General features: G+C 45.5%; 84 protein-coding genes, 1 tRNA gene, 16 pseudogenes and 1 riboswitch. Of the genes and pseudogenes, 52 read left to right on the forward strand and 49 right to left on the reverse strand.

Annotated features, from left to right (window positions below):
- Positions 1-206: 206 nt before the first annotated feature.
- The 7 genes from CS022_RS08320 to lrp form a co-directional block, all read right to left on the reverse strand.
- Complete coding sequence (locus CS022_RS08320) at positions 207-1721, reverse strand: leukocidin family pore-forming toxin (RefSeq protein ID WP_129121903.1); 1515 nt, start codon at positions 1719-1721, stop codon at positions 207-209.
- Positions 1722-2412: 691 nt separating this feature from the next.
- Entirely contained in the window at positions 2413-3978 is a 1566-nt protein-coding gene (locus CS022_RS08325; RefSeq protein WP_129121904.1) for a methyl-accepting chemotaxis protein, read from the reverse strand.
- Between the two features lie 293 nt (positions 3979-4271).
- Entirely contained in the window at positions 4272-5558 is a 1287-nt protein-coding gene (gene serS, locus CS022_RS08330) for a serine--tRNA ligase (RefSeq protein ID WP_129121905.1), read from the reverse strand.
- A gap of 156 nt (positions 5559-5714) precedes the next feature.
- Positions 5715-7049 (reverse strand): replication-associated recombination protein A, encoded by a 1335-nt coding sequence (locus CS022_RS08335; RefSeq protein ID WP_129121906.1) that lies wholly within the window; start codon positions 7047-7049, stop codon positions 5715-5717.
- A 12-nt stretch (positions 7050-7061) separates the two neighbouring features.
- Complete coding sequence (gene lolA / locus CS022_RS08340) at positions 7062-7664, reverse strand: outer membrane lipoprotein chaperone LolA (protein ID WP_129121907.1); 603 nt, start codon at positions 7662-7664, stop codon at positions 7062-7064.
- Positions 7665-7692: 28 nt separating this feature from the next.
- The gene (locus tag CS022_RS08345) at positions 7693-10452 is read right to left on the reverse strand and encodes a DNA translocase FtsK (protein WP_129121908.1); all 2760 of its coding nucleotides are present in this window, start codon (positions 10450-10452) and stop codon (positions 7693-7695) included.
- 230 nt (positions 10453-10682) lie between these two features.
- Positions 10683-11177: a leucine-responsive transcriptional regulator Lrp gene (gene lrp, locus CS022_RS08350; protein WP_129121909.1), complete on the reverse strand. Its 495-nt coding sequence runs from the start codon at positions 11175-11177 to the stop codon at positions 10683-10685.
- Between the two features lie 166 nt (positions 11178-11343).
- Here lrp and ald point away from each other — a divergent pair, with 166 nt between their 5' ends.
- The 7 genes and pseudogenes from ald to infA all read left to right on the forward strand — a co-directional run bounded on the left by ald (position 11344) and on the right by infA (position 18992).
- On the forward strand, positions 11344-12462 hold the full coding sequence (gene ald / locus CS022_RS08355; RefSeq protein ID WP_129121910.1) for an alanine dehydrogenase: 1119 nt from the start codon (positions 11344-11346) through the stop codon (positions 12460-12462).
- 117 nt (positions 12463-12579) lie between these two features.
- On the forward strand, positions 12580-13539 hold the full coding sequence (gene trxB, locus CS022_RS08360) for a thioredoxin-disulfide reductase (RefSeq protein ID WP_129121911.1): 960 nt from the start codon (positions 12580-12582) through the stop codon (positions 13537-13539).
- Between the two features lie 78 nt (positions 13540-13617).
- A pseudogene (gene cydD / locus CS022_RS08365) lies at positions 13618-15386 on the forward strand (heme ABC transporter permease/ATP-binding protein CydD).
- Positions 15379-17097: a heme ABC transporter ATP-binding protein/permease CydC gene (cydC, locus tag CS022_RS08370; RefSeq protein WP_129121912.1), complete on the forward strand. Its 1719-nt coding sequence runs from the start codon at positions 15379-15381 to the stop codon at positions 17095-17097. Before cydD ends, cydC begins: the two are co-directional and overlap by 8 nt.
- A 94-nt stretch (positions 17098-17191) precedes the next feature.
- Positions 17192-17908: a leucyl/phenylalanyl-tRNA--protein transferase gene (gene aat / locus CS022_RS08375; RefSeq protein WP_129121913.1), complete on the forward strand. Its 717-nt coding sequence runs from the start codon at positions 17192-17194 to the stop codon at positions 17906-17908.
- Positions 17905-18594, forward strand: coding sequence for an arginyltransferase (locus CS022_RS08380; protein ID WP_129121914.1), 690 nt, complete (start codon positions 17905-17907; stop codon positions 18592-18594). The genes aat and CS022_RS08380 overlap by 4 nt, the downstream gene beginning before the upstream one ends.
- A 179-nt stretch (positions 18595-18773) precedes the next feature.
- Positions 18774-18992, forward strand: coding sequence for a translation initiation factor IF-1 (infA, locus tag CS022_RS08385; RefSeq protein WP_002539157.1), 219 nt, complete (start codon positions 18774-18776; stop codon positions 18990-18992).
- Positions 18993-19065: 73 nt separating this feature from the next.
- Here infA and clpA read toward each other — a convergent pair whose 3' ends face one another.
- Both clpA and clpS read right to left on the reverse strand, forming a co-directional pair.
- Positions 19066-21324, reverse strand: coding sequence for an ATP-dependent Clp protease ATP-binding subunit ClpA (gene clpA, locus CS022_RS08390; RefSeq protein WP_129121915.1), 2259 nt, complete (start codon positions 21322-21324; stop codon positions 19066-19068).
- Positions 21325-21387: 63 nt separating this feature from the next.
- The gene (gene clpS / locus CS022_RS08395) at positions 21388-21708 is read right to left on the reverse strand and encodes an ATP-dependent Clp protease adapter ClpS (RefSeq protein WP_129121916.1); all 321 of its coding nucleotides are present in this window, start codon (positions 21706-21708) and stop codon (positions 21388-21390) included.
- Positions 21709-22535: 827 nt separating this feature from the next.
- Here clpS and cspD point away from each other — a divergent pair.
- Positions 22536-22757 (forward strand): cold shock domain-containing protein CspD, encoded by a 222-nt coding sequence (cspD, locus tag CS022_RS08400; RefSeq protein WP_129121917.1) that lies wholly within the window; start codon positions 22536-22538, stop codon positions 22755-22757.
- Positions 22758-22936: 179 nt separating this feature from the next.
- Here cspD and icd read toward each other — a convergent pair whose 3' ends face one another.
- Positions 22937-24187, reverse strand: a complete 1251-nt coding sequence (icd, locus tag CS022_RS08405) for an NADP-dependent isocitrate dehydrogenase (protein WP_129121918.1) — start codon at positions 24185-24187, stop codon at positions 22937-22939.
- A 264-nt stretch (positions 24188-24451) separates the two neighbouring features.
- On the opposite strand from icd, the pseudogene CS022_RS08410 reads away from it, so the two are divergent.
- From CS022_RS08410 to CS022_RS08430, 5 genes and pseudogenes are all read left to right on the forward strand, one after another.
- Positions 24452-25140 (forward strand): annotated as a pseudogene (locus CS022_RS08410) (pseudouridine synthase).
- Between the two features lie 73 nt (positions 25141-25213).
- Positions 25214-26326 (forward strand): tRNA 2-thiouridine(34) synthase MnmA, encoded by a 1113-nt coding sequence (gene mnmA, locus CS022_RS08415; protein WP_129121919.1) that lies wholly within the window; start codon positions 25214-25216, stop codon positions 26324-26326.
- Between the two features lie 11 nt (positions 26327-26337).
- Positions 26338-26958 (forward strand): high frequency lysogenization protein HflD, encoded by a 621-nt coding sequence (gene hflD / locus CS022_RS08420; RefSeq protein ID WP_129121920.1) that lies wholly within the window; start codon positions 26338-26340, stop codon positions 26956-26958.
- Between the two features lie 22 nt (positions 26959-26980).
- Positions 26981-28347: pseudogene (purB, locus tag CS022_RS08425) on the forward strand (adenylosuccinate lyase).
- Between the two features lie 133 nt (positions 28348-28480).
- Complete coding sequence (locus CS022_RS08430; RefSeq protein ID WP_129121921.1) at positions 28481-29617, forward strand: ribosomal protein uL16 3-hydroxylase; 1137 nt, start codon at positions 28481-28483, stop codon at positions 29615-29617.
- 75 nt (positions 29618-29692) lie between these two features.
- Here CS022_RS08430 and CS022_RS08435 read toward each other — a convergent pair whose 3' ends face one another.
- From CS022_RS08435 to CS022_RS24840, 7 genes and pseudogenes are all read right to left on the reverse strand, one after another.
- Positions 29693-31819, reverse strand: coding sequence for a methyl-accepting chemotaxis protein (locus CS022_RS08435; RefSeq protein ID WP_129121922.1), 2127 nt, complete (start codon positions 31817-31819; stop codon positions 29693-29695).
- A gap of 141 nt (positions 31820-31960) precedes the next feature.
- Positions 31961-32955 (reverse strand): annotated as a pseudogene (gene oppF / locus CS022_RS08440) (murein tripeptide/oligopeptide ABC transporter ATP binding protein OppF).
- Entirely contained in the window at positions 32955-33920 is a 966-nt protein-coding gene (gene oppD, locus CS022_RS08445) for an ABC transporter ATP-binding protein (RefSeq protein WP_129121923.1), read from the reverse strand. Before oppD ends, oppF begins: the two are co-directional and overlap by 1 nt.
- A 9-nt stretch (positions 33921-33929) precedes the next feature.
- The gene (gene oppC, locus CS022_RS08450) at positions 33930-34844 is read right to left on the reverse strand and encodes an oligopeptide ABC transporter permease OppC (protein ID WP_161569599.1); all 915 of its coding nucleotides are present in this window, start codon (positions 34842-34844) and stop codon (positions 33930-33932) included.
- Between the two features lie 11 nt (positions 34845-34855).
- On the reverse strand, positions 34856-35776 hold the full coding sequence (oppB, locus tag CS022_RS08455) for an oligopeptide ABC transporter permease OppB (protein WP_129121924.1): 921 nt from the start codon (positions 35774-35776) through the stop codon (positions 34856-34858).
- A gap of 79 nt (positions 35777-35855) precedes the next feature.
- Positions 35856-37484, reverse strand: a pseudogene (locus tag CS022_RS08460) (ABC transporter substrate-binding protein).
- A 625-nt stretch (positions 37485-38109) separates the two neighbouring features.
- Positions 38110-38268 (reverse strand): hypothetical protein, encoded by a 159-nt coding sequence (locus CS022_RS24840; protein WP_161569600.1) that lies wholly within the window; start codon positions 38266-38268, stop codon positions 38110-38112.
- A gap of 556 nt (positions 38269-38824) precedes the next feature.
- Here CS022_RS24840 and CS022_RS08465 point away from each other — a divergent pair.
- Positions 38825-41343, forward strand: a pseudogene (locus tag CS022_RS08465) (glycosyl hydrolase family 18 protein).
- Between the two features lie 71 nt (positions 41344-41414).
- Here the strand turns inward: CS022_RS08465 and moaE are convergent.
- The 5 genes from moaE to moaA all read right to left on the reverse strand — a co-directional run bounded on the left by moaE (position 41415) and on the right by moaA (position 44114).
- Complete coding sequence (gene moaE / locus CS022_RS08470) at positions 41415-41858, reverse strand: molybdopterin synthase catalytic subunit MoaE (protein ID WP_129121925.1); 444 nt, start codon at positions 41856-41858, stop codon at positions 41415-41417.
- Position 41859: 1 nt separating this feature from the next.
- On the reverse strand, positions 41860-42105 hold the full coding sequence (gene moaD, locus CS022_RS08475; protein WP_129121926.1) for a molybdopterin synthase sulfur carrier subunit: 246 nt from the start codon (positions 42103-42105) through the stop codon (positions 41860-41862).
- Positions 42102-42581, reverse strand: a complete 480-nt coding sequence (gene moaC / locus CS022_RS08480) for a cyclic pyranopterin monophosphate synthase MoaC (RefSeq protein WP_129121927.1) — start codon at positions 42579-42581, stop codon at positions 42102-42104. Before moaC ends, moaD begins: the two co-directional genes overlap by 4 nt.
- 4 nt (positions 42582-42585) lie before the next feature.
- On the reverse strand, positions 42586-43095 hold the full coding sequence (gene moaB / locus CS022_RS08485; RefSeq protein ID WP_129121928.1) for a molybdenum cofactor biosynthesis protein B: 510 nt from the start codon (positions 43093-43095) through the stop codon (positions 42586-42588).
- A 38-nt stretch (positions 43096-43133) separates the two neighbouring features.
- Complete coding sequence (gene moaA / locus CS022_RS08490) at positions 43134-44114, reverse strand: GTP 3',8-cyclase MoaA (RefSeq protein WP_129121929.1); 981 nt, start codon at positions 44112-44114, stop codon at positions 43134-43136.
- Positions 44109-44244, reverse strand: a riboswitch (molybdenum cofactor riboswitch). It overlaps the preceding gene by 6 nt.
- A 376-nt stretch (positions 44245-44620) precedes the next feature.
- On the opposite strand from moaA, the gene yvcK reads away from it, so the two are divergent.
- Complete coding sequence (gene yvcK / locus CS022_RS08495) at positions 44621-45514, forward strand: uridine diphosphate-N-acetylglucosamine-binding protein YvcK (protein WP_129121930.1); 894 nt, start codon at positions 44621-44623, stop codon at positions 45512-45514.
- On the opposite strand, the gene CS022_RS08500 is transcribed toward yvcK, so the two are convergent.
- The 3 genes and pseudogenes from CS022_RS08500 to uvrB all read right to left on the reverse strand — a co-directional run bounded on the left by CS022_RS08500 (position 45479) and on the right by uvrB (position 49652).
- Positions 45479-45835, reverse strand: coding sequence for an Hpt domain-containing protein (locus CS022_RS08500; protein WP_129121931.1), 357 nt, complete (start codon positions 45833-45835; stop codon positions 45479-45481). The genes yvcK and CS022_RS08500 overlap by 36 nt on opposite strands.
- Before the next feature lie 13 nt (positions 45836-45848).
- Positions 45849-47297 carry a quorum-sensing sigma-54 dependent transcriptional regulator LuxO gene (gene luxO, locus CS022_RS08505; protein ID WP_129121932.1) on the reverse strand — a complete coding sequence of 483 codons (1449 nt, stop codon included), beginning with the start codon at positions 47295-47297 and terminating at the stop codon, positions 45849-45851.
- Positions 47298-47628: 331 nt separating this feature from the next.
- Positions 47629-49652, reverse strand: a pseudogene (gene uvrB, locus CS022_RS08510) (excinuclease ABC subunit UvrB).
- 293 nt (positions 49653-49945) lie between these two features.
- Here uvrB and CS022_RS08515 point away from each other — a divergent pair.
- Positions 49946-50674 carry an SDR family NAD(P)-dependent oxidoreductase gene (locus CS022_RS08515; protein WP_129121933.1) on the forward strand — a complete coding sequence of 243 codons (729 nt, stop codon included), beginning with the start codon at positions 49946-49948 and terminating at the stop codon, positions 50672-50674.
- Positions 50671-51519, forward strand: coding sequence for an amidohydrolase family protein (locus CS022_RS08520; protein WP_129121934.1), 849 nt, complete (start codon positions 50671-50673; stop codon positions 51517-51519). Before CS022_RS08515 ends, CS022_RS08520 begins: the two co-directional genes overlap by 4 nt.
- 52 nt (positions 51520-51571) lie before the next feature.
- Here CS022_RS08520 and CS022_RS08525 read toward each other — a convergent pair whose 3' ends face one another.
- From CS022_RS08525 to CS022_RS08530, 3 genes are all read right to left on the reverse strand, one after another.
- Complete coding sequence (locus tag CS022_RS08525) at positions 51572-52693, reverse strand: mandelate racemase/muconate lactonizing enzyme family protein (RefSeq protein WP_235869331.1); 1122 nt, start codon at positions 52691-52693, stop codon at positions 51572-51574.
- A gap of 94 nt (positions 52694-52787) precedes the next feature.
- On the reverse strand, positions 52788-52994 hold the full coding sequence (locus tag CS022_RS26140) for a class II aldolase/adducin head domain-containing protein (RefSeq protein ID WP_235869332.1): 207 nt from the start codon (positions 52992-52994) through the stop codon (positions 52788-52790).
- Positions 52991-53554 carry a class II aldolase/adducin family protein gene (locus CS022_RS08530; RefSeq protein ID WP_235869333.1) on the reverse strand — a complete coding sequence of 188 codons (564 nt, stop codon included), beginning with the start codon at positions 53552-53554 and terminating at the stop codon, positions 52991-52993. Before CS022_RS08530 ends, CS022_RS26140 begins: the two co-directional genes overlap by 4 nt.
- Positions 53555-54294: 740 nt before the next feature.
- On the opposite strand from CS022_RS08530, the gene CS022_RS08535 reads away from it, so the two are divergent.
- A tRNA-Asn gene (locus CS022_RS08535) sits at positions 54295-54370 on the forward strand.
- A gap of 141 nt (positions 54371-54511) precedes the next feature.
- On the opposite strand, the gene CS022_RS27660 is transcribed toward CS022_RS08535, so the two are convergent.
- From CS022_RS27660 to CS022_RS08545, 3 genes are all read right to left on the reverse strand, one after another.
- Positions 54512-54862, reverse strand: a complete 351-nt coding sequence (locus CS022_RS27660; RefSeq protein ID WP_328590338.1) for an NAD(P)/FAD-dependent oxidoreductase — start codon at positions 54860-54862, stop codon at positions 54512-54514.
- Positions 54784-55863 carry a CoA-disulfide reductase gene (locus CS022_RS08540; RefSeq protein WP_235869335.1) on the reverse strand — a complete coding sequence of 360 codons (1080 nt, stop codon included), beginning with the start codon at positions 55861-55863 and terminating at the stop codon, positions 54784-54786. Before CS022_RS08540 ends, CS022_RS27660 begins: the two co-directional genes overlap by 79 nt.
- A 67-nt stretch (positions 55864-55930) precedes the next feature.
- A complete protein-coding gene (locus CS022_RS08545; RefSeq protein WP_129121935.1) occupies positions 55931-57331 on the reverse strand; it encodes an L-cystine transporter in 1401 nt (466 codons plus the stop codon).
- Between the two features lie 637 nt (positions 57332-57968).
- Between CS022_RS08545 and CS022_RS08550 the strand changes: the two genes are divergently transcribed.
- The 11 genes and pseudogenes from CS022_RS08550 to CS022_RS08600 all read left to right on the forward strand — a co-directional run bounded on the left by CS022_RS08550 (position 57969) and on the right by CS022_RS08600 (position 69888).
- Positions 57969-59618 (forward strand): (2,3-dihydroxybenzoyl)adenylate synthase, encoded by a 1650-nt coding sequence (locus CS022_RS08550; RefSeq protein WP_129121936.1) that lies wholly within the window; start codon positions 57969-57971, stop codon positions 59616-59618.
- 11 nt (positions 59619-59629) lie between these two features.
- The gene (locus tag CS022_RS08555; RefSeq protein ID WP_129121937.1) at positions 59630-60535 is read left to right on the forward strand and encodes an isochorismatase family protein; all 906 of its coding nucleotides are present in this window, start codon (positions 59630-59632) and stop codon (positions 60533-60535) included.
- 2 nt (positions 60536-60537) lie between these two features.
- Entirely contained in the window at positions 60538-63363 is a 2826-nt protein-coding gene (locus tag CS022_RS08560; protein WP_129121938.1) for an amino acid adenylation domain-containing protein, read from the forward strand.
- A complete protein-coding gene (locus CS022_RS27250; RefSeq protein ID WP_129121939.1) occupies positions 63348-63968 on the forward strand; it encodes a phosphopantetheine-binding protein in 621 nt (206 codons plus the stop codon). Before CS022_RS08560 ends, CS022_RS27250 begins: the two co-directional genes overlap by 16 nt.
- A 47-nt stretch (positions 63969-64015) precedes the next feature.
- Positions 64016-64980, forward strand: a pseudogene (locus tag CS022_RS27255) (SDR family oxidoreductase).
- Entirely contained in the window at positions 64973-65794 is an 822-nt protein-coding gene (locus CS022_RS08580) for a siderophore-interacting protein (protein WP_129121942.1), read from the forward strand. The pseudogene CS022_RS27255 and the gene CS022_RS08580 overlap by 8 nt, the downstream one beginning before the upstream one ends.
- A 72-nt stretch (positions 65795-65866) precedes the next feature.
- Positions 65867-67117 carry an aminotransferase class III-fold pyridoxal phosphate-dependent enzyme gene (locus tag CS022_RS08585; protein ID WP_129121943.1) on the forward strand — a complete coding sequence of 417 codons (1251 nt, stop codon included), beginning with the start codon at positions 65867-65869 and terminating at the stop codon, positions 67115-67117.
- Between the two features lie 11 nt (positions 67118-67128).
- Entirely contained in the window at positions 67129-67719 is a 591-nt protein-coding gene (locus CS022_RS25275) for an amidohydrolase family protein (protein WP_201746243.1), read from the forward strand.
- Positions 67710-68672 carry an amidohydrolase family protein gene (locus tag CS022_RS25280; RefSeq protein ID WP_201746244.1) on the forward strand — a complete coding sequence of 321 codons (963 nt, stop codon included), beginning with the start codon at positions 67710-67712 and terminating at the stop codon, positions 68670-68672. Before CS022_RS25275 ends, CS022_RS25280 begins: the two co-directional genes overlap by 10 nt.
- Positions 68669-69313: an MFS transporter gene (locus CS022_RS26155; protein WP_129121944.1), complete on the forward strand. Its 645-nt coding sequence runs from the start codon at positions 68669-68671 to the stop codon at positions 69311-69313. Before CS022_RS25280 ends, CS022_RS26155 begins: the two co-directional genes overlap by 4 nt.
- On the forward strand, positions 69313-69888 hold the full coding sequence (locus CS022_RS08600; RefSeq protein WP_235869348.1) for an MFS transporter: 576 nt from the start codon (positions 69313-69315) through the stop codon (positions 69886-69888). Before CS022_RS26155 ends, CS022_RS08600 begins: the two co-directional genes overlap by 1 nt.
- Before the next feature lie 174 nt (positions 69889-70062).
- Here CS022_RS08600 and CS022_RS08605 read toward each other — a convergent pair whose 3' ends face one another.
- The 3 genes from CS022_RS08605 to CS022_RS08615 form a co-directional block, all read right to left on the reverse strand.
- Positions 70063-70863, reverse strand: a complete 801-nt coding sequence (locus tag CS022_RS08605) for a hypothetical protein (protein WP_161569601.1) — start codon at positions 70861-70863, stop codon at positions 70063-70065.
- Complete coding sequence (locus CS022_RS08610) at positions 70788-71300, reverse strand: hypothetical protein (protein ID WP_129121947.1); 513 nt, start codon at positions 71298-71300, stop codon at positions 70788-70790. Before CS022_RS08610 ends, CS022_RS08605 begins: the two co-directional genes overlap by 76 nt.
- Before the next feature lie 161 nt (positions 71301-71461).
- Complete coding sequence (locus CS022_RS08615) at positions 71462-71998, reverse strand: hypothetical protein (protein WP_129121948.1); 537 nt, start codon at positions 71996-71998, stop codon at positions 71462-71464.
- Positions 71999-72285: 287 nt separating this feature from the next.
- On the opposite strand from CS022_RS08615, the gene CS022_RS08620 reads away from it, so the two are divergent.
- Complete coding sequence (locus CS022_RS08620) at positions 72286-72813, forward strand: hypothetical protein (protein ID WP_129121949.1); 528 nt, start codon at positions 72286-72288, stop codon at positions 72811-72813.
- Positions 72814-73054: 241 nt separating this feature from the next.
- Positions 73055-74121 (forward strand): annotated as a pseudogene (locus CS022_RS08625) (3-deoxy-7-phosphoheptulonate synthase).
- Between the two features lie 71 nt (positions 74122-74192).
- Here the strand turns inward: CS022_RS08625 and CS022_RS08630 are convergent.
- Positions 74193-74978 carry a 2,3-dihydro-2,3-dihydroxybenzoate dehydrogenase gene (locus CS022_RS08630; protein WP_129121950.1) on the reverse strand — a complete coding sequence of 262 codons (786 nt, stop codon included), beginning with the start codon at positions 74976-74978 and terminating at the stop codon, positions 74193-74195.
- Positions 74979-75177: 199 nt separating this feature from the next.
- On the opposite strand from CS022_RS08630, the pseudogene CS022_RS08635 reads away from it, so the two are divergent.
- The 6 genes and pseudogenes from CS022_RS08635 to CS022_RS08660 all read left to right on the forward strand — a co-directional run bounded on the left by CS022_RS08635 (position 75178) and on the right by CS022_RS08660 (position 82707).
- Positions 75178-76369: pseudogene (locus CS022_RS08635) on the forward strand (isochorismate synthase).
- A gap of 881 nt (positions 76370-77250) precedes the next feature.
- Positions 77251-77712: a hypothetical protein gene (locus CS022_RS08640; protein WP_129121951.1), complete on the forward strand. Its 462-nt coding sequence runs from the start codon at positions 77251-77253 to the stop codon at positions 77710-77712.
- 81 nt (positions 77713-77793) lie between these two features.
- Positions 77794-78684, forward strand: a complete 891-nt coding sequence (locus CS022_RS08645) for an alpha/beta fold hydrolase (RefSeq protein WP_129121952.1) — start codon at positions 77794-77796, stop codon at positions 78682-78684.
- Between the two features lie 380 nt (positions 78685-79064).
- The gene (gene rsgA, locus CS022_RS08650; RefSeq protein WP_235869336.1) at positions 79065-80123 is read left to right on the forward strand and encodes a ribosome small subunit-dependent GTPase A; all 1059 of its coding nucleotides are present in this window, start codon (positions 79065-79067) and stop codon (positions 80121-80123) included.
- A 355-nt stretch (positions 80124-80478) separates the two neighbouring features.
- On the forward strand, positions 80479-82230 hold the full coding sequence (locus CS022_RS08655) for a S8 family peptidase (RefSeq protein WP_408057229.1): 1752 nt from the start codon (positions 80479-80481) through the stop codon (positions 82228-82230).
- 12 nt (positions 82231-82242) lie between these two features.
- Positions 82243-82707, forward strand: a complete 465-nt coding sequence (locus CS022_RS08660) for a hypothetical protein (protein WP_129121954.1) — start codon at positions 82243-82245, stop codon at positions 82705-82707.
- 73 nt (positions 82708-82780) lie between these two features.
- Here CS022_RS08660 and CS022_RS08665 read toward each other — a convergent pair whose 3' ends face one another.
- The 4 genes from CS022_RS08665 to CS022_RS08680 form a co-directional block, all read right to left on the reverse strand.
- Positions 82781-83035 (reverse strand): hypothetical protein, encoded by a 255-nt coding sequence (locus CS022_RS08665; protein ID WP_129121955.1) that lies wholly within the window; start codon positions 83033-83035, stop codon positions 82781-82783.
- 36 nt (positions 83036-83071) lie between these two features.
- Positions 83072-84142, reverse strand: coding sequence for a serine hydrolase domain-containing protein (locus CS022_RS08670; RefSeq protein WP_129121956.1), 1071 nt, complete (start codon positions 84140-84142; stop codon positions 83072-83074).
- Positions 84143-84378: 236 nt separating this feature from the next.
- Positions 84379-85713, reverse strand: a complete 1335-nt coding sequence (locus CS022_RS08675) for a serine hydrolase domain-containing protein (RefSeq protein ID WP_129121957.1) — start codon at positions 85711-85713, stop codon at positions 84379-84381.
- A gap of 245 nt (positions 85714-85958) precedes the next feature.
- Positions 85959-87491, reverse strand: a complete 1533-nt coding sequence (locus tag CS022_RS08680; RefSeq protein ID WP_129121958.1) for a cytochrome-c peroxidase — start codon at positions 87489-87491, stop codon at positions 85959-85961.
- A gap of 230 nt (positions 87492-87721) precedes the next feature.
- On the opposite strand from CS022_RS08680, the gene CS022_RS08685 reads away from it, so the two are divergent.
- From CS022_RS08685 to CS022_RS08715, 7 genes and pseudogenes are all read left to right on the forward strand, one after another.
- Positions 87722-88543: an alpha/beta fold hydrolase gene (locus CS022_RS08685; protein ID WP_129121959.1), complete on the forward strand. Its 822-nt coding sequence runs from the start codon at positions 87722-87724 to the stop codon at positions 88541-88543.
- Between the two features lie 731 nt (positions 88544-89274).
- The gene (locus CS022_RS08690; protein WP_129121960.1) at positions 89275-90471 is read left to right on the forward strand and encodes a putative manganese transporter; all 1197 of its coding nucleotides are present in this window, start codon (positions 89275-89277) and stop codon (positions 90469-90471) included.
- A gap of 211 nt (positions 90472-90682) precedes the next feature.
- Positions 90683-91988: pseudogene (locus tag CS022_RS08695) on the forward strand (dicarboxylate/amino acid:cation symporter).
- Between the two features lie 351 nt (positions 91989-92339).
- Positions 92340-93946: pseudogene (locus CS022_RS08700) on the forward strand (BCCT family transporter).
- A 74-nt stretch (positions 93947-94020) separates the two neighbouring features.
- The gene (locus CS022_RS08705; RefSeq protein ID WP_129121961.1) at positions 94021-95919 is read left to right on the forward strand and encodes a DUF294 nucleotidyltransferase-like domain-containing protein; all 1899 of its coding nucleotides are present in this window, start codon (positions 94021-94023) and stop codon (positions 95917-95919) included.
- Positions 95920-95927: 8 nt separating this feature from the next.
- Positions 95928-96665, forward strand: coding sequence for a 3'-5' exonuclease (locus CS022_RS08710; protein ID WP_129121962.1), 738 nt, complete (start codon positions 95928-95930; stop codon positions 96663-96665).
- A gap of 179 nt (positions 96666-96844) precedes the next feature.
- The gene (locus CS022_RS08715; RefSeq protein WP_129121963.1) at positions 96845-97303 is read left to right on the forward strand and encodes an FKBP-type peptidyl-prolyl cis-trans isomerase; all 459 of its coding nucleotides are present in this window, start codon (positions 96845-96847) and stop codon (positions 97301-97303) included.
- Positions 97304-97386: 83 nt separating this feature from the next.
- On the opposite strand, the gene CS022_RS08720 is transcribed toward CS022_RS08715, so the two are convergent.
- On the reverse strand, positions 97387-97662 hold the full coding sequence (locus CS022_RS08720; RefSeq protein WP_129121964.1) for a YkgJ family cysteine cluster protein: 276 nt from the start codon (positions 97660-97662) through the stop codon (positions 97387-97389).
- A 193-nt stretch (positions 97663-97855) separates the two neighbouring features.
- On the opposite strand from CS022_RS08720, the pseudogene CS022_RS08725 reads away from it, so the two are divergent.
- The 3 genes and pseudogenes from CS022_RS08725 (at position 97856) to CS022_RS08735 (ending at position 100227) form a co-directional block, all read left to right on the forward strand.
- A pseudogene (locus tag CS022_RS08725) lies at positions 97856-98295 on the forward strand (YcgN family cysteine cluster protein).
- Positions 98296-98312: 17 nt separating this feature from the next.
- The gene (gene dusC, locus CS022_RS08730; RefSeq protein ID WP_129122001.1) at positions 98313-99287 is read left to right on the forward strand and encodes a tRNA dihydrouridine(16) synthase DusC; all 975 of its coding nucleotides are present in this window, start codon (positions 98313-98315) and stop codon (positions 99285-99287) included.
- A gap of 175 nt (positions 99288-99462) precedes the next feature.
- Entirely contained in the window at positions 99463-100227 is a 765-nt protein-coding gene (locus CS022_RS08735) for a TerC family protein (protein WP_129121965.1), read from the forward strand.
- 76 nt (positions 100228-100303) lie between these two features.
- On the opposite strand, the gene CS022_RS08740 is transcribed toward CS022_RS08735, so the two are convergent.
- On the reverse strand, positions 100304-100984 hold the full coding sequence (locus CS022_RS08740) for a Rossmann-fold NAD(P)-binding domain-containing protein (RefSeq protein WP_129121966.1): 681 nt from the start codon (positions 100982-100984) through the stop codon (positions 100304-100306).
- Between the two features lie 138 nt (positions 100985-101122).
- On the opposite strand from CS022_RS08740, the gene CS022_RS08745 reads away from it, so the two are divergent.
- Complete coding sequence (locus CS022_RS08745) at positions 101123-101767, forward strand: UPF0149 family protein (protein ID WP_129121967.1); 645 nt, start codon at positions 101123-101125, stop codon at positions 101765-101767.
- A 1-nt stretch (position 101768) separates the two neighbouring features.
- Positions 101769-102167 carry a (deoxy)nucleoside triphosphate pyrophosphohydrolase gene (locus tag CS022_RS08750; RefSeq protein ID WP_129121968.1) on the forward strand — a complete coding sequence of 133 codons (399 nt, stop codon included), beginning with the start codon at positions 101769-101771 and terminating at the stop codon, positions 102165-102167.
- 57 nt (positions 102168-102224) lie between these two features.
- On the opposite strand, the pseudogene dsbB reads toward CS022_RS08750, so the two are convergent.
- Both dsbB and nhaB read right to left on the reverse strand, forming a co-directional pair.
- Positions 102225-102763, reverse strand: a pseudogene (dsbB, locus tag CS022_RS08755) (disulfide bond formation protein DsbB).
- 80 nt (positions 102764-102843) lie between these two features.
- Positions 102844-104429, reverse strand: a pseudogene (gene nhaB, locus CS022_RS08760) (Na(+)/H(+) antiporter NhaB).
- A gap of 461 nt (positions 104430-104890) precedes the next feature.
- Here nhaB and fadR point away from each other — a divergent pair.
- Positions 104891-105742: a fatty acid metabolism transcriptional regulator FadR gene (gene fadR / locus CS022_RS08765; protein WP_129121969.1), complete on the forward strand. Its 852-nt coding sequence runs from the start codon at positions 104891-104893 to the stop codon at positions 105740-105742.
- 64 nt (positions 105743-105806) lie between these two features.
- Here the strand turns inward: fadR and CS022_RS08770 are convergent, their stop codons facing one another.
- The 5 genes and pseudogenes from CS022_RS08770 to gap all read right to left on the reverse strand — a co-directional run bounded on the left by CS022_RS08770 (position 105807) and on the right by gap (position 113118).
- Positions 105807-107351, reverse strand: coding sequence for a SpoVR family protein (locus tag CS022_RS08770; RefSeq protein WP_129121970.1), 1545 nt, complete (start codon positions 107349-107351; stop codon positions 105807-105809).
- A gap of 45 nt (positions 107352-107396) precedes the next feature.
- Positions 107397-108668: a YeaH/YhbH family protein gene (locus CS022_RS08775; protein WP_129121971.1), complete on the reverse strand. Its 1272-nt coding sequence runs from the start codon at positions 108666-108668 to the stop codon at positions 107397-107399.
- A gap of 44 nt (positions 108669-108712) precedes the next feature.
- Positions 108713-110645, reverse strand: a pseudogene (locus tag CS022_RS08780) (PrkA family serine protein kinase).
- A 492-nt stretch (positions 110646-111137) separates the two neighbouring features.
- On the reverse strand, positions 111138-112142 hold the full coding sequence (locus tag CS022_RS08785; protein ID WP_235869337.1) for a D-hexose-6-phosphate mutarotase: 1005 nt from the start codon (positions 112140-112142) through the stop codon (positions 111138-111140).
- Entirely contained in the window at positions 112123-113118 is a 996-nt protein-coding gene (gene gap / locus CS022_RS08790; protein ID WP_129121972.1) for a type I glyceraldehyde-3-phosphate dehydrogenase, read from the reverse strand. The genes CS022_RS08785 and gap overlap by 20 nt, the downstream gene beginning before the upstream one ends.
- A gap of 423 nt (positions 113119-113541) precedes the next feature.
- On the opposite strand from gap, the gene msrB reads away from it, so the two are divergent.
- On the forward strand, positions 113542-113934 hold the full coding sequence (gene msrB, locus CS022_RS08795; protein ID WP_129121973.1) for a peptide-methionine (R)-S-oxide reductase MsrB: 393 nt from the start codon (positions 113542-113544) through the stop codon (positions 113932-113934).
- Positions 113935-113952: 18 nt separating this feature from the next.
- Here msrB and CS022_RS08800 read toward each other — a convergent pair whose 3' ends face one another.
- Positions 113953-114816 carry a DUF2989 domain-containing protein gene (locus tag CS022_RS08800; RefSeq protein ID WP_129121974.1) on the reverse strand — a complete coding sequence of 288 codons (864 nt, stop codon included), beginning with the start codon at positions 114814-114816 and terminating at the stop codon, positions 113953-113955.
- Positions 114817-115034: 218 nt separating this feature from the next.
- Between CS022_RS08800 and CS022_RS08805 the strand changes: the two genes are divergently transcribed.
- The gene (locus CS022_RS08805) at positions 115035-115319 is read left to right on the forward strand and encodes a YeaC family protein (protein WP_129121975.1); all 285 of its coding nucleotides are present in this window, start codon (positions 115035-115037) and stop codon (positions 115317-115319) included.
- Positions 115320-115343 lie beyond the last annotated feature (24 nt).

Raw genomic sequence — 115343 nt, forward strand, 5'->3', positions numbered from 1 at the left:
TTGTTAAGTATTATTTATATTTACAAGAAGATTATAGGAAAGCAAAAAAAATAGACATTGTCAAGATAATAATAGTAATTGGATGCATATGAGACAAAAAGTCATCGGCCAAGCCGATGCTTTACAGGTTTTACTGCTTATTATTTTCCTGAGTTATAATCATGTTGCCTGAGGAGAAAAAAGCCGGGCATGCCCGGCGAATTTGGTTAGTCTTTTATAGTCTGTTTAGAGAATACACCTTTATTCCAGTCTATTTCGACAGATGTGTTGAGCGGTACATCTGTCACATGCTCATCCGTAATTTTTGTCACCCGCGTAGGAAAGGGATAGTAAGAGGTGGCAAGCAAAGACATTACGCCCACAGAGCCATTAATCTTAAAGGTGGATCTTCCTTTTTTAGACGGTTTCGCTTCGAATGAAGCGCTGAAGCCAGGTACGAAATTCTTGTGAGAGATTGCAGAAAAGCGACTCAAGTTGAATGCACCTTTGTTCCAAAAGCCATCTGTAAACTTACACAAGACGCCATGATCTCGCTTCAACAACCAATCGCACTTGTTGAGGTCATAAAGTCGATCCCACGTCCATGAGGCCGTCTCAGGTTCATATCCCGATAAGTTTTCAAGTGTGTATTCGCGTGTCGTTACTGATATCGTTCTTTGGTGGGAATACGAGTAGCTGAGAGTCCCATTAGCGTCACAACCAACGCTTCCACCAGACTGGTTACCGCTCCCATTACAACCCGCACTTAAAGAAACACCAACCGTGAATCCATTGGTTTCAGAGCTAGTCGTACCAGGGTTTGCTTGACTCGGAGAATGACCAATCAACTCAATATCGCGATCGCTTGTCCCAACTGAAAACGTATAATTGTCGGCAAACGGAGTAAGTAACCATTGCGCAGTGTTGACTTTTTTCTCTTCCAGGCTCCTGGCCAGATGTATGCCCGTACCACCGGATTCCGGGAGGACTGACACACGAACATATTTTCTATTTTCAGCAAGACCGTTGATACCATTCACACCTTCTGACCGGACTAAATCTACGGTGTATCGAATGTGTGAGTTTGCCTTACCGTTACACACATCTTTGTCCGGTCCTGAAAATTCATGGCGAGCTAACCAAAAATTATATTTCAATGATGGCGTCATACATTTAATGTCGTATTTTTTAGCGCTGACCGTGAATGAGTATGCGTTAGTTTCAGATTGACCGCTAGGAAGACCAACGATCGGGCTGGCAGCAGATTTTCGATTCAATGAGCGTGTAAATTGGCGTTTCGAATCTTTTGATAGTGCTTTGCTGGCTGCATTCGCGGCAGAAACGACAGATTTCTTACCTACGGGAGAAGAGAAGACATTTTGATAAGGTGCAGACTCATCTCCATCGATATTGATTGTCTCGAAATCTAGTTGGCCATTTACCATTCTTGCTAATACAACGGGACTGGCTAAACCCACACCTAAAATATCCCTAGTATTTGCTTTTGCTGACTCAGCATCATAGGCCTCACTATTATCAATAACCAAGATATAACCTTTTTTAAGCTTTGCTGTTATTCGCGTTATATCGCTGGAGTTTACTTGATTACTATTAACGTATACTGCGTTCATATCTGATATTAGTCTCTCGCCAATATCTGTTTTATTACCAAATTGCGTTGTTGCATAAGCGGATGAAACGGAGAGTATTCCTGCTGCAATTGAAGATAAAACGATTTTCATTTTTAACTACCCAACATGATGAAAGCACTGATGCAGAAAAAAAAGAGCGTTTTAAGATAATTACCAACGAAGGTAAATATCCAAACACCGATTTTTGTGCGCCTTGTATGCGTGACATTGCAATGTCACTGGTATTAATTCATCTAAATCACATGAATTTGTAAGGGGTGGAGGAAATATTTTATCAACAAGTAAAAATGACTTTATTTCAATAATTTAAACGGAAAAATATTTAATGGGACACAAATGAAACACCAAATAAATTAGCATTTCTTAATTAAAAGAATACTTATCAATAGTGATAATTTAGCATGAGGGATATTAGATGATTGTATTATTTCAGCAGAATAAAAAACACATTTATAATTTAATTTACTCGTTATTTTCAAGCAATTAATTAATTGGAATTAACATTCGAAAAATTAAACGAATAGATTATAAATTCAATATTAGCACTACAACACAATATGGAAGAAAAAATAATTTTTCATATACAAATAGAGATTTTCATGTAGAACCCCAAAAAATATTTCAATTAAAAAAAGTATATTTTTAGTACTATAAAGTACTCATTACTGAATTTTCCTCATATGTACTTTGAAATAATAAAATCAATTGATGTATATATAGAATATAAATATGAATAAAAAAGCACCGATAGAACCGATGCTTTTTCCTTTTGGTCAATTTTTTACTTTGATTTTCTTCTAAATTGTGACACTAACGTTTTTTGTTCTGCCAATTGAAAACACAAACTATCAGCCTCACTCACCGATTCACCCGCTATTCCAATTGTTTTCTCTGATAACTCTGAGACTGACTGAATGCCTTGGTTCATTTGATTCGCCACCGTCGCTTGCTCTTGGACGGAAGCTGCAATCTGTTGGCTTCTATCATTTATGTCTGTCACCAACTCTTGAGAACGACGCAATACCTCTCCCGCAGTTTCGGCATTTTTTACACACTCTTCAGACAACTCATTACCTCGTTCCATCGATTGAACAGCTTGTTGCGTCGCTTGCTGAATTTGAGTGATAACTTCCTGTATCTCGGACGTAGATTCTTGTGTGCGTTGTGCAAGTGCTCGAACTTCATCTGCTACGACAGCAAAACCACGCCCTTGGTCGCCCGCCCGTGCCGCCTCAATCGCCGCATTAAGTGCAAGTAAATTAGTTTGTTCCGCAATACCTAGAATCACATCAGAAACCGTACCTATCCGCTTACCATGCTCCTCGAGCCCTGAAATGACTCGCGAGCCTTCGTTTAATTGTTCAGCAAGTTTCTTGATAGCATCGACTGTGGTGCTCACACTCTCCATGCCATTGAGCGTAGCCTCGCTGGCCTCCATCGCACAATCTGAAGCGCTCTGTGTATTGCTGGACATATCACCGGTAGTCGCCGCCATTTCATTGATTGCGGCGGCAATTTGTTCAGTTTCCGCATTTTGTTGCTCAAGATTTTGAGACGTACGATTTCCATTGTCTCTTGCAGTTTGTGCTGAATTTAGAACTTGTTCACTGCCATCCAAAATACGTCCAACAACGGCGCCCAACTCCGATGAACGCATTTTAAGTGCCAGTTCGATTTCAGACACATCATCAATGGCACCGTTGTAGATGTATTCCATCAGTGGGTTATCGTAAGCATCTCTCGCAAGTGAGGTCAGCGCCTCCAGTCGTCGCGTCATGAAAAATACCGTAGCAATACTTGCAACAAACTGAACAACGACACCAGCAACAGCACCGGCAAAAAAACCAACGAGACCTGCAAGGATGGCTGAGGGAATGAAGTACAATAAAGCACGTTGCCACATACGGCTTCGCGGCAACTTCATGAAAAAGGGCGTAATGCCTTCGAGCAGTTTCGGGTATAGCTTCTCAGCACGGTCAACGGCCTTTCTGTCTGGAACAGAACGCACTGATTGATACTCAACGACTTTACCGTCTTTCATAATGGGAGATGCAAATGCGTTGACCCAGTAGTGGTCCCCATTTTTGGTTCTGTTCTTGACTAAGCCCATCCAAGACTGGCCATTTTTAATGAAGTCCCACATGTTTTTGAATGCAGCAGGTGGCATTTGAGGATGCCTAACGAGGTTATGAGGTTGGCCGATCAGCTCTTCCTGCGTATAACCCGCAACTTCACAAAACTCTTTACTGGCATATTTGATCACACCACGAGTGTCTGTAGTAGACAGGAGGTTGTATTCAGCTGAAAACTTAATTTCATTTCCTGTCACAGGATTGTTCACTCGCATAATGCACACCCCTCTCAATATCAAGACATTTATTAATGACTTTAATAGTAGACGAGTTTCACAAAATAATGCTTATTTTATGGTTATTATTCCAGCATTTTGTCGAGTGGACGAATATGGAATAACTTCAGAAGATACAGGAAGTTGAATATCATCCAGTTATTATTGACCAGTATAAAAGACAGCCATTTTTACAACATGACGTTAAGTGTTTAAAGAAAGACATCAACGACCAAAACAAAAAAACCGACAACATGCCGGCTTTTTTATTTAATGTTCGCTTGCTATCGATATTAACCGATATGTGTCGCTCCACCCATATACGATCTTAACGCCTCAGGTACCTCGATTCGACCATCTTCTTGCTGATAGTTTTCAAGCACCGCAACCATAGTACGACCGACAGCTAGACCTGAACCATTCAGCGTATGGAGTAGCTCTGGCTTTTTCTCGCCCTTACGTCTGAAACGTGCTTGCATACGGCGAGCCTGAAAATCGCCCATGTTTGAACATGAAGAAATTTCGCGGTAGGTGTTTTGCGCAGGTAACCACACTTCTAGATCGTAGGTTTTGGTTGCGCCAAAGCCCATGTCTCCGGTACATAGAATTACTTTACGATATGGCAGGTTCAGAAGCTGTAGAACTTTTTCGGCATGACCTGTCAACTCTTCGAGTGCCGACATTGAATCTTCAGGGCGCACTACTTGGACCAGCTCAACTTTATCGAACTGGTGCATACGGATAAGACCACGAGTATCACGACCGTAAGAGCCTGCTTCTGAGCGGAAACAGGGTGTGTGGGCGGTCATTCGCAATGGTAAGTCAGCCTCATCAACGATAGTGTCGCGCACCATATTAGTCAGAGGTACTTCCGCCGTTGGGATCAGTGACATGCCAACACCTTCTTCCGTCGCCGGCTGGGTATGGAATAAATCTTCGCCGAACTTTGGTAGCTGCCCAGTACCGTAAAGACTGTCAGCATTAACCAAATAAGGAACATACATCTCTGTATAATCATGTTCTGTCGCATGCAGATCCAACATGAACTGTGCCAGCGCACGGTGAAGACGAGCCATCTGGCCTTTCATTACAATGAAGCGCGAACCTGAAAGCTTTACAGCGCTTGCGAAGTCAAGCCCGCCGCTCATCTCACCCAGATCAACGTGGTCTTTAACGTCAAATTCAAACGCTTTAGGCTCACCCCACGTTGAAATCTCGACATTTTCTGATTCGTCTTTGCCTGTTGGTACAACTTCGTCAGCCAGGTTAGGTACTGACAGAACAATGTCATTTAATTCCGTTTGCAACGACGCAAGGCCTGCTTTCGCTTTGTCCAGCTCGTCGCCCAGATTGGCGACTTCTGCCAACAGCGGCTGAATGTCTTCACCTTTCGCTTTTGCCTGCCCAATGGACTTCGAACGCGCATTACGCTCCGCTTGCAATTCTTCAGTACGGATTTGTAAAGACTTACGTTTTTCCTCCAGTTCACGGAGTGTTTCAACGTCGAGTTTAAAGCCGCGACGCGCCAGTTTTTCAGCTGTCGCGTCCAGCTCAGTTCGGAGTAATTTGGAATCCAGCATGCTAGTCCTGTGATTTTTTCTGACGGTATCTGATTAAAAAACGATGTGAAAACACATCGTTTTGGTATTTGAGTCGGTCTCTGGGATAAAGAATATTTCTAAACATTGTGCAGAGACAATCGGATGTCAAACAATACCCAAATTGAGAATTTTTTCCTAGCGTTTTTGGGGGCTTTTTGCGTCTAACTGAGCAAGAAATGCCAGCTTTTCTCCAATTTTAATCTCTAATCCTCGATCAGAGGGCTGGTAATAGTGAGTACCAGCCATTTCGACGGGTAGGTAGGTTTCTCCCGCAGCGAAAGCATTGGGCTCGTTATGTGCATAACGATATTCTTCGCCGTAGCCGAGATCTTTCATTAATGACGTCGGCGCATTACGCAAATGAGGAGGCACCTCATAATCTGGGTGTGCTTTCGCGTCAGATAATGCTTGTTTCCACGCATTGTAAACCGCGTTACTTTTTGGCGCGCAAGCTAAGTAAACCGCAGCTTGGGCGATTGCTCTTTCCCCTTCAGCAGGGCCAACTCGGGTAAAGCAGTCCCATGCATTGATTGCGATTTGCATTGCTCTTGGGTCAGCATTACCAATATCTTCAGATGCAATTGCCAACAGTCGCCTCGCCACATAGAGTGGGTCGCCACCAGCGGTAATGATTCGTGCATACCAATACAATGCAGCATCAGGGTTAGAGCCCCGGACGGATTTATGAAAAGCAGAGATCAGATCATACCAAATGTCGCCTTTATTATCGAAACGAGCGACTTTTTCTCCTGCAACCTCAGCTAATAGTGTCAACGAAACCTTTTTGACGCCCTTATCATCTGGTTCAGCCATATCAGACAATATCTCGAGATAGTTGAGCGTCATTCTGGCGTCACCGGCGGTGAACCTGGCCAGTTGTTCTCTGACCTCATCAGGTAACTCGAGATTCTCGTCCCCCAGCCCTCTCTCTTTATCAACGAGTGCCTGAGCAATAACAGTTTGAATATCTGATTCATCAAGAGATTTCAGTTTATAGACACGAGCACGGCTTAAAAGCGCATTGTTGAGCTCGAAGGATGGGTTTTCTGTCGTCGCACCAATAAATGTGACCGTACCGTCCTCAATATGTGGCAAAAAGGCGTCTTGCTGGCTTTTGTTGAAGCGATGCACCTCATCAACAAACAAGATAGTCCGTCTGCCAGCCAATTGATTGTGCTTAGCTTTATCGATAGCAACTCGAATGTCTTTTACACCCGAAGTTACCGCAGAAACCCGTTCAATTTCAGCATTTGCATACCCGGCAGCCACTTCAGCCAATGTTGTTTTGCCTGTGCCGGGAGGCCCCCAGAGAATCATTGAGTGGAGTTGACCTGCTTCAAGCGCACGCCGAAGTGGCTTACCTTCAGAAAGTAAATGGCTTTGGCCAATATACTCTTTGAGATTAGTTGGGCGCATTCTGTCAGCTAGCGGGCGGAAGTCGTCAGAAAAGTCCAGCGTCATATTACTCATTCGACTGATAGCCTACTGGCGTTGGTCGTCAATTTCAGCACCTTCAGGTGGAGTAAAGGTGAACATTGTCGCCGCTGGCGCCTTTGGCTTAAATGCCAGTAAGGTGTAGTCAATGGTTGGGCCATTGTCCTCAACGACGGTAAACCCTTTGACTTCGCCATTGGACATCACATTGAGTATCAGCTTGTTCTGTACTGCTGCGTTTTTGGGGGTCAAGGTGAATATATTACCTTGCTGGTTCACAAGATAATTTTCCCAGTCGCTCTTATCATTGCGGGTCAGAAGGACAAATGGCGTGTGGTCAGTCCCATCTTTTAACCACATCGCTGTTGTTTGCTCGACGAACGGATCATAAATCCACAGCGTTTCGCCATCTGAAACCATCAGATTTTCATCCTCTGAATCAGGCGTGTAGTTAAACAAATTGGGTCGTTGAACAGCCAACTTACCTTTGCCTTCATTGAGTAACTCGCCGTCAGGGCTGGTGACTGTCTGGCTGAAATTCGCAGAAAACGCATTCACCTTTGCCAGTCTGTCACTCAACTCCTGTTTCGGTGAACTCGCGTTTACAGTTAAAGGCATGAGTAGTATCAGGGCCAAAAGGTACTTCTTCATATTTTTTACCATTGTTTTTATTGTTACGTTAATCTCGTGATGGCGGCGGGGGAGCCAATACTTCACGATTACCGTTATGTCCGGGTGGACTCACTATGCCCTGCGCTTCGAGCTGATCTACAATACGGGCGGCACGGTTGTACCCGATTTTAAATCGTCGCTGTACACCTGACACCGAGCCTCGACGGCTTTCAGTGATGAATTCAACAACCTGATCAAATAACTGGTCAAGTTCTTCACCATCACTGGCTGTCGGCGCTTCACCGGGAAGCAAGGCATCAGAGCCCTGATCGCCGCTGGTAATTTCCGAAATGTATTGCGGTTTACCACGTGCTTTCCAGTTACTGACCACGCGATGCACTTCATCATCATTGACAAAAGCACCATGCACACGCGCAGGATGGTTTGAGCCATTTGGCATAAAGAGCATGTCACCCATACCCAACAGTGACTCTGCACCACCCTGATCCAGAATGGTACGTGAATCTGTCTTGGTCGAAACTGTAAACGCCATCCGGGTAGGAATATTTGCTTTTATCAGACCCGTAATGACATCAACCGAAGGACGCTGTGTCGCCAGTACAAGATGTATACCCGCCGCTCGTGCTTTTTGCGCAAGGCGAGCAATCAATTCCTCTACCTTTTTACCCACTACCATCATCAGATCGGCAAATTCATCGACGATGACAACGATGTAAGGCAGTTTTTCTAATGTCGGTGCAGTTTCATCCATACTATCGCCCGGCTTCCATAACGGATCGGGAATTGGATGATCAGCATCATTCGCCTCTTTGACTTTATCGTTAAAACCTTTGATGTTTCTGACACCCAAAGCCGACATAAGTTTATAGCGTCTCTCCATTTCTGCGACACACCAACGCAATGCGTTACCCGCATCTTTCATATCGGTAACGACTTCAGTAAGAAGGTGCGGAATGCCTTCGTAAACAGAGAGCTCAAGCATTTTCGGGTCAATCATGATGAACCGAACGTCTTCAGGAGACGCTTTGTATAGCATGCTGACTATCATCACGTTAACACCAACAGATTTACCGGAACCTGTGGTACCTGCGACTAAAAGATGCGGCGCTTTGGAAAGATCGGTGACAATGGCTTCGCCCGCAATATCTTTTCCAAGCACAACGGAAAGCGGAGACTTGGACGAAACAAAACGTTCGCTCCCTACCACCTCAGACATAAACACGGTTTCACGACTGCTGTTTGGCAACTCCAATCCGATATACGGTTTCCCGGGAATGACTTCAACCACACGAACCGCACTGGTCGACAGTGAGCGAGCAATGTCCTTGGCAAGTCCGGCAATGCGGCTCACTTTGACACCCGGCGCTAACTCCAGCTCAAAACGAGTGATCACTGGGCCCGGGTACACCCCAACGACCCTCACCTGAATTTTGTAATCCTCTAATCTGGCCTCGACCAGTCTGGCAGTTTGTTCGAGCTCTTCACGGGATGCCTGCTGGGCTGTTTTTCGTGCCGGGTCGAGCAAATCAAGTGTTGGTAGTGGCTCTTCAGGTTTCGGTAATTCCACATCATGCTTCATCAGGAATGGATGGGTTACGCCCGCTGCATTCTTTTGGGCTTCGCGGATCGTTTCCTGAAATGGGTCTTCTTCATTTTCCTGCAATAACTCTGGCTCAGCGTTTTCTTGCTCTAAACGCTCCAATTCAGAAAGCCCGTCACTGTTCTCGAAAGTAATGTCCGCTTTTGGCAGTAAGTCGCCAACATCTTTGTCGGACATTTGTTGCTCGGAAGTTTCAGCCTGCTCTCCTTCGGTAAGATCAACATTCAATGGTTCATGAACATCCGCCAATTCAAGCTGCTCGCTGTCTACCGGAGGCAACGGTGGCGGACTTTCAAATGCTGGCGCTGGTTTTTCGTCGGTGACGCTCAAGTCACCCAATGAAGGTTCATCCAGCAGAACATCAGGTGCACTGTCAGAATCAGGAAAAACAATTTTGGGGCCCGATGTAGCGTCATTATCAGTATCATCAGCGCCACTTTGCTCATCTTTCACACGCTGCGCATCGTTGAGTCTCGTAACGTCTGTCAGGTTTTCATCGGCTGGAGAATCAAAGTCTGGCGTATTCCCATTTGACGCGACATTTGTCTTCGATGCGGCAAGGGTCAAAGGCTTGTCATTGCGAATTTTATTAACGAGTAATGTACACGCTTTAAGCGTGTATTCGCCGACGGTATCGACAATAGTTAGCCAAGAGATACCGGTAAATAACGTGAAACCTGCAGCCCAGAAAAAGAGCAGCGACAAAGTCGTACCAAGTGTATTGAGAAAAGGGATAAGAAGATCATTCAGTACATCGCCAACCACACCGCCCGACGAGTAATACCAGAAATCATCAAAATTGAGGTCAGCCAGTCCACAACTGGTCAGGAAAAGTATCACCACCCCGAGAATACGTGTTGCGAGAATCGTATATTGAATATTGTCAGTGGCGCTTCGTCTTTTCAAAAACACCCAACCGGCCAACACCAAGACCAGCGGGAATAAATAAGCGAGTTTGCCTAGTGCGAAAAATAGGGTATCTGCAACGAGAGCACCAAGCGCACCCGCAGCATTCTCTATCGGAGCATCCTGAGAGGTCTGTGACCATGAAGGGTCAGCTGAATCATAAGTCAGCAATGCCACAGCAATAAAAACGGCAGACAAGAGTGCAATGATGAGCGTGCTTTCTTTGAGGCGCTGAATACCATTCAACCTCTTATCTTTATCTTCCTTCGTTTTTTGCTGTTGTTGTAAAGAAAACTCCATTGTCACCTATCTGATTTTTATTTTTAAAGCCGATATTGCGTGTAGTCGGATAGTGAACGATTTTGCCCACTTTATCCCTCTCAATTGTTTGGTAAGATGTCTCGCCAACAGAAAAAGTGTACACCAAACAAAAAGACAAGCCGAGCAACATAGCTGCTCGGCTTGTCTTAATTGCACTTACCTGCCAGTAAAATCGTCAATACTGTGAATTCACACAGCTAAATCGATAACTAGCGAGTTTTGATTACCAGATGATTCGTCTGTTTCACCTCTTCCATGACAACGTAAGTTCGAGTGTCATTAACACCCGGTAAGCGGAGCAGAGTCTCACCCAGCAACTTACGGTAAGCTGACATGTCTGATACACGAGTCTTGAGCAAATAGTCGAAATCACCAGAAACGAGGTGACACTCCTGAATATCATCCAACGCCTGAACAGCTTGATTAAACTGATCAAACACATCAGGCGCGCCACGGTTAAGTGTAATTTCGACAAAAACAAGTAATGACGCATCGAGGAACTGAGGATTCAAAAGCGCCGTATAGCCGCTGATGTAACCTTGTCGTTCCAAACGACGAACCCTCTCAAGGCAAGGCGTAGGCGAAAGACCTACTCGCTTGGAAAGCTCAACGTTCGACACCCTGCCGTCCTTCTGAAGTTCGTTCAGAATGTTCCTGTCTATCCTATCCAAATCCTTGGAGGGTTTTTTCTTGGCGTCTACCATTTTTTATTCCACCTTATTTCTTCCTTGCAATAATAAATTCCGTTTTTATTGATAAAAAACAAATATTCAGTATCAAATGTTGCCTACCCAGAACTATACTAGCTTTAAATATAACATTTCAAGAACATTTGTAGCAAATAACACTAATTTGGAGTGAGAAATCAGGATGATCATTGGCGTACCTAAAGAAATTAAAAACCATGAATACCGTGTAGGTATGGTCCCAGCCAGCGTACGTGAGCTTATTTCCCACGGACACAGTGTCTTTGTTGAAACAAAAGCAGGCGCTGGCATTGGCTTCAGCGACGACGATTATGTAAAAGCCGGCGCATCAATCCTTGGCACTGCCGAAGAAGTATTTGCCACTGCTGAAATGATTGTCAAAGTTAAAGAGCCACAAGCTGTTGAACGTGCAATGCTTCGTGAAGGGCAAATTTTGTTCACTTATTTGCACCTCGCACCAGATTTTCCACAAACCGAAGACCTTATCAAGAGCAAAGCTGTCTGTATAGCGTACGAAACGGTAACAGATTCTAAAGGAAGATTGCCACTTCTGGCTCCGATGTCAGAGGTTGCAGGCCGTATGTCGATTCAGGCGGGCGCTCAAGCGTTAGAAAAATCACACGGTGGTGCAGGCGTTCTTCTGGGTGGTGTACCTGGCGTTGAACCTGCGAAAATAGTGGTTCTAGGCGGTGGTGTTGTTGGTTCAAACGCAGCACGTATGGCGGTCGGTTTGCGTGCAGACGTCACAATTCTCGACCGTAACATTGATACTTTGCGTGCATTGGACGAAGAGTTCGAAGGCAAAGCTAAGGTAATCTACTCAACAGAAGAAACACTAGAAAAACACGTGTTGGCCGCAGATCTGGTAATTGGCGCTGTACTTATCCCAGGTGCCGCTGCACCGAAGCTGGTAAACGCAGAACACATCAAACGTATGAAGCCTGGCGCTGCTGTTGTTGATGTTGCCATTGACCAAGGCGGTTGCTTCGAAACGTCGCACGCAACGACGCATGCTGACCCAACGTACATTGTTGATGATGTTGTTCATTACTGTGTAGCAAACATGCCGGGCGCGGTTGCGCGTACGTCAACATTTGCACTGAACAACGCCACTTTGCCTTACATCGTTAAACTGGCGAACAAAGGTTATCGTGAAGCGCTGCTGGAAGACCGCGGATTCCTTGGTGGTCTAAATGTCATCAATGGCCAAGTAACCTGTAAAGAAGTCGCAGAATCGTTCAATCTGGATTTTGTAGACCCACTGACAGCACTTAAACACTAATCACTCATAAGTTTACAGTGAATCAGAGGGCACCCTTCGGGGTGCCCTCTTTCTTTAGGCCTTTAATTTCCATACAATCAAAGTCAACAACACGAACTCAAAAAGTCCGGAGAACGAATGAGTGAAGTAAGACATGTGAGCCTGTTGATTCTGGGTTCAGGCCCTGCAGGCTACACAGCAGCAGTATATGCAGCACGCGCAAACCTGAAACCTGTCATGATAACAGGCATGCAACAAGGTGGTCAGTTAACAACAACAACGGAAGTAGAGAACTGGCCGGGCGACCCGGAAGGACTGACTGGCCCAGCGTTAATGGATCGCATGAAAGAGCATGCGGAAAAATTTGATACTGAAATCATCTTCGACCACATCAACGAAACTGACTTTAGCCAGCGCCCTTTCCGACTGAGTGGTGATAACGGCTCTTACACCTGCGATGCGCTAATTATTGCAACAGGAGCTTCAGCTCAATATCTTGGTATGGAATCAGAAGAGAACTTTAAAGGTCGCGGCGTATCAGCGTGTGCAACCTGTGATGGTTTCTTCTACCGTAATCAGAAAGTAGCTGTTATTGGTGGTGGTAATACTGCTGTTGAAGAAGCGCTGTACCTCGCCAACATTGCTTCAGAAGTCCACCTGATTCACCGACGTAACACCTTCCGCGCCGAGAAAATTTTGGTTGATCGTCTTATGGACAAAGTCGAGAACGGCAATGTTGTCCTGCATACTGATCGCGTACTAGATGAAGTACTAGGCGATGAAATGGGTGTAACCGGTGTACGTGTGAAAGACACGAATTCTGACGCAACTGAAGAGTTTGACGTTATGGGGCTTTTCGTTGCCATTGGGCACAAACCAAATACCGGGATCTTTGAAGGTCAGCTGGATATGGAAAATGGCTACATCAAAGTGAAGTCAGGCCTTGAAGGTAACGCCACGCAAACCAGCGTTGAAGGTGTATTCGCCTCAGGTGACGTCATGGACCATACCTATCGTCAAGCAATCACATCTGCTGGCACCGGATGTATGGCTGCACTTGATGCAGAACGTTTTCTGGACGCGCTTAACGAAAAATAAGTAAACTATAGAATTGCGGCCCGGTTCTAGCCGGGCTTTTTCTTTTTATGCCACCAAAGGCATCAACTATTAGATCCTATGGATAAGAAAAAACATAGCTCGCTGCTCAAATGGCTAAAAGGCCACAATCAGCTTGCCAAGTCCTGGATGATGGTCACTGTAGCAATGGCTTTTATCTCTGGTCTTTTTCTCCTCGCACAAGCTGCTTTACTGGCGAATATTCTCAATCAACTCATCATTGAGCAGACGCCTAAGTCTGAACTTATATCGTCATTTGTAGGGCTCGCACTCGTTGTTTGCTTGAGAGCTGCTATCAGTTGGGCAAGAGAGCTGACGGGTTATCGTGCAGGTGAAATAATACGCCTCCATATTCGCAAACTTATTCTCGATAAGCTTCACTCACTTGGTCCGGCAACAATACAAGGGAAGCCAGCCGGAAGCTGGGCAAGCCTTGTTCTGGAGCAGGTTGAGGAAATGCAGGACTTTTTCTCTCGCTACATGCCTCAGATGTCCATTGCTGTCTTGCTTCCATTGATTATTCTCGTTGCTGTCTTCCCTATCAACTGGGCAGCGGGCCTGGTATTTTTGCTAACAGCACCACTGGTGCCGCTGTTCATGGCACTTGTTGGCATGGGGGCCGCTGATGCTAACAGACGTAACTTTAAAGCGATGCAGCGCCTGTCAGGACACTTCTATGACAGACTGCGTGGATTAGCAACAATTCGGCTTTTTGATCATGCTGACAAAGAAACAGAACAACTCTATGCGGCATCTGACGATTTTCGACGCCGCACTATGGAAGTGTTACGCATGGCATTTCTTTCATCCGCGGTGCTTGAATTTTTTACGGCTATTTCAATCGCAATTACAGCGGTGTATTTCGGTTTCAGTTTTATCGGGGAGCTCGATTTTGGCCACTATGGCGTAACCATTTCTCTGTTCACTGCTGTTTTTGTGCTTGTGCTCGCCCCAGAGTTTTACCAACCCCTGAGAGACTTGGGTACCTTCTATCACGCCAAACAGCAAGCAATTGGCGCTGCAGAGTCTATTGTGAACTTTTTAGATGCAGAGCCCGAGGTCAATCATCAGGAAAGCAAACAACCGATTTAACGTCTGTCTCGATACAAGCATCAGACTGCGAGGTGGTTAGCCCTGATGGCTTTGTGTTGGCCGGGCCCCTGAGCTTTTCAATCACTCCCGGCGAACAAGTTGTACTTGTTGGCCCTAGTGGAGCAGGTAAAACCAGCCTAATGAATGCAGTTTTGGGATTCTTGCCCTATCGAGGCAGCTTGAAAATAAATGGGATAGAACTTCGCGATTATAGCCTGTCAGACTGGAGAAAACACATCAGTTGGGTTGGACAAAACCCTCAACTCTTCCACGGTACGCTTCGCGATAATGTCGCCCTCGCCAGGCCTGAAGCGGAAGAGAATCAAATTAATCGCGTGTCGAAAGCTGCGTTTGCTGATGAGTTCATTCAACGTTTCGAAAAGGGCTATACGCACATGGTAGGCGACAGAGCCAGCGGGATCTCAGTCGGTCAGGCGCAACGCGTCGCCGTCGCACGCGCAATGCTTCAGGATGGAAGCTTTTGGGTGCTCGACGAACCAACAGCCAGCCTCGACGCCAACAGTGAAAAGCTCGTTGCAGCGAGTTTATCTGAAGCAACGAAAGGCAAAACAACCTTGATGATCAGTCACAGACTCGACGAACTCAGTAATGCAGATCAAGTCTGGGTCATGGATAAAGGCAAGCTTGTTCAACAAGGCGACTTTGACCTTCTTAAATCTCAAGGTGTACTAGCAGATATGTACAACGCCATTGACAGAGGTGATTTGGATGCGTGACCTACTGCCCTTCCTCCGTCTTTACAAAAAGCACTGGTTTGGCCTAACTGCAGGTATAGTACTGGCCTTGGCAACGCTTTGCTCTGCAATTGGCCTGCTTACGCTGTCAGGGTGGTTTATTGCTGCCTCCGCACTAGCCGGTTTAACCATTGGCAGTAATTTCAACTATATGCTTCCTGCAGGTGGTGTGAGAGGTTTTTCGATCGCCAGAACGGCTGGCCGTTGGGGTGAACGTGTCGTCAGTCATGACGCGACGTTCAAACTGCTTGCTGAGTTACGTATCTACTTCTTCAGAAGGCTTACTCCATTGATTCCGGGCCGCATCGGCTCACTGCGTGATGCGGACCTTCTCAACAGAATGGTGGCCGATGTTGATGCGATGGACCACGTGTATCTTCGCCTAATAAGCCCATTGATTGTCGGTTCATTGGGTATCGTTGCCATCAGTAGTTTCCTTTTCTGGTTCGAGCCCTCCTTAGGACTGACTTTGGGTGGAATTCTTCTGACAATGATGATCGCTCTGCCGATTGTTTTTTATCGATTGGGCGCAGGGCATGGCCGTGTTATTAGTCAAACGAAATCGACGCTAAGAGTGTCGCTTCTCGATTGGATACAAGGTCAGGCCGAACTGAATATCTTTGGTGCATCACAACGCTATCGCCAACAGGCCGAAGATGAACAACAAACGCTACTGTGCGCTCAACGGAAAATGGCTGGGATCACCGGTCTCGCCAGCGCAGGTCTACTTGCTGCAAACGGACTGACACTTGTGCTCATGTTGTGGCTGGCTGCTGACGGTATTGCCGGAAACAAGCCGGACCCCTTTGTTGCTATGGTAGCCTTCGCAACGATGGCAAGCTTTGAACTAATGGCCCCAGTAGCGGGTGCCTTCCAATACTTAGGTCAGACCATCACATCAGCCAAGCGTCTTAATGAAGTGCTGCAGACTCCGCCGGATACACCTTTCAAGCCCGACGGCTATGCTAACGTTGCCAAAGGTAAACTCACATTTAGTGGTGTAAGTTATCGCTATCATGGCGCAGAGCAAGACGCATTATCTGATGTCAATCTCGAAGTCGCCGCAGGGAAAAAGATAGCGCTTCTTGGTCGCACAGGGTGCGGAAAATCGACTCTCCTTCAGCTAATTACCCGTAATTGGGATCCCCAGCGCGGTACCATCCTCATTGATGATGTTTCTCTGACAGAGTGGCAAGAATCTGCGCTTAGAAAATCTATCGCTGTTGTCAGTCAACGCGTAGACATTTTTAACGGAACATTGAGAAATAACCTCAAGATGGCAAATTCCAGTGCATCCGACGATGATTTCAAAGAAGTGCTGAATCAAGTCGGCTTGCAGGTTCTTCTCGAAGAGCCCGGGCTCGATATGTGGTTAGGGGATGGCGGTCGCTTACTGTCAGGCGGTGAAAAGCGCCGACTGAGTATTGCGCGGGCACTGTTGAGAAACGCACCCGTTCTGTTACTTGATGAGCCTACCGAGGGTCTAGATGCAAGAACTGAACAACAAATCCTCTCGCTGATCTTAGAACATGCTAAGAATAAAACTGTCGTTTTCATCACTCACAGGCTTATTGGGCTTACTGACATGGACGAAATTTGTCTGATGGACGAAGGGCGAATTATCGAGCAAGGCAGTCATCAGACGCTGAAAGCGCAAAACGGGCGCTATTCAGCGTTACTGAAGCGACTCTAAATTATCAAGTCAATGTGCCGTTATAATTAGAGGGAGTAATAACTCCCTTTTCTTCACAACAAATACGTACGGCAGTAGAAATTTTTGGTGCGCTATGACAATTTATTTGCCTCCACTGGAAGAAAATCCTGAGTATTTCCCGCCCGTCTCCGATGCGTTAGACGATCCTGATGGTTTGCTTGCCATTGGTGGCGATCTAAGTGCCAGACGTCTGAGCGAAGCGTACCGTCATGGTATTTTTCCTTGGTTCGGAAACAACGACCCGTACCTCTGGTGGTCACCTTCAGAGCGAGCCATCTTTACCCCAGAGACATTTAATCCAAGTAAAAGCCTCAAAAAGTTTGCTCGTAAATCTGGATACCGTGTTTCAATCAATACGTCATTTTCTGATGTGATCAATAAGTGTGCGCTTATTCGTGGCGAGGATCAGGTTTGGATTACACAAGAAATGCGTCGCGCCTACACCGAACTTCACATTGCGGGAAAATGCCACAGTGTAGAGGTTTGGTGTCAGGATGAATTAGTCGGAGGTCTCTATGGCGTCTCCGTTGGACAAATGTTCTGCGGCGAATCCATGTTTTCCGCCAAAACCAACGCATCAAAAATAGCACTCTGGGCTTTTTGTAAGCACTTTGCTTCTGCAGGCGGAAAAGTGATCGACTGTCAGATGATGACAGACCACTTAGCCTCGCTTGGTGCCATGCCGATAAATCGCGATAATTTTATCGAGCTTTTGAATCAGGTTAAAGATCAATCTCTTTCCGCTACAGTTTATGAGCCACAAAGGTTGAATTTTCTGGAGGCATCTTGATTAAGAAATCAATCCAGCTCGGGATAATGCCTCCTTCACCCTGTAGTTACCTGCCGGACGAAGTCGAGTCTGTCGCCATTGTTCTTGATCCAGAAGTGCATTCTAAGGAAGCCTATCAATCATTACTGGAGTCAGGCTTCCGTCGGAGTGGAAATAACATATACCGACCACAATGCGTCAAATGCAAAGCTTGTCAGTCGCTTCGTATCCCAGTCAATAATTTCATTCCTTCGACAAGCCAAAAACGTCAGATAAACCAACTCAAAAGACTACGTGTAGATTTTAAAGCATCTCTTGATAAGAATTGGTTTGCGCTTTATGAACGCTACATAGAAGCAAGACACCGCAGTGGCTCCATGTATCCAGCTGATAGAAATGATTTTCTCAGTTTTATTGGCAGTGAATGGATGCACACCGAATTCATGCATGTATATCAGGATGAAACACTGATTGCAGTGGCTGTTACAGATATATCATCAGAAGGCTACAGTGCGCTCTACAGTTTCTTTGAACCTCACCACAAATGGTCTCTTGGCTCGATTTGTGTACTCGCCCAGTTACAACATGCCCGAGACAAAGGCATTCCTTGGCTTTACCTCGGGTTCCAAATTGATGGCTGTGAAGCGATGAACTACAAATCGAAGTACAAACCAAACCAGCGTTTCATAGCTGGGCAATGGGTCTAATCTGCGACAACAAGTATTTCAGCTTTATTTTGTTAACTTCTACAGCAGTTATTCCGTATTTTTGCTGGTCAGTGCCCACGCAAACGGGTAGAATTCCCGCCTTGAAGTTTATCGATTCATAGAATCAAGGCATTATCTGCTGATTACAAAATGGCTGATGAATAGTCCAAGAGGATTAAATGGCAAAAGAAGACGTAATTGAAATGCAAGGTACCGTACTGGATACCCTGCCAAACACAATGTTCCGTGTTGAGCTGGAAAACGGCCACGTTGTTACCGCTCACATCTCTGGAAAAATGCGCAAGAATTACATCCGCATCCTGACCGGTGATAAAGTTACTGTTGAGATGACGCCTTACGATCTGTCCAAAGGTCGTATTATCTTCCGCGCGCGTTAATCCTCACGCTTCGAAAGATATAAAAAACCCGGCAATCGCCGGGTTTTATCGCTTCTAGTCTATGTTACTTAGTTCACGCTGTTTCCATTTCATCACTGAAATTAAATGTCAGCTTATCTGCTTTCAGGCCAACTTTGACCGTACCACCATTAACCAAACAACCGAATAACAGCTCATTAGCAAGATTCTTCTTCATGTGGTCCTGCATGACTCTGGCCATTGGGCGAGCCCCCATAGATTTGTCGTAGCCCTTCGTCGCCAGCCATTTTTTGGCCTTGTCCGTTACTTCGAGTGAGACGCCACGTGCATCAAGCTGCGCTTGAAGCTCGACAATAAACTTATCGACAACCTGAAGGATAACAGACTCATCGAGGTGATTGAACCAGATGATGTTGTCTAGGCGGTTACGGAACTCTGGCGAGAACACTTTCTTGATTTCTGACATCGCATCATGACTGTGGTCTTGCTGAATAAGACCAATGGATTTCCGGACAGTCTCACTGACACCCGCGTTGGTCGTCATGACGAGAATGACGTTTCGGAAGTCAGCCTTGCGTCCGTTATTATCGGTCAGCGTACCATTGTCCATCACCTGTAAGAGCAGATTAAAGACGTCTGGATGCGCTTTCTCAATCTCATCAAGCAACACGACACTGTGTGGGTGCTTTATCACTGCGTCAGTCAGCAAACCACCTTGATCGTAACCAACATAGCCAGGGGGAGCACCAATCAGTCGGCTCACAGTATGACGCTCCATGTACTCTGACATGTCGAAGCGTTGCAACTCGATACCCATAGAACGTGCCAGCTGAACAGTTACTTCAGTTTTACCGACACCTGTAGGCCCGGCAAACAAGAAAGACCCCACTGGCTTATTTTCAGCGCCAAGTCCTGCACGGCTGAGCTTGATGGCCTCACAAAGTGCGCCGATAGCTTCATCCTGTCCAAAGACCAGCATTTTGAGCTTATGTTCAAGAGACTGAAGAATATCTTTATCAGTAGAAGACACTGATTTTTCCGGTATCCTTGCCATCTTGGCAACCATGTTTTCGATATCACCAACGCTAACTGTTTTCTTACGCTTGTTAGCTGGTGCTAGACGACAGCGCGCACCTGCTTCATCAATAACGTCAATCGCCTTATCTGGCAAATGGCGTTCGTTAATATACTTGGCTGATAGCTCAACAGCTGCGCGAATGGCCTTGTTAGTGTAGCGTACTTCGTGGTGCGCTTCATACTTAGGCTTTAGTCCCATGAGTATCTTCGTGGTGTCATCGACCGATGGTTCAATTACATCGATTTTCTGGAACCGACGTGCAAGCGCTCGCTCTTTCTCGAAAATATTGCTGTATTCTTGGTATGTCGTAGAACCTATACAACGCAACTTTCCGCTCGAAAGCAATGGTTTGATTAAATTCGCCGCATCTACTTGGCCACCAGATGCCGCTCCAGCACCGATGATAGTATGTATTTCGTCGATGAAAAGAACAGCGTGGTCTTCTTTTTCTAACTGCTTAAGGATTGTTTTAAATCTTTTCTCAAAGTCGCCACGATATTTGGTGCCCGCCAACAACGAACCAATATCCAGCGAATAGATGACACAGTCCTGAATGATTTCAGGCACTTGCCCTTCAACAATACGCCATGCAAGGCCTTCAGCGATTGCGGTTTTACCCACACCCGCCTCTCCAACCAGTAAAGGGTTGTTCTTACGACGTCGACACAGCACTTGAATTGTTCTTTCTAGCTCTTTATCACGACCAATTAGTGGGTCGATACCGCCCACACGAGCAAGTTGGTTGAGATTAGTAGCAAAGTTCTCAAGGCGTTCTTCCCCATTACCCTCGACAGCAGCTTCGTCTGACGGCATTTCTGACCCGGGTAATTCATCATCAGAGCTTTTTGTCGTACCGTGGGAAATGTAATTCACAACATCCAAGCGGCTGATGTCGTTTTTCTTCAAGAGATAAGCAGCGTGTGATTCTTGTTCGCTAAATATAGCGACCAACACATTTGCACCACTCACTTCACTGCGGCCGGAGGACTGAACGTGAAAAACTGCACGCTGCAACACTCTTTGAAAACTCAGCGTTGGCTGCGTCTCACGGCTGTCATCATCTGTGGGTATCAGAGGTGTGGTTTGTTCAATAAATGCATCCAGTTCTTTCCGGAGGGCATCAATATCAGCGCGACAAGCCAATAATGCTTCTCTGGCTGCCACATTTTCTAGTAATGCCAGAAGTAGATGCTCAACGGTCATAAATTCGTGCCGTTTTTCTCTGGCTTTAGCAAACGCTCCGTTGAGGCTCGCTTCAAGTTCTTTATTCAGCATAAGGCACCTCCCTCAATAAACCACGAATTGGTGTGCCAGAGAGAGAAATTAAGCTCTCTCAACTCAGGCTTTTTCCATAGTGCACAACAACGGGTGCTGATGTTCTTTGGCGTACATCATTACCTGTGCAACTTTCATTTCAGCCACTTCCGCGGTGTAAACACCACAAACGGCCTTTCCCTCATAATGCACTGTCAGCATCAGCTGCGTTGCAGCTTCTAAGTCCTTTGAGAAAAAACGCTGAAGCACTGTGATAACAAACTCCATAGGAGTGTAATCATCGTTATTTAAAAGAACCTTATACATTGACGGCGGTTTAACTTTTGTCTCTTCAGATTCCGCTACGTCACTATCTGGGGCTATCCACTCGTACAATTTGCTCATAACAATTTAATTATCTTAAAAGGTAGCGATATCTTCTCAACAAACCAACTGGTTAATGGGGACAATCCCTCTTCCTTGTTCGTGAACAAAAAAGTTTCGCCACACTTAAAACCTAATTCACAGATTGTATTCCAGCAAACCCCACATTACTACGTTTGATGTTGTTAATTGAAACCTTGTTTCTTTCTAACAGTACCTCAATCGCACAACAACTAAAACCGCAACTTACATCGTATTGACAGGTGATCTCAAAGACAGTCACAGGCCGCGAGTTCCTATTTCATCATGCGTTTTAAACACCAACAAAGCATGACTACATTACTGTACAATTTGAAGTATTTCGCAATTCATTTATTTCGCTTAATTTAAGCCTAACCCAAATGGCGATAATTTGGTTTTTTTTAGGCTTTCTATTTCAAAGTTTTTTAGGAAGAAAAGTTGCAGTTACTTTTTCGGAGAAAAATAAGTGATTGTTTAAAATGAGGTTTTATATCTTATCTCGTCATCACACCCAGTATTTATCACTAATTATTGTCAATTTATCAATTAATAAAGCATCAACAAATAAGATTTGAACGATCTCATTCGGTATCACATGTGAAACAAAATGATACACATACAATACATATACCTCATAGCGCACAAAGTCACTCATTTTAATTAAAATATTGCTGCAACATCATACGTGAGCTTGACTGCCTAAAACTTTCTACTAGAGTGTGGAATGTAGTTCAAAAACACTGCATCAATTACAACTGGGTAGTGTACTCAAAGATGTAGGTATTCACTCATAGTTATGCAATTTGAATGCAAGAGGGAAGTTTCACATGGCAACTGGTACAGTTAAGTGGTTTAACAATGCAAAGGGATTTGGTTTCATTTGTCCAGATGAGGGTAACGGTGACATTTTTGCACATTACTCAACAATCCAAATGGATGGATACAGAACCCTTAAAGCTGGTCAATCAGTGAATTATGAAGTGCAGGAAGGCCCAAAAGGATTTCACGCCAGTGAAATTGTTCCGGTAGAAAGCGAGGCGCTGAAATAAAAAAATACAATAGCCAATCGATTTTACCGAGGAGTGACCCGTCATCATCGACAGTCGCTCCTTTTTGTTTTTAAAGACGTTGCAACCGGGGTGGTGATCATTTCTTGAGCCAACTTGACAGGACACAAAAAAGCCCAACCTTTCGGTTGGGCTTTTTGAACTTTCCGATAAATCGAAAGTTACATTTGCTCGATCATGTCGTCAGCAAACTCTGAACACTTGCGCAATGTCGCGCCATCCATTAGGCGTTCAAAATCATAGGTGACCGTCTTATTGCTGATCGCTTTCTCCATTGAAGAGATGATCAAATCAGCAGCTTCAGTCCAACCCAAATGACGAAGCATCATTTCAGCAGACAAGATCAGTGAGCCAGGGTTTACCTTGTCCTGACCAGCATACTTAGGCGCAGTACCGTGAGTAGCTTCAAACAGAGCAACACCATCACCAATGTTTGCGCCAGGTGCAATACCGATACCACCAACTTGCGCAGCAAGAGCATCAGAGATGTAGTCACCGTTCAGGTTCATAGTTGCAATAACATCATATTCCGCTGGGCGAAGCAGAATTTGCTGCAGGAATGCATCAGCAATAACGTCTTTAATGATGATTTCTTTGCCCGTGTTTGGGTTTTTGAAAGACATCCAAGGGCCGCCATCCAACAACTCAGCACCAAACTCATCACGCGCAACTTCATAACCCCAGTCTTTGAAAGCACCTTCGGTAAACTTCATGATGTTACCTTTATGAACAATGGTCATAGAGTCACGATCGTTGTCAACAGTGTACTGAATTGCAGCACGAACCAAACGTTTCGTACCTTCTTCAGAGATAGGCTTGATACCTACACCGCACTGTTGTGGGAAGCGAATCTTTGTCGCACCCATTTCGTCTTGCAGGAACTTGATTACTTTGTCAGCTTCGGCAGTGCCAGCTTTGAACTCAACACCTGCATAAATGTCTTCTGAATTTTCACGGTAGATTACCATGTCAGTCAGCTCAGGCTGCTTCAGAGGGCTTGGAACACCTTCGAAGTAGCGAACAGGACGCGCACAGATGTACAAATCAAGCTCTTGACGCAAAGCAACGTTCAACGAACGGATGCCGCCGCCAACTGGGGTTGTCAAAGGACCTTTAATAGCAACTTTGTAATCGCGGATATATTCTAGAGTTTCTTTTGGAAGCCACTCGTCTTCGCCATACACCTGCGTGGATTTCTCACCAGTGTAGATTTCCATCCAGGAAATTTTGCGGTCGCCGCTATATGCTTTTTTAACAGCTGCATCGACAACCTTGATCATCGCAGGGCTAACATCAACACCGATGCCATCACCTTCAATGAAAGGAATGATTGGGTTGTTAGGTACTACCAGCTTGTTTCCGTCCAGAGTGATTTTCTGGCCATTAGCCGGAACAACAACTTTAGTTTCCATTAATACTCTCTCCTAGCGTCCATTTATCCTGTATACATGCCAGCAAAAACACACTCCACAACGTCCTTGGGGTACAGTCTAAAATCGCTTGATAAGTATGTTCACGTATTAGATGTGGATGCTGTGGCAGCATTACAGAGAATTGTTCTGCGTGGTAAATCATGTGGCCGAAAGAATACTTTAATTTCACAAATGCGCCAATCAGATTATTCCATGTATAATACCGAGGTCTCATTTGTAGCCCGAGCTGATTGACATAATCTAATGACCTTTTCTCAAAAAACTGTTCACAAAAAGAACAAGCTTTCACAATCTGGTAAACAAAACAAAAAGAAGCCAGTTCAGCACAAGAAACATCAGCCTAAAAGGCCCAGAGGCCAAAGGCGTATCATTTTATTTAATAAGCCGTTTAATACGCTAACACAATTCACTGGTGAGCCCGGAGACTCAACACTTTCGGACTTTGTACCAATAAAAGATATCTATGCGGCAGGACGTCTCGACAAAGACAGTGAAGGGCTTTTAGTGCTAACAAATGATGGCAGTCTTCAGGCCAGATTAACTCAGCCCAAGTCTAAACAACCGAAGACGTATTGGGTACAAATAGAGGGTACACCATCTTCTGATGCCATCAGAAAGCTACAGCAAGGTGTTGAGCTTAAAGATGGCTTAACGTTACCCGCAGACGTTAAACTAATCGATGCGCCTGATGTATGGCAAAGAAATCCTCCCGTCAGATTCAGAGCAAATATCCCGACGACTTGGCTTTCTATTACATTGAGAGAAGGTCGAAATAGACAGGTCAGAAGGATGACCGCCCATGTAGGACATCCGACCCTACGGCTTATTCGTTATAGTATGGCTGACTGGACGGTTGAAGCTTAAAGCCTGGTGAGTGGAGAGAAGTGTCATTAAAATATGACATTTCTTCACCGAACGTAAAACGTGACTAGGTTCTCATCTGTTTACCTCATGAACTTTCTGTTAAACTCTGCCACCGATTAAATTGGAGCATGAATTTTCGCTATGTCAGACAACAGCAACAAAAAAGTTATCGTAGGCATGTCAGGGGGCGTTGACTCTTCTGTTTCTGCTTATCTTCTTCTTCAACAAGGTTATCAAGTTGAAGGCCTATTTATGAAAAACTGGGAAGAAGACGATAACGAGGAATATTGTTCAGCGGCAGAAGATCTTGCCGATGCACAAGCTGTCTGTGACAAGTTAGGTATTACTCTCCACACCATTAATTTTGCCGCTGAGTATTGGGATAATGTGTTTGAACATTTCCTGACTGAGTATAAGGCGGGCCGCACGCCCAACCCTGATATCCTGTGTAATAAAGAGATAAAATTTAAAGCTTTTCTCGAGTTTGCGGATGAAGTGCTTGAAGCTGATTACATTGCGATGGGCCACTACGTGCGTCGGTCTTTTCCTGTTTCTGAGGAAAAAATGCCTAAGATGCTTCGTGGTCGTGACAGCAACAAAGATCAAAGTTACTTCCTTTACACACTGAGCCACGACCAAATCGCTCGCAGTCTCTTCCCTGTCGGTGAATTAGAAAAACCCGAAGTCAGAAAAATTGCAGAAGAGCAGGATTTAGTTACTGCGAAAAAGAAAGACTCAACAGGCATTTGCTTTATCGGTGAGCGTAAGTTCACTGACTTCCTCTCACGTTACCTACCCGCTCAACCCGGTGTTATCGAGACTACTGAGGGGCAAGAAATCGGAGAGCATCAGGGCTTGATGTACCATACTCTTGGCCAGCGTAAAGGGCTGCACATTGGTGGTCAAAAAGGCGGTAATGGTAATGAAGAGCCTTGGTACGTTGTTGATAAAGATGTAAGCCGAAATGTACTTATCGTAGGTCAGGGGGCTAATCACCCTGCCCTATTTTCCCAAGGTCTGATTGCTGGTCAGTTGCATTGGGTTGACCGTTCACCAATCGCTCAATCATTGAAGTGCACCGTGAAAACGCGATACCGCCAACAGGACATATCATGTACCATCGAACCTGTTGATGAGCTGACAATTAAAGTCATTTTTGATGAACCGCAAGCCGCGGTGACACCCGGACAGTCAGCGGTATTTTATCTGGATGATGTTTGCCTAGGTGGTGGCATCATCGAACAGCGTATATAGGAGCTTAGTGAGTGGCCAATACTTCTTATGATCGTACCATCGCATTTGCTGGTATATGTCAGGCAGTAAAACTGGTGCAGGAAGTTGCAAGAACAGGCGGTTGTGACCGTGAACAACTTCATACCAGCCTTAACAGTATTGTCGTCACTGACCCTCCGAACACCGCCGAAGTATATGGCGGAGAACAAAATCTGCTGGTCGGTTTACGCACCATAGTGGAAGAGTTTGATACCAGCAAAAGTGATGGCGAAATGACTCGCTATTTGATAAATCTCTTGGCTCTGGAGCGCAAGTTATCAGCGCGTCGTGATAGCTTGTCACAACTTGGCGATAGAATCAGCACCGTACAACGTCAGGTTGGCCACTTTGAATTACTTGATGATCAAATGATCAGCAACCTCGCCAGTGTTTACCTCGATACCATCAGCCCGCTAGGGCCTCGTATTCAGGTCACTGGCTCTCCCGCCCAGCTTCAGCAGACAGGTGTTCAGCACAAGGTACGTTCGCTGTTGCTGGCTGGAATGCGCAGTGCCGTCCTTTGGCGGCAGGTAGGCGGTAAACGCCGACACTTGATATTTGGCCGAAAAAATATGATTGAACAGGCCAAAATCATCCTCGCCCGAAATTCTTAATATATAGTTCAGGAGTTACATAATGGAACTGTCAGCACTGACTGCTGTTTCCCCGGTTGATGGCCGCTACGGTACGAAAACGATTGCGTTGAGATCTATTTTCAGTGAGTTTGGTCTGCTGAAGTATCGCACCGTTGTTGAGATTCGTTGGCTACAAAAGCTGGCTACAACGGATGCAATAGCTGAAGTACCTGCATTCAGTGCAGAAGCGAACGCTCTTCTCGATAAAATTGCCGCTGAATTCAGTGAAGCCGATGCATCTCGTATCAAAGAGATCGAGCGCACGACCAACCACGATGTCAAAGCTGTCGAATACTTCCTGAAAGAGAAAGTCGCTGAAAATGCCGAACTCAATGCGGTCAATGAATTCATTCATTTCGCATGTACCTCTGAAGATATCAACAACCTGTCACACGCACTGATGCTGAAAGAAGCACGTGAAGACGTGATGCTTCCAGAAATCCGGAATATCATTGATGCAATCAAGGGCCTTGCCGACGAGTACCGTGATGTTCCTCTTCTTTCAAGAACACATGGCCAGCCAGCTTCTCCATCTACGATGGGTAAAGAAATGGCGAATGTCGCATATCGCATGGAGCGTCAATTCCGTCAGATCGAGAATATTGAAATTCTTGGTAAGATTAATGGCGCAGTAGGTAACTATAACGCGCACCTGTCCGCGTACCCAGATATCGACTGGCACCAATACAGTGAAGAGTTTGTTACTTCACTTGGCATCGACTGGAACCCGTACACTACGCAAATCGAGCCGCACGACTATATTGCGGAACTTTTTGATGCGATTGCACGTTTCAACACTATCCTGATTGATTTCGACCGTGATGTCTGGGGTTATATTGCTCTGGGTCATTTCAAGCAGAAAACAATTGCTGGCGAAATTGGCTCTTCGACGATGCCACACAAAGTTAACCCAATTGACTTTGAAAACTCTGAGGGCAACCTGGGTCTGGCAAACGCTATTTTTGGCCATCTGGCTCAAAAACTGCCAATTTCTCGATGGCAGCGTGACCTGACCGATTCAACCGTACTTCGTAACCTTGGTGTTGGTTGTGGCTATGCCATTATCGCTTATACCTCAACGCTGAAAGGTATCAGCAAGCTCGAAGTAAATCGTGCAGCACTTGAAGCAGAGTTAGACAAAAACTGGGAAGTACTGGCAGAGCTGTTCAAACCGTTATGCGTCGTTACGGCATAGAGAAGCCATACGAGAAACTGAAAGAGCTGACTCGCGGCAAACGCGTAGACGGCGAAGGTATGCGTCACTTTATTGATGGCCTCGAACTCCCAGAGTTTGAAAAAGAGCGTTTGAAGCAGATGACGCCAGCTAATTACATTGGTGAAGCAATTTCGCTGACTGACAACTTGTAATTACTGTTATTGTATTAACAAAGCCCAGACACACATTGTCTGGGCTTTTTCGTATGAATGGAGTGTATTAATAGGTTAATCAACGATTGATAAGCGTTATACTTGAGCCAAATAAAATCAGCCGTCCAAACATATGTATCAGTTCAACTTTGATCTAGACCAATTCCTTGCCGAGTTCTGGCAGAAAAAACCCACCATCATTCGTAACGGCTTCGCTAACTTTGAAGACCCTATATCACCAGACGAACTTGCCGGTCTGGCTATGGAAGAAGAAATAGACTCCCGCTTTGTATCAAACGCGACAGGTAAGTGGGAGGTCCAACATGGTCCATTTGACACTTTCGAATACTTCCCCGATACCGAATCACAGTTGATTGTTCAGGCATCAAATCATTGGCATCCGGGCCCTCGCGCCTTATCAGCGCCATTTAATAAGCTGCCAAACTGGCTCTTTGATGACGTAATGACCTGCCTGTCCATGCCAGGTGGTGGGGTGGGCCCGCATATTGATCAGTATGATGTGTTCATCATTCAGGGCATGGGTAAGCGACGATGGCGTGTCGGTCCGCAAGGCGAGTATGAAGATGCAAATCACGAGAGTGGGCTTCGTCAAATTACAGGGTTTGATGCCATCATTGATGAGGAGCTTAACCCCGGCGACATCATCTATATTCCACCCGGGTTCCCACATGAAGGGAATACCAGCGAAGTATCGCTAAGTTACTCTATTGGCTACCGCTCACCCAAAAAGCGTGAATTACTGAGTAGCTTCGCTGATTTTGTCATTTCCAACGATCAGGGTGATGTGCACTATCATCAACCCGCGCTCAAGGCACGGGATAAAAGCGGGATGGTTTCGGCCACGGACAAAGATGAACTCAATGAGATGTTGATGTCATTGCTCACTGATGATGAAATAAAATCCCGCTGGCTGGGAGAGCTTCTTAGCCAATCGAGACATGAGTTGGACATAATGCCTGCAGAGCCACCATGGCAAATGGCTGAACTCACGGAGTTTGTCAGCGATAACCTTGTTCTTGAGAGGGTTGCGGGTCTCAAAGCGCTCTATCATCAAGAAAACCCTTCATTGATTTTCATCAATGGCGATACTTATGAACTCAATGATGAAAACGCACCACTGATTTCCCATCTGCTGTGTAATCTAGAGAGCTTTACTGGCTCTGATATGGGTAAACTGGCAGAGAACCCTGCATTTATGGATTTATTGTTAATGCTATGCAATCAGGGGTATTGGTATCCGCAGGCTTAATGCCCAAAGCACCATACAACAAACACAAAAAAGCCTTCCAAATGGAAGGCTTTTTCATTCTGTAGTCTGCGCGAATTAAACAACAAACTGGCCAACAAGGCTCTTCTGTTGCTCTGACAATGACGCTAATCGCTGGCCAACCTCCGCAGAGCGTTCGGCATTAGTAAGAATGCCTTCACTCTGTTCGCGAATATTTGACACATTGCCATTCACTTCCGCTGAAACGGTCCGCTGTTCCTCTGCCGCCCTAGCAATTTGTGCATTCAACTCTTCAATCGAACGTATTGCCTCAGCTATGTTGTTGAGACTATTCGCGGCTTCTTCAACTTGAAGTGACGTGTCCCCTGCAAGTTTATTGCCTTCTTCGATAGCACCAACGACTGAGCCAATACCTATACCCACTTCTTCGATCACTTCCCTAATCTGGGTCACGGATTGTTGAGAGCGAATTGATAGTTGGCGAACTTCTTCTGCCACAACAGCAAATCCTTTACCTTGATCCCCAGCCCTCGCGGCTTCAATCGCCGCATTAAGGGCCAGTAAATTTGTTTGGTCAGAGACGCCCTCAATGACAGTAAGAATCTGGTTAATACTTTCATTGCTGCTCTTTAACTGCTCAACAACAGGTTTAGCGGCATTCATCTTATCAACCAAAGAGTTCATAGACTGCGCTGATTGGCTGGCGACGCTTTGACCAGAAGTGGCAGCCGTAGTCGCAGAAATGGCAGCATTCAACGCATTTTCGGTATGATTAGCGACTTCACTCGCTGTCATCGTCATTTGCTCTGCCGCCGTAGCAACCAGATCGACCTCACGGAATTGTAATTCACTGCCATCACGAGTGTTTCCGGCAATATCTGCGGCCCCGCGCGCAGTTTGCTCAATCTCAGACACTGATTGAACAACGTCTTGAATAATACCTTGCAACTTATCAAGAAATTTATTGAACCAATTTGCTAATTCGCCAACTTCATCTTGCTGCTTAAGCTCAATCCTTTGGGTAAGGTCACCTTCACCCGAAGCGATATCTTTCAAACGTTCAACCACCACTTTAATTGGTTTAACGATCTGCTGAGCAGCAAAATAAACAATCACTAGTCCGAGGCCAATAATAACTACGCCGATTAACCAGGTGGTATTTTGAGACGTTGAAAACTGGTCACTGACAATATCCCCCAATTCATAGGCGTCTGCTAAAACTGTGTTGACTGGTAATTGGATCACAACACCCCAATTTCCAGATCCAGTACTAATAGGCTTAAAGACTTGCAACCATTTGTCGTCGTCAGTCCATCTTACTTGTATCTGGTCACTATTTAGCCAGTTGGCAAGCGCTGATGGCATTGAACTATCGCCCGTGATGATGTCACCGATCCGAGATATATCTTGGTCCCAAGCCGCAAGTACGCCATCATTCCCAACGATAGTAACGTTCCCAGCACCGCCATAAAGCTTACTGTCTACATCGACAAGAATACTTTGTAGTTGGCTAAGATTGATATCCAGCCCCATTATCCCAAGCACTTTTCCATTTTGTACCAGAGGAACAGTAATTGAGGTTATCAATGATTGTGTACCAGATTGACTACTAACATGTGGCTTTAACACACACAAGGCGGCTGAAGACACCGAGCAGTCATACCAATCAGATGTAAAACCATCCAGTGATTCGGTACCAGCAATCTGAGCTTCAGAAAGGATTTGTCTGTCGGGCTCTTGGCCATTGTTGAACCAATAGGCGGAAAAACGCCCAGTATCATTGCCGCCCGCATAATCCGCATCGACGTAGTTGCTGTCTTCGCCATCCAGACCGTTTGGCTCGAATACGGCGTAAGCACCTTCGATATTTGAAAAGTTTTCGACTGCCAACTTGAGCATTTCACTGACAGAGTTTCTCAGTTCAGAACTGTTGGTGTAGTTCTCTTCAGCATTTTTCTTCAAGAAAATAACGCTTTGTGCAAGGGTTTGTGCACGGTAAATGGCCTCATCCAGAAACCCTTTTACTCGGGTAGCTTCTGTCTGAGCTTGACTGAGGACTAACGACTCGGTTTTATCTTTCAGTGATGAGACCGATAACTCACCGATGGTTTGTTGACTCTGATTGTTAAAGTATGCAGATATCGAAAGCAAAGCAAAGGCGGTAAAAAGTAAGCACAACCCTGAGACTAGGGTGACTTTCCACTGTACAGATAGCTTTTGCATAATCACGCTCCTTGCGTTAACAGCTACCAAAAGCAAAGCGATGGTTTTAGTTATATTCCGTTATTGTTTATCGACATTTTAAGCTTTTTTTTTTAGACAAAAAAGCGCGATCTTCATCGCGCTTTTTTCAATAAACGAAGCTTAAACCTCTACATGAAGACAGGAAACGGCATGCCTGTCTTCACCCTTCAGTTGAGGCTTTTTATCCGCACACGATTCCGTAGCAATTGGACATCTTGTTCGGAAAACACAACCAGAAGGTGGATTCATTGGAGAGGGCAAGTCACCTTCAAGTAACTGAATCTCCTTTGAGCGCTCTTTATCAGGGTCAGGAATTGGCACCGCTGACATCAGAGCTTTTGTATATGGATGCTTCGGGTCGTCAAACAATGCTGAACCTTCAGCAAGTTCAACCGCATTACCGAGGTACATGACCAATACTCGATCAGAAATATGTTTAACAACTGACAAGTCATGCGCAATAAAGATAAGGCTCAGCCCCATTTCTTTCTGGAGTTCTTTTAACAGGTTCACCACTTGCGCTTGAATAGAGACATCAAGTGCTGATACTGGCTCATCACAAATTACAAGTTTCGGTTTCAGAATAAGCGCACGTGCAATACCAATACGCTGGCACTGACCACCAGAGAATTCGTGCGGATAACGGTTTATAACGTTGGGCAGAAGGCCAACACGTTTCATTATCCACTGAACCTCTTCTTTCACTTCTTCCTTACTTTTTTCTGGATAGAACGTCTTGAGAGGTTCAGCGATGATCTCACCGACAGTCATACGCGGGTTTAGTGAGGCCAGCGGATCCTGAAATATCATCTGGATTTCTTTGCGTTTCTCACGCTTTTCCGTATGAGACATTTTGGTTAAGTCATTACCCAACCAAACCGCTCTACCATCGGTCGCTTCAACGAGACCAATAATCGCGCGAGCAAGTGTCGATTTACCGCAGCCCGATTCACCCACAACACCCAATGTTTCGCCCTCATAAAGACGAATATTGACACCATCAACAGCTTTTAGTTTGATGGTTTAGTCCACGGCCAAGAAGAAGCCGGCATGATGTTAAAGTGGACTTTGAGATCCTCAATGTCCAGTAGAAGGTTTTTATCAACAATACCCATTACCAAGCCTCCTGATCAGAAAAACACGCTCTCAATCTGTCGTCACCAAATGGCGTGAGTATAGGCGCTTTAACCTTACACTCAGCGGTAACACGGTGACAACGCTCCTGGTAAGGGCAACCGGGAGGAAGGTGCAGCAAGTTTGGTGGATTACCTGGTATTGTTGGCAGAACTTCGCCTTCAGTATCCAGTCGAGGTATCGCTTTTAACAAACCTTCTGTATATGGATGGCCCGGCTGGTAGAAAATCTCGTTAACCTTGCCGTATTCCATCGTGCGGCCAGCATACATGACCAAAACTTTGTCACATGAGCCAGCCACAACGCCCAAATCATGGGTGATCATAATAATTGCAGTATTGAACTCAGACTTCAGTTCATTCAACAACTCCATGATCTGTGCCTGAACAGTCACATCAAGGGCAGTTGTTGGTTCATCTGCAATCAGAAGTTTCGGGCGGCATAACAAGGCCATCGCAATCATTACACGCTGGCGCATACCGCCAGAAAACTCATGCGGGTACATAGTAATACGCTTGCGTGCTTCAGGAATTTTAACAGCTTCGAGCATGCGAACAGACTCTTCGAAAGCTTCTGCTTTGCTCATACCTTTGTGAAGCATTAAGACTTCCATCAGCTGATCGCTGACTTTCATGTAAGGGTTCAAGCTGGTCATCGGGTCTTGGAAAATCATCGCGATTTGCTCAGCGCGAATTTTATTCAGCTCAGCTTCCGACAAGTTGAGGATTTCATTACCCTCAAACTTAGCACTACCCTTAATAATCCCGTTTTTGGCCAAAAGGCCCATAATCGCGAATACAGTCTGGCTTTTGCCAGATCCCGACTCACCAACGATACCCAAGGTCTCTCCACGATCCAGAGAGAAGTTCAGATCATTGACCGCCGTAACAATGCCGTCTTGTGTTGTAAATTCAACGCGCAGGTCTTTTACGTCTAACAGGCTCATACATCCTCCTTATCGGTCTTTCGGATCAAGGGCATCACGAAGACCATCACCCACGTAGTTGAAGCAAAACAGTGTTGTGACCATGAAAAGCGTTGGGAAAATCAGCATCCATGGTGCAAATTCCATTGTCTTTGAACCCTCATTGAGTAATGCGCCCCAACTGGTCATAGGCTCCTGAACACCCAGGCCAATAAAGCTCAAGAATGATTCGAATAAAATCAGACCCGGAATCGTCAGTGTAGAGTAAACAGCAATAATACCCAGAACGTTAGGGACGATGTGGCGTGTGATGATACGCCATTGGCTAACACCACAAACATGCGCAGCTTCAATGAACTCTTTATTCTTTAGACTCAACGTCTGACCACGTACGATACGTGCCATATCTAGCCAAGAAACCATACCAATCGCGACAAATAACAAAACAATGTCACGACCTAGTATTGTGACAAGAACAATGACTAAGAACATAAACGGGATTGACCCGAGGATTTCGACAATACGCATCATAACAGTATCTACACGTCCGCCTAAAAATCCTGATGTTGCGCCGTAAAGCGTCCCCATGACAACTGCGATAATTGCACCTACGACACCTACCATCAATGAAATTTGACCACCCATTAAAGTGCGGACAAATAGGTCACGACCTAGACTGTCAGTACCGAATAAATGGCCGTCTTCAGCAAGGCTTGGCGCTGCATAAATCGCATTCCAATCGGTATCATCAAATGCGTATTGGCTCATCATTGGGCCAAAGATAACGGCAAGCGTAATCACAGCAAGTATGCAGAGACTAACCATGGCCGCACGGTTCTTCTTGAAACGAATAAATGCGTCTTGCCACAGGCTACGACCTTCTACTTCAAGGTTTTCGGCAAGTTTCTCTACGGAGTTAATTTTCTCTTTGTGTGTCGTCAACATAACGCAGCCCTTTAATAACGAATCTTTGGATCGATTGCAGCAAGAAGCACGTCAACAATGGCGTTGAACATGATTGTCAAAGTGCCGATCAGAATGGTAACGCCAAGCACCAATGAGTAATCACGGTTGAAGGCTGCTTGAACGAAGATCTTACCAATGCCTGGCAGGCCGAAGACAGTTTCTATGACGACAGAACCAGTTATGATTCCGACAAACGCAGGCCCCATATAAGAAATAACAGGCATCAGGGCTGGCTTTAACGCATGTTTTACAATGATGTAGCGGTAACTCATTCCTTTGGCACGCGCCGTTCGAATGAAGTTACTGTTTAATGTTTCAATCATGCTACCACGGGCAATTCGCGCGAATGCTGCAGCATAGAGAATAGACATAGCGATCACTGGCATGACCATATATTCGAGAGAGCCATTGAACCATCCTCCTGAAGGCAGTAAGTTCAGCTCAATCGAGAAAACATAAATGAGCATTGGCGCAAATACGAATGAAGGTAATACAATGCCCAGCATCGCTGACGCCATTATGGTGTAGTCTCCCCAACTATTTTGTTTCAACGCACCAATCGTCCCTGCCAATACACCTGTACAAACCGCAAATATAAAGGCATACAGACCTACTTTCGCGGATACAGGAAAAGCTGCAGAAATCAACTCAGTCACTGTATAATCTTTGTATTTAAATGACGGACCAAAATCACCTTGTAGAACCCCGCCAAGGTAATTGAAATACTGCTCAGACAATGGTTTATCAAAACCATACTTTTCATTGATATTGTTCAGAACTTCTTGTGGAAGAGCCTTCTCTGAAGAAAAAGGTGTACCGGGCGCAAAACGCATCAAAAAGAAAGAAATAGTGATCAACACCAGTATCGTCGGTATTGCTTCTAAAATTCGCTTGAAAATAAACTTCAACATAACTCAACCACGCATGTTTCTTATTCGGAAAAGCCAACTCTCCTGCAAACAGAAGAGCTGGCTTTATTAAAGCTAATACTTAGTTAGCTTTTAGATAAAGATCCTTGGTATAGACATTTTGCTCTGGGTTATTGAACGGATAGCCACCCAAAGTCGGCTTGATAAGGAACTTGTTAACATACTGATAGATAGGTGCAATCGGCATGTCTTCCGCTAACTTAGCCTCAGCATCATTGTACGCTTGAGAACGTTCTGCATCAGAAGACGCTGCATATGCTTGCTCGATGATATTATCGTACTCAGTACTTCCGTAGTCTTTACCGGCACTCTCATTGTCGCTTTGCATCAGTGTCAAGAAGGTTGAAGCTTCGTTGTAGTCCGCACACCATCCGGCACGCGCCACTTGGTAGTTACCTTTGCGCGTTGTATCTAGGTAAGTTTTCCATTCTTGGTTATCAAGTGTTACTTTCACACCCAAACGTTTCCACATAGAAGCAAGGGCAACTGCAATTTTCTTGTGAGATTCGTTAGTGTTATACAAAAGAGTGAAATCAAGTGGATTGTCTTGGCTGAAACCAGCAGACTCCAGAAGCTTCTTCGCTTCCGCGTCACGTTCTTTTTGAGTCAGGTTTGCATAGGCAGGTTTAGCCGGATCGAATCCGCCAATACCGCCATGGGTTAGGAAATAGGCTGGCTTTTCACCTGCACCCAGCAGGGCATTAGAAACTACATCACGGTTGATACCGTAAGAGAGCGCCTTACGAACGCGCGGATCATCAAACGGCTTAACTTTCGTATTGAAGCGGTAGTAGTAAGTACAGAGTCTATCAACAACAGTAAGGCTTTCAGGGTGTTGTTTTTTCAAACGCTTATAGTGCTCAGGAGGGATTGTGCTTGTTAGCTCAAGCTCTCCAGCAAGGAAACGGTTCATTTCGGCGTTCAAATCATCAATTGGAAGATATGACACCTTATTAATGACAGTTTTGGCGTCATCCCAGTAGTTCTTATTTCGCTCAAGAGCAATACGTTCGTTCACAACCCAATCAGCCACAGTATATGCACCATTGCCAACAAAGTTACCTGGCTTGGTCCATTGATCACCGTACTTCTCTACAGTTGCTTTGTGAACTGGGCTAATCGTCGTGTGGCCTACCATCTTGACGAAGTATGGGATGGGTTTAGCCAGCTTGAATTCCAGAGTGTAGTCATCAAGAGCCTTTACGCCCAAAGTATCGGGCGACTTTTCACCAGCAATGATCTCATCGCCGTTGGCGATTTTCATTTTTGCGATATACCAAGAGTACGGAGACGCAGTGGCAGGATCGGTAACACGCTTGATGGAATACTCAAAGTCCTGCGCAGTTACAGGATCGCCGTTTGACCATTTAGCGTCTTTGCGAAGGTTGAAAACGTAAGTTTTGTCATCAACCTGCTTCCAGCTCTCGGCTGCGCCTGGAATTACATTTCCGTCTTCGTCCTGAATTACAAGCGTTTCAAAAAGGTCGCGTGCGATATTTGACTATGGAACACCAGAAATTTTGTGTGGGTCAAGAGACTCTGGCTCAGCGCCATTACCACGAAGGATTTCTTGCTTTGCCGCCAGCTTGATACCCGCCGGGACATCAGCCGCAAAAGAAGTGAAAGAAGTTGCAGCGACCGCCATGCCAGCACTCATCATAAGTGCTTGAGTTATCTTGTTCTTTAACATTTAGAACTCCAATCTGTCCATAATTTGCATCCATGTACCCTCCTTCAACTCCTCTCATGAGTTTCTGAGATACCTGTTTTGATAACAGGTCGGAGGTGGGAGAATTGCTTTGAACATTACCAAGCATCAAAGTAATTTACCATAAAGAAGCCTTAAAAAGTCATAATAAACCAATACACAACCTATTAGCGATATATATATCTGGTTTTATATGTTTTTCGCAGATGAAAAATCAGGAAAGATGAAGATTTGGATAATAATTGACGAGAATTAACCAATAAATAATAAAAAATAAGCGTTATATCCTGTAATTAGCTCGTTACTACGGCATTTACCTAGCACAAACAACTTCATATCAGTAAATACAACCATACATAAAAAGTCGTTTTTCTTACATTAAAATTCTGATGATCCTTCATATAGATTATGTAACATGTAAAGTATTTCAAACAAAAAAAAGACACGCAGCCAATAAACATAAAATTAACATACTGATAACAAGGCATCTTGGTGCAAATTTTCTTACAAAGTGATGTCGGTCGAAAAGTCGTTTTTTCACAACATCTAAAGACAAAAACGCCAGCAAAGAGCTTGCTGGCGCATCGTAAACAATTTCTTACATGTGTTATTTCTGTTGGTCTTCTAAGTTAATAGGATCTTTCTTTTTTGAACTTCCAGACTTCTTCTCAACCAACTCATTATTAACAAAATCATCAGATCTCTCGGGCAGGACTTCATTCAACATCTGCTTCAAACGTTTGTTCGAGTATCTTCTGTGTTTCATGCCTATTCTCCCTCATTAATAATCACAGGAATATATTCCTGTACAGAGAGAGTCTAGCAAAGCATTCAAAATACGCCTGCTCAGACCTGAGACTTTATCCCTGGGCGCTCTACAAACACGAAAGTGAAAAATGAGGGGGTCGACAGCAGCTAAAAGCACTCAGTTACGATCTAAGGAATGATGTCTCTCGGGTTCATTTAATAGAAACAAAAGCTAAACAATCAGTAAGTGCCGTTAGATAGAAGTAAAGTCTGAAATATTAAAAAACCTCGAGCACACGAGGGACTTTTTACATAGTCATCATTATATACCTCTGTTTTTCATCGATTTTTTAGCATCATTTCAAAATTTTTCATATTCGTTGCATCTAATTTTTTTTGAAAAATTAAGTATCAAATACAGAATCTATTTGCAGTGACTCCAAAACTATTCCGCAACCCTTTAATAACACATCAATAACAATGAAACTCAAACCGCTCACATTCAGCTTTCGGCCACAAGCGTTTGAGCAAATTTCTTTAATTTCAAGGAACTGAAAATGAAGCCAAATAAATTGATGCGTTACGTCGCACCCGCATTGCTCGCGGCTGCTGCGAGTCCTGTCGCGCAAGCAGCCCCAGGACAACCCCTGATTTCATGGATGGACACAGATTTTGCCATTATTGAAGTCAGCCAATCTGCATCTGCATATAAAGACCTAGTGACGGTAAAAGATGCTGCAGAAGTCCCAGTTAAATGGGATCGCTGGTCTGGAGAGGCTGGTGATAGCTGGCGCGTGTTACTCAATGGCGAAGTGGTATTTGAAAAAGATATCGCTGAATCAGCAAGCCAAAGCGATTCAACGACGCTTCAAGTAAAACAAGGCGGCCAATATGCCATGACCGTTGAGCTGTGTAGCGGAACAGGTACGGAGCTTCAGTGTACGGCAAGTGCACCGAAAAACATTGTTGTTGCAGATACCGACGGTAGCCACCTCGACCCACTGCCGATGAACGTTGACCCAAACAATGGGAACTATACAACACCTGATGACACGGTTGTTGGTGCTTATTTTGTTGAATGGGGTGTATTTGGTCGCAAATTCCCTGTCGATAAAGTCCCAGCTCAGAACCTGACACACATTCTCTATGGCTTCGTTCCAATTTGTGGTCCTAACGATTCTCTCGGCGAAATCGAGAACGGCGCGAGCCTTGCCGCGTTGAACAGAGCCTGTAAAGGTACTGCTGACTATGAAGTAGTTATCCACGACCCTTGGGCAGCAGTTCAAATGCCTCACCCTCAGTCAGGTCATAGCTATAGCACACCTTATAAAGCACTTACGGCCAGATGATGGCGTTGAAACAACGTTATCCAGACCTGAAGATCGTTCCGTCGATCGGTGGCTGGACGCTGTCTGACCCATTCTACGATTTCGTAGATAAATCTAAGCGAGATACCTTCGTTGCCTCCGTTAAGCGTTTCCTACAGACATGGAAATTCTATGACGGTGTTGACATTGACTGGGAATTCCCTGGCGGCCAAGGTGCACACCCAACAAAAGGTGATCCTGAGCGTGATGGCCCAGCTTACATTGCATTAATGCAAGAGCTGCGTGCGATGCTTGACGAGCTAGAAGCGGATACTGGTCGTACTTATGAGCTGACTTCTGCAATTGGTTCTGGCTACGATAAAATCGAAGATGTTGACTACGCTGAAGCAGTTAAGCATATGGATTACATCTTTGCGATGACCTATGACTTCTACGGTGGTTGGAGCAACGTTGTTGGTCACCAGACTGCACTTAATTGCGGTAGCCACATCTCTGCAGATGAGTGTGCAGGTACAGGTGTTGATAGTGACGGCAAGCCTCGTAAAGGCCCAGGTTACTCAACCTCAAATGCTATTGATTTGCTTCTTGCACAAGGCGTTCCAGCGAACAAACTTGTCGTCGGTACAGCAATGTATGCGCGTGGTTGGACTGGCGTAACTGAAGAGTCAATGACTGACCCATCAAACCCTATGACAGGTGTTGGCAACGGTAAAGTTGAAGGTTCTTGGGAAGCTGGCGTCATCGATTATAAAGATGTTGTAACCCGCTACATCAACAAACCTGGCGTTGTTGTTGGTTACGATGAGCAAGCAGAAGCACCTTACGCGTATGACCCATCAAACGGTGACCTAGTCACTTATGACAGCCCACGCTCTGTTCAAGCTAAAGGTGAATATGTACGTTCACTTGGCCTTGCAGGTCTGTTTGCTTGGGAAATTGATGCAGACAACGGTGATATCCTGAATGCAATGCAAGAGTCGCTCTCTGGCGCGCCTTGTGAAGTTGACTGCGTGCCAAACAAAGCACCAGTGGCTAACGCAGGCTCTGATTCATCTGTTAAAGGTCCAGTAACAGTTTCACTTGATGGCAGCCAGTCTAACGATACTGACGGTTCTATTGTTAGCTATGCATGGGTTCAGACTTCTGGTCCATCAGTTGTGGTCAGCAATGAGAACAGCGAGACAGCATCTGTATCTCTGCCGAAAGTATCTGAAAACACAAGCTACGTCTTTACACTGACAGTAACAGATGACAAAGGTGCAACAGCATCTGACTCTGTAAAAGTAACTGTTCAGGCCGACGGCGTTGTAGAGAACAATCCACCAGTGGCGGAAGTATCTGCACCATCTTCAGTGACAGCTGGAACCGCAGTAACTGTTGATGCAGGCGCTTCTACAGATGCAGATGGCGACACACTGACTTTCAACTGGACACAAGTTCCTGCTGGCATTGATGCAGTTGTGAATGGCTCTAAAGTCACGTTCACTGCTGCAAGCTACTCTGTTGACACTTCACTTAGCTTCACAGTAGAGGTATCAGACGGCAACGGTGGTAAAGATTCAGCGAGCGTTACTGTAACTGTGCAGAAAGACGACGTTTCAGAATGTCCGAATGCATGGGACAAAGGTCAAGTTTACCTGAAAGGTGACCAAGTCACTCACAACGGTAAAACGTATGAGGCTAAATGGTGGACTCAAGGTCAAGAACCTGGCACCACTGGTCCATGGGGTGTTTGGAAAGAAATCGGTGATGCTAACTGCGGCTAATTGACGCAACATAGCAACCATGAAAAAGCGCAGCCAAAATGGCTGCGCTTTTTACTTTCCGATAGAGAAATTTATTTCCAGCGGTTCGCGGCATCATCATCAGAAGTCTTGGCTTCTATCCAACGCTCTTCTTCTGCTAATCTCTCTTTTTTCCAAAATGGTGCCTGCGTTTTTAAAAAATCCATGATGAACTCACAGGCCTCAAATGCTGCTTTTCTATGTGCGCTAGTCACACCAACAAAGACAATTTGATCACCCAATGACAACTCACCAACCCTGTGTATCACACGAACATGATTCAACGGCCATCGTAACTTGGCATTATCGACAATACTAGCAAGCGACTTTTCTGTCATTCCAGGGTAGTGCTCTAACGTTAAGCCACGAACGTTGTCGCCGAGGTTCATTTCTCTGACTTTGCCCACAAAAGTGACAATAGCTCCGTCAGCATTATCTGTATTGAGCGCTTCATATTCTTCTGACTGCGAGAAATCCTCATACTGAACTGAAATCATTTTAACCACCCGTCACTGGCGGAAAAAATGCAACTTCATCGCCATCTTTCACTTCAGCATCCAAACTCGCGATAGTTTGGTTGATTGCAACGAGTAATTTTCCAGATTCCAATGCAAGCGCCCATTTGTCATTCTGAGCTGAAAGATGAGCACGAATACTCTCGGGATCGGGAAAGGTTTCGTGAAGGTCAACGCCCGCTACACCTGCTATTTCTTTAACCTGGGCAAAAAATAAAACTCGAATCATGCGTCCGCCTTAAAGTGCCCAGATTTACCACCCGTTTTTTCAAGGAGTTTTACTGAGCTGATCACTATGTCTTTTTGAACGGCTTTACACATATCATAAATTGTCAACGCTGCGACAGACGCAGCCGTTAATGCTTCCATTTCAACGCCTGTTTTACCTGTTAATTTGCACAGTGATTCAACGCGTACTTGAGAGGTTTCTTGGTTGGCAATAAGCGAGACCTCTACCTTCGAGAGCATTAATGGGTGGCAAAGAGGAATAAGCTCCCATGTCCTTTTCGCAGCCTGAATGCCCGCAATTCTCGCAGTGGCAAATACATCCCCTTTATGGTGTTGTCCCGATAGAATCAGAGACAGTGTTTCCGGAGCCATGTCTATTACAGCTTCTGCCCTTGCTTCACGGACTGTTTCAGCCTTGCCCGAAACATCTACCATATTAGCTTCACCTGATGCATTGATATGTGTCAGCTCAGACATATTCTTACCCTAAATGCGGCATGAAGTTACAAGGCTTATGGCTGGCATCTAATTGTTCTCTGATGATCTTCGTCCAACCTGTCCGACATGCTCCCGTTGAACCTGGCATACCGAAAATAACCGTATTATTTGCAAAACCGCCAACAGCCCTTGACTGGATAGTCGATGTCCCAATTTCCTGATAAGAAATCGCGCGAAATAATTCACCGAATCCTTCAACTTCTTTATCAAACAGCGGTTTAATCGCTTCTGGGGTACTATCGCGTGAGGTGAAACCTGTACCGCCCGTAATCATAACAACCTGCACATCATCGGATGCTATCCATTGCGAAATAATCGCACGGATTTTATAGATATCATCAACCACGATCTGTTTATCCGCAAGGCTGTGACCCGCTTCTTTAAGCGCATCAACGAGATAGCCACCTGAGGTGTCTGTTTCTTCATTTCGGGTATCTGATACCGTCAAGACTGCAATGTTTGCAGGTCGGAATTGGTTTGCCGCGTGGCCCATAAATTGTTTCCTTAAAATCGTTATTCTTTTAGCGTAAATCAACCGCCAATATATGCGAGATTTGGTGTCATGCCTGTCAGCCCCTGATCGAGAAAATGACTGACTTTTTTCTCTCCGAGCTGCGACTGAATTGTGTGGATAAGCTGCGGCTGATGTTCGTCGTTTTGCAAAAGGTCACGTAAGTCGACGCCATAATCACCGAATAAGCACATGTGAAGCTTGCCTCGGGCGGACACTCTTAGTCGATTACATGTCTCACAGAAATCCTTTTTGTAAGGCATGATCAAACCGACTTCACCCAAGTAATCAGGGTGCATATAGACCTCAGCAGGGCCATCATTTTTCTCTCTTGGCTTTAATATCCAACCATTCGCCAGCAGGTGATTGCGAATTGATACGCCTGACTGATGGAACTCTGAGAAGAAACCGTCCATCTCTCCAGTTTGCATCAATTCAATAAATCGAAGCTGGATAGGACGGGTTTTTATCCAATGTAAAAAAGCGGGTAGCTCCTGACTGTTGAGCTGCTTCATCAACACAGTATTGACTTTAACCTGTGAGAATCCAGCCTCGAAGGCTGCGTCAATACCACTCATGACCTCAACGAATTTATTTTCCCCAGTGATTTGGTGAAACATTCGCGGGTCAAGACTGTCCACACTGACATTGATGTGCGTCAAACCAGCATCGCGCCATTCATCAGCTCGCTTTGCTAACCGATAACCATTCGTCGTCGTAGCGACTTTCTCAATACCCGCCTGAGAGGCAACAGTAGAAATGATATCGGTGAAATCTTTGCGTAAACTTGGCTCACCACCAGTAATACGTACTTTGGTAGTCCCACATTTTGCAAATGCAGAGACAACCCGCTTGATTTCACCGACGGTCAAAAACGAGGAGTTTTTACCTGACGGTTTAAACCCATCAGGTAAACAGTACTGACATTTGAAATTACAAACGTCCGTGATCGATAAGCGCAAGTAATAAAACTTGCGTTGGTAGTTATCTTCGAAATGCATAGCAACGAAACACCTTTCCAAATTCGGGAGACGAGAACATTTCTGTGCCCGCCCTGGTGACTTAAGGTCACGGCCAAAGATGCATATCTTTTGTAGACTTAGCAGCAGAGGCTTCGGCTTTTGTCGCGAAGGTATCGCCACAAACTTCTTGTGACGAAAGCAACATATTTGAATCTAATTCGAGGTGGCCAGAGTAACAAGAGGGAGCGTAAAATATGAGAGAAAAAAGCGGTCTATCGCAGACATTTTAAGCAAACAATCGCATATTTGACACAGATCAAACAATCAAACCCTTCAGCGTATTTTGTTTGTTGTCAGACTTCTGTCATTCAAGCAAACCGTGAGTTTAATCCCCGGAATGTGGCGAATTTATTTGTTATATCCCTAGTTACTCATCCCTACTTTCAGTATACGAGTGGTACGTTTCAATATTTCATGATCTTGAAACTCGCTGTAATATGTTCAACGGACAACAATTATCAAAGACTTCATGAAAGCGGACAGTTATGAATTTAAGTCTTAAGAATACTCGTTTTGTAGCGATTGGCGGTGGCCATGGTCTGGGTAGGGTGCTATCAGCGCTAAGGCCATATGGTGAGAATGTGACCGGTATTGTTGCCACCACGGACAACGGTGGCTCAACAGGTCGTATCCGAGCCTGTCAGGGCGGTATAGCCTGGGGAGATACGCGGAATTGTATTAACCAATTAATTACAGAGCCATCAACAGGCTCAATGTTGTTCGAATATCGGTTTAAAGGTAATGGCGAACTCGATGGGCACAATCTGGGTAATCTCATTCTTACTGCCTTGGGTAATCTATCAATTCGACCGCTTGAGGCAATAAACCTGATTAGAGATATGCTAAAAGTCGATACCCATATATTGCCAATGTCTGAGCACTCTGCTGATCTTGCGGCAATTACTCAGCAAGGAGAAATAATCAGCGGCGAAACAAGTGTTGATGAGCTGCCCAATACCCCTACCCGACTGTTTATCGATCCCCCCGTCCCAGCAACTTGCGAAGCGGTTGAAGCGATAAGTAAAGCTGACGTTATCCTGCTCGGACCGGGAAGCTTTTTAACCAGTGTCATGCCGCCTCTTTTGCTGCCAGAGATTGGTCGAGCCCTAAAAAATGTGACGGCAAAGGTCGTATTCATATGCAACCTCGATAAAGAAGCTGGCCCTGCGGGGCAAATGTCCCATGAAACTATGCTTCACTGGTGTGAAAGAGCAATGGGAGGCAGGAGGATTGATATTGTGTTGGGAGAAGATGCCTCAGTATCAATAGATCCGAGCTACACCTACATTATTTCAAAGCTTGCCTCTGCCAACCACAAATGGCGGCATGACAGAGACAATCTATCAAAGGCTATCGAGGAGATGCTCGTCGACGGCTAGCGCACGGTACTTATTCGCCGCCCCTTTCAGCATAGAGGTGAGTTCATTGATATGGTCATGAACCCATATATCCTGACCCAGCTTAACTCTGGCTTCACATTCTTGTGCAAAATTTGCCAAGTCATCAGCACCAAAACTGGCCGCGCTACTCTTGATAGCGTGGCTTATCTCTCTGACATCTGACACCGTCGGTTGTTCAGAAAGCAGAGTCTGATAGCGGTTCAACTCATCGCTAAAAACGTTCAGTAAAACCGTTACTGTTTCTTCACCTACTTCATCCGCCAAACGGCGCAGTGTATCCCGGTTTATTGTCGTTTCCATCGTTTGTCCCTATTCAGTTCTGAGACGTCTGCCAGCTTTGAAGTTTGCGATAAATAGTAGATGGACTGACCTCAAGCAAACCCGCTGCTTGCGATATATTGCCATCACATGCATCTATCGCTTTTTCAATGGCACGTTTCTCCGTCACCCAGAGCGGTTCAATATCGGCCTTGGTCATTACCTTTGCCGGAGGCGTCGCAACGGCAACATCCCCATCATCCAGAGAAAAATTAGACAACAAAGGCTCTGGGCTTTCCTTTTCTAATGCAATTTCGGCACCAAAAACACTGGAAAGGGGCGGTGGAAGCATTTCTTCTGTGACTTGCTCTCCATTATGTAAAACAACAACGTTTCTGAGAATATTTTGAAGTTGACGTACGTTACCCGGCCAGTCGTAACTCAACATTTTCTGCATCACTTCATGACTGAAACGCGAGAAATTTTTTCCTTCTTCTGCAGAAAAGATAGCCAATAATGAATGAGCTATGTCTATGGCATCCTGGCCTCTCTCTCGAAGAGGGGGCAGAGCAAGTGGAATAACGTGCAATCGATAATACAAATCTTCACGGAAATTACCGGCCATGACTTCTTTCCACGGGTCACGGTTTGTGGCGCATACAAAGCGCACATCAACTTTTTTAACTTTGGATGAACCAACCTTCTGGAACGTACCTGTTTGTATAAACCTCAATAGTTTAGACTGTAAATCTAAATCCATCTCGCAGATTTCATCCAGAAAAAGTGTTCCTCCGTTTGCCAATTCGGCAGCACCCTCTCGGTCGGATACCGCGCCCGTAAACGCACCTTTCATATGACCAAAAAGCTCGCTTTCAATCAGGTCTTTTGGAATGGCCGCACAGTTTATAGCAACAAACGAATTATTAGCTCGGGTGCTGGCAGAATGTATCGCTTCTGCGCACACTTCCTTCCCTGTTCCACTCTCTCCAGTTATAAATACGGTCGCTTTGCTGGGCGCTGCGGATTCAATAACACGGTAAACAGCCTGCATAGGTAAACTGCTACCTATAAATCCGTAATAGGAGCCATCTTCTTCATTACTTACACTAGGTGACTGAGAGACTTTAGACTTGAGAGCTTTATTGACAGTGATTCTCAGCCTATCGGCTTCACACGGCTTGATTAAAAAATCACTGGCACCATGACGAATCGCTTCAACTGCGGCATCAATCGATCCATGTGCCGTCATGATCACGACAGGAATGTCGGGTTGTTGCTGACGGATCTCCGACAACACATCGAATCCAGAGATGTCTGGTAAACGCAAATCCAACAAAATCAATGAGAACTGATGCATGGTTGGCAACAATGCTAAGGCATCCTCTCCTGACGTCACTACATCAACCTTGATATCGAGAGGGTTGAGATATGACTTATACAATGCAGCGACCGACGCAGTGTCTTCCACCATCAAAATGCGCTTGTCTGCTAATGGTTGTTGCATTTTTCCTCCAGCCCTATTCCTTGCTGAGATTTGATTCGTTATGTTTTTTGAATTATACCGATAATAGTTCAAAAAATCGCTACCAATGCTTTTTGCATTGCAAAATGCGAAATTGATATCTTTCAGATTAGCAAAAACGCCAAATACTAGGGCATTTTGCATAAAAATAACTTGGCACGGTATGTGCATTTATTACCATGACCCTTATGGGTCACCTAGCCAACTGACGTTGTTTGTGAGCACTTCGTTCACTCAAACAAGATAGCCAGCCAAATTTTCGGCTGGCTTTTTTTTATCCTGAATCAGTTAAATTCTGCTGCCTTTACCATCTTTAGCTGTTGTTTATGAAAAGCTGCCTGAGCTCAGATATCTGGTCTCGTATCGTCGCAGCTTGCTCAAACTCGAGATTCTGCGCAGCCTCGTACATCTGACTTTCTAACTTCTTGATTTCCGCATCGAGCTGTTGGGGAGATTGAGCTGCATACCCACCATCCGGTTCAGCCACTTTGCTAAGTGCAGGGATAGGTTTGGTTTATGGCTTTTACGCTTACCACCCATTTCCATAACATCCATGACTTTTTTGTTCAGTTTTTGTGGGACGATACCTTTTTCTGCGTTATAGGCCATTTGCTTACTGCGTCGACGCTCGGTTTCATTGATCGCACGCTCCATCGAGCCGGTTATTCTGTCGCCGTAAAGAATAGCTTTTCCGCTGAGATTCCTTGCTGCTCGGCCTATTGTCTGAATGAGTGATCGGTCTGAACGTAAAAAGCCTTCTTTGTCGGCATCAAGAATCGCGACAAGTGAAACTTCAGGCATGTCTAACCCTTCTCTTAGGAGGTTAATCCCAACCAGTACATCAAACTGACCTAATCGTAAATCCCTAATAATTTCAACACGCTCAACCGTATCAACATCTGAGTGAAGGTATCGAACGCGAACGCCGTGCTCCTCAAGATATTCAGTAAGATCTTCAGCCATCCGCTTGGTCAGCGTTGTTACAAGCACCCTTTCATCTTTATTGGTACGGAGGCGAATTTCAGATAGCAGGTCATCAACTTGCGTCGCAACTGGCCGTACTTCAATTTCAGGATCCAAAAGCCCTGTAGGGCGCACGACCTGATCAGCAATATCGTCATCCGACTTTTCGATCTCATATTTTCCTGGTGTCGCAGATACGTAAACAGTCTGAGGAGCAATCGCCTCGAATTCATCGAACTTGAGCGGTCGGTTATCAAGCGCAGAGGGTAAACGGAAACCAAATTCCACCAAGGTTTCTTTTCTTGATCTGTCACCTTTGTACATTGCGCCTATCTGAGGAACAGTCACATGCGATTCATCAATAATCAACAGACCATCAGCCGGTAGATAGTCAAACAATGTCGGTGGTGGTTCACCCTCTAGGCGCCCACTTAAATAGCGCGAGTAATTCTCAATACCCGAGCAATAACCCAGTTCCGTCATCATTTCTATATCGAAAGCCGTGCGTTGAGAAATCCGCTGCTCTTCAAGAAGCTTGTTGTTTTTCAAAAGTACTTCTTTACGGTCAACAAGCTCTACTTTGATATGTTCGATAGCTTCAAGGATTCTTTCTCTGGGAGTCACATAGTGTGTCTTGGGGTAAATGGTACAACGGGGCATATTCCGTTCGCTGACCGCACCAGTAAGTGGATCAAACCTACTGATGGCTTCAACTTCATCATCGAAAAGTTCAATTCGGACTGCGTCTCTATCAGATTCTGCAGGGAAGATATCGATGACTTCACCACGAACCCGGAATGTACCGCGGGTAAATGCCTGATCATTTCGGGTGTATTGTAGCTCTGCTAATCGTCTCAGTATTTGGCGTTGATCCAACATGTCACCGCGGCGCACATGAAGCATCATCTTAAGATATGAATCAGGGTCACCAAGGCCATAGATCGCTGAGACAGACGCAACAATAATAACGTCTCTACGTTCCATTAACGCTTTGGTTGCAGACAGTCGCATTTGCTCAACATGCTCGTTTATCGAAGCGTCTTTCTCTATAAACGTATCCGTAGAAGGCACATAGGCTTCCGGTTGATAGTAGTCATAGTAAGAAACAAAATATTCAACAGCATTTTCAGGAAAGAACTCTCTCATTTCTCCGTAAAGCTGGGCTGCAAGCGTCTTATTTGGAGCAAGCACCATGGTCGGACGACCCGTTTTGGCGATGACATTAGCTATTGTAAAGGTCTTGCCTGAACCCGTTACACCCAGCAAGGTTTGATGCGCCAAACCTGAATCAAGACCATCAAGCAATTGTTCAATGGCTTTCGGCTGATCGCCTGAAGGCTCAAAAGGTGAATGAAGTTTAAACGCTTTTTCCATTATGCTTCCTGAGTATGAAGTGTTAGCACTTACTATTCTCAACGAGGTGGTGCCAATGTCAAACGGTCAATTTACAATCTGTTTGGTTTCGACTAGCAAATATACGCTTATTGCATCTAAACATACCAACTGTCAGTAAGTTAAATCATTGGCTTAATATTGACTTACCGGATAAAGCCCGAGAGTATGCCGACAAAGCTTTGTCGGAGCCTTCCCTCTCTGCTCCAACAAAAAATAATCTGCAGTCACACTTACATTGTGTCTGCTCGCTGAAATTCCAAGTGGAGATATCAATGGCAAAGGTAGCAATCGTAACAGGTGGTTCTAAGGGTATCGGCCGAGCCATCGTTAGCGGCTTACTGTCTAAGGGTTACGAAGTGTACAACCTCGACATTGGACAGGGTGACCAAGGTCACTTTATTCGATGCGATGTCACAAAATCGATTGATGTAAATGCGGCTGTCAAGACAGTGATCGACCAGTTCGGTCGCATTGATACACTCATTTGTAATGCGGGCATTCATTTCAGTGGAAACATCGAAAACACTTCAACAGAAGAACTCGATAATGTTTTTGCTATCAACGTAAAAGGGTCAGTCAACGCAATTCAGGCCTGTTTACCTGTCATGAAGTCACAGCAAAACGGCAGTATCGTATTGATGGGTTCTGACCAGTGCCATATCGCTAAACCCAATTCTTTCGCCTACAACCTCAGTAAACACGCTCTCGCTTCAGTGGGCAAAACAACGGCGATTGACTATGCAAGTTTTAACATTCGCGCCAATGTAATTTGCGCAGGAACAACAGAAACGCCCCTCTATCATCAAGCGATCGACAATTATTGTGCTCGCTCAGGAGCAAACAAAGAAGACATTCACAAAGAAGAAGCCGCACTGCAGCCCTTAGGGCGTATCGCGCAACCTGAAGAAATTGCGGATTTAGCACTGTTTTTGGCAAGCGATAAAGCACGGTTTATTACGGGTAGCCTTTACAACATCGATGGCGGTTATACGGCGAAATGAACAAGGTTATCGACCCGCATATCCACCTATTTGACCTCGATAAAGGGGATTACTTGTGGCTTCGTCCAGAGCAGCCTCCACATTGGTCTGACAAACACCAAATATACCGAAACTTCTCGGAGGTCGATCTCTCTCTTGGAGAGAAGCAGGCTTTTGCAGGCTTTGTTCATATTGAAGCAGGGTTCGACAACCGCTCTCCTTGGAAAGAAGTAAAGTGGCTTGAGAGCACAGTGACGTTGCCGTTTCGCTCAGTAGCATGTGTTGATTTAACGCAAAACGAAAACGACTTTGAGGTCGCTGTCGAGAAGCTAAAAACGTTTTCATCCGTGGTCGGCGTGAGACACATCCTAGATGAACAAGCCGCAATACTATTAACTGACCAGCGGGTTCAAAATAATCTGTCGACACTCGCACACAACGATTTGTTATTTGAAGCACAGTTTTTCGGTAAAGAGACTCAAGCCGCAGACGCGCTGGCTTCTTTGCTTGAGCGCTTTAAAGACCTCAAAGTAGTGATTAATCATGCTGCCTTTCCAACCCCAATTGATATGGGCATATGGCGGTCAAACCTCAGTGTTTTGTCTGAATGTTCCAATGTTTTTGTGAAGGCATCTGGCTGGGAAATGACTGATAGGAAATACAGCTTGAAACACATGCAAGAGGTGATTGGTCATCTGATCACCCTTTTTGGCGAGAACAGAGTGATGCTAGCGAGCAACTTTCCCCTTTGTCTCTTCAGCAAAAAGTATCAGACGCTTTGGGAGTGCTATACAAAGTTGCCATTTTCTGAAGCATGTTTACAAAAGCTCACGCACGACAACGCCCACAAAATTTATGCTTTTTAAATAACATGAAAAAAACCAGCCATACGGCTGGTTTTAGGTTCAACGCTAAGCGCTATTTGATAATCATATGAGGCGAACGCTTGACGACTTCATCGTTCAGTTCAATGCCGATTCCCGGCTCTTCAGATACAGTGAACTGGCCATTAACAGGCTGAGGGTCTTGAAGACACAACTCGCGGTTCCATGACTTAATAGCGTAGGTATGGTGCTCATGGATCAGGAAGTTAGGAATAGCCGTCTCGAGATGCAAGGAAGCAGCTGTTGCAACTGGGCCACCGCAAACGTGCGCCTGAATACGAACATCGAAAATATCCGCATAGTCACACACTTTCTTGGTTTCAGTGAAGCCGCCACAGAGACCAATATCCGGCTGAAGAACGTCAACACTTTGATCTTCAAGGTATGGTCGAACACCCCAACGGTTATATAAACGCTCACCACCTGCGATTGGCACAGCCACTTTATCGGCAACTTTTGCATGCAACGAGTGGTTGAGATAATTCACTGGTTCTTCGTAGTACATGCAGTCAAACTCTTCTGCAATAGCACCGAGTTGAATTGCTGTGGTCGCACCGGGCAGGCTGTGGCATTCAAAGATAATATCCACTTCGTCACCGACAGCCTCTCGAATCGCCTGCATACGCGCCCGATAGAGCTTCATTTCAGCGCGAGAAATGATCTTTGTACGCTCGTAGTAAGTGTTGCCATCTTTGTCATACATGATGGGGTCAACTTTCACCGCATCGTAACCCTCAGCCACAGCTTTTAATGCAGCCTCTGCATACTCTTCAGGGCGATATAGAGCTTTGAACTCTTTGTCCCAGTCAAACTGGAGCTGAGAAGCATAGGTGCGAAGGTTATCATTCACCTTGCCACCGAGCAGCTGGTAAACGGGTAAATTCAACGCTTTACCTTTGATGTCCCACAGCGCGGTGTCAATAGCACTCATTGCCGCATAAACAACAGGTCCGCCGCCCAATCCCCAGAAGCTCTCGCGCAACATCCGAGACCATAACTTTTCGGTCTGAAAAGGGTCATGACCAATAAGAAACGCTTCCGCCATCTCTTTAATCATGTTCGCAGCAGCACTATGACCGAGGTCGTAAGCCAGCCCGCTTCGCCGACACCAGAGATACCTTCGTCCGTATGGATCCTGATAAAAACCGGATTCCATGGCGGACGCTCCGGGCAGTGAATATCAAAAACTTCAACCGAAGTGACTTTCATCCTTGTTCTCCATTGGTAGTAATCTGAAAAATAGTAAGAGCTTATTCCATAAAGCTAGGGTCTAAGCGATAGGCTTTACGCAATAAAGAAGGCCATGCCTTTTGCCCACCGGTTGAACCAGAATGGACAACCTTAGCTTGAGCATAAATGTTATCTTGAATCGCTTTCGGCACTGCCACGGCATCTTTTCCGGTTGCTTGCAACATCAACTGAATCTCACAAGCGCGTTGCAGATCGTACATCCTCATAAAGCGTCACCAACCGTCGGCCCGAGTGTCAGGGCACCATGATTAATCAACAACATGTGGTTTTTATCTGCCAAATCGGTTTGCAGACTTTCTCTTTCATCCATGTCGACCGCCAAGCCTTCGTAGCCATGGTAAGCCATCGATGAAAGGGAGAACATTGAGTACTGACTGAGCGGCAGAAGACCATCTTTCTGTGAGGCAACAGCTATTGTCTCATTGGTATGAAGATGAAGCACACAACGAGCATCTGGTCTGACTTCGTGAATCGCACTATGAATAGTAAAACCAGCTGGGTTTATCGTGAAAGGGCAGCTTTCCAGTACATTTCCATCAAGATCGACTTTGACGAGGTTTGATGCTGTTACCTCATCAAAAGCCACGCCAAACGCATTGACTAAATACGTGTCGGTGTCAGGAATTTTCACAGAAACGTGGGTATAAATCAGGTCGTCCCAGCCCATGTGTGCAACCAAACGATAGCATGCAGCCAGCTCAACTCTTAACTGCCACTCAATATCACTGACCTGATTTTTCAAATTTAGTTTTAGCAGCTCGTTCACAGGCTCTCCTTTCGCGTTGTTTGCTTCTCGATTCGTCGCACAATTTTCACTTTTGAATCAGACAAAATAGGTGTGCAGGTGGCCTACTCTAGATAAACAGCGAGATGTGTACAACTAAGCACTTAAAAAAAACAATAGGTAGACGTCTAAACGCTTTAAGTTCTTTGTATCCTGATGATTTATTGAGCGTTACATCACTAAATAATCATCGCTTCATAAAACACTTTGTACGGTTTGAAGTGGAAAACTTTCTTGATTAACACAGTTATCCACAGAATTTGTGGGTAACTACTGTAGCTCCCACGCTGTTTTGGACTTCCGAAAGTCAACAATTTTTTAATGAAATTTACTTTAAAGCGGTAAAAAGGCCAATTTATGGTCAAACAAGACCTGAATCACACTTTTAACGACGCTGTTCGACGAAGGAAAGGCCCAATAATTTTATTCGCCGCCAAGGCTTGTGCATTTTTTAACCAAAAAATCATTCTCGCTGGCGAGCCTTCTTTTCATCTGCGTTTTCGACAGCATCCCATAATGAGCAATACACCTCTAATCACTAGTAAACATAAGGTATGCCAGATGTCGTATCTTTAACTATTCACAGCACTGAACAATGAATATTCAAAATAAGAGTCAAACGTTGGTATTTTGACCAATCAAATCGATTGCCTAAAAATCTTCTCAATGCAGTATTGACAGTGTTTATCGTCACCGATAATATTCGCCCCGCTTTGAGCGATTCCCCCTTAGTTCAGTTGGTAGAACGGCGGACTGTTAATCCGTATGTCGCTGGTTCAAGTCCAGCAGGGGGAGCCACTTTAAAGCCCCGGTCGAAAGACCGGGGCTTTTTACTTTCTGTCAGGCCGAAAACACGAAGCGCTCGTGTTAGCCCGGCTATCAATGTGTTCAAAGCAAAAAAATGGGCTCAAGGCCCATTCTGATAACTATATTGTCGAATTACTTCGCCACATTACCTGCGACATTCATGATGTCCCATGTCCGTGAAAATGGCGGTGCATAGGCGAAGTCCATCGTAGCAAGCTGGCTAGTTGTCGCTCCCATGGTAATTGCTACGGCCATTGCATCAATCCGGTGAACAGCCCCTTTCCTTCCGACCATTTGTGCACCGAGAATGCGTTTTGTGTCTGTCTCGTAAATCAGTTTCATGTGAAGATCTGATTGACCATCACAATAGTTCGTATGGCATTTATCTGTGATTGTTTTGGCTTTTACCTCAAACCCGCGGTCACCGCCTCGCGCTCCGAAAGGCCAGTGCGCCCCGCTTCGAGACCAAGCAATCTTATACAGCTCGTTCCCAGTGAACCGGTGAAGGGCGAGATCTGTTGATGTTGGCCCGATGCTGACGATCGTGCCATCGCCTCTCCAACCAGCCTCCCCAATTTATTTGCGCCTGTTGCAAGTGGTATGTAGCTATCTTTGCCTGATATCGCATTCGGAATCGATGCACAATCTCCCGCCGCCCACACGTCATTTAGTGATGTTTTTCCGTGTTGGTCAATGCGTATGGCACCGTTTGCCAGCATCTCAATGCCTGTCTCCAGCAAAAAGTCTGTATTGGGTTTAACACCCGTGCATACCAGCACTAAATCTGTTTGGTATTCCCCCTTATCTGTGATTATTCCTTCTACGGATTGGTCACCGATTACTGAGATCACCTGTTCATCTGTCAGTACTTCAACACCTGCTTGCCGAAGCTCGGTCATGAAGTGCTTACTGATTTCACTATCAAACGCATCGGGAATAAGTCGGGAAGCGCGTTCAATCAAACGTACCTTTTTACCCCTGTGCACCATGGCTTCAGCCACTTCCAGCCCAATAAATCCTGATCCAATGACGGTAATGTGTTGGCAGGCTTCGTTGCCTATTGCTGCTTTTAGATCAATGCCATCTTGCATCCTGCGAAGAGAGTAAACGCCTTCTTTCCTCAGGCCTTCGATAGGCGGTATGATTTCGCGTGCTCCAGTAGCAATCATTAGCCTGTCATAGCGAGCGGTCATTGTTCCTTCATCACTATTCACATCCAGCGTTTTATTGACACTGTCGATCTTTGTAACGCGGTGGCCTGTGCGAACATCAATACCACGTTTGGCAAATTGCTCTGGCGTAAATTCCGCCATGTAAGAAGGGTCTTGAAACTCATCGGCAACAAAATAGGGAAGCCCACACGCGCCGAACGAAATGATCTCTGATGCCTCATAAACGATGATGTCTGCGGATGGATTGGTGCGTGCTGCTTTGGCTGCTGCGCTCATACCGGCGGCTTCACCGCCAATGATGACAATTTTCATACTACTTTCCTGCAATAGAAGTCTGGCAGGGCGCTTTTATCCCTACCAACTTCAAGATGATGGGGACTTAGGCTGCGGTTTCTTCACTGTCTAGGCTGACGGTGTTGTCTTTGTTGAATACTGATATGTCAGTTTGCCCAAGAAGTTTACTGGTAACTGTGCCAGCCATGGCCGAGCCTGATACATTGAGTGCGGTTCGGCCCATATCAATCAGAGGCTCGATAGAAATAAGCAGCCCAGCTAATGCAACCGGAAAATCGAGCGCAGACAGGACAATCAAAGCTGCAAATGTTGCACCGCCGCCAATGCCAGCAACGCCAAAGGAACTGACTGTAATGACAGCAACGAGGGTAACGATAAAGCCAGGGTCCAAGGGATTGATGCCCAGTGTTGGAGCAATCATCACAGCCAGCATTGCAGGGTAGATACCAGCACAGCCGTTTTGACCTATGGTTGAGCCGAATGAGGCGGCAAAATTAGCGATTCCATTTGATACCCCGAGTGCTTTTTCCTGTGTTGCAACATTGAGTGGAATGGATGCAGCGCTACTTCTGGAAGTGAAAGCGAACGTCAAAAGTGGCGTGATTTTTTTAAGGTATCGTAATGGGTTGATGCCAACCAATGCGACAATGGCCAAATGAACAGCGAACATAGTGAAAAGTGCACCGTATGATGCCATCACGAAATGCGCCAGATTGACGATGTCAGCATAGTTTGAGCCTGAAATCACTTTAGTCATTAATGCCATAACGCCATAAGGGGTTAGGCGAAGTACCAGTGTCACGATACGCATGACGATCGTTTTTGCTACTGTCACGAAGTGTTCAAACGAGACAAAGACATCAGGGTTCTTACGCGAAATACCTGTCGCTGCAACGCCGATAAAGACGGAGAAGATGACAGTGGCAATCGTTGATGTGCTGCGTGCCCCTGTCATATCCAGAAACGGGTTTGCGGGGATAAACTGTATCAACATATCGGCAAACGATAACTGCTCGACAGTTCCAAGCCTATTTTCCAGCACTTGTGCTCTTGCGGTTTCTGCTGCGCCGGACGTTAGCCCCTCAGCGGTCAAACCAAAAAGATTCGACCACGCAATACCTATCAAAGCGGCGATACTGGTGGTTAAAACCAATGTACCAATTGTCATGGCGCTGATTTTACCCAGAGACGAGCTGCTATTGAGCTTTAAGATTGCTGAAATAATCGACACCATGATCAGTGGCGTAATGATCATCTGAAGCAGTTTCACATAGCCTTTTCCGACAATATCGATGTAGTTGATACTTGTTGCGATAATGTCGGAACCGGATCCGTAATAAAGCTGGAGTAATGCACCAAAAGCGATACCTAGCCCGAGTCCAGTGAAGACTCGCTTGGTAAATGATATATGTTTAGATTGCTGAAGAAATATAAATAAAAGCAATGCGATAAAAATAACGAGGTTAATGATAATGCTTATAGTCATAGTATTTATTTATGATAGTGTGTGTTTTTAATGTGTTAAATTTGTTGTTCTCTATTGGGATATTTGTTGTTTTTATTGTTATTAAATAGAGTTAGTTAGGTCTAAAGTATTGATTTTTTAGGAAAGTGTTAATTTATTTTCATTTAACATTCATTGGCTTGTATATTGTTTTTATTATTATATTTAGTAGTGAGGATTTATTAAAAAGAAGGAGGGGAATTATTATCTCAGTCAGATAAAAATAATAATGAAAAAATCATATAGATAATAAACACAAATTATAGAGATGGATGAATATCTACCAATTTTTGATTGGTTATTAGTCAATGTTAGATTTTTGTATAAATAACATTCACTGTTATCGAATAAATAGCCACTTCACCTGCCATTCAAATTACACCCTTAGTTATTGTGTGCCTTCTTTCTAAGATTTGAACTCAAGCGTATCACGAAAAAAATTTCATTGATTTTTGTTGTAATGAGAATAATTCGCATTACAATTCGCACCCATGAAATTTTACACGCAACAATGAGACGGCCGATCTGAGTCAGTTTCAGTGTTGTACTCACAGGGAGTGAGATGAGGACTAACGTGCTGAGTAGCCACGAAATTGTCTGAGTCTCGGTTTGGATCGATATGCGAGTAAATTATACCCCTTGGCCGGAAGATGAAGCGAAAAGATACAGAGAAAAGGGCTTCTGGCTTGACCTTCAACTCACCGACATCCTTGATCGTCATCTGACATCGCAAGGAAGTAAAACTGCCATTATCACTGATGACAGTAGACTGACTTACGCTGAGCTGGCGCTTTACTCGACTCGTCTTGCAGCATCACTTGCGAAACGAGGCCTCAAAGCAGGTGACACAGCATTAGTACAACTGCCCAATGATTTTCCGTTTTACGTCGTCTATTTTGCGCTTCTTCGTCTTGGTGTTGTCCCGGTAAACGCGTTGTTTAATCACAACCGCGAAGAGCTGTCGCACTACGCAAAGCAATTGGAGCCAAAACTGGTTATTGGCTCTGAACTGCAGCCTTTGTTCAAAACCGCCGATTTTACAAACCAACTTCGTGAGAACGAGGATATTGCCTTCGAATTACTCGTTGATGGCAACGTGGATTTTGCTCCCTCGTTACGTGAACTCTGGTTAAACGAAGAAACAGATATTTCTTGTGTGCCTAAAGCGACGGGCGCTGATGAGGTTGCTTTCTTCCAACTCTCTGGCGGAAGCACAGGTACACCGAAGCTGATCCCAAGAACTCACAACGATTACTACTACAGCGTTCGCCAAAGTGTAGATGTTTGTGAATGGGAAGACTCGGTTGTTTATTTGTGTGCACTGCCCGCAGCCCATAACTTTCCACTCAGTTCACCTGGCGCCCTCGGTGTGTTTTTCGCTGGCGGCACGCTGGTGATTGCGCCTGATCCGTCCCCGTCAACATGCTTCCCATTGATTAAACAGCATGGCGTGAACTGGACAGCATTAGTTCCGCCAGCCGCCATTTTGTGGCTGAACGCCCCTGATGGCGCTGAAGCATTAGCGAGCCTGAAATACCTCCAAGTCGGCGGCGCAAGGCTTAGCACTAACCTTGCTAAACGAGTTGAAAGCGAGCTGGACGTGACTCTTCAGCAAGTCTTCGGCATGGCGGAAGGATTGGTCAATTATACTCGCCTCGATGATGACGAGTGGACGCGCCACAACACGCAAGGCCGTCCGATGAGTGAGGACGATGTGGTTGTGATTGTTGATGAAGATGGCGAGCCTGTTAAACAGGGTGAAGAAGGGCTGCTGACGACCAAAGGTCCATACACCTTCCGAGGTTACTTCAACGCCGACACACACAACCGAAAAGCATTTACTGATCAAGGTTACTACGCCAGTGGTGACGTGGTTGTACAGACAGAGACAGGACATCTCACTGTTGTGGGTCGAGACAAAGATCAAATCAACAAAGGTGGCGAAAAGATCGCGGCAGAAGAGTTGGAAAACCACCTGCTTTCGCACCCAGACGTGTTTGACGCTGCTGTGGTGTCTATGCCAGACGAATTACTGGGTGAGAGGATTTGTGCCTTCATCATCGTCAAAAAAGGATGCGCCGTTCGGCCTGTCACCCTCAATAAGTTCATGCGCAGTAAGCATCTGGCGGATTACAAATACCCGGATCGTTATGAGCTTATCGATGCTTTCCCCAAAACAAAAGTTGGAAAGGTAGATAAGAAATCATTGCGGGCACACATTGCCACCTTGCTTGCCAAGCGCACCCCTCCTTCTCGCACGTTAGTTTAGGGAAAACACACATGGCTATACCAAGAATTCAGGCTTACAGCTTACCTGCTGCTGAGCAGTTTCCGGAAAACAAAACATCATGGCAAATTGATCCATCAAAGGCGGTGCTGCTGATCCATGATATGCAGGACTACTTTGTTAATTTCTTTGACACTCAACTCTCACCGATTCCAGAGTTGATCAGCAATATCCAGTCGCTCAAGGCGGCATGTAAAGAAACGGGTATTCCAGTGGTCTACACCGCGCAGCCCGCTAATCAGGCACCTGAAGATCGCGCACTTCTCACTGATTTTTGGGGTACGGGCCTGAAAGACAGTACGCCGATTATTGACGAGCTGACACCTGACGCTGATGACAAGCAATATGTTAAGTGGCGCTATAGCGCATTCAAGAAATCAACGTTTCTTGAAGACATGCGTGAAGCGGGCAGAGATCAGCTACTGATTTGCGGTATTTACGGCCATATCGGTATCTTATCGACAACGCTAGATGCCTTCATGCTCGATATCAAACCGTTTGTGATTGGCGATGCGATTGGTGATTTTTCGAAGCAAGACCATGAATTTACGCTGAAATACGTCACGGGCCGTGCGGGTAATGTGAAATCGCTGGCTGATGTTAAGCGTACACTGTCAAGCAGCGAAAAGTCGTCTGATTCAGCCGTTTTGCCTTTATCGCTGAGCCTCGAATCAATGCAACAGGATGTCGCTGAAGCACTGATGTTGGATTTGGAAGATGTCGAAGTCGATGAGAACCTGACCTACATCGGGTTGGATTCCATTCGCGCCATGGTTCTACTTGATAAATGGCGTGCTCAGGGCTCAACCGTAACATTCGCTGAACTGGTGAAAACAGTGACGCTTGCTGAGTGGTGGCAAACCATTAGCGACAAAGCCGCAGTGAGTGAGGTTGCCTGACGATGACGCAGAGCACTGACAGTCACGAGACGCTTCCGCTGACTCAGGCTCAGTTTGGGATCTGGCTGGGTCAGTCGATCAACGCAGACAGTACACGCTACAACGCGGCTGAATATCTGGAGTTTTCAGGTAAGTTTGATGCGGTGGCTTTCATGGCTGCTGCAACGGATGTTACTCAAGCAGCGTCTGCGCTGAACATGGCTTTTGATAGGGATGGCGATTCGCCGTCCCATCAGCGTATTGATCATGAGCTGGCAGCCAGTAATTCCATTCGTTTCGTTGATTTGTCTGCTGAACATCATCCTCGCGATGCGGCTATCAGATGGATGAATACTGATCGTAACTTGCCTCTGGATATCTTTATTGGACGTAATTATCGTCATGCGCTGATCAAGCTCAGTGATACTCGCCACTTTTGGTACTTGTGCATCCATCATGTTGCCAGCGACGGTTACAGTTTTGCTTTATTGGCGGATAAAGTACTGAGTCAGTATCAGAGTAATGCGAACACACCAACGCCCGCAGATATTGAGCAGTATGCCCGTCTGTCTGATGAAGATGCCGCCTATCGTTCATCAAAATATTTCGTCAAAGACAAAGACTATTGGCACTCTCTGCTGGCTAGCGCGCCGAAATCTGTCAGCTTCTCTTATCAGCCGCCATCAGATATCAGTGAAAAAACGCTGACAGCAAAGACCACGATCACCGGAGAACAGCTCGATATATTGAGCCAGGCTGCGATGACCTACCAGAGCAGCTGGGGTGATTTGTTGATCACTCTAGTCGCCGCAGAACTTCACCATCAAACGGGTATAAAAGGCACAGTTTTAGGTATGCCGTTTGCCGGGCGTATGGGGTCGGTGTCTGCAGACTTACCTTGCATGCACATGAATATCGTACCGATAGTGGCTGACTTTGAAAGTGTAGAATCACTCGGAGATTTGCATCAGCAACTGTCACTGCAAATACGAAAAGGACGGCGCCACTTCCGCTACCGCTATGAAGATTTAAAGCACGAACTGGCGAGAAATACGACGGATAATAAGTTGTTCGGACCCGTGGTCAATATCCTGCCTTTTGAGCGCCGCTTTGATCTTACCGATTGCGATGTGACGCCACATACCCTGAGTGCAGGACCGGTTGAGGACATTGCCTTTACCTTTGTGAAACAACCGGACGGTGGGCTGGTTTTCTCTATTGAAGCCAATTCGGAATGCTATACCGATTCAGTCTTGTCTGAGCTGAAACAGCGTCTGTCAATCGCTATCAAGAATATTGACGCTGTGCTCGAGAAGCCGCTGACCGTTAATACGGACAAGCTGTCGATTCAATCCTCGATGGCACTTCCCGAGGCGCAAGCGAGCACCTCGTTATTGCAGCGTATTTACCAGCACACATTATCAACACCGGATGCACTTGCTTTATCTGACGCGGGTGGCGAGGCGATAAGCTATAAAGCATTAACCGAGCGGGTTAATGTCGTTGCTAACGCCATCAAGGGTTTCAACCTTTCGCCGAATCAGACCGTTTTACTGGCGATCCCTCGAAGTCAGGAAGCGGTGATCACTATGGTCGCAGTGCTTCTTGCCGGACATCGATTCGTGTGCGTCGACCCAGATGCGCCGCTGAGCCGAAACTCATTAATTATTGAAGATGCCAAGCCTGCATTGTGTCTTTATTCGCCTGCTATCAACGACGAGTTAACACAGGCTTTGTCGGCATGCCCATCAACCTCGGTTGATGAAATAGATATCAGCAGTGAAGAAAGTCTGCCAAACCTTTGGCTTCAGGCTGACCTCAACTCGATGTCGCTTGCCTACCTCATTTATACATCTGGCTCCACGGGTACGCCAAAAGGGGTAATGATTAGCGTTGAAGCCTTGAATACTTTCACGCTTGCTGCGGCTGCAGATTACGGAATTACTGCTTCTGACACCATGCTGCAATTTGCGCCGTTACACTTTGATGCCTGCATTGAGGAGATATTTGTTTCCCTGTCTGTCGGTGCGCATATCGTTGTCAGAAACGATGAGATGCTTGAAAGTATGTCAGCCTTTGTTGCGTGCTGTCAGCAGTGGGGGATAAGTGTTCTCGATTTACCAACAGCGTTCTGGCATGAACTGGCGTTAGCCATTGAAGAGCAATCCCTGACGTTACCGGACTCACTCAACACCGTGATTATCGGTGGTGAGGCGGTCAAAGCGCCGCGCGTTGAAGCGTGGCGACAGGCAGTCAGCTCTGACATAAAGCTGCTAAATACTTACGGACCTAGTGAAGCCACAGTCGTTGCGACGTTCGCTGATCTTGCGCAATCCCGCTCTTCTACAACAATCGGGAAACCGCTTTCCGGTCGTCACATCGCGGTGGTAGACGCTGATCTTCGGCCTGTGCCGACAGGTGAAGAAGGTGAGCTACTGCTGATGGGCGACGGCCTGAGTGACGGTTACCTAGGGCTAGATACCAAAACTGCAGAGAGCTTTGTGGTTTTCGATTTTGTTCATCATCCACTCTCCGGTCAGCGCGCTTATCGCACAGGTGACAGAGTCAAGCTCAACCCGTGCGGCAACATAGAGTTTCTGGGCCGTATTGACGAACAAATCAAAATCAGTGGCTACCGCATTGAGCCGGGCGAAATCGAGCATGTGCTGATGACGCTTGAAACGGTGGATGATGCTGCAATCACGGTCAATCCGCATCCACAATCGGGCATGCCGATTATGCTGCGCACTTGGTGGTATCAGATCAGCGCGAGAACCATGATATCGATGTTGGTTACCTCCGCTCGCTGCTCGCTGATCTACTCCCAGCACCCATGCTGCCATCTGTAGTTCATACATACTCGGTACTGCCAACCAATGCCTCTGGGAAGGTTGACAAAAAAGCGTTGTCAGCAAATCTGGTCGACAGTGATAACGAGGTATCTTCAGACTCTGATTTATCTGAGTTTGAAGCAAAAGTCGCGGCCATTTGGCAGGAAGTGTTGGGTGTCGAACGTGTCGGCCGATACGACGATTTCTTCCTGATTGGCGGCCAGTCACTGCAAAGTATTCAACTGGCAACACGCCTTTCTTCGTTGATGAATGAGACCATACCGGTTTCGAAAGTGTTCGATAATCCGAGGCTAGCGGAACTTTGTCAGTCGCTCCAGTCAGAAAGCAAGCTAGAGCTGAAAGATGTTCATACCGAAATGGCTGAAGATGTTGCCGCGCTGAGTGCTGAGTTGCCGTCTGATATAAACTCTTGCTTATCACCGAAGCCCTCGCTGGTGGTATTGACCGGAGCCACGGGTTTTGTTGGCGCACAGCTTCTCAATCAATTACTTCAGGATCCTGAGATTTCAGTGATCTGTCCGGTTCGGGCTGACAATTCATCGCACGGTATGGCACGTGTAGAAGCCGCGTTGCTTGCTCAGGGCTTGGATATTCGTGCTTAAGCCGAGTAACGGCGCTGGCGTCAGACTTATCCGCGCCGCAACTTGGCCTGCCGGATTCACAGTACCAAGCACTGGCAAACCGAATTGATTGCGTTATTCATAACGCGGCGCAAACCAGCGTGATGCGTGATTATCGTAGCCTTCGTGATGCAAACGTGCTGGCTACTCACGTCATGCTGCAACTGGCGACCGTGAGAGGCGTACCTTTCAGCCATATTTCTACCGTTGCGGTTGCACCGAAAGGTGCTGCCCCGTTAATTGAAGACTTTGTCGGGCAACATCAGGGACTTGCCGATGGTTATCAGCAATCTAAGTGGGTCGCTGAAGCTTGGTGGAACAAGCTGCTCAACGCGGCCTTCCCGTCAATGTATACCGCTTGGCAAGAGTCACCGGAGACAGAAAACAAGGCTTTATCAATGCCAAAGACCTTGTCTGGAGCATCATTGCTGCTGGTCTAAATAATCGAGTATTGCCGGAGCTGCATGTCGAAGAGCCTTGGACGCCCGTCGATACCATCAGTGATTTTATCGTTCAACACTCGCTGTCACGACCTGGCAACGATGTCTTTAACGTCACGCCAGAAAACAATATCGCTGTGATGGATATTTTTGGCTGGCTACAGAGCCTGTCGTTTGATTTCGAGCTGGTCAGTCTCAAAGCGTGGTGTCAAACACTCGAGCGCGAAGGTTCAGAGCAGGATAAAACGATCCTCAGTTTCTTTACCCGGACAGACAACTCGCATGATGCGTCAGCGGGTGATGATTCAGCAAGCGACACCAACAGGGTTATCGCGATGGCGTTTGAAGACAGCCGATACCAATCAGCCAGTGAAGCGCTTGGGGTAACGTTACCTGCGATTACCCGCGAGCTGTTCAGCCTTTACCTCGAATATGGCACGACCCATCAACTGATTCCAACACCAATAATACCGCTGCAAAAACAACTGCCTGCATTTATCTCGGCAGACGAATTACCGACAGCGGAAGACCACATGGAGACAATCAATGAGTGACAACAGAAAGCCGCAGCGCGTTCCACCACGACTACTGGAATGTGTGAGAAAGCAGCAAATTTCACCTAACCTTCTGCGAGTGACGGTGACGGGCGAGACCTTGAAAGGGTTCCCGACAGATAAAAAGGGCGCACATATTAAGCTGTTTTTCGCCAACCGTTCGACAGGCACGCTGGTACTGCCGACACTGGACGGTGAACGCATTGTCTGGCCGAAAGACAAACCTGTCACCCGCGCATATACCGTGCGTGATTATCGTGCCGATGTGAATGAGCTAGATATTGATTTTGTCGTCCATGGCGACAATAGCCCCGCTTCGGGTTGGGCGGTAAATGCTGTGCCCGGTTCGAAAATTGGCGTTGCTGGCCCGGGTGGCCCAGACCCGCTTCTTGCTCCTGCTGATTGGCACATCATCGCTGGCGATCTCACTGCCGTGCCTGCGATCAGCGCTATTTTGGAAACACTCGATGACGATGCCCAAGGTCATGTGTTGATCGAAGTGGACTCACTTGAAGATGAGCATTCGCTCATTCACCCGAAAGGTGTGTCGGTGAAATGGTTTCAGCGTGAAAAAGGCCGTAAAACACCACAGTTGGTCGAAGAGATCGGGCAACTGGCGCCGCCATTGGGCACCTCATCTCTTTCCGCATTCATTGCTGGCGAAAACAGCAGTGTTGTTGCTTGCCGCGACAAGTTGATTACTGACTATCAGCTGACTAAGAAAGCACTTTACGCCATTCCTTACTGGCGTCGTGGGCAAGACGAAGAAACCTATCACGAAGAACGTCACACCATCATGGACAAGGTGTATTAACGCCTGAACAACCTATCTGAATGAATCAAGTGGCGCAGCTGCGCCACTTCCCTGAATAATTAGGAAACGACGATGACAAATCAAACACTGAATCTGGACACCTCTTTCGCGCTTCATCAGGAAGGCGAGAAGTACATTGCTGGCTTTACCCAATCTATGATGAAAAAGCCGGAGCAATTTGCCAAAGGCCACTTCCCTGTGTATCTGGCGAAAGGGCAGGGCAGCAAAGTGACCGATGTCGATGGCAACGAATATATCGATTTAATCTGCGGTCTGGCGGCAAATACGCTGGGTCACAACCACCCAGCGGTCGTAAAGGCGATCACTGAGAACCTGACAAATGGTTTGATTCACTCGCTGCCCGCGCCTGTTGAAATCAAAACCGCGAAAAACCTTTTGAGCATCATCCCGGGTGCGGAAAAAGTCCGTTTCTTCAAAACGGGTGCAGATGCTAACTCAGCGGCTATCCGCCTGACTCGTTATGTCACAGGCCGAGAAGAGATTGTGACTATCGGCTATAACGGCTGGCATGACCAATATCAATTTGATACCCCAGGAGTACCTGCTGGTATTCAACAATATACCCATCGTATGCCGCTGTTCACGCCAATGGATGAGCCGAAAATTCTGGAATTGATTAGCGAACGTCATGACAAAATTGCCGCTGTGCTGCTTTCAGTACCTTACAACCGCACACTGACACCTGAGTTCCTCGCCAAAGTCAGACAAGCTTGTACCGACGCGGGTATTTATCTGGTGTTTGATGAGGTCGTAACAGGCTTCCGTCTTGCACTGGGTGGTGCGCAGGAATACTTCGGTGTTCAGGCTGACTTGGTCACACTGTCGAAAGGTATTGCTGCGGGCATGCCGCTGTCTGCGGTTGCGGGTCCATCTGAAACTATGTCTCGCATGGATGAGCTGCAAGTATCAACAACTTTTGGTGGCGAAATGCTGTCGCTTGAAGTGTGTAATGCGGTTATCGATGAATACAAGAGTACCGATTACATTGCTCGCATCGCTCGTCTTGGCCAAATGCTAAAGAGCGAAGTAAACGCTATTTCCCGCTCACTTGAAACGCCACTTGAAGTCGTGGGCTATGACCCGATTCCAATGTTCCTTTTCGCTAAAAACCCGGTTGAGCACGTTAAATTTGCTGAACCCTTCCTCGCTGAAATGGCTAAGCGCGGTGTGCTGATGCGACGTGAAGTGAACTTTATCAGTGGTGCTCACAGTGAAGAAGACATCAATGTTGTTATTAGTGCTGTGAAAGAAGCACTTCAGGCGATGAAAGCTAACGGCCTATTTGATGGTGAAAAAGGGTAACGGGGCAGAAAATGAGTTGTTCTTGTCTACAGCCTTCATGGCTGCAGGGGTTAATGATGTCATTATCGGCGGATGCCGATAATGCGTCAGAGGTAAAACACACTAGCCACCCTGATTTGTCGTCGTATCTGTCACCAAAAGGTGGCGTTGAGCCGAGCACTAAAACACTGATCAAAAATGGCTTTATTTACGCAGCGGACACCGCCAATACTGTCATCGAAAATGGCTGGATTTTGGTTGAGGGCCAGCACATTAAAGCCATGGGTGAAATGAGTAATGATTTACCCGAGTCTGATCATGTTGTTGATGCTGGCGGGAAACTGGTACTTCCCGGTTTCGTCAACCCGCATTGGCATGAAAGCTTTGTCGCCCCGAACCACGAAAAGCCTGATGACAGCGATGTTATGCCGACCGCTTACTCTAACGGTGGCAACATTGAAGCGCTGGGTTCGATGTTTGGGTTTATTTCGACAGTCGGCAGCAAGCTTACCCTCGAAGAGGGAATCGCAATCGCGCGCTGGAGTATGTGGACACAGCTTCGCTCCGGTACCACGGCCCTGGGCGATGTGGCTCTGCCAACAAAGCCGATTCAATGGCTGTAGCAGCAATTGATTTAGGGATGCGCCTAAGGGTTAGTCGCTGGGGATCTGACATTATGATCCCTAACGGTGCGTCCGAATATAAACAAATTGCTGATACACAAGCGCAGACCGAAGATTGGGTGCAGCTCCTTGAAACCTGGCATGATCATAAATCTGGTCTGGTAGGTGGTATGCCGTCTGTGATGGGTGCTTTTGGCAGCTCTGATCACCAGTTACTGGCACTGAAGGAAATCACAGACAAGTACAAATCACCCTATGCGACTCACCTCGCACCACTGAAAAATGAGCGTGAAGCTGTCAGGGGAGTATTTGGTAAAACACCTATCGAACGCTTCGACCATTTCGGTCTTCTGACACACAACTTGCTGGCTGTTCACACGGCGTATGCGTCTGAGACCGAATATCTACGCCTTCTCGAAACGGGTGTCAATATTTGTCACGCTCCAGCGCATTACGGCATGTTGGGTGAAAATACGCTTAGCGAGACCAAGCAACTTGGCCGTTTCCTCCGTGATGGCGTTTGGCTGTCATCGTCTACCGATGGTGATATCACCTTTACAGGTGGGATGTGTGAAGCCATGCGTGGTGCGCACTTAGGCCACAACGAAGCCCTTAACTGCAACACCGCTTGTCCACCAACGCTGGCGCTGAAAACAGGCACCTTATTTGGTGCGAAAGCCTTGGGTTGGTTAGATAAAATCGGCTCTTTGGAAGCGGGTAAGCAAGCAGACATTGTGCTGGTGGATACCAGTGATTATCGCTTCAAATTGGGTAATCACCCGTTACGAACCTATCTTGTCACTGGCTCAAGTCAGGACGTAGATAGTGTGATGGTTGCGGGTGACTGGGTTGTTAAAGATACACGCAGCACGCGATTTGATGAGGCCGAGTTATTTGCTGATTATCAAAAAGCGGTAGCGTCTGCACGACAGCGTATCGGGAGGCCTTCGTGAGTTCCGATAACCAAGGAAATAACGATAAATTTCGTACTCTGGCGTTATTACTTGCCAGTACGATGACGGTAATGGCTGGCGCAACACTGGCGCCGGCATTGCCGGGTATGCAGCTGGCCTTTTCTGATCTGCCTCAGTCAGAGTTCTGGGTCAAAATGTCTATGGCACTGCCTGGACTGGTGATTGCGTTGTGTGCGCCTTTTGTTGGGCAGATGTTAGACAAATCTCGTAAGAAAGCGATTCTGGTCGTTGCGTTATTTGCCTATGCCGCGACGGGTGTCGCAGGCTATTTTTGGCCGGATTCAATCTGGCTCATTCTTGCCAGCAGGGCCATGTTGGGTGTTGCTGTGGCCTGCATAATGGTCGGCTGCACTACGTTGGCAGGCTACTATTTCAAAGGCCCAGACCTTGCCCGATATATGGGCTTGCAAGCTGCGTTTGGTGGCTTTGGCGGTGTTGTCTTTCTGGCGTTAGCAGGTGTATTAGCAGAGCAGAATTGGCATTTTGTTTTCTGTATTTATCTGTTGGCATTGGTTATTACGCCGTTTGTGATGCTGTTCGTTACCGAGCCGCAAAACCTGCGTCTTCGCCAGCAGGTGCGCCGCAGCAACCTGCAGCATCGGTTCCGCGTCGCTCACTGATGTCGTGCTATTTGCTGGCAGGATGCGAAATTCTGGTTTTGTATACCGTTGTTCTTCACTTACCGTTCTTGTTGGTATCGGAAAACCAGATCTCAGCGTCTGAGACGGGCTTCATTTTGTCCCTGTTTCTATTGATGATGTCTCTGGTTTCGATGTTCTACGGAAAGGTAAGCGGAAAACTCAGCATTCCAGCCATTCACTTGCTGGGCTGGTTTGCGATAGGCACAGGGCTTGTGCTTCTTGGGCTGGGACAGTCACTTTCTGTTTTAGTATTGAGCCTGGTGCTGGCCGGTGTTGGCCTTGGTTTGATTCGACCTAACCTCATCATTTGGTTGTTCTCGTTCACGCCCTTGCCACAGCGAGGAAAGGTCATTGGCGGCATAACAACCTGCTTTTTTGTTGGCCAGTTTGCCAGTCCTCTGATCACAGAGCCTGTGGTGCAGTTTTTTGGTAAAGAGTCCGGCTACAGCATGTTATTCCTGCTAATGGGAAGCGTTGCTTTGGGGGTAACATTCATCCTCGCAATCAGGTATTTGCTCACTCAGAAAAGCAGCGAGACGGCAGATAACCTCTAGGTATTGCGTAAATTATTGCCCCGCCATCAAGATCTGATTGATGGAGGGGCAAATTATGAAGAAGTGACAAAACTTAAGTACTACATTCAATTACGACTCAAGCGTAAGACTTACGCACAAGGCTCCGCACTTAGGTTGCTGTGCACTATCACAAGGTTTGCCTCTGTCGGGTACTTATGTATACCGGAGGTAGACTTCGTCTGTCGTGTCATAGAGTTCTCCCATGACAACGATTTTTTCTAACTCTTCCTCTAGATCCCTGATTTTGTTACTCGATGTGACGACCAATTCATCAAATTCCGGCCCTGTTAAATGCAATAAAAGGTTATCGACTGGGCATATCTGGCTTTTAATCGCAATGAATTGCCCCATGCTGCGTGCATCCTGGACAAATTTACGCCGCTCTTCAAAACTGGCGAAATCTTCGAGCGTTTTTACCACAACTTTGGTTTTCTTTCTGGTGACCTGAAATATACCGACCATCAGTTCGAGATCCATTTTCACCCGGATTGCTCCTTTTTTGGTCGCGGCCCGAATGAGCTTTGCCAACTGCTCGTGATATAAGGATTCCAGCGTCAACGTCACTGTTTTCTGCTTGTCGATCAGGATTTGATTTATGAACCGAGATAGCTCATCGACGAAGAACGAATTAATCGCCAATTTACCTTCATATCTGCTGACGAAGAACGTGGTTGCGGTGTGACGAGACATCGAAAATTGTCTGAGCACATCGTCAACGTTCGATTTCTCTTCATCTGTCACGAGTTTTACGTTGAACGACTTTCTCTCGTTGACTGTGTAAGCGTTAAGTTTTGATGCGTCAGCGAGTGCAGATCTTTTTTGTAGATAGTCTTCTCTGACGGCAACATTGGTGATGTCTTCAATATTCACTAATGATGTCAGTGCAGAGAGCTGTTCGACATGTTGTCCTTCAGGTAAAGAAAAGGCTCTAGTTTTACGCGAAAAACTCGCCAAGACTCGCGTGTCGCCGCCAGTTGCCATGCTCTGAAAAGGTATTCTGCAGGTAATTCTTCAGCATTCGCGCAAAAATAATATTTACTGGCTTCTTCCTGATGACTGAAGCAGTAAATCAGCATTTCCTGTTGTTCATTGAGGTGAGTGAGTCTGTCCATGCTGAATATTTGGTCGATAAAGCAGTTGCCGTCGATATCGAGCCAATAGTCCCAGGTGGCCTGATTGTTTTTGTTGAGTAGAGCAAAACGAACCAGATCGTTTTGCATAAACAGAGAAAGAATAGGGGTGGTTTTCGCGATAGCTTGTTTGAGTGCATGTCGCTTGAGGTTCTCAAGACGCTCCTGATTTTCAGTTTGAGGCGCTTTTTCAGAGACAGTATTTTTAATTTTAATGGCTTGGGAGATAAGGGTATTTTCCTGTTCCGCTTTCAGCCCCAACGTAACGTAATAATTGCTGTAACTGAAATCTTCGACTCGAACTACTTCGTAACGCGACCCTTTGTCTAATTCGGGAAGGCGACACTCCTTGGCTAGCTGGGAGAAATGGACTTTTAGTACATCCCCTTTTTGTATTCCATAAGATGCGGTCGCTTTAATCTTTACCCCTGACTTCGAAATATCAAAGGTGTTGGCGTGAATAATGGTGCATCTACTTTGACTAACGTAACAGATGAGGCAATCTTATAGCGGCTTTCTTTGCGCAATATCCCTCTTGCGTATTCAAAGTATTCAGCTTGTAACCAGGGGCGTGAATCGCAGAATGTCTCTTCCTTCGGCTTTTCTGTTCGATTCTTTTTAGCTATCTGTAAGATTTCTTCCCGCAACCCTTCAGTAAACTGTCGGTTGTAGACGTCAGAACGCTTCCTGTAGTGGTTAATGGCGTGATCATCTAGCCAGAACGTTTTACCTGATAAGGTATATTTACGGCATTCACCTCTGACTTTGCCTCTCAAATCTACTGCCTTGTTGCATGGCTCGCTCAATCGTTTTACTTCCATTTTGATCAATAACTTTGCTGACGCAGGGTAAGGCTTTGATAACTCGTCCAGTTTTTGTTCGAAGGCAGTATCATCATCAATGAGGGGAAGCAGTTGCTGAATTTGCTTTTGGTATTGGACTAAATCAGAGCTTGCCATGTTGTAAAACCCAGTTTTTGTTATTGATTTATGAGTTAATTGTAGACCTTAGGGGCAAGTTTTCAGTATGTGTCCACTCTGTTTTCTCTGTGTCGTCGTTAGTATTTAACAGTCTGATTTTTATGTGCCTTTGGTTTGCTCCTTTTCGGTCATATTGCAAATGAATTTGTTTATTAACATCAGGGGTTTTATGGGAGATGCTGTGCAAAAATCGCTGGGGTGCTGAGCTAACGAAAAAAAATAAGACGTAGGTTTTGAGTAGTTATCTACTAAATTTCTGAGGATTTATGAAAAAGACGCTGCTCGTCATGCTGACCTTACTTGTGTCGGCCTGCTCAACCCAATATCCGAATCAATCTGTTGAGGGCAAAGTTTTCCCTTCAATAACAGGGCAAACACTTGAGGAACAACCCGTCAATATGCCTGGGCATTTTTCAGGCAACCTAACGGTGCTGTTAGTGGGTTACGTGCAGGATACGCAGTTTGATATTGATCGATGGCTGATTGGTCTTGATATGACCAAGACTGAGGTGGCTGTCTACGAGTTACCTGCAATACAGGGTATGTTCCCCAGAATGTTTAGTACGTTTATCGACAATGGTATGCGCTCAGGTATACCGAAACCTTTATGGAAAGGGGTGGTAACCATCTATAAAGACGGCGACAAAGTACAGGCATTTACTGGCAACGATCGCCCGAGAAACGCTCGCGTTTTACTACTCGACAAAGAAGGAAAGATCATTTACTTCTACGATGATGGTTTTTCAGTCACCGCGCTGAACGCGCTGAGAGCGCAAATCGATAGTAATCGTTAACCAAAATCCCAATGTTTTTTAAGCCAGCTTCATATTTTGCTGGCTTTTTATTTCTTTCCTCAAACCAAGCCTGCTGTTTACCTCCAGATAATTGATTGTTCTAACATTACTGCTTGACTTTCATCCGTTCAGATCACGATAATGCGCCTTTGATTATGATAATCATTATCATTATCTTTTGGGTGGTTTTGACCCCTTTTAACTCTTTAGCCCGAAAACGGACGTTCCAGCAGAGGAAATCATGCAAACTCTCTCACCATTCATACATGCTGATCCAGTCGGTCGGCTGCCTGCTGTTCATGAACTCAGCAACGACATTGGTTTAACAGAATCCACTTATGACTGGATCGCCCAACAACGCCAACAGATTGCAAACATCATTGACGGTAAAGACAGCCGATTACTGGTGATCATTGGTCCTTGCTCAATCCACAACGTAGAAGCAGGCCTTGAATATGCTGACAGACTCGCCGAGCTGCAGGCGCAGTATCGTGATGAATTATTCATCGTTATGCGAACTTATTTTGAAAAACCAAGAACTCGCACTGGCTGGAAGGGCTGATTGTTGATCCTCACCTTAACGGTAGTCATGACATTAATGACGGTTTGCGAACGGCGAGGCAGTTTCTGGTTGATGTGATCAACAAAGGCATACCGACAGCGACAGAGTTTCTTGATCCTCAGCTTTACCCCTATATCAGCGATTTGATTTGTTGGGGAGCGATTGGTGCCAGAACGACGGAATCTCAAATCCATCGTCAAATGGCATCAGGACTTGGTTGCCCGATTGGCTTTAAAAACGGCACAGATGGCAATATCGATATCGCCATTGATGCAATACACGCAGCACGAGCGCAGCACCTTCTGTGCGTGCCTGATCAGGATAATCACCAACAGGCGGTGATGACAAAAGGAAACGAGAATTGCCACATCATTTTACGTGGCGGTAAAGGGCCAAACTACAGCGAAAAGCATGTTAGCGACGTTGCTGAAAAGTTAAAACAACAGCAGCTGGATACGAGACTTATTGTTGACTGTAGCCACGGTAACAGCGGAAAAATTGCTAAGAATCAGCTCAATGTTGCCAGAGACATTGCCGGGCAATTAAAGAGTCGACACAAGCATATTGCGGGTGTGATGGCTGAGAGTTTTCTGGTTGGGGGAAACCAGAAACTAGGAAATGAAAGTCTGGTATACGGCCAATCTGTAACGGATGAATGTCTAGGGTGGATAGACAGCCGAGAGTTACTAGATATTTTTGCCAGTGCCGTCCGTAGCGTCAAACAAGGCGAGCTTGAAACCGTCTAAGTCCTTTTATCAAGTGAATTGCTGATTATCGAGTGAACTGCTGATTGTTTAGCAGCTCACTCGTGGGCTTCTCAATTGTCCAGTGTTGCGCCTCCATCTATGCGCAAATCATGCATTGTAATGTGGCCAGCCGCTTCTGACAGCAAAAAGAGAACACTTTTCGCGATGTCATCGGGCTCCGCGATCTTTTGTAATGGGATCCCCAAGCGATAACTGGCTGCGTCTCCGGCAATCACATCGTGTTCGCCGTAGGTGTTCGTCCATAACTGTTTTTGCATATCCGTTCGGGTAGAGCCGGGGCTGACAATGTTGCAGCGAATACCATGTGAGGCCAGCTCAATACCAATATTTTTCACCAACATATGCAGTGCAGCTTTCGATGCCGAGTAAGCGCCCATGTTGGGGCGTGGTGTATTTGCCGCGTTTGAACCAATCACGACTATACTGCCAAAGCCCTGTTTTATCATGGCTTTACCGACAGTTTGCATGACACTGAGCGCCCCAAAGCTATTAACAGAAAATATCTTGATAACGTCTTCAATGTTGGCGTCAATCAATGCACCTGTCTGCAATATTCCTGCGCAATTGACCAAATGATCGAGAGGACCAAATTGGCAGATTAAGTCGTCAATCCGTCTGGGCAGCTCGTGATGGCGACTTAGGTCAAGTGTTTGGCATATTAATGTTTCAGAGAAGCTCTCATGCAGTGAGGCAAGGTTTTCCTCTAACGTTTGTGAATCTATATCGGTGGCAATAACCGTTGCTCCGGAGCACAAGAGGTGAGTAACAACGCTGAGTCCGATTCCTTTCGCGGCCCCAGTTACCAGCACGTGTTTTCCAGAGAAGTTGAGGTTCATTTCTTGATATGTTCCTTATCAGTTAAGTATCTGCAAACACTACCAAAAACTGGTGATTTGCAAATGTGACACATGTCTATATTCCTAAAACTAAATACAAATAATAATAATTATCATTCGTAAAATTAAGACTTTGAATGTAGTCTTGCGGCGAATTTATTGATGAAGGTATCAGTCTTCGTTCTATAAGGAATTTTTCATGAAACGTTCAGTAATCGGTTATTCAAAAATGCAGCAGGATCTCTGTGAGCATGAACTTGAAAATGCGAGCTTTTTCTTCTCGTCGCAGGCCAATACCATGATGGGTTTGGGAAAGTCTCTCGAAGTAAATAAGGCCATTAACTTCGACAGTTTGTGGCAAGAAGCCAAGCGATTGCTGGACACTGCAAAGAACGCAGAAAATGATAACCCAGTGCTCTTCGCTGTGGTGCCTTTCGATCAGGAGCATCCAACACGCATGGTAGTGCCTGAGCAACTTTTCATCTCAAGCAGTACTCGTGCATCGGCACCCGAGCAACAAGAGTCAGCGGTCGCAAAGATTATCTCAGGTTTTTCTGACAACCAATATGTTGAGGGGGTTGAAAATGCGCTTCAACGCTTTGAACAAACTGAGCTAAGTAAGGTTGTCTTGTCTCGGGCTGTTGAGGTTGAGACAGAGAGTGATATCAATCAGGCCAAGTTCCTTAAGAACTTGCTCTCTGTAAACAGTAAAGGGTTTACCTTCTCTGTTGATGTGGGTGATGGGAAAAAGTTAATGGGCGCGAGTCCAGAGTTGTTGGTTTCACGCCGTGGTCATTATCTGACATCAAACCCTCTCGCGGGTTCAAGACCACGCAGCAATGATTCATTGGCCAATCAAGAGTCAAGACTGTCGCTGCTCAATACAGCAAAAGATCTTCATGAACATGGGCTCGTAGTCGAAGAAGTAGAGAGGGTTATGAGCAAATATTGCCGTAACCTCTACACGCCAATGGTTCCCTCAGTGATTGAGACAAATACGATGCTGCATCTGTCAACAGTGCTGGAAGGTCAGCTAGACGATCCTGAAACCAGCTCGTTACAAGTTGCATCAGAGTTGCACCCTACACCAGCAGTTTGTGGCTATCCCAGAGAGACGGCTTATGATGCTATCCGCGAACTGGAAGCATTTGATAGGGGTTACTTTACAGGCATGGTCGGCTGGTGCGATGCACGGGGCAATGGTGAATGGGTGGTAACGATTCGCTGTGCCGAAGTCGGTCAAAAAAATGCGGATTTTGCGGGGCGGGATTGTCAATGAATCTCATCCTCAGTCTGAATTTGCTGAAACAAATGCGAAGATGCGAACCATTTTGCGTGCTGCGGGCATCAAGTTGCCAAATATAGATGCTGGAGAAGCTGAACACGCTTAGCAAATCCAGCACCCTCACTTTCAATCGCTGATGGAATGTACAAATCACGGATGTTGTCAGGGGGCAAAAACTTTTTACTGGAAGGCTTTGACGGCCTTCAACCGGAGCCTTTTCTTTCGTATTAGGCTCTTTCCTACCTTAAAACCTACATTTTTCTTCATCTATTTTTGCAATTTTTTTCTACATTTCCTTATGCAGTTAATGTTTTGTATGAATTCCCTTCAAAATATATTATTTTTCATGAATTAAAACGTGACATCGTGTTCGTTTTTATGCGTTTACAGCAAGTCAATATGGCAATTAATTTATATATTTCAATTATTTATATTTTGATTTAAAAGTGATACAAAGTGTATCAAAATTAATAATTAAATCATTATATTTCATATTAATATGTTTTAATTCACTTAATGGGTATTAATTGAAAAAAAGTTCAATATTTTTTCGAACCCCTTCTATCATTAGTTATGTCAGATATACAAAACAACTAAACAAGGAAGGGGAAATAAAACGGTTTAGGGAAGAACATATTTAATTTGGATATTGTGAAAATCTCTGACGGAGATCAGAGGTAAAATAAAAATCACTTTATGCGCTAAAGAATAAACATGATTACTGCCATTAACAGCAGCACATTCTTTATTCGTAGTGATCCAAACCTCTTCCTTACATATTTATACTTAGAACTTATTAAAATATATTACTTAACCTCTACAGATAGGATTTTTAGAGATCTGTTGACGGGAGTTTTTGCGCGAAAAGATTTATTGGAATAATTTTTCGGTAGCGCTTGTGTTGCACACTATTTATTTAAATCGCTATGTGAAATGATTTTTTAACTTTTAACTTTTAACTTTTAACTTTTATTAAGGAATTTAATTATGACTACAGTTAACCCAGTAGGCACAGTGACTTCATCTACTTCTTCTTACAACACTGAGGCTGCAGGCTCTGGCTCTCCAGAACCAAGGTCTAACAATCTTGCAGGCGGTACAGGTAATGGAGCAACAGGTGTTGCAGCCGAACAAAATACACAAAACAGACTCTTAGGCGGTGATGAAGGTGGTTTTGACATTGGCGGGGTAATTAACACAGTCGCAGAGGTAGCAAAAGGTATTCTTGGTTTCGTGCTTAAACTAACAGGATCAAATGATGGCTTAAATACGCCAGTTGGTGATGCGATAGATAATGGTGCAAATACAGCTAATGGTGTTATCGACACTGTCACCTCAGTTGTAGGTACTGTTATTAATGTCGTCACAGGTATCTTTGACTTCTTTGGTGGGTTGTTTGGTAAAGACAAAGAAGAAGGTGAGGCATCTACCTCCGCATCAGCTGCATAATAAATCTTAATTCCCCACTTTAAGTAAACTAAGGCCGGTTTTTCCGGCCTTTTTATTTGGTGGTTTATTGTCGGTATAAATATGCTTTTAAAAAATAATGGAATGTCTTTTTCATTATTAAAATTTAATGAAGAAAATGGGAAGGAAATTGTGCTTTGCCTGCATGGATTTCCAGATAATAACCAAAGCTTCAACCAGCAAATAAAGGGTTTGATCGCTTCAGGATATCAAGTTGTGGTACCAAATATTCGGGGCTATGAGACAACATCTTTATCACCCGATGGTGATTATCATCTCCATTTAATGGTTGACGATGTGAATGCTTGGATTAAACAGCTCGGTGAGGAAAAAGTACACCTTATCGGCCATGACTGGGGAGCGATTATTGCCTATTTATTTGCCAACGAGTATCCAGATAAACTTCTTAGTCTTACTACGATCGCTATCCCTCCATTACACCACTTTGAGTGGGCATTGATTAAACACCCTAAACAACTCTTACTGTCTTGGTACACCTTATTTTTTCATCTGTGGGGCATATCTGATTGGTGGCTTGAAAGGAACAACTGGGCATTTGTTGACACGTTATGGCGGAATTGGTCTCCGGATTGGGAAGCCTCCTCAGAGACATTGAATTCAGTAAAACAAACACTTTCCCAGCCTGGAGTGAAAAAAGCGGTTTTAGGGTATTACCGTCATTTTATCCTCGACCATTTTACACAAGGGGCTCGAAAGGTCCGTAAAATGGCCAAAAAAACAACTAACGTTCCGACACTGGCGATTACTGGTGCAAATGATGGTTGTATGTCCTCAAAGATTTACGACTATGCTGTTGATCCTAAAATGTTCACAAGAGGGATTAGGGTGGAGAGAGTAAGTGGTGCCGGGCACTTTGTTCATCAGGAAAAGCCAGAGATTGTAACGCCAATGCTGGTTGAGTTTTTTGATAGCCACAACGCTGAAAACCGCTAAGACTAAACGCTTCGACTGACTTTTTGCTTTGAAATTAGGCTTTTGAGAACTGAATCGAGGTTTGGCGACTATCTCTGGGACATGTCTGAGAAACCGTGCTTTACTGCTCCGCGAAACGTGTTCAACAGTATTCAAATGAGGCCAATGGCCACATGGAGGAAAGTTTATGAGTGTATCAGTATCAGCAAGCTGGGTTTTGAGTCAGGCTGACGAATCAATGCTCTCTGGTTGTTAATTTATTCATTAAACAACAGACGCTTACTATCACCTCTCTCAGAAACCCGGATTCTCCGGGGTCAAAAAAGACCCTCAATTATTTCTAATTGACGCACCCGACGGCGATTCATGCCGACCGTTTATGTGCATAGGGTATTCCTTACGTGAAAACATCAACTATTTTATCTGGTTCTTTATCGCTTCAAACACTAGGCTGGCGAAATAACTTTCAACAGCAGATGACTCTCGATCAGATTGAGCACTATGTTCCTGCCCGTGTGATTGAGCAACACAGAAGTGAATTAGTGCTTGCGACAGAAAAGGGCGCAATAACATTACTCGTTCGTCCATCCACGCCAAAAGCGACGGTTGGCGACTGGCTACTCATCGGGCAAGACAATCAATGTTTACTTTTAGACCGACACTCACTGTTTCAACGCCGAGCAGTCGCGAATGACGGGACTAACCAACTGATAGCGGCCAATGTCGATACAGCCTTTATTGTCTGCTCAATGAATGAGGACTTTAACCTAAACCGTATTGAGCGATACCTTGCTTTGTGTCGACAGGCAAATGTTCAAGCTGTTGTGGTGATGTCAAAAGCTGATTTGTGTGAACAACACGATGATATGTTGGCTTCAGTTCAGCGGCTTGACGCCATGTTGCCAGTCATACCTGTCAATGGCCTTGATACAGATAGCGTATCTGTTCTTCATCCATGGTGTGCGGAAGGGCAGACCATCGTACTGCTTGGTTCGTCTGGCGTTGGTAAGTCTACGTTGGTCAATACGCTCTGCGGTGCAAACGTACAACTGACAAGCGGTATACGCGAGGACGATGCCAAGGGGCGGCATACCACGACATCGCGATCGGTGCACTTAATACCAGCTGGCGGTTTGCTTATTGATGTGCCGGGTATGCGAGAGATCCAACTCTCATCGGATGATGACGCTGTCCGTGAAGCATTTACTGATATCGCATCACTTGTGTCAGAGTGCCGTTTTACTGATTGTCAGCATCAAACCGAACCTGGCTGTCAGATACTAAAGGCGCTTGAGTGCGGCACATTGGATACGCGCAGGTGGCACAACTACCTGAAACTGATGCGTGAGCAGGAGAGAGCAAACCAGACTGTTGCGCAGCAACGCGCCAAGTTCCGCACGCAAAAGAAATTAAATAAGGTGACAAATCTAGAAATCAACCGACTCAAACAAAGAGAGTAATTACTCGCATTTTTTTGCCACTTCAATAAGAACTTTTTGTTTTTTTCGGGGTGGCAAATCATCAACACAGGATAATTTACTGGATTAACAGATCAAGATTACGATTGTGTGACTTGTCAATTACCGTTTTTTTCATACATTGCGCTGTCACGCAAAATTGAAGGTTACTGATATAACAGGGCTTTCTTCTATCGAGTCAGTTAACACTTATTTTATTCACCACTAACAACTTCAGTGTTTGCATGATTATCTACTACCACTGCCAGCAACTATGACCAAGTTGACTGGCTATATCACCTTTTCTAATAAAATCATGAGGTCAAGGATGCAAACACGACTCACAAAAATCTCAGCGATGCTGATGGCAATGGGATTGTCAGCAGCAGCGCAGGCAAATGACCCGCTTTACTCTCAGCAGTGGCACCTGAATAACACAGGCCAGAATGCTTTTGCCCAAAACCCAGCTGTTCCTGGTAACGATCTGAACACGGGTCTTACCCAAAACTTTGGTATCAAAGGCGTTGGTGTAAAAGTTGCCGTAATCGATACCGGTCTTGAGACAGACCACGTCGATCTGCAAGGTAATGTGGTTCCGGGTAGCCGTAACCTAATCAAAGATTCAGAATTCCCAATTGACTACCCAGTTGATACAAACGGCCACGGTACTGCCGTTGGTGGTTTGATTGCTGCTGTTGGTCACAACGGTGAAGGCGGTCGTGGTGTGGCTTCAGGCGCATCATTGATGGGCTTTAACTGGTTGTCAGATCAGTCTATCGAAGGTTGGTTGATTTCTCACGGTGCCGATCCTTCTACGCGTGACGTACGTGTTTTCAACCAAAGCTATGGCTTTAGCCCAATTGAGCCAATCCCGTTTGATGAAAACGATCCAGAATTCAAAATTGAACTGGATACGTTTGCTGACGTGAGCTCAGGTAACTATTACAACAATGGTGGCTCTGTCTTCGTTAAGTCGGCAGGTAATGGCTACCGTTACTTCCGCTCTGGTCAATTCTTTGTTCTGCCGGGTGATTTCTTCCAGGGTGGCGGCAACAGTGGTTTGCCAATGCACAACTCTAACCAGTCTTACGACAATGCCAACTATTACAACCTAGTTGTTAGTGCGATGAGAGCAAATGGTACCCGTGCTAGCTACTCTTCTGTTGGCGCGAACGTGTGGGTAACAGCTCCTGCCGGTGAATACGGTTCTGATTTCCCTGCAATGGTCACCACTGACCTGATGGGTTGTGACGCAGGTTACAACACTGCGGGCGGTCTGGGTTCGAATGGCCTGCACGGAGGTACTGACCTTGACCCAGAGTGTAACTACAACAGCACCATGAATGGTACATCATCTGCTGCGCCAAACACATCAGGTGCTATCGCTGCAGTTATGTCAACTAACCATGCCCTGTCTGCACGCGATGTTCGTGCTCTGATTGCTGAAACTGCTTCTGTGACAGATGCTGAACATCCGGGTGTTAGCCTTGAGTTCACCAACAGCGACGGCGAAGTTGTGAGCTACGATGCGATTGCACCTTGGGAGAAAAACGCAGCAGGCGTTGATTTCCATGATTTCTACGGTTTTGGTCTTGTTAATCTGGACGAAGCGGTTAAGCGTGCACGTATGACAAACAGCGTATTGCCTGCGCAGCAAGTGTCTGAGTGGGTGAGCAACTCTACGGAAGTAGAAGTACCAGATGCAAGTCTTGCTGGTGGTGAATCTGCAGTAGCGATCACTGATGATCTGACAGTTGAATCTGTACAGGTGAAACTGACTCTGGATCACGCACGTATTCCTGACCTTGCAATTGAGCTGATTTCTCCAGCGGGTACTCGTTCTGTTCTGCAGACGCCTCGCAGTGGTCTGGTTGGTCAGGCTCTGAACCCAGAAATCACTGGTTTTGATAACCAGCTGATGCTGAGTAACAAGTTCTATGGCGAAAACGCGAAGGGTGAGTGGACACTGCGCGCTATCGACACCAACGGTGAAGAAGTGTTTAACTTTATCGCTTACTTCAACCGTTCAAATATTTTCACTGTTCCATTGGCGAACAACCAAGCGCCTGGCGTGATCAAGGACTGGTCACTGCGTATCCTGGGTCACTAAGGAGTTATCACGATGAAAAAGCAAACAATCTCTGTTCTCGCTCTGGCTGCGGCTATGACTTCAGGACTGGCACAGGCCGAGGTAAAGGGTCTTCAGGAGCTTGATAACCCATCACTGGTATTGAATGTTCAGCAACTTGACGTAAATGGTTCTGAGTACCAGAAAGTGATTCCTCAGCAATTGCAATCTGGTGAGGCTCTGAAAGGCTTATTCGCGGGTGACAAACTGGTAGAGAGCATGTTCGCTAAGCCGCTTCAGGCTACAGGCCTAGTATTTGCTACTCTGTCTGACAGTGCTGACGCGAAAGCCGTTGCGAAAGAGTTCGGTCTTGAACTGGTTTACAGCAGAAAAGGTAACACGGTATTCCGTGCACCAGAAACAGTTGACCTGCTTTCAGTTAACGACCACCTGTCAGCTGACAGCCGTGTGAAAGCGGTAAAAATCGAGCTGAATAATAACAAGTTTGATACTAAGTAAGTATCTGCGCTTTGTTGAAGAAAAAGCCGGACGTTTTCCGGCTTTTTTTCGTTCTGAAACGTGGTTTCAGCCCTTACTTCTGTTGTGCCGCCCATTGGCTGACTTTGAGCGCTTTTGTCATCAGATTTTTTGAATACTCTTCTACTGAATATTCCGGACCGTATGCGCTGAAGGTTAATATGATTAAATCCTGCGAAGGAATGATGATCAGATACTGCCCAAGGTGGCCGCGGAAAGACACGGTATCTTCCGGTAAGCCCTCCACATCTTTATCACCCAACCAAATTTGACTGCCGTAAAACGTATTGGCGGGTGAGGGTGTCAGCATATAGTCAATCCATTGCTCCGAGATTAGCCTCTTTCCTTACCAGACCCCCTTGTTCGCCACCATTTTTCCGATTTTTAACCAATCACGGCTTGTGACGAAAGGACGGGCACCACCCCAAAATGTACCGACAGAATCAAATTCAAAAATGGCGGTATCAATGCCAAGAGGATGGAAAAGGGATTGCGTATAGAAGTCGTAAATATTCTGAGAAGAACTGCCAAGCTTATCTTGTATAAACTTGGCTAACAGTTGTGTTGCACCTGTGGAGTACAAATACTCAGTGCCCGGTTCTGACACCTGAGGTTGTGTTCTCGTATACGCCGCGGAATCCCCGTAGATATAAAGTAGTTCAGAAATTGGAGAGGGCTTGTCTGCTACCTCCTCCCATTCAAGACCCGCTGACATATGAAGTAAGTGTTTGACAGTGACAGGATACGGCCTTTTTTGATTAGCTTCCAACACCACATCGTCGGGTTTCAGTTGCCCCTTATCAAAGAGAATGCCAGTGAGTAATGCTGTTAGCGTTTTCCCCATCGACCAGCCAATCATTGGCATCGTGTTGTTGTGACCTTCAACATACTGCTCAGCGATAATTTTCCCTTGGTGATAAACCAAACCTGCATACGTATTTTGCTGTTTGAACTCTGAAGAGTGAGGTTCTTCAAACCAATATTGAATGGACTTCTGCAGGTCTGCATTAATGTTGACTGGCATATGGCTTTGAGGATTGTCGAGCATTCGGTTGGGCATAATGGACTCTGCTAACAATTCCTCAACGGTTCTTTCTTTTATTAGCGTACACCCCATTCCCTCCCGAAATATTGCTGTGTTTGTTTGAATCCAAGGCATCAGAGGAATCGATATATCGACGCGTTTATTTTCTGCATCTACCGATTTGGACCAGAACCAAGTCATAGGAAACGATACGGGGTCGATAACATCATCAATTATCTGCTGCTCTTGCTGTCCGGATACAAAAATTCTCGAACAAAGCTCATGGGCAGCAAGCCCAGTACCGGCCTGCAAAAGTCCGAGTTTTTCGGTGTCGACGCAACCAGTTATTCCTAATGTAGTCATTAAGACGGCGCAAGCATGACGTAAACGCATTCGACCTCCTATATGTCGTAGTGAGTTATATTTTCCTTAATTATTTATTACTCAATATTCTGTATGCTCTCGAGTGAATTGCCCATGGGTGAGTAAGCGTGATTGGGCTACTTCTCAGAAGCAAAATGTTGTTCCAATTTCTGACATCAATTGTATTCAAAATGTATTTGCGGGAATTTGTGGGAAAGAGAGAAAAGGGTGACAATGGCACCCTTTTTGACGCGAGATTTTGCGTATTAGAACAGTTCAGTGACAGTCAGTATTCTTTCCATCAGGTCTTTATCTGTATTCTTGTTATGCAGGCCCAGCGTTAAGACGATTAAGTCTTTAGAGGGCAGAACTGTAATATATTGTCCCAAATGGCCTTTTAGCGTGAACATATCATCAGGGAAACCGCTGACAACGTCTGATTTTAGCCATACTTGACCGCCATAGTAAGGTGACGCCGGCGAAGGAGTGAGAAGCATATCTACCCAAGACTCGGACACTAATTGTTTGCCTCTCCAGTTCCCTTTTTGCTCATACAGTATGCCAATTTTTAGCCAATCACGAGGGTTGAGGAAAGGTCTGGCCCCGCCGATAAATGTGCCCGATTCGTCGAACTCGATCAGCCCGTCTGAAATACCCAGAGGATGAAACAGTTTCTGCTGGTAAAAATCGTAGGCAGCCTGTTGCTTTCCGCCGAGGCGTTCAGTAATCGTGCCGGCGAGTAATTGAGTATCGCCCGTTGAGTAAACAAACTCTGTTCCGGGCTTCGTGGCAGCAGATCGCGTTTTGACATAGCCTGCCGTATCTGACTCTTTGTAGAGCATATTTGAAACATCAGACTCGCCGTTATATCTCTCATCCCACTTTAGGCCAGATGCCATATTCAATAGGTGTTTGATTTTGATTGGGTCAGGCACACGTTCTGAGGATGGAATGATGATGTCGTCGGGACTTAACTTTCCTTGGTCCGCCAGTATCCCCGTCAATAATGCAGTGATGGACTTACCCATCGACCAGCCCAGCATCGGCATGTCTTTGCTGTATCCATCAGCGTATTGCTCGGCAACGATCTTACCCTGATGGTAGACAATAACAGCATAAGTATTATTCTGATTTTCCGCATCTTTTGGATCGTTAAACCAGTTTTGGATTGCCGATTGTGCTGGCTCAGAAATCGCCACTGACAGATCATAGAGGTCTCTTGCAGCAGGTGTTCCCGATGTATTTAACGTATCATTTTGCAAGGTGTCTGGCGTTTTATCGATAGCGACGGTACAGCCCATACCCTCGCGATAAACGGCAGTTTTCTTATGAAATCCGTCAAAGAATGGCGCAGATACGCTTACTGTTTTTTTGCGTTCATTTACTTCAACGTCCCAAACCCATGTGAGTGGATAGGTTTTTTCTTCTATTACGTTAGCAACAATTGATTCCTGTGATTCACCACTAATAAAGAGCCGAGAGCAAAGCTCATGAGCGGCATAGCCTGTACCGAGATCTATTTCACCAAGCCTATTAATTCCTTGGCACCCTGCTAGACCAATCAGGCCTGAGAGTACGATGAAATGTTTCACTAATTTCATTTAACAATATCCTTATTCCAGTATTTGGGTGCATACCCAACAGGAAAGCGCTGAATCTGTCATATGCACTCAGAGATATTTAGTTATTTCAGTAGAAAAGAAAATAAAGTAAAGGCACTAGTCGTGATGAATTCTTACGATACGTTCGTTAATCTCATTTCTGACAACATTTGTAGTCAGAAACTATCGAAAAAAAAGCTCAGACAGGCTGAGCTTTTCTTGGCTTCTCTGAGGTATTGGCGCAATTAAAGCAGGTTACCGTTTATATCTTTACCAATAAGACGAAGGCCGTCAGGGTCATTTCCAGTTGGAATCCACGATGACATGCATTCTCTGTCGGTCACGCAGGGATCGGTCAGAGCCTCAAGGAAGGCAATAAGGTCGTTAATTTCGTCATCTGACAGACTGACTTCGGGTAACTTAGATTTCCCTTTTTCTCTTAGGCGGTTAAGCGCGATGATCGCTGGCCCGGTATTCTCAAACATCTTGTCGACCTGAACGCCTGACGGCAGTTGGCTATAGTCGTAATTTCTCACCGCTTTTTCAGGGTTAAGATGGTGGCGAACCATAGCATCAAGAGACGAATATGCGCCTGAATGACCCCATGGACCAGTCACGCTAACGTTGAGCAAGCTGGGGGTTCTAAAAGCAAATCGGTCGTCATCATCTTTGGTGACATACCAACGGCCCTGATCCATCTGGTTTGCCTCTTTACCCCTGCCGATTTGCGGCACTGCTAGAACGTGAAAACGCTCATCTGTGAGGTTGTTACCTGAATGACAAGTTACACAACCTGCACCGCCGTTCGATGCACTTTTGAAGAACAGAATGGCGCCGGACCTTGCGTTGTCATTTAATGCGGTGTCATCACCTTCAAGGAACTTGGTCCAAGGTGAGTTGGTAAATGTTAGACTGCGTTCATATTCAGCGATGGCATTAAACATATTGGGATCGGTAATGATTTCTTCGGCTGATGCATTGGGCACATCGTAGGCGATTCTGAACTCAGTCAACCAATCATTCTTTTCCAGATCTGCTTCGTGACCGTTTCGGCCAATCAGCCTGTTAATAATAAGGTCGCGAATGTCTTGTGTGCTTCCATCTGGCTGCACGTCAAAACCTTTCATTTCCTCTTTAGATGTAACGGGGAATCGTGATTGGGCCATGGTGAGGTTTTTACCCACCATGATGTTGAAACCACCGTCTGTGTTGTCAGGTGTGACGATACCAGATGTATCAGATGCGCCATTTTGCCCCACTTCTTTAGCCATGCTTTCGATGCGGCCATCATGGAAAATAAAGTCATCCCAAAGAGCCATGTTGAAGGATGTCGGTGCATTCCGAGGAACAGGGGGACCACCATCATATTCATGTGCATCAGAACGGTGTAAGCGACCAACACCAAGGACATCATGGTCAACAGAGTCAACACCAATAGAAAGTGGAAGGTTGTCTCCGCCACCCATCGTTGGATGGTGACACGTGGCGCAAGCAGTGTCTTTATTTCCGCTAAGTGCTTTGGAAAAGAAAAGTCTCATGCCGAGCTGAGGCAGAGGATCTTTGATATTCGGTATGTCAACACCGTCGGCGGCATCACTGGTTACGCCTGCTGAACGTGCTACAGCTCTTACTTGGTTTGCAATGTTTTGTTCAACACCATTATTCGATTTTGCAGTTCGTTTTTCTTCGCTATCTTTATCGAACAGATCGCACCCAGTTAGAGTATTAATTACGATGCCGAACAGCGACATTCTGATAATGCCTTTCATACTGCTCATTTTCTTCCTTCCATCCCTAGTTGATTTCAGCTTCAAAAGTGAAAAATCCGTATCACTATGTGCCTGAAGTGAGCAGTTGGTTCCATATGAATTAACGAGATCTAATGTAAAGATAAATCACTCTAATATTGGATGAAATTAGATTATTCAAACGTCGAAAATACCGTTAAGAAAAGGTAAATACTGCATGTTTATCAAAGTTATGGTAGAACGCTGCGGGATGAGCACAAATGACAAGGAAAAAAATGAAAGAGTTTGAGCACAATGGTCGGATTATGTCTTTCCTTGATGAAGGGGAGGGCCCGGTAATTCTTTTTGGGCATGACTATATGCTCAATAGTGAGATGTGGCGCCCTCAGATTAACAGGTTAAAGCAGCATTATCGTTGCATCGTGCCGGATTTCTGGGGACACGGGGAGTCAGAATCATTACCTGCGAATACAAAGAGCCTGATTGACTACGCAAAAGACATTAAATGTTTGGTGGAACATCTGAGTATCGATAGGTTTTCTGTTGTTGGATTGGGCTCCGGCGCCATCTGGGCTGCAGAGCTGGCACTACTGAGCCCCACAAACGTTGAGAAGCTGGTGCTAATGGGCACCTTCATCGGCTATGAGCCTGAAATAACAAGAGATAGGTACCTTGATACATTAAAAGTCGTTGCTGCCGAAAAGCACATTCCGGCAGAAATACATGACAATATTGTCAAACAGAGACTCTCAACACGTGCTCTCAAAGCGCTCCCCCAAGCCAAAGAGTACTTAGAAAACACGCTTGCTCAAGTCAGCGCTGAGCGAGCAATCTGGGTTTCAGATGCAGGCCAGTTAGTTTTCAACAGGCGAGATATAACAGACGATGCAAGCCAATTTAATCTGCCTGTTCTGTTGATGGTTGGTGCCGAAGACAGAGTGCATTCTCCTCTTGAAGCCCAGCTGATGCGTGATGAGATATCTCAAAGTCAATTGGTTGTGCTTCCCCAAGCCGGACACCTTATCAACTTAGAATCTCCTCTCTTTGTTAGCGATACGTTGATTTCGTTCCTCTCTGAGTAATTTCTCGCGCCCATCACCTAAATTGTTGGGTGCTCAAAGTCTCATTGCAAAAGTCTTGAAATTCATACATTCTGTCATTGATGAGACTTATGTCTCAAAATGAATCATTAAAATAATATAAAATCACCACGCTCTAGTGTTGCGTAAATAACGCTCAATAAACTTAGAAATCTAAACAGAATATTACCCAGACTTTAAGGGTACTAGATAGCTAATGTCAGTAGCGTCCAAAATAGAATATCTAAAAAATAAAGTAAATTACGTCGATAAAGTTTGGTTGGTTTAAATAATGAAAGAACAGTCAGTATCATGCCCGAGTTGTAAGAAGAAAACGGTATTTCACAGACTTAAAAGAAATCTGTTCGAAAAATCACTTACTCGAAGAAATTATAATAAGTTTGAATGTGATGATTGTGGTTGTAATTTTTATTTACATACGGAAACACTTGAAACAAAGATTTCAAATTAACTTATTTATTTCACTATAGTTGAAAAAAACTATTTCATTTACCTAAAACGCTATTTAATTATGCAGACTATCTATAATGCATAATTTATCGTTTCTTCATTTAACCGCACATTCTTATAATTTATATATTTTCAACCTGCCCATTTAGCTAGTCTTGATGGGCAGGTTTAGCATGCCCGACATTCAATCATTAAATCCTTGCGTTGAGTAATCTTAATGTAGATAATGATAATCGTTATCATTTAGGTTAATGGTTAGGCTTATGCAAGTATCGTTAAGAAAACTGTCTCATCTGGGTTCATTGGGGTCGTCACTTTTTTTGCAAAATCGACGTCTGGTTGTGCCCGTTGTTCTGTTAGCGTTGTTACTCAGTTCTGTGACCAGGGAGCTGGTTGTTGGGACTCTGGCCGATGCATTTTGGCAGGTTGCGAGTTATGTCGCTGCCACTTTAGCTCTGTTTCATTTCTTGACTGAGCACTTCGATAGAAAGAGTCAGTTCACTAAAACACTTGCACAAAATCATATTTTACAAATCAGTTTCTCATCATTTATGGGCGCGCTTCCCGGTTGTGGGGGGGCGATTGTCGTTGTCACTCAGTATGTGCGAGGAAACCTGAGTTTCGGTAGCGTGGTAGCGGTTTTAACAGCAACCATGGGCGATGCTGCGTTTTTGCTTCTTGCGACTCGTCCCTCTGAGGGATTGATGATTGTGGCTCTGGGCGCATCCGTAGGCTGGATATCCGGTTACCTGGTAGACCGCCTTCATGGTGTCAATTTCTTAAGGCCAGACATTAAAGTAACAGCTTCAAATCAACCTCTTAAAGATTCGAATGCGAACTCAAAAAGAGGTGCGCTTCAATCTTTGTTCTGGAAAGTATTACTGCTACCAAGCCTTATCATTGCGTTGATTGGTTCGTTTCAAGTTGATGCAAATGCACTTTTTCACGTACCCCAAGGCGCATTTGAGTTTGCAGGTGCAGTGTTAGCATGGTTTGCTGTGTTGCTATGGGCGATGAACGGAGAAATTACTGATTATCAATCTGCAGTTTGCGAAGATAAAAAAGGCAAAAATACAGATATTTTTCAGCGTGTTGCCCAAGATACAAACTTTATTCTAGTGTGGGTCATTGGGGCCTTTTTATTGTTCGAACTGACAGTGTTTTGGCTCGGTATCGATTTATCGACAGTCTTCACCGGTTGGGCATTATTGCTGCCAGCAATGGGGGTGATAGTCGGACTTCTACCGGGGTGTGGCCCACAAATCTTGGTCACAAGCCTTTATATAAGCGGCGTTGTGCCAATTTCTGCACAGATTGGTAATGCAATTTCAAATGACGGTGATGCGCTTTTTCCGGCGATTGCATTAGCCCCCAAAGCGGCAATCGTCGCGACAATTTATTCTGCAATTCCTGCTTTTGTTGCTGCGTATACTTACTTCTTTTTGTTTGAAGTCGCTTAAAGTAATGGAGTAGATTCTCCGCGGAGGCGGCGATATGAATTTGAACTTCACTATTTTTTCTTGTAACTCAAATGTATGAAAATTAGTTTGATTGTGTGATTTGTCGCAAAATTGAGCCTTTAGAAGTGGGATTTATCTTTACTGTTATTGGGGTGAGACTGTTACTCTCGGCGCGTTTGGAAATTAAACACCGCGATAAGGAGAGTTTGCAATGACAGTGCAAACGAAAAAGTTATCCCTGACCACCCGTGTTCTGCTGGGCATGGTTATTGGCATTCTTTCAGGTTTTGCTATTCGATTTTTGTTTCCTGAATCGGCAATTGTTCAAAACTATCTTGTTGATGGGCTCTTTGATGTGGGCGGAAAAATTTTCGTTGCGAGCTTGAAAATGCTGGTTGTACCGCTGGTTTTTGTCTCATTGGTGTGCGGTACGAGTGCGCTGAAAGATATTGCGACTTTGGGTCGACTGGGCGGAAAAACCCTCGCTTTTTACCTAAGTACGACTGCGCTTGCGATTTCTCTGGCCATGGGATTGGCGCTGCTGGTTGGGCCTGGTGAGGGGGCTGACTTATCTTCTACTGCGGCTTTTTCAGCCTCTGAAGCTCCATCTTTGTCTCAAGTGATCATCAATATGTTCCCGACCAACCCGATTGGTTCGATGGCTCAGGGCAATACACTCCAGATCATCATCTTTGCTGTTCTGTTCGGCATTGCAATCAGTGCGTCAGGTAAACCTGGCGAACGTGTTGCCAGCTTCTTTCAGGATCTTAATGAGGTCATTCTCAAGCTGGTTGCGCTACTCATGAATTTAGCGCCTTACGGTGTCTTCTGCTTGATGGCGAAATTGTTTATGACCATTGGTCTTTCGGCCATTCTCAGCCTTTTCGAATATTTTATGGTCTTGGTATGTGCGTTACTTATTCATGCCATGGTCACCTACACCACATTATTCCGAGTTTTTACGGGGCTTAACCCTAAAATCTTCCTGAAAAAGATGGAAGACGCAGTAATGTTTGCACTCTCAACGGCGTCATCAAATGCGACGATTCCAGTTTCAATGGAAACGACAACCCGCAGAATGGGAGCAGATAACCGTGTTGCGTCATTTACCATCCCGTTGGGAGCGACGATCAATATGGACGGCACAGCGATGATGCAAGGCGTAGCACCGTGTTCATTGCGCAAGCGTTTAACGTTGACCTCGCATTAAGTGATTATTTGACTGTCATTATGACTGCGACACTGGCATCGATTGGCACGGCGGGCGTGCCCGGTGTCGGTCTCGTTATGCTGGCAATGGTATTGAATCAGGTGGGACTACCGCTAGAAGGCATTGCCTGATCATGGGTGTTGACCGTTTATTGGATATGATTCGGACAGCCGTGAATATTACAGGTGACTGTGCGGTAACGTGTATTGTCGCCAAAAGCGAAGGCGCATTAAACGAAGATATCTTCAATGATGTGCGGGCAGGGGAAAAAGACGAGGAAATACATTTTTATTCTCAAGTATCCTGATCATGAGGGGAAAAGCGCTGCTTAGTAGCGCTTTTTTTGTATCAGGACATTACAAAAACAAGGATCAACGTTTCGCCTTGCGTTGTATTTATGTTTGGTCACTGTGCCGATAATTTGACTGTTTCAAAAGCGATTTCAGCGATCTCATGGATGATAATAATTGCTAAATCAGAACAATTCAGAAGATAAATGCTTAGAGAGCGAAACATTTGGTAAACTTCGCCGCTGTTGAACTGTGTGGTATTCGCTGATTACTATCGCGGAAATTTTTTAACCAGCTCGATTGGGGCTTATGGAAACCCAATCTTTGTTAAGGAGTGTATTTTGAGTGACAAAAGCCATGAAGAGTTGATGGTACCTGATGGGAAAGTAAACCCCATCGATACCGATTATCAAGTCGGGCAAGATAACATTGCGTTAAATATTGGTCCATTTGGCCTTGATATCCACAATCGGGTTTTTCTGGTCTCTGGTTTTGCGATCATTCTTTTTGTCGGAATAACCCTGTTGTTCCAGAATCAGGTTGCTCCTCTCTTTGCAGATTTAAGAGGCTGGTTGACATCTAATCTTGACTGGTTCTTTTTAAGTGCCGGTAACATCTTTGTGCTTGTCTGTTTGATTCTTGTTGTTTCACCTCTTGGTAAAGTCAGACTAGGCGGAACAGAAGCAAAACCTGATTACTCCTAAGCTGGCTGGTTTTCAATGTTATTCGCCGCAGGGATGGGTATAGGACTGATGTTTTATGGCGTATCTGAGCGTTATCACATTATGCCTCATCATTTGGCGGTACCAGTGTAGAAAATGGTGTGCGAACAGATTGGTCACCGTTGGGTGGCGCAGTTAATGACCCGGAAGCCGCAAAAAGTCTTGCCATGGCAGCGACAATTTATCACTGGGGGCTCCACCCTTGGGCTATCTATGCGGTACTCGCACTAGGGTTGGCCTTGTTCTCGTTTAACAAGGGCCTGCCATTAACAATACGCTCAGTATTTTACCCATTGTTTGGCGAATCAGTCTGGGGCTGGGTGGGGCATGTCATCGACATCCTTGCTGTTGTGGCAACACTTTTCGGTCTTGCTACATCACTGGGGCTTGGCGCTTCGCAGGCCGCTGCTGGACTGAACTACCTATTCGGTATTCCAACGGGTGCAACGACAGAAATTGTACTGGTTGTGTTTATTACCATTCTAGCCCTGACATCGGTACTCGCTGGCTTGGATGCTGGTGTTAAGCGATTGTCCGAAATAAACATGGTTCTTGCTCTGCTGCTGTTATTGTTTGTGATTGTCGCTGGACCAACACTTGCCATTCTGGGTGGTTTCTTCTCAAACATCGGTAGCTACTTACAAAACTTGCCTGCGCTTTCTATGCCATTTGGCCGAGAAGACAGTAACTTCTCTCAAGGCTGGACTGCATTCTACTGGGCATGGTGGATTTCATGGTCACCATTTGTCGGCATGTTTATCGCACGCGTTTCACGTGGACGATCGGTGCGTGAGTTTATTATTTGTGTGCTGCTTATCCCTTCAACGGCTTGTGTACTTTGGATGACGGCTTTCGGTGGCACCGCAATAAGCCAGTTGGTGAATGATGGTTATACGGCGGTGACGGAAGCTGCTCTGCCGCTTCAACTTTTCACCATGTTGGATGCGTTGCCGTTGGCTTCAATTACCTCATTTATCGGTATTATTCTGGTCGTTGTATTCTTTGTGACCTCTTCCGATTCGGGCTCATTGGTGATTGATACAATATCCGCAGGCGGTAAAGTTGATGCGCCAACACCACAGCGAGTTTTCTGGTGTACGTTTGAGGGGTTAGTAGCAATAGCGCTTATTCTTGGGGGCGGCTTGGTGGCATTGCAAGCGATGGCAGTGTCTACCGGTTTCCCGTTCACTATTGTACTGTTGGTGGCATGTATTTCTGTTGTTAAAGGTCTGGCCAGCGAGCCACGCGATTAACAAGCAAATACTGCAGTAACTTGTCATTGCAAGGCAGATCATCGATCTGCCTTGATTGATTCTGGAGAAAAGCGGTGGAAGCAGAACAGAGAGAAATCTCCGAATTCTTATCCCAATATGCGCCTTTTGATGAGCTTCCGGAAGAGACCATTGACGATATCGCGACGAACATTGAGATAGCCTATTTTCGTTCAGGCACTGAAATCCTGAAATTTGGTGATCCGATAAAAGACCTCGCGGTCGTTCGCAGCGGTGCTGTTGAGATTTTTCGCCGCAATGGCGAGCTGTTCAACCGACTGACTGCAGGTGATCTCTTCGGTCAGATGGGCTTGCTGATGAACAAAAAGGTACGACTTCCTGCCCGTGCGTTGGAAGATACCCTTATCTACTTCATTCCCGATACGGTCTTTCAGAACCTGTTTGATGAATTTGAGCAGTTTGCTGACTTTGTCGAGATTGAAGGTCGTGCAAGATTGAGGCAAGCGGTTGAAAACCATCAAGATAATAATGATTTGACCACATCCAAAGTGTGCAGCTTAATCATGCGCGAACCAATCACTGTCACCGACACAGCAACGGTGAAAGAAGCTGCCGAAGCAATGGCGAATGATGATGTCTCATCAGTACTGGTGCTATCAAGTGAACCTATCGAAGGCGAAACCGAATACGACACCGTTCCTGCGGGGGCATTAGTGGGGATCGTCACTGACAGAGACCTTCGTAATTTGGTATTGGCAGAGGGGCGGTCACCGGATGTGAATATTGCTGATATCATGCCGCAGCAGGTGATATCTCTCGATCACAATGCGTATGTGTTTGAGGCGATGTTGGCAATGCTCAAAAACAATGTCCATCATTTACCCATTTTGAAACGCAACACGCCGATTGGCGTGATAGCGATGTCAGACATTGTGCGTTACGAATCACAAAACAGCCTCTTCCTTGTGAGTAGTATCTTCAACCAACAGACCGTGGAAGACCTAGTGTCTCTCTCCGAAGATGTTCAGCCCTGCTTTGTTCGTATGGTCAATGAAGACGCCAACTCACACATGATAGGCAGTGCAATGGCTGTGATTGGTCGAAGTTTCAAGCAGCGCCTTTTGGAACTGGCAGAAGAGAAACTTGGTCCTCCGCCTGTTGCCTACTGTTTTCTTGCGCTTGGCTCTATGGCAAGAGATGAGCAGCTTATTGTCACCGATCAAGACAATGCGATTATTCTTGATGACAGATATGACCCTGACCAACATCTGGACTATTTTGAGGCGCTGTCAGCGTTTGTTTGTGACGGTCTGGATGCGTGCGGTTATCCATATTGCAATGGCGGCATTATGGCAACAAACCCAGAGTGGCGTAAGACGCGAAGCCAGTGGGAAGAGACATTTGCGTCTTGGATTGATGAGCCCAACCCCAAGTCACTGCTGAATAGCTCGATATTTTTTGACCTCGACGGTGTATGGGGAGCCACCAATTGGGCGGAGCAACTCAAAGCCTTTATCGGTCGCCGTGCACGTCGTAATAACCGTTTTCTTGCCTGCATGGCGCGAAATGCGCTGACAAGAAAGCCGCCACTGGGCTTTTTCAAAAATTTCGTGATGGAGCAGGATGGCCAGCACAAAAACTCCATCAACCTGAAACGACGTGGTGCTGCACCGTTGGCTGAGCTTATTCGTGTTCATGCGTTGGCAATTGATTCTCGTGCGCAAAATTCGTTTGAGCGGCTTGATGACATTATCGAAGCTGGAGTCTTGCCCGTTGGTCGCGCTGCGGATTTAAGAGATGCGCTGGAGTTTATCTCAACGGTGCGCATTCGCCACCAGGCCATTGATATTGAGGCGGAACGGGAGCCGGACAATAACATTGAGCCTGAAAACCTCTCTGATTTTGATCGTCGCCACTTAAAAGATGCTTTTCAGATCCTCAGTAATGCACAGAGTTTTCTGAAATTTAGATATCAACCAAACCGGGGAAACTGACGACAGTCATGTTGTATTTAGGCTCAGATGAAAGAGTGTCCGGTGGGCCGAGAGGTCCCGATTGGCAGTTAATCAATAAACGTCTTGGTCAAAACGCCAAGGACCCGCGGTTGAAAAGATTTTATCAAGCTGGCGTCATCGACGGCGCAACGAATTTGTCTGATGTGGAATTTGTGGCGCTGGATTTTGAAACGACCGGGCTTGAGCCGTCACAGAGCGACATTGTCAGTATTGGCCTCGTGCCATTTACACTGTCACGAATTTACTGCAAGCAGGCAAGGCATTGGATCGTAAACCCCCGAAAACCGCTCGGTGAAGAATCTGTGGTGATTCATGGCATCACACACAGTGATATTGAGGAAGCCCCCGATCTGAAGGGAATTCTCGAAGAGGTTTTAGAGGCATTGGCGGGAAAAATGGTCGTCGTGCACTATCGGCGAATTGAACGCAACTTTTTCGATCAAGCCTTGAAACATCGTATTGGTGAAGGTGTGTTATTTCCTGTCGTCGACACGCTCGATATCGAATCGCGATTTCATCGTAGGCCGTATCACAAAGTAATGTCTTGGTTAACACGAAAGCCAATGACATCAATAAGACTTGCCGATAGCCGTACCCGTTACAAACTGCCATTTTATCGCGGTCACAATGCACTGACAGACGCCATTGCGACAGCGGAACTTTTACAGGCCCAAGTGGCACACAGGTATTCACCAGTTCACCCTATCAGAGGTCTCTGGTGTTGAGTTGCAGCCTGTTTTGTTGGCAGTGCATTGAAACTAAAGATTATTTTTCATGATTGGCGTGTGGCAGAGCTAATTTCAACTAGACTTGGTGATGAGTTGTCTCTGGAGAATCACATACGCGGCGAGAGTCGTTACGTTACTTGAGAAATGTATACCAATTAACACAAGGATTGAGCGAAATGATTGAGAAAGACAAAGTAGTCATCATCGAGTACACGGTAAAAGATCTCAACGGCGTATTGATTAATGCGACCGAGTCTGATGAGCCATTGGCGTTTATCTTTGGTGCAGGCCATGTTATTCCGGGCCTCGAAAAGTGCCTTGATGGCAAAGATTCAGGCGAAGAATTTGAAGTGAAGCTCGAAGCTGAAGAAGCTTATGGACCAAGAAACGATAGCCTGGTTCAGGAAGTTGAACGCGCTGCATTTCAGGGCGTCGATAACATTGAGCCCGGAATGATTTTCACTGCGAGTGGGCCAAAGGGAGAAATTCAGGTCACGGTTGTCAGCGCGGATGATGAGAAAGTGAGAGTTGATGGTAACCATCCTTTAGCGGGTAAAGGCCTTCACTTTGTGGGCAAAGTGTTGGAGGTGCGTGATGCGACTGAGGAAGAACTCAGTCATGGCCACGTGCACTGATTCCTTCCCTTACAAACAAATAAAAAACGGCCAACAAAGGCTGTTTTTTATTATCTGAATATTCAGTAAATCATGAGCACAAATCAGGTCAATATTTCCAATTCCGTCAATGATGCCATTGCGGCTCTATTGCTTTGGCCGCAGATTGCAGTGTCTGGTTTGAATTGACCGCAGACCTCCGGACGTTCTGGCTTTCCGAACAGGTTACAAAGGTTCTTCTCGTTGAGTTGAACGCAACGGACACCCGCTGGCTTTCCATCAGGCATGCCGGGGATTGGAGAGGAAATACTGGGCGCGATGCAACAGGCACCGCAGCCCAGTCGGCATTCAACATGCGTAGAAAGATTTTCTCCGGTCATACAACTTACCCGAATATTGAAATTGGTGCGGACTTTATCACTCTATCAATAAGAAGCAAAGTATTGCCCATCCTGACGCAATAGGCATACATGCCGGAAGAAAGGCAGAAGGATTGTACTTGAACTTTGCTGTCAGTATGGTTATAACCATCGCCTTTTGCTAGCCCAAATCCAATTAGCAGGACAAACGACAATGACAGCTCCCTTCTGGCAACAGAAACAGTTAACCGAAATGACCGATCAAGAATGGGAGTCTCTCTGTGATGGTTGTGGAAAATGCTGTCTGCATAAGCTCATTGATGAAGAAACCGATGAGCTTTATTACACCAATGTAGCCTGCAGCCTTCTGGATAATAAAACATGTTCATGTAAGGACTATCCTAATCGTTTCAGCTATGACGAAGATTGCATTAAGCTGACTCGGGACAAAATCGATGATTTCTACTGGCTACCCCACACTTGTGCATACCGCTTGTTAGCCGAAGGTAAGAGCTTGCCAACATGGCATCCGCTGATTACAGGATCAAAAGAGGCCATGCATCAGCCGACGAGTCAGTCAAAGAAAAAGTCGTGTATGAAATCGATGTGATTGAATGGGAAGACCACATCTTGAATCATCCAAACAGACTCTAGATGAGGATGTGACTGCAATGCGTTTGATCCTAGGTCCAATGGAAGGGGTACTAGACCCTTTGATGCGTCAGATCCTCACAGAAATAAACCCCTATGACATGTGTGTCACTGAGTTTGTGAGAGTGGTCGATCGTAAACTTCCTGCTCGTGTCTTTCATCGCGTATCACCTGAACTCGATAATGGCGGCAAAACGAAATCGGGAACGCCTGTGAGGATTCAGCTCCTTGGCCAATCTCCTCTATACATGGCAGAAAATGCGGCTTTAGCGGTTGAGCTGGGCTCGCCGGGCATCGATATCAATTTTGGTTGTCCATCAAAAGTCGTCAACGGTAACAAAGGTGGCGCGGCATTGTTGAAAGAGCCTGAATTAATGTATCAGGTTATTCGTGCTGTTCGAGACGCTGTACCGACAGACAAATCGGTCAGTGCGAAAATACGTCTTGGTTTTGATGACTGCTCACCTTATCGCGAGATCACAGATGCAGTTCAACTTGCAGGTGCCAGTGAGCTGGTGGTGCATGGAAGAAGTAAAGCGGATGCTTACCGCGCTGGCACTATCCGCTGGGATTTGATTGGTGATATCAACCAAAGACTATCAATTCCTGTGACGGCTAACGGTGATATTTGGAATCATCAAGATGCGATGGCATGTCAAACGGCGACCAACTGTGAAACCTTAATGGTATGCCGCGGCGCGCTTAATATGCCAAACCTAGGCGCAAATATTAAAGATCAGGAAGCACCGCTGCCATGGTCTGAATTACTCAATCTACTTGTCCGGTATTCTGAGTTTGAAATCAAAGGGGACAAAGGACTTTATTACCCGAATCGAGTGAAACAATGGTTCCGGTACCTTCAGGTCCAGTACCCTGAGGCGAAGCCGTTGTTTATGAATATTCGCCAGTTAAAAGACAAACAGACCATTCTCAATGAGATTATTTGTGCCAGAGATACGGTTGCAAACAGCCTCTCTTCGTCCCTAATTGTCTAAAAAATAATAACTAAATCGCATTTTACCTCTTGTTACAAATTGATTGTTGTCATTAAGGCTCCGCGCTGGCTATTATCACGCTCATTCTAGCCAAGAGGTAAAAACAACAATATATGGACGACCCCTCGAGTTGTTTCCGAATTATCCGCTCCTTTGACATTCAGGAGTCGGCAAAATGATAGAACTATTCCTACAACCTGAATCTCTCGTAATTCTCGCCACCCTGTTTGCACTGGAACTGGTGCTTGGTGTCGATAATATTGTCTTTATCTCAGTACTTTGTGAACGTTTACCAGAACATCAGCGTAAATTCGCCCGTAATCTGGGTATTGGTCTTGCTGTTGTCGTGCGTATTCTGCTTGTCTTCTCAATCAGCTGGTTGATGTCGTTGACGGCACCGCTTGTGTCGTTGGGTGACTTCTCCTTCACTGGGCGGGATTTGATTCTGATTGGTGGTGGTGTCTTCCTGTTGGTGAAAAGCCTCAAGGAGCTGCGTCACTGGTTGTTGCCGCATGATGAACAATCTGGCAGCACTGTCACTGCGGGCTTGGCCTTAGTTCTGCTACAAATTGTTGCAGTCGATGCGGTCTTCTCGATGGACTCAGTGATTACTGCCGTTGGTATGACATCAGAAATACCACTGATGGTAGCAGCTATTCTTTCATCAGCGGCGATTATGGTGCTGTGTGCTGAGAAGATTAACCACTATGTGATGAAGTACCCTGGATTCAAAACACTGGCTTTACTGTTCTTGGTATTGCTGGGTGCAATGTTGATGATTGAAGGCTTCGGTGTTCACTTCAACAAGGGATATGTCTACTTTGCAATGGCGTTCGGTATGATCATGGAAACCTGTCATATCCTGCTCCAGAAAAAGCAAAGACAGAAGCACAAAAGATCTATCATTCGTATTCGCCCCTTAAAAATGGCGAGACACTGAAGGGTAGGGGTTACCTGATATTAATTGCTAATCAGGTTGAAATGACAGGCAGGGCGAAGATTCTGCCTGTTTGCTATTAGGCTGAGTAGTTTTGCAGTGTTTTGCTTGGAACAATCTTAAGGTCAGAACGTCCAGGCCAGTGAGGCTCTGATAAACCTTTCATCATCGCTTTAGCAACGTCAACGGCCTTAACGGGTTCCAGACTCGCCAAAGGGCCTTTGAACGCAAAAGAAAAAACAGGTAACCATTGTTGCAGTATTTTCTCGTCGGCTCTTGGGCGTTGTCTTTCGCCGAGCAGAGGGCCGGGACGAGCAATAAGAAGTCTTTCGAATCCCATCCCTCTCAATGCCATTTCCATTTTACCCTTGCAGCGTAAATAGTGGCTGGGCGACCATCGATGGCTCCCCGCGCTTGAGACCACAGCAAGGTGTTTAACGCCCATCACTGCCATCATCTTGGCGACTTTAACGACAAGGTGAAGATCGACATCCTCAAGCCCTTTCTTCCCGCCTGCTTCTTTCTTTGTGGTTCCGAGGCAGATATAACCTTGCAATGGAACAGGCCATTGAGGTTGCCAGTGGGTGACAGCCAATTCTCGGTTTTGATGGAATACAACTTTGTCGGAAGTGATATTTATCGGGCGTCGGGTGACGACATGGATTTGAGCGACATCAGGGTCACCCATTAACTGGTGAAGAAGTTCATCACCAACCAGCCCGGTCGCGCCTGCGACTATAACCGTTCTGGACGATACCATGAAATATCCTTATTTCCTTGTTTGACAGTTAATCATAACGTTGGTTTTCAATCAGCACGACATGAACTGTACATCAGGCTTTGAGTATTGATTGCACCTGAACTAAGATCAGAGCTTTTTGATGCTAAGAGACAATATATGTCAATTTTGCTAGAAATGGATGAAAACTGGGATGGAATGCCGCCATCCTTTATTGAAGGTGTGCTCCTTGCCGCAAACATGTCGCCTGCTCCTTTAAATCCTGACCAGTGGCTTCCGCTCATTGTGACGGGCGGGGTAACCGAAGACAATGTTGAGCCGCTATCTGAATCCACTAAAAAATTAGTGATGACCCATTTTGAGCAGCAATACGCGACTTTGATGAGAGGTGAATACCGTTTACCCGTCACATTGAATGTAGACCAAGAAATCAGTGAACAACATCAGTTTTTCGCTGAGGGCTTTTTGTCTGTCTGGCCAATCATTGAACCCTCTTGGCAAGGTGTCAATATGCCCGACGGTACCCGAAGAATGCTCTCTGCGTTGATGACCACAATGATGTTTTTAAATGATGAGGCAGGTACGCTGGAGCAGATGCAACAAGCTGGTTTAACGGCGTTGCCAAGCCCAGCCAGTTATTACCGCCAATTAGAAGTGATGATTGCCGAAGTATCTGTTGCTGCAGATCATATTCAACATGGCCATGGCTCTAGCTCTGTAAATCCTTATAAAGAGGTTGGCCGCAATGACCCATGCCCTTGTGGCAGTGGCAAGAAATTTAAAAAGTGCTGTGGGAAAGGATGAGATGATTTCTCCTATTCGTGTTGTCGCAGGTGTTGTCGTTAAAAGTGGGAAAGTGTTGCTGACTCAGCGGCGCGACAAAAATGGACAACAAGGGCTCTGGGAGTTTCCAGGTGGTAAGGTCGAACCTGGTGAAACCGATCAACAGGCTCTCGAACGTGAATTGGATGAAGAATTAGCCATCAAGGTGGAGGTGTCTGAGCAAATCGTGGAGACACTCCATCATTATGAAGACAAATCGATTCTACTATGTAGCTATCTATGCCGATGGATAGATGGTGATATTGAGTTGCGATATCACCAGAATCTGGCTTGGGTTAATGAGAACGAAGTGAAAGCGTATCAATTAAGCGATGCCGATATCCCTGTTACCGCATTGCTGAAGCACTACCTTTCAAAATAGACTATTGAGCCCCTGTATGTGTGTTTTAGGGGCCCGTATTCATATGGTTAGTGAGAGTTAACTGCTGATGTGCTGTTTTTTGAAAAGACCGACAAGCTGGCTAACAAACACAATTACGAAGGCCACGAATAACGCAATAAATATTCCTAACAGCCATTGTGGCATTGAGTACCCTAAAAACTGCCAAACGATGTGTGCACAGTCACCGTATGACTCAAAGACATTGGGAAACCAGATATTCAGTGGAGCCCAGCTTGGGAAGGTAACGAAGAGTTCACATGTTGGGCCAAACAACACCGTTGGGTCCGGGAACTGATACTCTACATGCTGATGAGCGAGCTTCGCTCCCCAGCCAGCGGAAATCCCCCATCCGATAAGCCCTAACCATCGAAACACGGAATGTTCAGGTGCAAGTAAGCCAACCAGAGCAGCCGCAGCAATACCGAACATCGCCACCCTTTCATAAATACACATCACACAGGCTGAAGGTTCATAATATGCTGAAAATAAAGCGCTATTGATTCAAACGCAAGCGTAATGGCCAGTAACAAGCCCCAAGCGAGTCGACCCTTAGATATCTGGAAAATGAAACGCATAATGGTGATACATCCAAAAAAGAAAAAAGCCTTGTTTCCAAGGCTTTTATTGAAAAGGGTATTGCTTTAAAGGTCAATGATTAATGACCAGAAGATGCAGCTCCAACAGCAGATGTCACACCCTCAGTGATCCATCCATTGGCCATGAACCAATCCGTCATCGGCATAAGCAGTAACTCGATTCCGGCCAAGCCGACTAACCCTAGTACGATGGTATAAGGAAGAGCCATATATACCATCTTGCCATAAGATAAACGCAGAAGAGGAGCCAGCGTCGACGTCAATAGGAACAAGAATGCCGCTTGTCCGTTTGGTGTTGCCACAGAAGGGAGGTTAGTACCTGTGTTGATGGCTACAGCCAGTAACTCGAACTGTTGACGGTCAATCAGGCCATCAACAAGAGCTTTCTTCACTTCTGTAATATAAACGGTTCCAACGAATACGTTGTCTGAAACCATAGAGAGGAGGCCATTGGCGATATAGAACATAGTCAGCTGGCTATGACCGTCCAACGATAGCACCAGCTCGATGACAGGCGTGAAAAGCTTTTGATCAATAATTACAGCAACAACGGAGAAGAACACGGTGAGTAGCGCGGTGAATGGCAGTGCTTCTTCAAAGGCTTTACCAATTTGGTGCTCGTCAATGACACCAGTAAATGACGTTGCCAAAATGATGACCGTTAGACCGATAAGACCAACAGTTGCTAAGTGCATAGCCAGAGCAATAACAAGCCAGGCTGCGATTAACCCCTGAGCAACCAGCTTCATTCTATCCATGTTGGTGCGCTTTTTACGCTCGGCACGATCAAACTCGACCAATATGTTTCGGACGTTTTGCGGCAACTTGCTTCCATAGTCGAAGATTTTGAATTTCTCGACCAAGAAGCAGGTAGCTAGTCCACAGAAAAGCACGGGTAATGTAACGGGAAGCATGCGGATAACAAATTCACCAAAGCCCCAGCCAGCATTGTCAGCAATAATGAGGTTTTGTGGTTCTCCTACCATGGTCATTACACCGCCAAGGGCTGTACCTACACCAGCATGCATCATCAGGCTGCGAAGGAATGCACGGTATCGTTCTAGGTCATCACGGCTGAGCTCATCACGTAGGTGATCATCGCTGGTGTGGTCGTGGTTTGAGCCAAACTCTTTACCTGATGCGACTTTGTGATAGATGGAGTAGAAGCCAACGGCGACACTAATCACAACGGCGATAACAGTCAGTGCGTCGAGGAAAGCGGATAAAAAGGCCGCAGAAAAACAGAAGGCCAAGGACAGTAAGGCCTTGGATTTAATGCCGAGCAATATCTTGGTGAAAATGAACAGCAGCAGCTGTTTCATAAAGTAGATACCGGCAACCATGAAGACCAAGAGGAGGAGGACATCAAAGTTCTGAACTAATTCATGTTTGACGTGGTCTGCGCTTGTCATACCAATTGCGACTGCTTCTATCGCAAGAAGGCCGCCGGGCTGCAGCGGGTAACATTTGAGTGCCATTGCGAGGGTGAAGATAAACTCAATAACGAGTAACCAACCTGCAACAAAAGGGTCAATTGCAAAACGATGGGGTTGATGATCAGAAATGACACAATTGCCATCTTATACCAACTTGGTGCCTTACCAAGGAAATTTTTGATAAGCGCATTTCTTAGCGAAATAGCCATAGTTACATCTCATTTATTTTTAGAGTGGCAAGTCGGTTTTGGAGTATTACTCAGCAGAAAGGTCTGTTGCTCGTTTTAGCAGCGACTGTGTGGTGTGGCAAGTGCTGTTTATTATGAGACGACGCAATGCTAACAATCCTTTTAACAAGCCTATCGACGTTATGTAACGGGTTACATTACAAGTTTAAGCGTCAAATTGGCCCACATTGGTGCGACTTTTATAGAAAATAGATAGCTTCCAAACAAATCTTAAAGTTTTACAAGTTTCGGCTCACAAAAGCCGCGCAAACTATACAAGTTACAGTTTACTTGGAGAAGTCGTGTCCGCATTGATTGAGATCAGTATTGCATTTACGTCGTTCCACCTACAGGCATTTCATGGATTGTATTTCTTGATATACCTCTAAAGTGGTATGATGAGTAGATTATCACATCAAGAACTCACGCGGAAATACGAATAAATGGTTATCAAGGCGGACAGCCCAGCAACTTTTGCTGAGAAGTATATTATCGAAAGTATCTGGAATAATCACTTTCCTATGGGTTCCATCTTACCTGCAGAAAGAGAGCTGTCGGAACTGATTGGTGTCACGAGGACAACACTACGCGAAGTATTGCAGCGACTCGCGAGAGATGGATGGTTGACCATCCAGCACGGTAAGCCAACTCGGGTCAACGATTACATGAACACGTCTGGCCTCAACATTTTAGATACCCTCGTCACCCTCGAAGGGCAAGATGTTCATGGTGTGCTTGAAAACCTCCTTTCTGCGAGAACAGATATTGGTGGTGTTTTTATGCGCTACGCTGCTAAGAACAAGCCTGAATATTCGATAGCGTTGGTTGAGAGAATTATCAATAACTGCGAGCGCTTGCTGGAAAGCGAAAGTTTTAACAGCTTCATTGAAAACACCGAAGAAAAGGCCGATATTCTTGCGACAACCAAGAAGATTATCGACCGTTTCGGTAAGTCAAACCCTGAACTTTGTGAACAGATTTGTTGGGCAAGAGCATTCAACCACTATGACTACATGCTGTTTCAGGGAATGGCGCGAGCATCCGGTAACAAGATATATATACTGACCATGAACGGAATGCGTAAGATATATGCACGTGTTGGCGGTTATTACTTTATGGATAAGCGTGCGTGCCAGATTGCATTGTCCTTTTATCGTGATCTTCTTGAACTGATTGCTTCTGGTAACAACAAAGAAATTGCAGTACGTTTAAAGCAGTACGGCCGAGAGAGTGGGGCTCTCTGGTTGGCGAACAGAGACACAATAAGCCATTTGATGGAAGAAGAAGAAGCGTAACCTTTTCCCTAAGATGCAAAAAAAGAGGCTTAATGAGCCTCTTTTTTATTTCCACAAGGTGTTTCTAGCTGCCGGGTATCAGGTCTGGATCGAATTGAGGACGCTTTGGGCAAGTCGCAATAATCTTGGCTTTGCCGTCTGGCATTTCCTCTTCCAGAACGACTTCGAAACCCCAAAGGCGATGAACGTGTTTGAGTACCTCGTCATACGTGTCGTTCAGAGGAATTCGATTGTGTGGGACGTATCTGAGTGTTAAAGACCTATTACCACGCAGGTCAACATCCCAAACCTGTATGTTGGGTTCGTTGTTACTCAGGTTGTACTGTGCAGATAGCTTCTCCCTTATCTGACGATAGCCTTCCTCGTTGTGGATGCCCATCACTTCGATGAAATTCTGTCTGTCATCATCGTTGATGGCGAAAAACTTCATATCACGCATGACTTTGGGTGAGAGGAACTGACTAATGAAGCTCTCATCTTTAAAGTTTTGCATGGCAAAATGCACGGTTTCCAACCAGTCTTTTCCCGCAAAATCCGGGAACCAAAACTTGTCTTCGTCCGTTGGATTTTCACAAATTCGCCTGATGTCCTGAAACATAGCGAAGCCAAGCGCATATGGGTTGATACCACTGTAATAACGGCTGTTGTACGGCGGTTGAGCAACTACGTTGGTGTGGCTATGTAAGAACTCCATGATGAATCGGTCTGTTACTAAACCTTCGTCGTACATGTGGTTGAGAATGGTGTAATGCCAGAATGTCGCCCACCCTTCGTTCATCACTTGAGTTTGCTTTTGAGGGTAGAAATACTGACTTACTTTTCTCACGATACGGACGATTTCACGTTGCCAAGGTTCAAGTAACGGAGCGTGTTTCTCAAAGAAATAGAGAATATTTTCTTGTGGTTCAGAAGGGAAACGGTCAACTTGCACTTCCCGTTTTTTCTCGCTGGCGGGAATGGTTCTCCAAAGAGCATTTACTTGTGTTTGTAAATAATCTTCGCGTGCTTTTTGTCTTGCAACCTCTTCTGCCATTGAAATTTTTTGCGGACGTTTGTAACGATCAACGCCATAGTTCATTAGTGCGTGACAAGAATCTAGGAGTTTCTCGACTTCATCTACGCCATATTTTTCTTCGCAGTCACTGATGTAATTCTTCGCAAACAGCAGATAATCGATGATTGAGCTGGCATCCGTCCATGTCTGGAAGAGGTAATTCCCTTTGAAAAAAGAGTTATGCCCATAGCTGGCATGAGCCATCACCAGTGCCTGCATGGTGATGGTATTTTCTTCCATCAAGTAAGCTATACAAGGGTCAGAGTTGATGACTATCTCGTATGCCAGCCCCATATGCCCATGTTTGTAGTTACGCTCAGTCTCGATAAATTTCTTACCAAACGACCAGTGGCTATAGTTGATTGGCATACCCACACTCGAGTAGGCATCCATCATCTGCTCAGCAGTGATGATTTCTATCTGGTTGACATAGGTATCGAGTTTATAGTGCTCAGCGACGCGCTTAATCTCGACATGATATTGGTCTAGTAATTCGAAAGTCCAATCCGGACCATCACTCAGGGTCTTTTTCTTCTTTTTCGATGCGACAGCCATGTGAGTCCTCCTTAACAATTCGTCAGGACGTGGATCTGCGACTTCTTAATCAACCTGCTTTTTAAACAGCTCTCGAAATACAGGGAAGATGTCGTCAGCCGTGCGAATATTCTGCATAGCAAAATTCTCATGCGCTTCGTCAAGCGCTTCGTACTCACGCCAGAGTGTTTGGTGTGCTCTGCGGGTGATTTCTATGTACGAGTAATAGCGAGTAACAGGCAAAAGCTTTTGTTCAAGTATTTCCCGACAACCCGGTGAGTCGTCCGCCCAGTTATCGCCATCCGAGGCTTGTGCTGCGTAGATATTCCATTCGTTTGATGGATAACGATCTTTGAGGATCTCATCCATCAAACGCAGAGCACTTGAAACAATGGTTCCGCCCGTTTCCTGAGAATAGAAGAACTCATGTTCATCCACTTCTTTCGCAAGCGTGTGGTGACGTATAAAAACGACTTCAACATTTTTATAAGTTCTCGTCAGGAACAGATAAAGCAAAATATAGAAACGTTTTGCGATATCTTTTGTGGCTTGATCCATCGAACCGGAAACATCCATCAAACAAAACATGACTGCTTGGCTGCTGGGTTGTGGTCGCTTCTCGTAGTTTTTATAACGAAGGTCAAATGTATCAATGAAAGGAACAGCAGAGATTTTGTCTCTGAGAGCCTGAATTTCTTCTTGAACGCGCTTTTCCTCCAATGGTTTGGCTGGCTCAGTGCTTTTAAGCGTCTCAAGTTCAGCCTCAAGTTCTCGTAGCTTGCGCCGTTTACCTGCGGTCATTGCGGTGCGTCTAGCCAGTGAGTTCTGAAGTGACTTAACGATAGCGATATTTGCAGGTACACCCGTTGCTTTGAAACCTGAGCGAAATGTTTTCCATTCAACCAGCTTGTTCATCTGGTTCTTCTTCAAGTTTGGCAACTCTAAATCTTCGAACAACAGATCCAGATATTCATCTTTTGATATTTGGAAAACAAAGTCATCTTGCCCCTCGCCATCAGGGCTGGCGTTTCCTTCTCCGGCTCCACCACCACCGCCACCACCGGGTGGACGATCAATACGGTCGCCGGGTATAAATTGGTCGTTACCAGGGTGGACAGCATCGCGCTGTCCTCCTTTACCCTGACGAAAGGTGGGCTCCCGGATATCCCGGGAGGGTATAGTTACGCTCTCACCACTGTCGACATCTGTGATCGAGCGGCTGTTCACAGCATCAGCAATCGAATCTTTTATCTGCCGCTTGTGGCGGCGTAAAAAACGTTGTCTGTTTACCGTGCTTTTATTTTTACCGTTGAGCCTTCTATCGATAAAATGCGCCATAAGCTCTCCCCGTATTCGTTCATCATTACTCCTGAATACTGTCCTTAGGAGGACTTACGTACTCTCAAGTACCATTCGGAGAGCAGTCGCACTTGTTTGCGGGTATAGCCTTTCTCCATCATACGAGCGACGAAGTGTCGTGCTTTTTCTGCTCTTCGGTTGATGTTTTCGCATTGAACGAAATAACTGGTAGCAATTCTTCGGTATTGGAGAACATTTTTTTCTCAATAACCGTGCGCAGTTTCTCGTAACTGGTCCAAACTGGATTTTTACCTTCATTGTTGGCTCTGGCGCGAAGTACAAAGTTAACAATTTCGTTCCTGAAGTCTTTTGGATTACTGATACCAGCAGGCTTCTCGATTTTTTCCAGTTCGCTATTGAGCGCCGACCTGTCGAACAGTTGCCCAGTATCTGGATCGCGGTATTCTTGGTCTTGAATCCAGAAGTCAGCATAGGTGACATAGCGGTCAAATATGTTCTGACCATATTCTGAGTACGACTCAAGATATGCTGTCTGGATTTCTTTGCCGATAAATTCAACATACTTCGGTATCAAGTACCCCTTCAGGTGCTCGAGATATTTCTCTGCAATCTCTTGCGGGAACTGTTCACGTTCAATCTGTTGCTCGAGTACATAAAACAAGTGAACAGGGTTTGCTGCGACTTCCGAGTGATCAAAGTTGAAGACGCGGGATAGAATCTTGAAGGCGAAACGGGTAGACAGGCCATTCATACCCTCGTCAACGCCTGCATAGTCGCGATATTCTTGGTATGACTTCGCTTTAGGATCGGTATCCTTAAGTGTCTCACCGTCATAAACACGCATCTTTGAGAAAATACTCGAGTTCTCAGGGTCTTTCAATCTTGATAGGACACTGAAGCGAGCGAGAATATCCATCGTACTCGGTGAGCAGGGTGCGGCTGATAGCTCACTGTTTTGCAACAGTTTATCGTAGATTTTAATTTCTTCCGAGACGCGCAAACAGTAAGGTACTTTGACGATATACACACGGTCCAAAAAGGCTTCATTATTTTTGTTATTACGGAATGTTTGCCATTCAGACTCATTTGAGTGAGCGAGAATCATTCCATCAAATGGCAAGGCTGACAGCCCTTCAGTACCGTTGTAGTTACCTTCCTGAGTCGCCGTCAACAGAGGGTGGAGGACCTTAATTGGGGCTTTGAACATCTCAACGAATTCCATCAAGCCCTGATTTGCTTTACACAGTGCACCGGAGTAGCTGTAGGCATCTGGATCGTCCTGTGCAAAGTGTTCAAGCTGACGTATGTCTACTTTACCCACTAACGATGAGATGTCTTGATTGTTTTCATCGCCCGGCTCTGTCTTGGCGACAGCAATTTGGTCAAGAACAGATGGACGGACTTTGACAACTTTGAACTTGGTGATATCGCCGCCAAATTCATGAAGCGTTTAGCTGCCCAAGGTGACATGATAGTGCGAAGATAACGTTGTGGAATGCCAAAATCACTCTCAAGCACATCGCCATCTTCGGTTACGTCAAACAAACAGAACGGATGATCGTTTACAGGGCTGCGTTCACCGTTGGCGGTTAAGACATAGACGGGTACTTTCTGCATTAAACTCTTAAGTTTTTCAGCCAGTGATGATTTACCACCCCCGACTGGACCCAGTAAATACAGGATCTGTTTGCGTTCTTCGAGACCCTGAGCAGCGTGCTTGAGATAAGACACAATCTGCTCAATGGCATCTTCCATGCCATAGAAATCTTCAAAGGTTTTGTAGCGCGAGATGACTCGGTTAGAAAAGAGTCGGCTCAAACGCGGATCCATTGCGGTATCAATCATTTCCGGTTCGCCAATCGCCATTAATAGGCGTTCAGCTGCATTGGCATAGGCGCTGCGGTCTTCGCGGCACAGATCCAGAAACTCTTGAAGGCTCAATTCTTCGTCTTTAGCTTCTTCATAGCGTTGACGATAGTGGTCGAAAATACTCATGGTCCTGCCCCCCAAAACGCTTTACTGATAAAAAAGGATATTGCCGTGTTTACATTTAAATCCTTTGCTCTTTTAAGATTAGACCGAACTGCTTGTTTTGTAGTTGTGAATTGGTTGTTTTTTATAACGATTTTTTACAAATGTGAGCGCGGATAGTTTGTACACATTTCGCTCTATTAACTTACTATCCCCCCCTAAAAATTTATCTTCAAGAACAAAATTTGAACGATGGGTAAAGTGTGAATGCCGATAAACTTTTGTAAATTAAAATATTAGTGCTTGGGGAAAGCTGCTACATTGGTCTGGATGTATTTTGAACGATTTGGGACATTGAGTCAGGAATTAACGGTTTGGGACGCTTCGAGATATGGCAGTTTTAATATGCACCCGCAGGCATTTGACTGTCCTGATTTCGTTATTTTGAGTGCCAATAAATCTCTCTAAGAATGACGAATGGAGTAATGTAGGAGAGCGTCGCCACCCTCCGAGAAATTAACGTAGTGAAATTTCAGTAGTAATTGCGTGACTCTGGTCCGGCTGTAAGGTGAGACTTGAGTTGTAATCTGCTGACTCAACGCACACCATGGTACGAAACCCGTCATCAGACATATCTGCCATACTTGAAGACAATGTCTTCCATGGGTTCCAAACAACCACACAATTATTGCCTGTGTTGTCGACAGTAATTCTGCGAGAAGCACTAGCGTCATTAATGATCACTCTATTTTCTGGACGCAAAAAGACCTGATCAGTTTCTTCATCAAATGACAGGGTGCCTGATGACGGCTTAACTTCATTTCCATTTGTGCCGTCAATAAACTCGTTACCCACGCCTGATACTGAAGTGGAGGAGATGTCTGAAACAGAGAGATAGGTGTGTAATGCACCTCCCATATCCCATGCTTTACTGTCTGTGTTTGTGCCTTCAAGCGATACTTTCATGGCGTCGCTGATTTCAATTTTTAACGTTGTCTGGAATTCAAACGGCCATATTTTCAACGTTTCTTCACTGCTTTTTAGAGATAACGAGAGTGAAACGTACTGTGGAGACTCAGTAAACTCGGCGATACTCCAATGGCTGGTTCGGGCAAAACCATGACCTGGAGCTCTGAATTTTCCGAACCAAGGCCAACAGACTGGAATACCGCCTCGCAGTGCTTTTTTTCCACTAAAATCGGCGCGGCTGCTCATCCAAATCAAATCTTTTTCTCTTGCTGGACGGTAGCTTAGAACGTGGCCACCGAACAGAGAGACGATTGCTGATGCTTTGGGATGATGTATGTGCACTGCCTCAATGTTACCAAGTGCGCACAGGGTCAGGTATTCGGAAAAGGATTTTTTGTTGGTCAGTTTTTGATAGATATCCATAGTGCCTCTGCAGTCGTGTGGATTGCCTATAACAGAAACTAAAAAGGCGACCTGATGGTCGCCTTTTGTCTGCTCAACACGCTGAATAATCAGCAGGTCTGGCGGATGATTACTTAGAGATGTGAGCAACCAAGTCCAGAACTTTGTTTGAGTAACCGATTTCGTTGTCGTACCAAGATACAACTTTAACGAACTTGTCAGTCAGAGCAATACCAGCGTCTGCATCAAATACAGAAGTCAGTGTTTCGCCTATGAAGTCTTGAGATACAACTGCATCTTCAGTGTAACCAAGTACGCCAGCCATCTCTTCAAGAGATGCGCGCTTCATTTCAGCTTTGATGTCTTCGTAAGAAGCTGCTTCTTTCAGGTTAACAGTCAGGTCAACAACAGAAACGTTAGCAGTTGGTACACGGAAGGCCATACCCGTCAGCTTGCCGTTCAGCTCAGGAATTACTTTGCCTACAGCTTTAGCAGCGCCAGTTGAAGATGGAATGATGTTCTGAGAAGCACCACGACCGCCACGCCAGTCTTTCACTGAAGGACCGTCAACAGTTTTCTGCGTCGCTGTTGTTGCGTGAACAGTAGTCATCAGACCTGAGTCGATGCCCCACTTGTTGTTAAGTACTTTAGCGATTGGTGCCAAGCAGTTAGTAGTACAAGACGCGTTAGAAACGATGTCCTGGCCTGCGTAAGTTTCTTGGTTAACACCCATAACGAACATTGGCGTGTCGTCTTTTGAAGGACCAGTCATTACAACTTTCTTCGCGCCAGCTTCGATGTGTTTACGAGCCGTTTCGTCATTTAGGAACAGGCCAGTTGCTTCAGCAACTACGTCTACACCTGCTTCATCCCACTTAAGATCTGTAGGGTTACGTTCGGCAGTTACGCGAACGATTTTACCGTTAACGACGAGGTTGCCGTCTTGAATTTCTACAGTACCGTTGAAACGACCGTGAGTTGAATCGTACTTAAGCATATATGCCATGTACTCAACGTCGATCAGGTCATTAATTGCAACAACGTCGATGTCATTACGTTCTACAGATGCACGGAATACGAAACGGCCAATACGACCAAAACCGTTAATACCAACTTTGATAGTCATTATGTTGCTCCACAACTTAATTTCTAGTGAACTGAAACTGGTGTAAAATTACAGAAATCATGACCGCCATGCAAGCAAAAAACGGAACTTACTTGCCTCAAGTCAAATTATCATTGAAATTTAATTACATGTCATAAATTAATATTAGAATTTTATAAAATTATTTTATATCAATGATTTCCGTGATATCGCTCCAAATAAGCTTCTGTATATGAAATAAACGAAAATGTCTGAAATTCCATATCGTGAAGTATCGTTCTTTCAGCGATATCCTGACGTTTGATAAGTGAGACAGTGAACCAATGTGTTAAATTGTTTCGTTATTACCTTTCAAAAGCGATTGATTATTGGTGAAATCATTCGGAAAATTTCAGGTCAAATATGGGTATCACTAAGCCTGTAACTGTTCCTCAAGGAGGACATATGCTCACTAAGCCTTCAAGCGATGAATGGAAAGAAAAGCTGACGGAAGAACAATACAAAGTGTGCCGACTTGGCGGGACAGAAGCGCCGTTTAGCGGAACCTTGTTGCATAATGACGAAGCTGGTGTATACCAATGTGTCTGTTGTCACACTGCATTATTTACGTCTGACACTAAATTCAATTCGGGCTGTGGATGGCCAAGTTTCGACGCCTCCATTGATGGTGCGATCAAATACCTAAAAGACAGCAGCCACGGAATGATAAGGACTGAAATACGTTGTGCAAATTGCGACAGCCACCTTGGGCATGTTTTTGATGATGGGCCGACGGAAACAGGCACACGTTACTGTGTAAACTCTATCTCTTTGGGCTTTGAAGGTGATAACAATTAACAATTGATTCAGTTTCCGTCACTCCTCTTCAGTAAAGTGTTCCACCATGCTGAATGTGAATGAGCCACTGTTTATCGACTTGGACACTTCGTTAGCGAGCTCGTCGAGAGTATCGCGAGTCTCTGGTTCCATAGGATACATGAATTCCAGTTTTTTCGGGCCTGCAACGGGTAGATCAAGATAGTTCCCAACCATGGCCCAGAAATACGCGTTCTCAATTTTTCCCAGAGCATGGTAGTTGGTGGCCAGTGATTTAATCGCCTCTGGCACTGATTTGTCTCTTTCTTCACCTGGCTCTCCGTCGTAGAAAGTCAAGGCTTTGACCAAGATATACGCCGCGTGCGCTTTATCTTTGTCGACATAATAACTGGCGAGACCAAGTTGTAGTTCGGTCGAGTCAAGGTATGGGGTGTCTTCAAGGCGTAAGTATTGCTCTAACGCTTTCTGATCACCCTGACTCCAGCGGTACAAAATAATTTCAGGAAGCGGTGATTCCTGTAACTCCTTTTCGAGTCTTCCTTCCGAGTCTTTGGCGTGAAATAAAGCAACAGACCGTTTCGAGAGTTTTTCTTTCAGCGTCGTCGTTTGAATTTGCGCTGAAACTGTCATGCATCTAATGTAGATTTTGGTCAATTTCAGCTCAGCAAATTTGACCATGTCTTTGGGGTTTTCTTTTGACTCCAGACGCTGCCAGATGAGGGCCATCCTCTCGTCTTTGCATTGATTGTCATTCATGTTCAGCTTTTCACAAAGCTCTGTGTTCGCATTACAGAGCTGTGTTGTACTGCGGTGGTTATCTGTGCACGCTGCGACAGCAAATAGGAGTAACAAGACCACACATTTGTAGTTGGATCTATAGATGCCTTTATCATGTTCTCTCATCAGGCCTAATCTCGCGTTATTTATTGTTTTATTACATAAACTTTAGCGTAAAGTTACCCGATATTTATTTTTTTGACCTGTAAGCAGCAAGGGTAAAAAACTCAAAACGTTGTTTTTGGCCAAGCGAAATTTAAGGAGGCATCGAAATACGTCCAGACTTGACAGGTAATATAAAGTGATTACTGTTGTGTCAGGCATAAAATGTTGGATTATTTTACATGGATACAGAACAACTTCTTTCCTCTATGACGCCAGAAGTTCTCGAGAGGCTCAATTACGTTGTTGAAACGGGGAAGTGGCCTGATGGCTCAGTGGCTTCACCTGAGCAACGCGACAACGCAATGCAGGCGATTATGCTTTATCAATCTCGGCACAATACCTCGCCTCAGCACATGACTGTTGGAGCAGGTGGCGATATCACCTTCAAGTCAAAGCAAGAACTGAAGCGAGACTTTTCGGGGGAGGGCGAGACGATCGCTAAAGTGAAGCTTTCTGACAAGTAGCACCGACCACTAGATACAAAAAAA

Origin of the sequence: Veronia nyctiphanis (genome assembly GCF_004116385.1) — a bacterium.
GTDB lineage: Bacteria > Pseudomonadota > Gammaproteobacteria > Enterobacterales > Vibrionaceae > Veronia > Veronia nyctiphanis.

Excerpts from the sequence above, each read along its gene's own strand:
- clpS (WP_129121916.1), bottom strand. The coding sequence starts at position 21,708 with ATGAGCAAATTGTACGAGTGGATAGCCCCAGATAGTGACGTAGCGGAA.
- CS022_RS08720 (WP_129121964.1), bottom strand. The coding sequence starts at position 97,662 with ATGACCGGAGAAAATCTTTCTACGCATGTTGAATGCCGACTGGGCTGC.
- CS022_RS08735 (WP_129121965.1), top strand. The coding sequence starts at position 99,463 with ATGATAGAACTATTCCTACAACCTGAATCTCTCGTAATTCTCGCCACC.
- CS022_RS08660 (WP_129121954.1), top strand. The coding sequence starts at position 82,243 with ATGAAAAAGCAAACAATCTCTGTTCTCGCTCTGGCTGCGGCTATGACT.
- CS022_RS08500 (WP_129121931.1), bottom strand. The coding sequence starts at position 45,835 with ATGGAAACGACAATAAACCGGGATACACTGCGCCGTTTGGCGGATGAA.
- oppB (WP_129121924.1), bottom strand. The coding sequence starts at position 35,776 with ATGTTGAAGTTTATTTTCAAGCGAATTTTAGAAGCAATACCGACGATA.
- serS (WP_129121905.1), bottom strand. The coding sequence starts at position 5,558 with ATGCTGGATTCCAAATTACTCCGAACTGAGCTGGACGCGACAGCTGAA.
- yvcK (WP_129121930.1), top strand. The coding sequence starts at position 44,621 with ATGAATTTAAGTCTTAAGAATACTCGTTTTGTAGCGATTGGCGGTGGC.
- CS022_RS08750 (WP_129121968.1), top strand. The coding sequence starts at position 101,769 with ATGATTTCTCCTATTCGTGTTGTCGCAGGTGTTGTCGTTAAAAGTGGG.
- CS022_RS08545 (WP_129121935.1), bottom strand. The coding sequence starts at position 57,331 with ATGACTATAAGCATTATCATTAACCTCGTTATTTTTATCGCATTGCTT.
- moaA (WP_129121929.1), bottom strand. The coding sequence starts at position 44,114 with ATGCATTTCGAAGATAACTACCAACGCAAGTTTTATTACTTGCGCTTA.
- CS022_RS08435 (WP_129121922.1), bottom strand. The coding sequence starts at position 31,819 with ATGCAAAAGCTATCTGTACAGTGGAAAGTCACCCTAGTCTCAGGGTTG.
- CS022_RS26140 (WP_235869332.1), bottom strand. The coding sequence starts at position 52,994 with ATGAGGATGTACGATCTGCAACGCGCTTGTGAGATTCAGTTGATGTTG.
- lolA (WP_129121907.1), bottom strand. The coding sequence starts at position 7,664 with ATGAAGAAGTACCTTTTGGCCCTGATACTACTCATGCCTTTAACTGTA.
- CS022_RS08740 (WP_129121966.1), bottom strand. The coding sequence starts at position 100,984 with ATGGTATCGTCCAGAACGGTTATAGTCGCAGGCGCGACCGGGCTGGTT.
- msrB (WP_129121973.1), top strand. The coding sequence starts at position 113,542 with ATGCTCACTAAGCCTTCAAGCGATGAATGGAAAGAAAAGCTGACGGAA.
- CS022_RS08640 (WP_129121951.1), top strand. The coding sequence starts at position 77,251 with ATGACTACAGTTAACCCAGTAGGCACAGTGACTTCATCTACTTCTTCT.
- CS022_RS08520 (WP_129121934.1), top strand. The coding sequence starts at position 50,671 with ATGAACAAGGTTATCGACCCGCATATCCACCTATTTGACCTCGATAAA.
- CS022_RS08745 (WP_129121967.1), top strand. The coding sequence starts at position 101,123 with ATGTCAATTTTGCTAGAAATGGATGAAAACTGGGATGGAATGCCGCCA.
- CS022_RS08550 (WP_129121936.1), top strand. The coding sequence starts at position 57,969 with ATGCGAGTAAATTATACCCCTTGGCCGGAAGATGAAGCGAAAAGATAC.
- infA (WP_002539157.1), top strand. The coding sequence starts at position 18,774 with ATGGCAAAAGAAGACGTAATTGAAATGCAAGGTACCGTACTGGATACC.
- moaD (WP_129121926.1), bottom strand. The coding sequence starts at position 42,105 with ATGATTCGAGTTTTATTTTTTGCCCAGGTTAAAGAAATAGCAGGTGTA.
- CS022_RS08345 (WP_129121908.1), bottom strand. The coding sequence starts at position 10,452 with ATGGAGTTTTCTTTACAACAACAGCAAAAAACGAAGGAAGATAAAGAT.
- CS022_RS08655 (WP_408057229.1), top strand. The coding sequence starts at position 80,479 with ATGCTGATGGCAATGGGATTGTCAGCAGCAGCGCAGGCAAATGACCCG.
- CS022_RS08675 (WP_129121957.1), bottom strand. The coding sequence starts at position 85,713 with ATGAAATTAGTGAAACATTTCATCGTACTCTCAGGCCTGATTGGTCTA.
- CS022_RS08775 (WP_129121971.1), bottom strand. The coding sequence starts at position 108,668 with ATGGCGCATTTTATCGATAGAAGGCTCAACGGTAAAAATAAAAGCACG.
- CS022_RS08800 (WP_129121974.1), bottom strand. The coding sequence starts at position 114,816 with ATGAGAGAACATGATAAAGGCATCTATAGATCCAACTACAAATGTGTG.
- CS022_RS08580 (WP_129121942.1), top strand. The coding sequence starts at position 64,973 with ATGAGTGACAACAGAAAGCCGCAGCGCGTTCCACCACGACTACTGGAA.
- CS022_RS08665 (WP_129121955.1), bottom strand. The coding sequence starts at position 83,035 with ATGCTGACACCCTCACCCGCCAATACGTTTTACGGCAGTCAAATTTGG.
- fadR (WP_129121969.1), top strand. The coding sequence starts at position 104,891 with ATGGTTATCAAGGCGGACAGCCCAGCAACTTTTGCTGAGAAGTATATT.
- gap (WP_129121972.1), bottom strand. The coding sequence starts at position 113,118 with ATGACTATCAAAGTTGGTATTAACGGTTTTGGTCGTATTGGCCGTTTC.
- cydC (WP_129121912.1), top strand. The coding sequence starts at position 15,379 with ATGCGTGACCTACTGCCCTTCCTCCGTCTTTACAAAAAGCACTGGTTT.
- CS022_RS08585 (WP_129121943.1), top strand. The coding sequence starts at position 65,867 with ATGACAAATCAAACACTGAATCTGGACACCTCTTTCGCGCTTCATCAG.
- clpA (WP_129121915.1), bottom strand. The coding sequence starts at position 21,324 with ATGCTGAATAAAGAACTTGAAGCGAGCCTCAACGGAGCGTTTGCTAAA.
- lrp (WP_129121909.1), bottom strand. The coding sequence starts at position 11,177 with ATGGTAGACGCCAAGAAAAAACCCTCCAAGGATTTGGATAGGATAGAC.
- CS022_RS08680 (WP_129121958.1), bottom strand. The coding sequence starts at position 87,491 with ATGAGCAGTATGAAAGGCATTATCAGAATGTCGCTGTTCGGCATCGTA.
- CS022_RS27250 (WP_129121939.1), top strand. The coding sequence starts at position 63,348 with ATGCTGCCATCTGTAGTTCATACATACTCGGTACTGCCAACCAATGCC.
- CS022_RS08645 (WP_129121952.1), top strand. The coding sequence starts at position 77,794 with ATGCTTTTAAAAAATAATGGAATGTCTTTTTCATTATTAAAATTTAAT.
- CS022_RS08690 (WP_129121960.1), top strand. The coding sequence starts at position 89,275 with ATGCAAGTATCGTTAAGAAAACTGTCTCATCTGGGTTCATTGGGGTCG.
- CS022_RS08620 (WP_129121949.1), top strand. The coding sequence starts at position 72,286 with ATGAAAAAGACGCTGCTCGTCATGCTGACCTTACTTGTGTCGGCCTGC.
- CS022_RS08630 (WP_129121950.1), bottom strand. The coding sequence starts at position 74,978 with ATGAACCTCAACTTCTCTGGAAAACACGTGCTGGTAACTGGGGCCGCG.
- moaE (WP_129121925.1), bottom strand. The coding sequence starts at position 41,858 with ATGATTTCAGTTCAGTATGAGGATTTCTCGCAGTCAGAAGAATATGAA.
- icd (WP_129121918.1), bottom strand. The coding sequence starts at position 24,187 with ATGGAAACTAAAGTTGTTGTTCCGGCTAATGGCCAGAAAATCACTCTG.
- CS022_RS24840 (WP_161569600.1), bottom strand. The coding sequence starts at position 38,268 with ATGAAACACAGAAGATACTCGAACAAACGTTTGAAGCAGATGTTGAAT.
- dusC (WP_129122001.1), top strand. The coding sequence starts at position 98,313 with ATGCGTTTGATCCTAGGTCCAATGGAAGGGGTACTAGACCCTTTGATG.
- CS022_RS08670 (WP_129121956.1), bottom strand. The coding sequence starts at position 84,142 with ATGCGTTTACGTCATGCTTGCGCCGTCTTAATGACTACATTAGGAATA.
- CS022_RS08540 (WP_235869335.1), bottom strand. The coding sequence starts at position 55,863 with ATGAAAATTGTCATCATTGGCGGTGAAGCCGCCGGTATGAGCGCAGCA.
- CS022_RS08335 (WP_129121906.1), bottom strand. The coding sequence starts at position 7,049 with ATGAGTAATATGACGCTGGACTTTTCTGACGACTTCCGCCCGCTAGCT.
- moaC (WP_129121927.1), bottom strand. The coding sequence starts at position 42,581 with ATGTCTGAGCTGACACATATCAATGCATCAGGTGAAGCTAATATGGTA.
- oppC (WP_161569599.1), bottom strand. The coding sequence starts at position 34,844 with ATGTTGACGACACACAAAGAGAAAATTAACTCCGTAGAGAAACTTGCC.
- CS022_RS08615 (WP_129121948.1), bottom strand. The coding sequence starts at position 71,998 with ATGGCAAGCTCTGATTTAGTCCAATACCAAAAGCAAATTCAGCAACTG.
- CS022_RS25280 (WP_201746244.1), top strand. The coding sequence starts at position 67,710 with ATGGCTGTAGCAGCAATTGATTTAGGGATGCGCCTAAGGGTTAGTCGC.
- CS022_RS08770 (WP_129121970.1), bottom strand. The coding sequence starts at position 107,351 with ATGGCTGTCGCATCGAAAAAGAAGAAAAAGACCCTGAGTGATGGTCCG.
- ald (WP_129121910.1), top strand. The coding sequence starts at position 11,344 with ATGATCATTGGCGTACCTAAAGAAATTAAAAACCATGAATACCGTGTA.
- luxO (WP_129121932.1), bottom strand. The coding sequence starts at position 47,297 with ATGCAACAACCATTAGCAGACAAGCGCATTTTGATGGTGGAAGACACT.
- CS022_RS25275 (WP_201746243.1), top strand. The coding sequence starts at position 67,129 with ATGAGTTGTTCTTGTCTACAGCCTTCATGGCTGCAGGGGTTAATGATG.
- aat (WP_129121913.1), top strand. The coding sequence starts at position 17,192 with ATGACAATTTATTTGCCTCCACTGGAAGAAAATCCTGAGTATTTCCCG.
- cspD (WP_129121917.1), top strand. The coding sequence starts at position 22,536 with ATGGCAACTGGTACAGTTAAGTGGTTTAACAATGCAAAGGGATTTGGT.
- trxB (WP_129121911.1), top strand. The coding sequence starts at position 12,580 with ATGAGTGAAGTAAGACATGTGAGCCTGTTGATTCTGGGTTCAGGCCCT.
- CS022_RS08325 (WP_129121904.1), bottom strand. The coding sequence starts at position 3,978 with ATGCGAGTGAACAATCCTGTGACAGGAAATGAAATTAAGTTTTCAGCT.
- mnmA (WP_129121919.1), top strand. The coding sequence starts at position 25,214 with ATGTCAGACAACAGCAACAAAAAAGTTATCGTAGGCATGTCAGGGGGC.
- CS022_RS08715 (WP_129121963.1), top strand. The coding sequence starts at position 96,845 with ATGATTGAGAAAGACAAAGTAGTCATCATCGAGTACACGGTAAAAGAT.
- CS022_RS08600 (WP_235869348.1), top strand. The coding sequence starts at position 69,313 with ATGTCGTGCTATTTGCTGGCAGGATGCGAAATTCTGGTTTTGTATACC.
- CS022_RS08320 (WP_129121903.1), bottom strand. The coding sequence starts at position 1,721 with ATGAAAATCGTTTTATCTTCAATTGCAGCAGGAATACTCTCCGTTTCA.
- CS022_RS08515 (WP_129121933.1), top strand. The coding sequence starts at position 49,946 with ATGGCAAAGGTAGCAATCGTAACAGGTGGTTCTAAGGGTATCGGCCGA.
- CS022_RS08685 (WP_129121959.1), top strand. The coding sequence starts at position 87,722 with ATGACAAGGAAAAAAATGAAAGAGTTTGAGCACAATGGTCGGATTATG.
- CS022_RS08555 (WP_129121937.1), top strand. The coding sequence starts at position 59,630 with ATGGCTATACCAAGAATTCAGGCTTACAGCTTACCTGCTGCTGAGCAG.
- CS022_RS08560 (WP_129121938.1), top strand. The coding sequence starts at position 60,538 with ATGACGCAGAGCACTGACAGTCACGAGACGCTTCCGCTGACTCAGGCT.
- moaB (WP_129121928.1), bottom strand. The coding sequence starts at position 43,095 with ATGGGCCACGCGGCAAACCAATTCCGACCTGCAAACATTGCAGTCTTG.
- CS022_RS08805 (WP_129121975.1), top strand. The coding sequence starts at position 115,035 with ATGGATACAGAACAACTTCTTTCCTCTATGACGCCAGAAGTTCTCGAG.
- CS022_RS08525 (WP_235869331.1), bottom strand. The coding sequence starts at position 52,693 with ATGGAATCCGGTTTTTATCAGGATCCATACGGACGAAGGTATCTCTGG.
- CS022_RS08430 (WP_129121921.1), top strand. The coding sequence starts at position 28,481 with ATGTATCAGTTCAACTTTGATCTAGACCAATTCCTTGCCGAGTTCTGG.
- oppD (WP_129121923.1), bottom strand. The coding sequence starts at position 33,920 with ATGAGCCTGTTAGACGTAAAAGACCTGCGCGTTGAATTTACAACACAA.
- CS022_RS08710 (WP_129121962.1), top strand. The coding sequence starts at position 95,928 with ATGTTGTATTTAGGCTCAGATGAAAGAGTGTCCGGTGGGCCGAGAGGT.